This is a genomic window from Geobacter sp., from assembly GCF_027327745.1.
Lineage (GTDB): Bacteria > Desulfobacterota > Desulfuromonadia > Geobacterales > Geobacteraceae > Geobacter.
The window spans coordinates 1-113679 of record NZ_DAHVYG010000006.1; the positions used below are offsets into that span (position 1 = coordinate 1).

Genomic DNA, 113679 nt, shown 5'->3' on the forward strand with positions numbered 1-113679 from the left:
CATTCATGATAACCGGAGTCACCACTGATACCGCAGCAGCGACAGCGGCCATGAAGCAGTCCACCGGGCTGAGCAAGGATGACTTTCTTCAGCTGTTCATAACCCAGCTGCAGAATCAGGATCCGCTGAACCCCCAGGACAGTTCGGAGTTCATCGGCCAGATGGCGCAACTGACCCAGGTGGAGCAGGCCTACAACACCAACAGCAACCTGCAGAGCATCCTCACCGCCATGAACGGTGCCTCTAATCTCACGGCGGTTTCGTTCATCGGGAAGGATATCAAGGCCGACGGCGACCAGGTGAATCTCACCGAGGGGACCCCGTCGACCCTGGGCTACCGGCTCTCGGCCAATGCCAGCCAGGTCCTGGTCGGTATTGCCGATGCCACCGGCAAGACGGTCCGGACCATCACCCTCGGCGCCACGGCGGCGGGCGACGGCACCGTCTCCTGGGATGGAAAGGACGGTGCGGGGAATGCGCTTCCCTCCGGCAGCTACACCTTCACCGTCACCGGCGTCAACGGTGACGGCACGCAGTTCTCGGGGAGCCCGCTGCTTCTCGGGAAGGTGGACGGGGTGACCCTGGAAGGGTCGGAACCCTCGGTGATGGTAAGCGGCATCTCGGTGCCGATCTCGAAGATACTCTCGGTGAAGGGGGTGACGTAAGGGATGATCGACAAGATCTATTTTCCCGAACCAATTCCCATCAACCCGGGACAGAAACCGGCGCAGCCCCGGACCCCGAAGCCGGGCGAGAAGAAGGGCGACTTTGCCCGGATCCTCGACGGGAAGCTCCCGACGCAGGGGGTCAAATTTTCCAGCCACGCCCAGGAACGGCTCAGGGCACGGGGAATCAGCCTCAGCGAGAATGATCTCAGGAAGCTGGAAGGGGCGGTCGACAGCGTGGCCCAGAAGGGTGGGCGGGAATCGCTCATCATGATGGGGGACGCCGCGCTGGTGGTGAGCGTCACGAACCGGACAGTCATCACCGCCATGGACCGGGCGAGCATGCAAGGGAATGTGTTCACGAACATCGATTCAGCAGTGGTTTTTTAGAGGCAGGGACTGGGGGCTAGGGACTGGTAATAGTCCTTATACGAGCCCCGAATCACAAAATTAAAACGGGCCGGACCTTCCGAGGGGGCCCGGGGACGCCGACCGATTGACGCGTCCCGCACAACCCCGGCGGCAGTCGCGCGACTGCCGCCCTCAAGGAGGCATATCAATGAGCGTTACGTCCGCAATGTATACGGGCATCAGCGGCCTTGCGGCCAACGGCGAGGCGATGTCCGTCATCGGCAACAACATCTCCAACGTCAACACCACCGGTTTCAAGTCGGGGAGGATGCTCTTCTCCGACGTCCTCTCCAGCACCATCAGCGGGGGCTCCCAGATCGGGCGCGGCGTCCAGATCCAGGGGGTGCAGAACGATTTCAGCCAGGGCTCCTTCGAGAGCACCCAGAGTTCCACCGACCTCGCCATCCAGGGGGACTCCTTCTTCGTGGTGCAAAACGACAGCGGCCGCTACTACACCCGGGCCGGCACCTTCAACTTCGACAAGGACAAGATTCTCGTGAACCCCGACGGCTACCAGGTGCAGGGGTACGGGATCATCCCGGCCTCCGGCCTTGCCGACGGCGTCCTGAAGCCGATTGACCTGACCGCCTTCGCCGCCACCCCCCCGAAGCAGACCGCCAACGTGAAGATGGTGGTGAACCTCGACTCCACCCAGGCGACGCCGGCCCTTCCCTGGGACCCGACCAACCCGGTGGCGACCTCCAACTTCTCCACCAGCCTGTCGCTCTACGACTCCCAGGGGAACGCCCACACGGCCACGGTCTTCTTCCGCAAGACCGCCGCCAACAGCTGGGACTGGCACGCCATCATCCCCGACGCCACCGCCGGCAGCCCGGTGGACGGCACCCTCACCTTCGATGCCACCGGTGCCCTCACCGCCCAGACCCCGGCGGCCGGCGCGGGCCAGAACATCACCTTTGCCGGCGGCGTCACCGCCCCCCAGCCGATCATGTTCGACCTCGGCGTCGGCGCCACTACCCAGTACGCCAGCTCCTCCATCGTCTCCTCCCAGACCCAGGACGGCTACTACCAGGGGACCCTCACCAAGGTGACCATCGACGACAAGGGGTACGTGAACGGCGTCTACTCCAACGGCCAGCTCCAGAAGCTCTACCAGGTGGCCCTCGCCAAGTTCTCCTCCAACAACGGCCTCTCCAAGGCGGGGGGGAGCCTCTTCGAAGAGACCCTCGCCTCGGGGCAGCCGATGTTCTCCAACGCCAGCACCCCCGGAGTCGGCAAGGTCCTCTCCAACTCCCTGGAGCAGTCCAACGTCGACATGGCATCGCAGTTCGTCAAGATGATCACCACCCAGCGGGGCTACTCCGCCAACTCCAAGACGATCACCACCGCCGACTAGATGCTGCAGGAAGTTCTCAACCTCAAGCGTTAGCCGATGTGACGGGGGGGCCGGCAACGGCCCCCCCGTTCCACTCTTTTGGGACGAGGGAGGTGACGGATAGTTGACAAGAGCCTTTACCGGCCAGGTTCCCTTAGCCCGCAGTTCGACCGAGCCGGCCCGGTTTCCTGGTTTTGTGCGGGGCGCCGGGAGGAGATCCTTGCGTCAATTATTTGATCCGCACCCTCCATTCATCCCTCCCGCTGCCGGGGTGCCGACACCGCCGTCGATGCCCTCTTTCCGCACAACCTCTCCCAGCTCCCCGTCATTACTCCGTTTTTTGAGTTGCCGTCATCGGCAGGCCCTGTCTCCCCATTCTGGCACTTCGGTTGCAAGAATGGCTTCGGTGCACGAAACCGCAAACTTCCATACTCACCATGAATAGAAGGAGGAGCTGATGGCTTCCGACGAGAAGGCGCCGGCAGAAGGCGCGCCCAAGGACAAAAAGAAACTCTTCATCATCATCGGGGCCGCGGCCGTGGTGGTGATCGCCCTGGCCGTGGTCTTCATGGGTGGGGGCAAAAAGGATAAGGGGAAGGAAGGGGAGGCCGAGGCCAAGGTCGAGCAGAAGGCCGAGGCGGGCAAGGAAGGCGGCAAGGAAGGCGAAAAGGGTGGTGCGGCCTCCAATGTCTTCGCCATGGAGCCGTTCATCGTTAACATCTATGACGGCCAGGAGATCCGCTACCTTCGGACGAAGATCGAGTTCGAGACCGCCGGCCCCGCCGCCAAGGCCGACATCGAGGCCCGCCAGGCGCCGCTGCGCGACGCGATCCTGGTCCTCCTCACCACCAAGACCCTCCAGGACGTGCAGGACCTCCAGGGGAAAAACCAGTTGCGCGACGAGATCATGACGGCGGTCAACAAGATCCTCCCGCCCGGCAAGGTAACCAAGGTATATTTCACCGATTTCGTGGTGCAGTAGGGGCGGCGCTTGCTGCGCCCTTCCTGACACGTGGACCGTACGCTGAACCGTTATCCGCTGTAACACCCAAGGACCGTCCATGGAGAAGATCCTCACCAAACAGGAGATCGAGGCGCTGCTCGCAGCCGTCTTCGAGGGACAGATCGAGCCCGAGAAGGAGCTGGCGAAGACGGAGGGGACCGTCCACGCCTACGATCTCTTCAACAGTGAGGCCAAGGGGAACATCCCCAACCTCGACATCATCTACGACGGCTTCATCCGCTACCAGCGGGGGACCCTGTCGAACCGCCTGGGGCGCATCGTCGAGATCAAGAAGATGGGGGCCGGCTCCTACAAGTTCGACGACTTCATCCAGACCCTCCCGTCGCCGGTCTGCATGGCGATCTACAAGGCCGACCCCCTGAAGGGGGCGGCGCTCATCGCCTTCGACAGCACCCTGGTCTTCACCATCGTCGACTGCATCCTCGGCGGCACCGGCACCTCGGCGGTGCCGAGCATGAACCGGATGTTCACCTCCATCGAGCTGAAGCTCGTTTCGAAAATCGTGAAGGACGCCCTCGTCGACCTGGAAAAGGCGTGGGCTCCCCTCTACGCGACGAAGATGAGCCTGCTGCGGATGGAGATGAACCCGCGGCTGGTCAACATCGTTCCCCCCGAGTACCAGGTGGTGACGATGGAGATGCAGATCCAGATCGACGAGATCGTGGGGAAGATGGTCTTCGCCGTCCCCTACATGACCATCGAGCCGATCCGGGAGAAGCTCAAGTCCGGCACCCAGTTCGACATGATGGCCATCGACCCCCAGTGGTCGTACCGGCTGTCAAAGGAGCTCCTGGAGGCCCCCCTTGATGTCTCGGTGGAGGTGGGAGGGGCGGTCATCAGCCTCAACGACCTCCTCAACCTGGCCCCCGGCGACACCATCATGCTCGACACCCCCTGCACCAGTGACCTTCGGGTGAAGGTGGGGGGGGTCGACAAATTCTCCGGCACGCCGGGCCTGCGGCACGGCAACAAGGCGATCCGGATCGCCACTATCATCGGTAAAGGGAGAGAGCAGTGAGCGACCTCGAAAAGGAAGAAGTGAAGGACGGGGCGAGCGCCGGCGACCTCGACCGGAAGAGCCTGGAATTCATTCTCGACATCCCGCTGCAGCTCACCGTCGAGCTCGGCCGGACCAAGATGCTCGTGAAGGACGTCCTGCAGCTCAACCAGGGGGCGGTGGTGGAGCTGACCAAGCTGGCCGGGGAACCCCTCGACGTCTTCGTCAACTCCAAGCTCGTGGCCCGCGGCGAGGCGGTGGTGGTGAACGAGAAGTTCGGCGTCCGTCTCGTCGACATCGTGAGCCCCAACGAACGGGTGGAGAAGGTGCTGTGAGACCCCTGACGGCCCTTGTCGCCACGGCGTTCTTCCCCGCTGCTTCGACCCTGGCGGCGGAGCAGCCACTGGCGGGAGGGGGATTCAGCATGGCCGGGGCCTTCCTCCAGATGCTTGCCTCCCTGGCGCTGGTCCTCGGCATCATCTACCTCTTCTACTACCTCTCCAGCCGCTTCTTCCGGACCGGCGGGGGGCAGCGCGCCGCCGAGCGGCACATCCGCGTCGTGGAGACCCGCTACCTGGCGCCGAAGAAGTCCCTGGTCCTGGTGGAGGTGGGGGGGGAGTTTCTCCTCCTCGGCTCCAGCGGCGACCGGCTCAATTTCATCAAGCAGATCGATATCCTGGAAGAGATCGAGGTGGTGAGCGAGGAGCCGGCGCGCTTGCCGCTCGCCACGGTCTTCCAGGGGAAGCTCGACGCCGTGGCCGCCCGGCTTGCGGCGCTGAAGCAGGGGAGGGCCGATGCGCCCGGCACCCCCTTGCGGCAATCCTAACACCACGGACGGTGTCCCGATGTCGAAACGCGTGTTCCTCTTCTCCGCACTCCTGATTCTCGTCTGCGCCCCCCTGGCCCTGGCGGTGGAACCCGCCGGCATCCCCACCCTCAGCATCGGCGTGGGAAAGGCCTCCAAGCCGGGGGATGTCTCCACCGTCCTCCAGATCTTCTTCCTCATGACGGTGCTCTCCCTGGCGCCGGGGCTCATCATGATGACCACCTCCTTCACCCGGATCGTGGTGGTCCTCTCGTTCCTGCGCCAGGCCATCGGCACCCAGCAGGCCCCCCCAAACCAGATCATCATCGCCCTGTCGCTCTTTCTCACCTTCTTCGTCATGAGCCCGGTCTGGCAGCAGGTGAACACCCAGGCGATCCAGCCGTACCGGGCCGCCCGAATCAGCCAGGACGAGGCGATGAAGCGGGCCGTGGCGCCGATGCGCAAGTTCATGCTCTCCCAGACCAGGGAGAAGGACCTGGCGCTTTTCCTCAACCTCTCCAAGATGCCCCGGCCTCGCAACGCCGACGACATCCCGACCCTCACCCTCATCCCGGCCTTCATGATCTCGGAGCTGCGGACCGCCTTCCAGATCGGCTTCCTGGTCTTCATCCCGTTCCTCGTTATCGACATGGTGGTGGCCTCGGTCCTCATGTCCATGGGGATGATGATGCTCCCGCCGGTCATGATCGCGCTGCCGTTCAAGATCCTGCTCTTCGTCCTCGTGGACGGCTGGGGGCTGGTGATCGGCTCCCTCGTAAAGAGTTTCGGGTAAAAGTCGGGACTGGGGGCTCGGGGCTGGCAAAAGCCTTTACGAGCCCCGAGTCCCGAGTCCCGAGCCCCGGAGGTTAACCAATGACTCCCGACCTTGTCGTCCAGCTCACCCGCCGCAGCTTCGAGGTGACCCTCATGCTCTCGGCGCCGCTTCTCATCGCCGGCCTGGTGGTGGGGCTCCTCATAAGCATCTTCCAGGCGGTCACCTCCATCCAGGAGGCGACCCTCGCCTTCGCCCCGAAGATCCTCGCCGTCATGGTGACGCTGGTCATCTTCTTCCCCTGGATGATGAGCTACATGACCGATTTCACGAGGGAGGTATACGCCCTCATCGCCACCATGAGACAGTGAGAATCGGGGGCAGGGGACTCGGGGCTGACAAGCCTCTGACCAATCACGAGCCCCCAGCCCCGAGCCCCGAGCCCCTTATCAATGTTCCCCCTGACCACGCCATTTCCGACGCCGAACGACGTCGCCTTCTTCGCCCTCGTCATGGGGCGGATGGCGGGAATCTTCTCGTCGATCCCCCTCTTCGGGGGGCGCCGGGTGCCGATGAACATCCGGGCACTGGTCATCGTCGCCATGACCTTCGTCTGCTACCCTATCGTCCGGATGAAGGCCCCGGAGCTGCCGGGGGACATGCTAGGCCTCGGCATCCTCGTCGTCCGGGAGACCCTGGTGGGGATCTGCCTCGGGCTCCTCTCCCTCATCATCTTCGCAGCGGTGGAGTTCTGCGGCCAGATCGTGGGGGTCCAGATCGGCCTCTCCATGGTGACGGAGTTCGATCCGAGCCAGGGGGGGCAGCAGTCGATCATCTCCATCTTCCAGGAGATGATGGCGACGCTTCTCTTTATCACCCTCGGCGTGCACCACGTCTTCATCGCGGCCCTGATCGAAAGCTTCAGCGTCCTTCCCCTCGGCTCCTGGCACATGAGCGACGGGCTCATGAAATTTCTTGTCGTCACCCTGGGGCAGGTCTTCATTCTGGCGGTGAAGCTGGCGGCGCCGGTGATGGTGGCCCTCCTTGCCACGAGCGTCGTCCTCGGCATCATGGCCCGCTCCTTCCCCCAGATGAACGTCTTCTTCGTCAGCATGCCGCTCAACATCGGGATCGGCTTCATCATCCTGGGGCTCTCCCTCTACTTCTTCCTCCATACCGTCCAGGGTGCCTTCGACGGCCTCGGCGTCCAGCTCAAGACCATCATGAAACTGATGGGAGGGGGGTAGATGTCCGACGAAGACAAGCATTCAAAGACAGAACAGCCGACAGCGAAGAAGCTGGACGAGGCGAAGAAGAAGGGGGTCCCCCACAGCCGGGATCTCACCTCCACCGTCACCCTCATCGCCGCCATGGTCGCCCTCTACTCCACCGGCGGCTTCATGGTCTCCACCCTCAAGCAGACCAGCGTCGACCTCCTCGGCTCCATGGGGACCTACCAGCTCACCGAGGCGAGCACCCAGCACCTTCTCATCAGGCTCTTCCTCGTCATCCTGAGGGTCCTCGCCCCGTTCATGCTGGTCGTCATCGTCGCCGGCATCTGCACCACCCTGGTCCAGGTCGGCTTTTCCATGAACTCCGAGCGGCTGGAGTTCAAGTTCGACAAGCTGAACCCCGTGGAGAACTTCGGCAAGCTCTTCAACAAGGATTCCCTCGTGGAGATGCTCAAGGCGGTGCTGAAGATCATCATCGTCGGCTACATGGCCTACCGGATCCTGCGGGACGAAATGGACGGGATCATCTACCTGACCGAGAGCGACATCGCCGGCACCCTGGAGCTCGTGAAGCACCTCGCCTTCAAGATCGTGCTCCACACCTGCGGCGTGCTCCTGGTCCTCGGGGCCCTGGACCTGGCCTTCATCAAGTGGCGCTTCGTCCAGAACCTCAAGATGACCAAGCAGGAGGTGAAAGACGAGCACAAGGAGTCGGAAGGGGATCCCCAGGTCAAGGGAAAGATCCGGCAGATGCAGGTGGAAACCGCCCGCCGCCGGCTGCGGCAGGTGATCCCCACCGCCGATGTCGTCGTTACCAACCCGACCCACTTCGCCGTCGCCCTCAAGTACGACCGCGAGACCATGGCGGCGCCGGTGGTCCTCGCCAAGGGGGTCGATCACATGGCCCAGACCATCAAGGCCATGGCCCGGGAACACAGCGTGATGCTCGTGGAGAACCGCTTCCTCGCCCGGGAGCTCTACGCCCAGGTCAAGGAGGGGGAGCCGATCCCCGAGAGCCTCTATGCGGCGGTGGCGGAGGTGTTGGCCTACGTCTACAGCCTCAAAGGCAAAATTTAGTGGCTCGCGTCCGTCTGCACGCCATCTTCGGCTGCTCCTCAGTCGCGCAATCCTCGACGTAGCTTGGGCTACGCCTGCGGTTGCGCTCGGTCGTCGCCGCCAAATCTGACGCACATACGAACGCGATGACGCTTCGATGTTTTCCTTCTCCTGGGGGAGAAGGTGGCCGAAGGCCGGATGAGGGGGACGGAAGCATCAAAGATCAGTCGAGTGGTATGGAAAAAGCCGGAGCAAACATGCTCCGGCTTTTTGTCGTTAGGTCGGAGCACAGACACCGGCCTTACCCCTGGTTGATTTTTCGGGAAAAAGATGTGTACTTAACTGCATCGGCCACCTATCCGGGATGGGGCACATCCGGGCAGCAAGGCACATTTTTTCCGGAGGCACTCTTGGCGATCATTCTCGGCGGGTATCGAAGGTGTCTGCAAGCGTCAGTGAACGGGGCTATCTGACCAACGCCGACAAGGGGAGAGATGGAGCAAGGGAGATGAGACTGTTCGCGGGCTGCGTATCGATCTTTTGCATTTCCATCGCGATACTCATCAGTCGGCCGGAGGCCATCCATGCCGGCACGGGAGGATCACCGGGCGGCCCGCCGCCGTATGCCCTGAACCGCGCCGACGAGGATTACCGCTACCTGCACGACCCGTCCCGACGCGCCGACTTCTGGGATCCCATCAAGTACCTGCCGATCAACGAGACCGGAAGCTGGTTCTTCTCCCTCGGCGGGGAGGCACGGGAACGATACGAGTATTTCAACCACCCCAACTGGGGAAAGGACCCGCAGGACCACGGCTATTTCCTGCAGCGCTACTTCCTCCACGGCGACCTGCAGATGGGGGGTCACGTCCGTCTCTTCAGCCAGCTCCAGAGCAGCATGGAAGACGGCCGCAGAGGCGGGCCGCGGCCGACCGACCTGGATGAGCTGGACGTTCACCAACTGTTCCTCGATCTGAGGTTCGGTCTTCGTGGCGAGGATTCGCTAACCTTCCGCTCGGGACGCCAGGAACTGGCCTACGGCTCCCAGCGGATCATTTCGGTGCGGGAAGGGCCGAACGTGCGCCAGAGTTTCGACGGCTTCCGGGTCATCTATCAAAGAGGGAACGTTCGGATAGACGGCTTTGCCACCAAGCCGGCCCAGACCAACCGCCATGTCTTCGACGACGGGCCGGACAACACCAGGGCGCTCTGGGGGACATACGCCGTGCTCCCATTTCCGCTCCTCCCCAAGGGAAACATCGACCTCTACTACATCGGGCTGTATCGCCGCACGGCGAGTTTCGACCAGGGAGCTGCCCGTGAGACGCGGCATTCGGTGGGGGGAAGGCTTTGGCGCACTGCAGTCCCCCTCGACTACAACTTCGAGTTCCTCTACCAGTGGGGGAGCTTCGGCAACGGCGACATCCGGGCCTGGACGGTTGCTTCCGACACCGGCTACACGTTCACATCGCTGCCGCTTCGCCCGCGCGCAGGCCTCAGGGCGGACATCGCCAGCGGCGACGAGGACCCGGCCAACCCGGACCTGGAGACCTTCAACCCCCTCTTCCCGAAGGCGGCCTATTTCAGCGAGGCGGGCCTGATCGGTCCGGTCAACTTCATCGACCTGCACCCCTGTCTCGACCTCCACCTCGCTGACCACGCCACCCTCATCTTCGACTGGGATTTTTTCTGGCGGGAGAGCACCCGGGACGGGCTGTACAACAACGCCGTCGCCCTGGTCCGTTCCGGCAAGACGAGCGATGCCCGGTATATCGGCAGCATGCCCCAGGTACAACTTCTTTGGGATATCGACCGGCATCTGACATTCGTCGCGATTTACGGTCATTTCTTCGCAGGACGGTTTCTAAAAGAATCGGGGCCGGGAAAGGATGTAGATTACGTGACCAGCTGGTTGACTTACAAATTTTGAGTATCGTGCCGATGCCCCACCTGATGAGCACTCCCGTTTTCCCGAAAGCTTCATACACATTTTTCCAACTGAAAATCAATTTATATATCGCCATGTTACGCAACAGGATTGAGCATGGACGCCGCTCTTCCCCTTGGTTGATTTTTCGGAAAAGCGATGTGTACTTAACTGTATTGCGTTTCCTCTAAACTTACGAAAAACAGGTCAGTCCCTGGCAAAGGAGGAGCACTTTATGGCTACCCAGACGATTCACGGCATGTTGGCCCCAATGGACTGCGCAGTAGCGTTGATCGACTTCCAGCCGGCGATGTTCGCCGGGGTTCATTCCCACGACCGGACGACCATTGTCCAGAACGTCCAGGTCCTGGCCAAGGCCGCCAGACTTTTCAGGATCCCGACGATTCTGTCGACGGTGGCGGCCCAGAGTTTCAGCGGCGCCATGATCCCCGAAGTCACCGGCATCTTTCCCGATCAGAAGCCGATCGACCGGACCTCCATCAACTCCTGGCTCGACCGGAACTTCAAGGCCGCCATCGAGCGGACCGGCCGGCGAAAGATCGTGGTTGCCGGGCTCTGGACGGAGGCGTGCGTGATGTTTCCGGCGCTCGACATGCTCCGGGCCGGTTACGAGGTCTATGTGCCCACCGATGCCTGCGGGGACATCACCGCAGAGGCCCACGAGCGGGCGGTGCAGCGGCTGGTCCAAGCCGGCGCGGTCCCCATGAACTCCCTGCAGTTTCTCTTCGAGCTCCAGCAGGACTGGGCCCGCTCCGAGACCTACGAAGGGTGCATGGAGATCATGAAGGCCCATACGCCGTACGGCATCGAAATCCGCTTCGTGAAGGAGTTTCTCGGCGGGCACGGCGGCTAAAGGTATCGGGCAGGTCAGGGCCGAAGGGGGAACTATGAAGAGTCCGCAGATAAAATCAGAGATTAACGGGCGCGCCGAACCGAATGTGCCAGCCGGCGGACGCATGAGCCATATGGAGTAAACTATTGGCTAAGGAGGAATAGTGTTGCAAAAGATCACCCCACATTTATGGTTTGACAAAGAAGCACGCCGGGGACCTACCAGCCGCCGCAGCAGCGGTGATGGACCGCAACGGTACTCCCGCCGCAACGACATACGAACAGCAGGCCTCGCTCGAAAAGCGATGTCCTCACCGGAGATCGACCATGAAAGCGCAACTAATTGATGGTGGCATGATCGACCTGAAGCAGGAGACGATCGATGCATTGCGGAAGCGCCTGACGGGGCCGCTGCTCTTGCCCGGTGATATCGGCTACGACGAGGCACGCCGGATCTGGAACGCCATGATCGACCGCAGGCCGGCGCTGATCTCCCGCTGCGAGTCGGCTGACGATGTCGTCCAGGCCATCGCGTTCGCGCGCGAGCACAGCCTTCTCGTCTCGGTCCGCGGAGGGGGACACAACATCGCGGGCAATGCGGTCTGCGATGACGGCCTCATGATCGACCTCTCGCCGATGAGGGGCGTCCAGGTGGACCCGACCGCCCGCCGGGCAACCGTCGGACCCGGCTGCACCCTTGCCGGCTTCGACGCGGTCGCGCAGGCCCACGGTTTAGCCACGCCGCTCGGGATCAACTCGACCACGGGGGTGGCAGGCCTGACGCTCGGCGGGGGCTTCGGCTGGCTAAGTCGGAAGTACGGCATGACCATCGACAACCTTCTTGCCGTGGATGTCGTCCTGGCGGACGGGAGGCGGGTGCGGGCGAGCGAGACGGAAAACCCGGACCTCTTCTGGGGGGTGCGTGGTGGTGGCGGGAATTTCGGCATCGTCACGAGCTTCGAGTTCCTGCTCCATCCGGTCGGGCCGGAGGTGCTCTGCGGTCTCATCGTCTTCCCGTTCGACCAGGCGAAGGCCGTGCTCACCCGGTTTGCCCGGTTCACCGAGACCATGCCCGACGAGCTCGCCGTCTGGATGATCACCCGGAAGGCGCCGCCGCTCCCCTTCCTCCCCGCGGAGGTGCACGGCACAGAGATCGTCGCCCTCGCCCTGTTCTACACGGGGGACCCTGCCGAGGGAGAGAAGCTGATCGAGCCGCTGCGCGGTTTCGGCACGGCGCTCGGCGAGCACGTTGGCGTGCAGCCGTACACAGCCTGGCAGCAGGCCTTCGATCCGCTTCTGGCGCCCGGGGCGCGCAACTACTGGAAGTCGCACAACCTCACCCGGCTCAGCGACGGCCTGATCGACGCCATCATCGAATACACCGGCACGCTTCCGTCGCCGCAGACCGAAATCTTCGTAGGCACGATCGGAGGCCAGACGGCCCGCGTGACGCCCGAAGCGATGGCCTATTCGAGCCGGGACGCCCGGTACGTGATGAATGTGCACTGCCGGTGGGAATTGGCAGGAGATGATGAGCGCTGCATCGCCTGGGCGCGCGCGTTCTTCGCCAAGTCAAAGCCGTTTGCCAGCAGCGGCGCGTACGTCAACTTCCTCACCAGGGACGAGACCGACCGCGTCGCGTTCGCTTACGGCGCGACGTACGACCGGCTGGTGGAGCTCAAGAGTAAGTACGACCCGTCGAACCTTTTCCGGATGAACCAGAACATCAAACCGGCACCTGATCAACGCTAATGGCCAGAACGAAACGCACCGCTGCCAAGGGAACCCGGTATTACCGGCACACACTCCCCGTGCGTCTCATGCACTGGATCAACGTCATCGTGCTCGTTATCCTCCTGATGAGCGGCCTCAACATCTTCAATGCGCACTCGGCGCTGTACTGGGGCGAGCAGTCGTACCGCGGCGTCCCCCCCTTTCTGGTGCTGGGGAGCAAGGTAGACGAAGAGGGCGAGGTCTCCGGCATCACCCGGATTTTCGGGCACGATTTCGATACCACCGGATTCCTCGGGGTCTCCCGCGACGCCGAGGGTGACATGGGCGAACGGGGGTTCCCCTCCTGGCTCACGATACCCGCCACCCGATGGCTCGCGATGGCGCGCCGCTGGCACTTCTTTTTCGCCTGGCTCCTTGTGCTCAATGGGGTCTGTTTCGTGGGCTACTCCCTGGCAAGCCGGCATCTGCACCGGGATATCCTCCCCACGAGAAAGGATCTGCATTCCATCGGCGCGTCGGTCGTCGATCACCTCCGCTTCCGGCGACCGAAAGGCGAGGCGGCGAGGCACTACAACGTCCTTCAGAAACTGGCCTACCTGTCGGTGGTCTTTCTGCTCCTCCCCCTGGTCATCCTGATGGGGTTCGGCATGTCCCCAGCGCTGGACGCGCTCGTCCCCGGATGGGTCGGCATCTTCGGCGGAAGGCAATCGGTGCGGACGATCCATTTCATCGTCGCATGGGCGCTGGTGCTCTTCACGATCATCCATGTCTTCCAGGTCATCGTGAACGGCTTCTGGAACAATCTTCGCTCCATGATTACCGGTTACTTCAGGGTCGAACCGGAGGTGGATGATGAGTGAGAAAAGCAGGCTCACCCGGCGGAATTTCCTGACGCGCCTGTTCGTGGCGGCAAGCGCAACGGCTCTCGGCGGCTGCCAAAAGCTTTCGGAATCCCCGTGGTTCGTGAAGATCCTGGGTTTCGGCGAAAAGGCGACGCGGCGGGTCCAGAGGCTGGTTCTCCCCCGCAAGGCGGTGGCCCAGGAGTTCACCGAGGCCGAGCTGTCACCGCAGTTCAGGAGCAACGGGACGTTCATGCCGCGCAATCCGGCATATCTGGCCATGGCGGAGGGGGGCTTTGCGGGCTATCGCCTCGAAGTCGGGGGCCTGGTCGAACATCCCGGAACGTTTTCCCTCGCCGACATCCGCGCCCTCCCGAGTCGCGAGCAGATAACCCGCCACGACTGCGTGGAGGGGTGGAGCGCCATTGGGAAGTGGAAAGGGGCACGCCTGAGCGCGCTCCTCGAAGCCGTGCAGCTCAAACCGACTGCCCGGTACGTCGTCTTCCACTGCGCGGACCCCATGGGAGAGGATGGAAGCTCCCCCTACTATGAGAGCATCGACCTTGAAGACGCCTTCCACCCCCAGACGATCCTTGCCTATGAGCTCAACGGCGAGACCCTGCCGGTCAAGAACGGAGCACCGCTCAGGCTGCGACTGGAGCGGCAGCTCGGCTATAAGATGGCGAAGTATGTCATGCGCCTCGAAGTCGTCGAAGATTTTTCCCACATAGCCGGCGGTAAAGGAGGGTACTGGGAAGACCGGGGGTATGAGTGGTATGCGGGGATCTAATGTCTGTTCGCTTCGTGAAAGACGTTGGAGGAGGAAAGGATATGAACGCACCCGAACTCATCGTGCATAACGGCAAGATTACCACCCTCGATGCTGCCCGGCCGGAGGTTTCGGCCCTTGCCATGGCCGGGGGCCGCATCACTGCCACCGGCGGCGAGGAACTCCTCGCCTCCGCCGACGGTAAAACCAAGCGGATCGACCTGAAGGGCCGCCGGACCATCCCCGGCCTCAACGACTCCCACATCCACGTGATCCGGGGTGGCCTCAACTTCAATATGGAGCTTCGCTGGGACGGCGTCCCGTCCCTGGCGGACGCCCTGGCGATGCTAAGGGCACAGGCCCGGCGCACCCCGCCCCCCCAGTGGGTGCGGGTGATCGGCGGCTGGACCGAGTTCCAGTTCCAGGAGCGGCGGATGCCGACCCTGGCGGAGGTGAATGCGGTTTCCCCCGAGACCCCGGTCTTCATCCTCCATCTCTACGACCGCGCCATCGTCAACGGCGCGGCCCTGCGGGCGCTGGGTTACACCCGCGACACCCCCGATCCGCCGGGAGGGGAGATCCAGCGCGACAGGCCCGGCAATCCGACCGGGCTCCTCATTGCCAAACCGAACGCCATGCTCCTCTACGCAAGTCTCGCCAAGGGGCCGCGGCTCTCCTACGCGGACCAGGTGAACTCGACCCGTCACTTCATGCGCGAGCTGAACCGGCTGGGGCTCACCAGCGCCATCGACGCCGGCGGTGGCTTCCAGAACTACCCCGACGATTACCGGGTGATCGAGGAACTGGCGGGGAAGGGGGAGCTCACCCTGCGGATCGCCTACAACCTCTTCACCCAGCACCCGAAGGGGGAGCTGGCGGATTTTTCGAAGTGGGTGACGCAGACCTCACCGGGAAAGGGGGACGACTTCTACCGGATGAACGGCGCCGGCGAGATGCTCGTCTTCTCCGCCGCCGACTTCGAGGACTTCCTGGAGCCGCGTCCCGACCTGCCGCCGGTCATGGCGGAGGAACTTGCCCAGGTGGTACGGCTCCTGGCGGAGAACCGCTGGCCGTTCCGTCTCCACGCCACCTACGACGAGTCGATCTCCCGCTTCCTCGACGTCTTCGAGCGGGTCGACCGCGACGTGCCTTTCAATGGCCTGCGCTGGTTCTTCGATCACGCCGAGACCATCACCCCGAAAAACCTGGAGCGGGTCAGGGCGCTGGGGGGCGGGATCGCCATCCAGGACCGGATGGCCTTCCAGGGGGAATACTTCCGGGAGCGCTACGGGCAAGCTGCGACCGCGCATACTCCGCCGGTGAGAAGGATGCTGGAGATGGGGATCCCGGTCGGCGCCGGCACCGATGCGACCCGGGTGGCGAGCTACAACCCGTGGATCTCCCTCTACTGGCTCGTGAGCGGCTGGACCGTCGGCGGGATGCAGCTCTACCCCGAGGGAAACCGGCTTTCGCGCGAGGAGGCGCTTCGCCTCTACACTGCCGGGAGCAGCTGGTTCTCGGGGGAGGAGGGGAAGAAGGGGACCCTCGTTCCGGGAGAGCTCGCCGACCTGGCGGTCCTCTCGGCCGACTACTTCACCGTGCCGGAGGAGGAGATCAGGGGGATCGAAGCGCTCCTCACCATCGTCGGCGGCAAGATCGTCTACGGTGCCGGGGAGTTCGGCCCTCTCGCGCCACCGCCACTGCCGGTCAGCCCCGACTGGTCGCCGGTGGGTGTCTACGGTGGCTACCACCGCGCCACGGTGGGTGCGACGGCAATCCACAGGGGGTGCGCCTGTCACGGCCATCGGCAGGTGCGGCGGCCTGATCCTGCGCGTCTCTGGGGGCCAGGCTGCGACTGCTTTGCCTTCTGATGCCGTTCAATGGAGGTAAAAATGGAATCCGTACGCAAGATCGCCAAGGTGCCGGCCGGAGCGTGGTTGCTTCGGCCTTTGATCGTCTCAGAAACGGCATGTCACCGGCACAGCAGCTCGTAGGTCGCCTTGTTCAGGGAATTGTGCCGGAGGGGGTATTCCCTGGGGGTGTCGGGGTGTTCGTTGTCCGCGAGGTAGTTCCCGTCGGTATCGTAAGGGAGGGTTGCGATCTCGTACAGCCGGTGCTTCGAGCAGTTCGCCGTGAAGTGGATCTTGATGCCGGCCACTCCTTTCCGGGGAGTCACATAGTGCCAGCGGACCCAGACGGAGGGCTGGTGGCGGAAAGAGGCGAAGGAGAGGATGTCGAAGGAGGCGACGACGGCTTTGTCCTTGCGGTATAGCTGCCAGTCGGCGAAGGCGGTGCCGGTTGCCGCCGCCAAGAGGAAAACTGATAATCCCAGGCGTTTCATGTCGGCCTCGCGGGGGCGGTTCGGTCGTGCCGATGCCGCCCCTTCGTTCCCGTCATCTCAGTTCGTCACCGGCCGCGGCGTGGCGTCCGAGTTGGGGGGGAGGATCGGGTAGACGACCTTCGGCTGCCTGCCGGTGAGGGTGCCGAGGAAGGCGGTGATCGTGTCGGCCTCGTCGTCGGTCAGCCTTATGCCGAGCTGGGCGCTCCCCATGATCTTCACGGCGTCGTTCAGTTTCCAGACCTTCCCCGAGTGGAAGTACGGCATGGTGATCGCCGCGTTGCGCAGGCTCGGGGAGCGGAAGACGTACCGGTCGGCGGCGGTGTTGGTCACCTTGAAGCGGCCGGTGTCCGCGGGGGGGCGGACCTCGGCCCCCGGCTCCTCCCGGACGCCGAAGGGGAAGTAGCCGGTGCCGCCGACGTTGACCCCGCCGTGGCAGGCGGCGCACCCCTTGTCGATGAAGAGGCGAAGTCCCTCTTCCTGTCGGGCGGAGAGGGCCTTGCGGTTACCCTTCAGGTACCGGTCGAAGGGGGCGTCGGGGGTGAGCAGCGTCGCCTCGTACACCTCGATCGCCCTGGCCACGTTGTCGAAGGTGACCGGGTCCTGCTGGCCGGCGAACGCCTTCCGGAAGAGCGGCTGATACCCCGGGATGCTCTTCAGGGTCGCCACCAGCCGCTCCGGCTTGTTGTTCATCTCCACCGACGCCTGCACCGGCCCCTTGGCCTGGGCCTCCAGGTCTTCGGCCCGGCCGTCCCAGAACTGGGCGATGTTGAAGACCGCGTTCAGCACCGTGGGCGAGTTGCGGGGCCCCTTCTGCCAACCGTGGCCGATGGCGGTCTCCTGCAGGTCGGCGCCGCCGAGCCCGACGTTGTGGCAGGTGTTGCAGCTTATGAGCTGGGAGGCCGAGAGCCGCGGGTCGAAGAAGAGCATCTTCCCCAGCTCCACCTTTGCCGGGTTCGCCGGGTTCCCCTTCATGACGGGGGCCGTTGCGGGGACCGGCTTGAAAAGACCCCGGGCGCGCTTCATGAGGTCTTCCTTCCCCGAAGCCGCACCGGCTGACATGACCATGGCCAGGGCCAACGAGATCGTCCGTGCGTTCATTCCTCTCCTCCTGAGCTGGGATGATGGTCCTCCTCCAGTGTAATCGACAAATTCCGCTGCACAAGATGCTGAAGGTATCATTGCCTCCCGTCACCCCCCCTGTTCCGTCTCGCCGGGGAGGAGCCAGCTCCTGAAGTAGCGGTAGGGGCGGATCCGCAGGTCCTGGCCGAAATTGAAGCGGGGCGAGAGGTTGATCTGCGAATCGGTGATGTAGAGGTAGCCGTCGGGGGAGATGGCAAGGCTGTCGGGCCAGTGGATCAGGCTGTTCTGCACCACGGTGGTGAAAGCGCCGCCGGGACGATATCGCTTGATGGCGTGGTCCTCCAGGCTGGTGACGAAGAGGTTGCCGCTGCCGTCCACCAGCATCCCGTCCGCCGCGCCGGTCTCCACCAGCCGCTCGACCTGTTTTCCCACTTCCGCCGCGCCGAGGTTCGGGTCCCGGAGGGGGGCGGTCCTGATCCGGTAGAGGGTCCGGGCCGTGAGGGCGTGGTAGTAAAGATACTCCCCGGCGGGGTCGAGGGCGATGCCGTCGGCATGGATTTGGGGGACGTTGCCGGCGCTGTCCCGCAGCTCCCGGCCGTCGATCTTCGGCACGTACCCCGGCTCCGCCTTGGTCGAAGGGTGGTCGGCCAAAAGGCGCCGGCCTGCGCCGGTCGCCAGATCGACGACGACCAGGGCGCCGGTGCCCGAATCGGTCAGGTAGGCCACATTGCGGCCGGTATCGACCCGGACGTCGTTCAGATAGCTGTGGGGAAGGGCGACGGCCGGTCCGAAGGGGATGACCTGCTCCACCTTGTCGGTGCCGAGATTGACCCTGACCAGCTTGGGGCCCCCGGGAACGACCCCCCGGAAGGCGGGCGAGGCGGCATCCAGGATCCAGAGCCGGTCGCCGCTGTCCACAAAGACGCTCTGGACGCAGACGAAGTGGGCCTCCGGATGCGCCGCCTCGTCGCTTCCCCAGCGGTTCCACCCTTCGTCGGGATAGGGGCGGGTCGTGCCGTCCGGCAGAACCTCGGCCACCGAATAGAGCGGATCCCTGTCCCAGCGGGGGAAGTTGACGAAGAGCCGTCCCCTGGCGGAGATGGCGATGCCGGTTACCTGGTCGTTGAAAACCGGGTATTCGTCGAGCGCCTCGCCCGGCACCGGCGGGGCGGTGACGCGGCTTTGGGGATTGAGGACGCACCCCCCGCAGCAGAAAATGGCGATGATGGCGCCGCAGACGACGGTCCGGACGGAATGCTGTTTCATGGTTCACTCCTGGCGGTTCATCTGTTATGGATCGGGGGGCGCTACGGCGGGCAACTGGGCTGAGGGCGTCCCGTTTCGAGGATAGCGCCCTTTCCCCGTTTTGCAACCCGGGCGCCGGCACGCCCCCAAAGGGGCATGCGGCGGGAGGGCTCCTTTTTCGCCTTTTCTCCGGGGAAACGGTACGGTACTATCCGTTTCGTACAACCGCGAGGAGGTGGCGATGCAGAAGGGAAAGCCGGCGAAGAAATACTCCCAGGCGGGGCGGGTCCACGACCTGATCCGCCTCATCGAGGCGCGGCACGGGATCACCATCGAGGAGATGGCCGAGGAGACCGGGGTCGACCGGCGCACCGTCCACCGTGACCTGAACGCCATCCACGAGGCGGGATACCCCCTGGTCTCCGAGTGGCTCAACGGCCGCAAGGCCTACCGCTTCCTCACCCGCTTCAAGGACGTCCCCCCCGTCACCTTCACCCTCCAGGAGCTGGTGGCCCTCTCGTTCTTCCGCTCCCAACTCCATTTCCTGGACGGTACCCCCTTCCGGGACGATCTCGACGCCGTGTTCCGCAAGATCTCGTCGGTTCTCCCGCCGCGCTACGCGGCCCACATGGAGCGGATCGCCGAGGTGTCGCTGCCGCTGTTGCAGGGACGCCGCGACTACACCCGGGTCGCCGGAGCCCTCAGGACGATCCGCGACGCCCTCATCTACCAGTACCGGCTCCGTCTCGCGTACCGGGCGCCGGGGAAGGGGCGCGCCACCGCCTACGAGGTGGACCCCTACACCCTCATCTTCTACAAGGGGGGGCTCTATCTCCTGGGCTACGCCCACAATCGCAAGGCGCTCCGGACCTTCGCCGCCGAGCGGATCGGCGGGGCGGAGCTGCTGAAGGAGCGGTTCGAGATCCCCGACGAGTACCGCCCCGGCGACCGCCTGAAGGGGGCCTTCGGCATCGTCGACGAGGAGCCGTTGGCCGTCACGCTCCGCTTCTCGCCGGAAGTGGCCCACGCAGTCCGCGACCGGCTCTGGCACCCGAGCCAGAGCCTGCGCGAGGAGCCCGACGGGAGCGTCCTCCTCTCTTTCACCGCGGGGGGAAGGATGGAGATCGTTTCCTGGCTCCTCTCCTACGGCGCCCATGCCGAGGTGCTGGAGCCCGCAGCCCTGCGGGAGGAGGTGGGGGAGATCGCCGCGGCCATGGCCGGGCGGTACCGCGGTGTCCCCACTTTGTAATCATTCCGGGACCGGGAGCTAAAGTTTCCGTCCCCTTCGCCGATACGGGAAGAAAGAGCTTTACCCATTCCGTATCGCGCGTCGCAAAAGGGGGGTGCCGTCTCACCGGCCCCGCCGGCGCGCTGGAGCATGGCACATGTCACTGGCGCAGGCGCCCCGAAAGATTCGCCACTACCTCCCTTCCGCCCTGAAGCAGTTCTTCGTTCTGCTCCTGATCCTCTTCACCATCGAAACCCTCGTGATGATCCTTCTCCCGCTGGTGGCGGCGGGGCACGACCACATGCTGGTCACCATTCTGGACAGCTCCGCTCTCATCCTCTTCGGCGGCCCCTTCATCTGGCGTTACATCGTCAGCCCGCTGCGCGGCGTTGCCTTCACGGCGGCCTCCCATGCGGAGACCCTGCTGGAGAACCTGGCCGACGGGGTGGTGAGCTTCGGCCGGGACGGCCGGATTGTCTCGTGCAATCCGGCGGCCGAGCAGATGTTCGGCTACCGGGCCGAGGAGCTGGTCGGGATGGGAATCGACCAGCTCCTGGCCGGCCACGAGGAGAAAGGGGGGTACTTTCCGTTCACCACCCTGACGCAGTGCGAGAGAGCGTCCTGCCGGATCTCCTATGGTGTGGCGGGACTTCGCCGGGACGGCAGCCGTTTCCCGGTCGATCTCTCCGTGAGCCGGGTGCTGCTGGAGGGGAGCTGGACCTTCATCGGCATCATCCGTGACGTCACCGAGCGGGTCGAGAGCGAGGAGCGACTCCACGAGACCAACGAAAAGCTCCATGCCCTGATCCATGCGTCGCCCCACGCCATCATCGCCATGGACTGCGAAGGAAACATCTCCCTCTGGAACCGGGCGGCGGAGCGGATCTTCGGCTGGCGGGCCGAGGAGGTGCTCGGCCGCCCCTATCCCGCCATTCCCGAAGGGCGCCTCGAAGAGTACGCCGCCCTGAGGCGAAAGATCCTGGCGGGAGAGACCTCCACCGACCTGGAGGTCCAGCGGCAGTGCAAGGACGGCTCGCTCATCACGACGAGCGTCTCGGCCGCCCCCACCTTCAATGCCGCCGGCGCCGTCACCGGGATCATGACCCTCATCTCCGACATCACCGCCCGCAAGCAGGATGAGCAGAGTCTGGTCCTCCTCAAGCGGGCCATCGAGTCGACCCTGAACGGCGTCGTCATCACCGACGTGACCAGGCCCGACAACCCGATCATCTACGTCAACCCGGCGTTCGAGCGGATGAGCGGCTTCGGCGTCCACGAGGTGCTCGGGAAAAATCCCCGGTTCCTCCGGGGGGACGACCGGGACCAGGTGGAGCTCAAGAAGCTCGCCCTGGCGTTCCAGGAACAGCGCGACGGCTATTTCGTCCTCCGCAACTACCGCAAGGACGGCACCCTCTTCTGGAACGAGCTCTTCATCGCTCCGGTGCGCGACCGCGACGGCACGGTGACCAATTACATCGGGGTCATGAACGACATCACCGAGCACCGCCGCTACGAGGAGCAACTCGTCTACCAGGCGACCCACGATCCCCTCACCGGGCTCCCCAACCGCACCCTCCTCCAGGACCGGCTCGGCCAGGCCCTGGCCCTGGAGGCGTTCCGCCGCCGGACCCCGCTCTGCGTCATGTTCCTCGATCTCGACAACTTCAAGAAGGTCAACGACACCCTGGGGCATACGGTGGGGGACATGCTTCTCAAGGCGGTGGCGAACCGGCTCAGGAACTGCGTGCGGGGTGGGGACACGGTGGCGCGGCTGGGGGGCGACGAGTTCATCATCGTGCTCCCCAACGTCCGGGAGGTGCAGGACGTCGTCATCGTCGCCAGGAAGATCCTCGATGTCTTCGCCACGCCGTTTCTCCTGATGGGGAACGAGATCTACATCACCGCCAGCATCGGCATCGCCATCTTCCCCAATGACGGCGAGACGGTGGACGCCCTCCTCAAGAATGCCGACGCGGCCATGTACCACGCCAAGGAGCAGGGGAAGAACAACTACCAGTTCTACTCCGAGGATATGAACACCCGGGTCTTCGAGCGGCTCGCCCTGGAGACGAGCCTCCACCGGGCGGTGAAGCAGCGGGAGTTTCTCATCCACTACCAGCCCCGGGTCGATCTGCGGACCGGGAGGATTTCGGGGGTGGAGGCGCTGGTGCGGTGGAACCACCCCGAGATGGGGTTGGTATCGCCGGCCCGCTTCATCCCCCTGGCCGAGGAGACGGGGCTCATCGTGCCGCTCGGGGAGTGGGTGCTCAGGACCGCCTGCGCCCAGAACCGTCTCTGGCAGGAGGCGGGGCTCCCCCCCCTTCGGGTGGCGGTGAACCTCTCGGCCCGGCAGTTCCGGCAGGAGAACCTGATCGAGATGGTCGGGGCGGTGCTGAAGGAGACCGGCCTCGACCCCCGGTGGCTGGAGCTGGAACTGACCGAGAGCCTCGTCATGCAGCAGGCGGAGAAGTCCGCCGACGTCCTGCGCCAGCTGGCGGCGATGGGGATCGAGGTCGCCATCGACGACTTCGGTACCGGCTACTCTTCACTCAGTTACCTGAAGCGCTTCCCCATCGGCAACCTGAAGATCGACCAGTCGTTTGTCCGCGACCTTTGCCGCGACGCCGACGACGCGACCCTGGTGCGGACCATCATCACCATGGCCCACGGCCTCGGCATGAAGACCATCGCCGAGGGGGTGGAGACGCTGGAGCAGCTGGATTTCCTCTGCCGCCACGGCTGCGAGGAGATGCAGGGGTACTACTTCAGCCGGCCGGTCTCCGCCGAAGAGTTTGCGCTCCTCCTGCGGGAGGGGAAGGAACTCGACCTGGGCCGCTTCGGCGGTGGTGCCCTGCAGGCGACCGCTCCCTGTCTCATGGGGAAAGCGGGGCGGTGCTGCGTGGCGTCGGAAGCGAGCGCGTAACAGGCCATCGTCGTCATCTCTGCCGTTCACGGATTTCCCGGGGCGCCCTTCGCCATCGGTTTCGAATCCGCCTGCCGCTCCGCCTCCTTTCGCTCCCGCGCCGCGTTGACAAACGACCGTCCATGCACTATAAGTGAAATTTTTTCGGGAGGTTTTCGTGGAACAGGTGGACGACGCGGCGCTGCGCAACATCATCCTCGGCCGGATCCGGGAACGGGGGCCGATTCCTTTTGTCGACTTCATGGCCTCCTGCCTCTACGAGCCGGGGCTCGGCTACTACACCTCCCCCGGCCGCAAGGTGGGGGCCGAGGGGGATTTCTACACGAGCATCAACGTCCACCGGGTCTTCGGGCGGCTCGTCGCCCGGGAGATCTGCCGGATGTGGGAGGTGATGGGATGCCCCGCCCCCTTCGAGGTGGTGGAGGTGGGGGCGGGCCACGGCCAGCTGGCGAAGGACGTGCTCGACACGATCCGCGAGTTGAACGGCGAGCTTTACGACATCCTCTCCTTCCGCCTGGTGGAGGCGGAGCCCTCCCTGGCGGAGGTCCAGCGGCAGCTCCTGGGCGCCCATCTCCCCAAGCTCTTCTGGAGCACCCCCGCCGACCTGGCGGAGGGGCGCCTCCGCTTCACCGGCTGCCTCTATTCCAACGAGCTCATCGACTCCTTCCCGGTCCACCTGGTGGAGATGACGCCGGAGGGGCTGCGGGAGGTTTTTGTCGCCGCTGCCGGCGACCGCTTCGCCGAGACCCTGGATCTTCCCTCCACCCCCGAACTGGAGGCGTATCTCGCCCGCCTCGGCGTCACCCTCGACCCCGGGCAGCGGGGGGAGATCAACCTGAACGCGGTCCGCTGGCTCGCCTCGGTGGCGACGGCCCTCCAGCGGGGCTTCGTCCTCACCATCGACTACGGCTATCTCGCCCCCGAGCTCTACGGCCCCATGCGCCGCAACGGAACGCTTCTCTGCTACTGGCGCCACACCGTCGAGGAAGACCCCTATGTCCGGGTCGGGAAGCAGGACATGACGACCCATGTCGACTTCACCACGCTGATGGCACAGGGGGAATCCCTCGGCCTGAAGAAGGCGTGGTACGGCGAGCAGTACCGCTTCCTCGTGGCGGCGGGGATGCTGGAGGAGATGATGGCGCTGGAGGCGGCCGCGGCCACCGAGGAGGAGCGCCTCAAGATCCGCCTCACCCTCAAGAAGCTCGTCCTCCCCGAGGGGGGGATGGGGGACACCTTCAAGGTGCTCGTGCAGGCGAAGGGGGTCGAAAACCCGCGTCTGCTCTGTATGCGCGACTGGGGTAAGCTCTTTTGACAGGTGATGCGCGGATGATAGACTTAAGCCATGGCCGCGAGAGGAGTACGATGGGCGCCATCAAGGCCATCGTCTTCGATCTGGACGGCACCCTCTACGTCAGCAGGGAGCTGGGGGAGGGGATCGCCGCCGCTGCGGCCCGGTACGTGGCCGGGCTGCGCGGCATCACCCCGGAGGAGGCGGACCGGCTCATCCGGGAGACGAAGGACGAGCTTACCGCCCGCACCGGCTTCCGCTCGACCCTGAGCCACGCCGTCGCCGAGCTGAGGGGGGACCTGCGGGAGCTGCACCGCCGCTTCGCCGCCGAGATCGATCCCGCGCCGTTTCTGGAGCGCGACGAGCGGGTGATCCGGCTCCTCCGGGAGCTGGCGGGGCGGGCCGAGCTCATCCTCTACACGAACAACAACCGCTCCCTTGCGGGGCGGATCCTCGAAGGGCTGGGCCTCACGGAGGCGTTCCGGCGCGTGGTCACCATCGAGGAGAGCTGGCGCCCCAAGCCGGACCGGGAGGTCCTCGAAGGGATCATCCGTGAAACCGGCGTGCGCCCCGCGGAGTGCCTCTTCGTCGGGGACCGCTACGACATCGACCTGCGGCTCCCGGCGGAGCTCGGCTGCCGGGTCTATCTTTCACGCAGCGTCGACGAGCTGCTTGCATTGCATTCCATCATGAGTGAGGACCCCCGATGAACGAAAACAGGAAAGAGATTCTCGACGCCATCATGCGCGCCATGGAGATCGAGAAGGAGACCTTCGACTTCTACACCAGGGCCGAGCACAAGACCTTCAATCCCGAAGGGAAGCGGATCTTTCGCTGGCTCGCCAAGACCGAGGAGCAGCACTACCTGAAACTCACCGAACTCTACGAGTCGCTCCACGAGGGGGGGCGCTGGGTCTTCTACGGCGGCTCCACCATCGTCCTCGACCCTGCGGCGCCGGGGGAGAAGCAGGTCGGTTTCGATACCGACGATCTCCAGGCCCTGGAGATCGCCATGGAGATCGAAAAGAAGGGGATCGCCTACTTCGAGACCCTTATGGAAAAGACCGGTGATCAGGACGGCAGGAGCATGCTCAAGGCCCTGCGGGACGAGGAGGAGGAGCACCTGCGGGTGGTCACCGGGAAATACCGGGCGCTCAAGGGGGAGTAGCATCTCCTCGGCCCGGCGACGTATGGCAGGATAACCCACAAGGAGGAGACAACGATGGTTGAAGAGGTCAAGAAGGTTCTCGACATGGTGCGCCCCGCGCTCCAGGCGGACGGCGGCGATGTGGAGCTCGTGGAGGTTACCGACGACGGGGTGGTGAAGGTGAAGCTCGTGGGGGCCTGCGGTCACTGCCCCATGTCGACCATGACCCTCAAGATGGGGATCGAGCGGACCCTCAAGGAGAAGGTGCCGGGGGTCAGGGAAGTGGTGGCGGTGTAGAGTCTCTCCCGGCCGACGTGCCGGCTCGGGGAAACAGGAGGTGACCCGTGGCGTACAAGGTCAAGACGTTTGGTATGGAGATCCGGCCCATGAAGACCATGCACGAGCTCGCGGAGCTCGATGCCCAGGTCAACAGGTTCGTGGCCGAAAACGGGGTGAAACGGCTCATTTCCGTTTCCGACACCCCCACAACCGATGACACGGGCGAGACCATCGGGCTCGTCAGGGTCATCTCCTACGAGGATTGAGCTTCAGGCGAAGGCGCGGGTTACCCCCCGCGCCTTCGTCGTTTGTGGAGGACGCACAGAGCGCTTTTCCTCCACCTCTTTTCCTCCTTGCCGCCATGCCTTCGCTTGCGCTACCCTGAAACGAGAGCGTAATTCCCATGTCAGTCATTCGCCGCAAGAATATCCGTGCAGCCGGCCGCCCTCCGCGGTTCCTCCGGTTTTTCCGCAGAAGCGGCGAGGCGTCCCACTCCCGCGGCAACCGGGTGGAACTCTACCGCAGCGGCGGGGAGTTCTTTCCGGCCCTGCTGGCGGCGTGCGCCGAGGCGCGACACCATATCCACGCCGAGTTCTACATCGTGCGCGACGACGCCACCGGCGGCGCCTTCGCCGATGCGCTCCTCGACGCCGCCGACCGGGGTGTGGATGTTTCCCTGATCTACGACTACATCGGCTCCTTCGAGACCCCCGCCGCCTACTTCCGGCGCCTTGAGCGGGGGGGGGTGCGCTGCCTCGCCTTCAATCCGCCGCCGTTTCGCCGCGGCCTCGCCTGGTTCGACAAACGCGACCACCGCAAGATGGCGCTGGTGGACGGGGAGACCGCGTTTGTCTGCGGCGCCAACATCGGCGACGAGTACTCGGGATTCGGTCGTGCCGCCGAGCGGTGGCGTGACGTGGGGGTGCGGATCGACGGCCCGGCGGTGGCGGCGCTCGTGCATCTGTTCCGGGAGTTCTGGCAGGAGGAGGGGGGGCGGGTCCCTTCCTGCTGGCTCGCCGAGGAGGTTCCCGTGGCCGGGATGGGGGACGCCGAAGTGATGGTCGTGGCGGGCGGTCCCCACCGCAGCCGCTCGTTCATCCGCAACGCCTTCCTGGCCGCCATGGCCGGGGCCACCGAGTCGATCCGGATCATGAACCCGTACTTCGTGCCCGGTCCGCGGGTGGTCCGCTCGCTCCTGCGGGCGGTCCGGCGTGGGGTCAGGGTCCAGCTCGTCCTCCCCGCCAAGAACGACGTCCCCCTCGTGGGGCTCGTGAGCCGGAGCTACTACGCCCCCCTTCTGCGGGGGGGGATCGAGATCCATGAGCGGCAGGGGCCGGTTCTCCACGCCAAGGTGATGCTGATCGACGACTGGTGGGGGGTGGTCGGCTCCGCCAACCTCGACAACCGGAGCTTCCATCGCAACTTCGAGGTGAACGCCATCGTCGTGAGCCGCGACTTCGGCTGCCAGGTGGCCGACATGTTCGCCGCCGACCTGGCCGGTTCCCGCGCCGTGGTGCTCGAAGAGCACGAGCGCCGCGGCTGGCGTGTCCGTCTCCTGGAACGGCTCTGCGGCTCGGTGAGCTGGTTTCTGTAGTTGTCTCCCCTTTTCCCATGAGGTAGGATGGAGTCCGAACGAACACAAAGGGCGCGAAAAGTGCGCGCCGGGGGGATCCATGTCGAAAAAAGCCGTCGTCCTCTACAGCGGGGGACTCGATTCCACCACCTGTCTCGCCATGGCCCGGGCCGAAGGGTTTGAACCCTACGCCATGAGCTTCTCCTACGGCCAGCGGCACCGGCACGAGCTGGAGGTGGCGAAGGCCAACGCCCGGCATTTCGGGGCGGTGGACCACATGGTGGTGGAGTTCGACCTCCGCAAGGTGGGGGGGAGCGCCCTGACCGCCGACATCGCCGTGCCGAAGGAGGGGGTGGGGGCGGACATCCCGGTCACCTATGTCCCGGCCCGCAACACCATCTTCCTCTCCTTCGCCCTCGGCTGGGCCGAGGTCCTGGGGGCCTTCGACATCTTCATCGGGGTGAACGCCCTCGACTACTCGGGGTATCCCGACTGCCGCCCCGAGTACATCGCCGCCTACGAGACGATGGCGAACCTGGCCACCAGGGCCGGTGTCGAGGGGACGGGGCGGTTCCGCATCCACACCCCCCTCATCCACCTCACCAAGGCGGAGATCATCCGCAAAGGGCTTGAGCTCGGCGTCGATTACGGCCGCACCCACTCCTGCTACGACCCGACCCCCGAGGGACTCGCCTGCGGCCTCTGCGACTCCTGCCGCCTGCGGCTGAAAGGGTTTGCCGAGGCGGGGGTGGCGGACCCGGTGAAATACGTCAAACGGTGAACGGTGATATGGATAACCCGAAACTCAAAACTCAAAACTCAAAACTCCTGCGCGACGTCCAGAAGACCCCCGACACCCGCAAGATCCCCATCAGCAAGGTGGGGGTGAAGGATATCTCCTACCCGATCGTGGTGATGGACAAGAACCGGAAGTTCCAGCAGACCGTGGCTCGGGTGAACATGTACGTGGATCTCCCCCACCACTTCAAGGGGACCCACATGAGCCGCTTCATCGAGATCCTCAACGCCTACCGGGAGGAGATCGCCCTCGACAAGATGGAGTCGATCCTCCAGAGGATGAAGGAGAAGCTCGGCGCCTCCTCGGCCCACCTGGAGATCGAGTTTCCCTACTTCATCGAGAAGCGCGCCCCGGTCTCCGGCGCCCGCAGCCTCATGGAGTATACCTGTTCCTTCGTCGGCACCCTGGGGGAGGAGTTCGACTTCGTTCTCGGGGTGACGGTGCCGGTCACCTCCCTCTGTCCCTGCAGTAAGGAGCTTTCGCGCTACGGTGCCCATAACCAGCGCAGCGCCATCACGGTGCGGGTCCGGTACAGCGATTTCATCTGGATCGAGGATCTGGTGGCGATGATCGAGGAGTGCGGTTCGAGCCCGGTCTGGTCGCTCCTGAAGCGGGAGGACGAGAAGTTCGTCACCGAGCGGGCCTACGAGAATCCGAAGTTCGTCGAGGATATCGTCCGGGAGGCAACCCAGCGGCTCCTGTCGCTGGAGGCCATCACCTGGTTCTCGGTGGAGGCGGAGAATTACGAGTCGATCCACAAGCATTCGGCCTACGCGGCCATCGAGCGGGACCGGCGAAAAAAATGATGATCATTTTTTCATTTGCGCACGTTGTTTGCTTTGCCGCAACCTTCGCTCTGTTGACAACGGTTGTGGATAACTGTGTGGAAAAGGTCCAAAGTTGTGGATAAGGCTAGCTGTTATCCCCGCCGCAACTCCCCCCGGACCCCTCTTTTGCCATGTCAAAAACACTGTTGATCTTCGCCAAAAAACCGACTCCGGGGCGTGTAAAGACCAGGCTCGTGCCGCCGCTTTCGGCGGATGACGCCGCAGAGCTCTACCGTTGCATGCTGTTTGACGTTCTCAGGAAGGTTGGCCAAATGACGGGTGTCGATCGCCAGCTCTGCTACGAGGAGGGGGAGGGGGCATATTTCAGGGATGCCCTTCCGGAGTGGGAGCTCTTCCCCCAGGAGGGGAATGATCTGGGGGAGCGGATGGGGGGGGCGTTTCGCCGGGCGTTCGACCGGGGGTACGGCCGGGTAGCCATTATCGGCACCGATTCCCCCGACCTGCCGGTTGCCTTCATCGGGCGGGCCTACGAGCTGCTGGCGGATCCGGCCGTCGATGCGGTGTTCGGACCGAGCGAGGACGGGGGATATTACCTCCTCGCCCTGAAGCGCTTTCATCCGGCGCTCTTTGCCGCCATTCCCTGGTCGACGGGGGAGGTGCTGGAGCGCTCCCTCGCCCGGGCGGCGGAGGCGGGACTGGCGACGACGCTTCTTCCCCCCTGGTACGACGTGGATACGGCCGACGACCTGCGGCGGCCGGCTCTGGTGGCGCCGGAGAGCACCGCTCCCCTGACCCGGGAATTCCTCCTGGGGCTTGCGCGCCTCACTTCACCACATCCACCTCGTACCCCCGCCGCAGGTGGTCGATGACCTCCTCTATGTGCTCGTAGCCCCGGGTCTCCAGCTCCAGCAGGACTTCGGTCTTGCCGAGGGGGAGATCCTTGGAGCGGCGCTCGTGGGTGATGAGTGAGATGTTGGCGCGGGTGGCGGCGATGTCGGTGGCAAGCCCCGCCAGGGAGCCGGGGATGTCGTCGAGGATCACCTTGAGCTTCAGATAGCGTCCCGCGGCGAGGAGCCCCCGTTCGACCACCGTGGCGATGGTCTTCACGTCGATGTTTCCCCCCGACAAGACGCAGACGGTCTTACCGGCCGGCTTCCCCGCCTTGCCGTTCAGAAGGGCCGCCAGGGTTACCGCCCCGGCCCCCTCCACGAGAAGCTTGGTCCGCTCCAGCAACGCCACGATGGCGAGGGCGATCTCCTCCTCGTCCACCAGCACCACCTCGTCCACCAGCTCCCGCACGATGGGGAAGGTGTTCTTCCCCACCTTCTTCACGGCGATGCCGTCGGCCAGCGTCACCGTGAGGGGGGCCTCCAGGATCTTTCCCCTTTTTACCGAATAGTGCATGGAGGGGGCGGCCTTCGACTCCACGCCGACGATCCGGACGCGGGGGTGGGTCTCCTTCACCGCCGTGGCGATCCCCGCGATGAGACCGCCCCCACCGATGGGGACGAGGATCGTCCCGACGTCGGGGAGCTCTTCGAGGATCTCCAGCCCGATGGTCCCCTGGCCCGCCATGACGAGGTGGTCGTCGAAGGGGTGAACGAAGAGCGCCCCGCTCTCCTTCTGGGTCTGGATGGCGGCGGCATAGGCCTCGTCAAAGTTCTTTCCCGCCAGCACCACGTCGGCCCCGTACTCCCTGGTCGCCTGCACCTTCTGGGGAGGGGTGCTCTCCGGCATGAAGACCGTGGCCCTTACCCCCAGGAGGTCGGCGGAGAAGGCGACCCCCTGGGCGTGGTTTCCCGCCGAGGCGGTGATGACCCCGCGGGTCAGCTTCTCCCGGGGCTGGGCGAGCATGAAGTTGAGGGCGCCGCGGATCTTGAAGGAGCCGGTCCGCTGCAGGTTCTCGCACTTGAAGTGGACCGGAATCCCGAGCCGTTCGCTGAAGTGGTGGGAGTGGATCAACTCGGTGCGCCGCACCCGCTTCTTGAGGCGATCGGCGGCTTCGTGGATCAGGGAGTAGGGGAGCATGGCGTCGGGGTACTCCTGGACGGTCAGTGGGTGTGGCCGTGATCGTGGGGGTGGTCGTGGCCGCAGGCGTGGCCGTGGGTATGGTGATGGTCGTGGCCGTGATGGTCATGGGTCTGGCCGTGGCGGGGACGGTGGCGCAGCTCCTTGATGACCGGAGCCTCGACGCACATGGTGCACTCGGCCTGGAGGGTAGTGTGGGAGATGTGGTAGCGCTCGAAGAGAAACTCCTCGATCCGCCGCAGCACCTCCGCCTGCTGCGCCTTGTACTCCGGCCTGACGTCCACGTGGGCTGAGAGCGCCAGGATGTGGGAGCAGATGGTCCAGATGTTCAGGTGGTGGACGGTGTTCACCCCTTCCAGGTCTACGATGGCGTCGGCGACCCCCTGGGTGGTCATCCCCCGGGGGACCCCTTCGAGGAGGATGTGGGTCGACTCCCGGATCACGCGCCACGACCCGGCGAAGATGACGCAGCCGATGGCGATGGAGATGATGGCGTCCAGAAGGTACCAGTTGGTGTAGTAGATGATGGCGCCGCCGATGATGACCCCCAGCGATGCGGCGGCGTCGCCGATCACGTGGAGAAAGGCGCTGCGGACGTTGAGGTCGTCGTGGGAGTGGCCGTGAAGGGCCGAGGCGGCCACGAGGTTCATCGCCAGGCCGATGGCGGCGATGACGAGCATCGGGACGCTCTTCACCTCCTGGGGGCTGAAGAGGCGTCCCCACGCCTCGTAGAAGATGCCGAGCGCCATGAGGAAGACCGTGGCGCCGTTGATGAAGGAGGCAAAGACCTCGGTCCGGTGCCAGCCGAAAGTGCGGGTGTCGGAGGCGGGAAACGACGAGAGTTTGATGGCCGCCAGGGAGAGGATGAGGGCGAAGAGGTCGAGGAAGACGTGGGCCGCGTCGGAAAGGAGCGCCAGGGAGTTGGTCCAGATGCCGCCGGCGATCTCGGCCAGCAGCGTCAGGGTCGTCAGGGCTATGGCGTACTTGAACCTTCCGGTGATACTCTGGTCAAGGTGTGTCTCGGCGTGCATCGGATACCTCGCAAAGCGGCCGGGACCGGGGCCCCGGTGATCCCTTCATGAGAAAAAGTGTAGCAGAGCACTCCCCACCGGTCAATCGGAATGAACCGCTCCCCCTTGCAATTTCGCGCCGTAGCTGGTATTGTAGCGCCACCGTTTTTTGGAGGTTTTTAATATGGATGTCGTCCACCACCGGCTTCTGATCCTCGGTTCCGGTCCCGCCGGCTACACTGCCGCCGTCTACGCGGCCCGGGCCAACCTGAGCCCCGCACTCATCACCGGCCTCCAGCAAGGGGGGCAGCTCATGACCACCACCGACGTGGACAACTGGCCCGGCGACGCCGATGGCGTCCTCGGCCCCGACCTGATGGAGCGGATGCGTCTGCACGCCGAGCGGTTCAACACCACCTTCATTCATGACCATATCAACAAGGCGAATCTCCTGGAGCGCCCCTTCCGCCTGGAGGGAGACAACGGAGTCTATACCTGCGACGCCCTCATCATCGCCACCGGGGCGTCGGCCCGCTATCTCGGGCTGCCGTCGGAGGAGAGGTTCAAGGGGAAGGGAGTTTCCGCCTGCGCCACCTGCGACGGTTTCTTCTACCGCGGCAAGGAAGTGGCGGTCATCGGTGGCGGCAACACCGCCGTGGAAGAGGCCCTCTACCTCTCCCACATCGCGAGCCACGTCACCGTCATCCACCGCCGCGACCGGCTCCGCGCCGAGAAGATTCTCGCCGACAAGCTGATCGAGAAGACCAAGGGGGGGAACGTCACCATCGAGTGGAACCACGTCCTCGACGAGGTCCTGGGGGACGAGTCGGGGGTGACCGGCATCAGGGTCTGCCACCGCAGCGGCTCCACCAAGGAAATTCCGGTGCACGGCGTCTTCATCGCCATCGGGCACACCCCCAATACCGAGCTCTTTACCGACCAACTCGACATGGAGAACGGCTACATCCGGACCCTCTGCGGCAACGAGGGGAACGTGACCGCCACGAGCATCCCCGGGGTCTTCGCCGCCGGCGACGTCCAGGACACGATCTACCGCCAGGCGATCACCTCCGCCGGCACCGGCTGCATGGCCGCGCTTGATGCCGAGCGCTACCTGGATATGCAAAAATCGTGAGACGTAAGACGTGAATAGCCTATTCAGTCTTTAGTCTCTTGCTTCCTGCGTCTCACTTCTCACATCTCACGGGGTTCATATGTTAGCCAAGGCCCTTTCCAGCGCCCTGCTCGGGATCGACGCCGTGATCGTCGACGTGGAAGTCGATATCGCCCAGGGGCTGCCCCAGTTCGCCACCGTAGGGCTCCCCGACGGCGCCGTGAAGGAGAGTAAGGACCGGGTCAAGTCGGCCCTGAAGAACAGCGGCTACGAGTTCCCTCCCCGCAGGATCACCGTCAACCTGGCCCCCGCCGACCTGAAGAAGGAAGGGGCCGCCTTCGATCTCCCCATCTCCGTCGGCATCCTTGCCGCCACCGGCGTGGTGAAGGGGGAGCGACTCAGGGAGTATCTCCTCCTCGGCGAACTCTCCCTCGACGGGGGGGTCAAGCCGGTGCGGGGATGCCTCCCGGTGGCGGTCGCCGCCCGCGACGCGGGGATTCGCGGCATCATCGTCCCGCAGGAAAACGCCCCCGAGGGGGCCGTTGTCGAGGGGATCGACGTGGTCGGCGTCTCGGAGCTCGCCGAGGTGGTGGAGGTTCTGAACGGCAGCCGGGAAATCGCCCCCCACCGGGTCGATGTGGCGGCCCTCTTCGAGCAGGGGACCGATGCGGGCGACGACTTCTCCGAGGTGAAGGGGCAGGAACACGCCAAGCGGGCACTGGAGGTGGCGGCGGCCGGCTCTCACAACATCATCATGATCGGGCCCCCGGGCTCGGGGAAGACCATGCTGTCGCGCCGCATCCCGACCATCCTCCCCCGCATGTCGTTCGAGGAGGCGATCGAGACCACCAAGGTCTATAGCGTCATGGGCCTTCTGGACCGGGAAAACGCCCTGGTCGCCCAGAGGCCCTTCAGAAGCCCTCATCATACAATTTCGGATATTGGACTTATTGGCGGCGGCAACACCCCCCGCCCCGGCGAGGTGAGTCTCTCGCACCACGGCGTCCTCTTCCTCGACGAGCTCCCGGAGTTCAAGAAGCACGTCCTCGAAGTCCTCCGCCAGCCGCTGGAGGACGGTCGGGTCTCCATCTCCCGGGCCCTCATGTCACTTACCTATCCCTCCCGCTTCATGCTCGTTGCGGCTATGAACCCCTGCCCCTGCGGCTACCTCGGCGACCCCCTCCACCCCTGCTCCTGCACCCCGCTCATGGTCCAGCGCTATCGCTCCCGCATCTCGGGGCCGCTGCTCGACCGGATCGACATCCACATCGAAGTGCCGGCCGTCAAGTACCGCGAGCTGGCCGACGGCCGCGAAGGAGAGAGTTCCGGCGCCATCGGCAGCCGCGTGGAGCAGGCCCGCGAAGTCCAGCGGGAACGCTTCCGGGGCTCCCGTGTCCACAGCAACGCCCAGATGACCCCCCGCTTCATCAAGAAGTACTGCGAGCCCGAGGCCGCCGGCAGCCGGCTGCTGGAACTCGTCACCGACCGCCTGGGGCTCTCGGCCCGCTCCTACAGCCGCATCCTCAAGGTGGCCCGCACCATCGCCGACCTGGAGGGGAGCGAGGGAATCAGGGAGAACCACATCTCCGAGGCGATCCAGTACCGCAGTCTGGACCGCAAGACTTCCTGAAAGGACCGGCTTGTGCGGGGGAGCTTCTCTTGTGTCAACCGTATCTGAGTTTCGATGCATGAAAGCGATGATTTTGAGGGGCTTTTCGGTATAATTTTTTTGCCGGCAGACGCAGTCTGATGGAGGAGAGTCTTTCAATGACCCGCAACGAAATAATGGCACGGATCCGCCAGCATGACGATTTCCTCATCGCGCACGGGGTGAGACGGATTGGCCTCTTTGGTTCGTACGCGCGAGGGGAGGAGCGCGAGGAAAGCGACATCGACCTGATCGTAGAGTTCGACGTCGGGAAGAAAAACTACGACAACTTCATCGAGCTCTGCTTCTTTCTCGAAGACCTGCTCGGCCACAAGGTTGACCTCCTTACCCCTGAATCCCTCAGCCCATTTATCCGCCCCTACATCGAAAAAGATGTCCACTATGAAACCATCCATTAGCTACTGTGAGCATATCCTGGCAGAAGCGGAGTATCTCACGAAGGCTTCCGCGGGAACTTCGCGCGCGGCCTTCCTTGCTGATGAGACGCTGAAAAGGGCGTTTGTCAGGAGTCTGGAGATCATCGGCGAGGCGGTGAAGCAGATCCCCGATGACTTCCGCGCCGTGTATCCGCAGGTCGAGTGGCGGAAGATGGCCGGGACGCGGGATAAGCTCATCCACGACTATCTGGGAGTCGACTACGAGCTTGTCTGGGATATCGTCCAGAGCAAGATACCGGACCTCAGGAGAGCGATGGAGGGGATAATTGCAGAAGAAAAGCGGCAGGAAGGTTGAGAGGGTGGAGAGTTCGGGGCCAGCGCTCCATCTCCCGGGCGCTCATGTCCCTTACCTATCCCTCCCGCTTCATGCTCGTTGCGGCTATGAACCCCTGCAAGTGCGGCCAAAGTGGCGAAAATTCAGCTAGTTGTACCTGCACGCCGCGTGAGATCCACCAGTACCGTTCGAGAATTTCCGGGCCGCTTCTCGACCGGATCGACATCCACATCGAGGTGCCGGCGGTGAAGTACCGTGACCTGGCGGACCGGGCCGAGGGGGAGAGCTCGGCTGAGATCGTCAAGAGGGTGGAACGGGCGCGGGAGATCCAGCTGGAGCGCTTCAGGGGGACCAAGGTCCACTGCAACGCCCACATGGGGTCACGGCAGATTCGGAAGTTCTGCGAACCGGATGCCGGCGGACATCGGCTGCTGGAGGTTGTGACTGAAAAGCTCGGTTTCTTGGCCCGGGCCTACACACGGATTCTCAAGGTGGCAAGAACGATTGCAGACCTTGAAGGGACTGAGTCGATTCGTGAGCAGCATATCGCCGAGGCGATTCAGTACCGGAGTCTGGACAGGAAAAATCTGTAAAGCTCATTCGCAACGTAATCATACATCCTTCAAAAATAGGAATCCTATCCCTGTTTTCTAACGCGTATTCTCTCTGCGTAGTTCGTCTCACCTGCTATACCTATTTTTTGATTACATGATTGACAGGGTGGAGGATTTCAGAGCGATATGCATGAGTTTGAACTGATCCTGACAATAACGGGCAGCCTTGCTGCCGCGCTGCTCCTTGGCTACGTGACACAACGTCTGGGTCTGTCACCGATTGTCGGCTATCTTTTGGCTGGAATCGCCGTTGGACCATTTACACCCGGTTTCATTGCCAACCAAGAGATGGCGCAGCAGTTCGCCGAAATCGGCGTCATACTCCTGATGTTCGGCATCGGGTTGCAGTTTCATTTCAAGGAACTTCTGGATGTTCGACGCGTAGCCATTCCCGGAGCCATATGTCAAAGTGCCGTAGCGACCGTTCTCGGATACCTGGTTGCCCGAGGACTCGGTTGGAGTTGGTCGGCTGGGCTTGTTTTCGGCCTCGCAATTTCTGTAGCGAGCACGGTCGTTCTACTCCGCGTACTGGTGGACAATAACGACCTGCACACCCCGACCGGTCACATCGCAGTCGGCTGGCTCGTGGTCGAGGACATATTCACCGTCTTCCTGCTGGTCCTGCTCCCCATGTTCTTCGGGGCCGGAAAGTCTGACACGGGAAGCGTTCCCATCGTCCTCGGACTCTCCCTGCTAAAGATCGCCCTTCTTGCCACTCTCACCTTCTTCGTTGGCGGACGACTCATTCCTTGGCTCCTTGGTCACGTGGCTGCCACGCGTTCGCGGGAGCTCTTCACCCTGACAGTCCTGGTTCTTGCCTTGGGGATCGCTGTCGGGTCCGCCAAGCTGTTCGGCGTCTCGATGGCCTTGGGGGCATTCCTCGCGGGGATGGTGGTTAGACAGTCGGAATTCAGCCTTCGAGCCGCCTCAGAGGCGCTGCCGATGCGGGACGCATTTGCCGTCCTCTTTTTTGTCTCGGTGGGGATGCTCTTCAACCCTGCCCACCTGGTGGAGGCGCCGGGGCTCGTGGCTGCCACCCTCGCCATTATTCTGCTGGGAAAGCCGCTGGCGGCATTGGGGATTGTGCTGGCCCTGGGCTACGCCCCACATGTCGCCCTGTCCGTTGCCGTAGCCCTTGCGCAGATCGGGGAATTCTCGTTCATCCTGGCTACAGTCGGTCGAGGTCTGGGTATTCTGGAGGAGAGCGCCTCCAATACGCTTGTTGCCGCGTCGATCGTCTCTATCAGCCTGAATCCTCTCCTTTACCGGCTCATCCACCCCATGGAGAAATGGGCAAGAGGTAGCGGCCTGTGGCGCATGCTCGAAGCAAGGGCAAGACATGTAATCCATAAAGTAGCCGAAGGAATGATCGGTCATGTGCCGCTTTCACAGGACCGGGCTGTCGTGGTGGGCCATGGACCGACGGGGAGGACGGTTGCCCGCCTGCTCAAGGAAAACGGAATCGCCCCGATAATTATCGAGTTGAACCTGGACACCGTGCGTGAGCTCCGCGCCGCGGGTTTGCCATCCATCTACGGCGACGCTTCGCACCGGGAAACATTACAGGAGGCGGGGGTGGAATATGCGGTAGCCCTCATCCTCACCTCCGCCGGAATGCACGGCAGTGAAGAGGTGATCAGTCTGGCGCGCGAACTCAATCCCCGTCTCCGCGTAATCGCCCGGGCGAATTACCTCCGGGACATTCCCGCCTTGCGCCGGGCCGGCGCCGACGCCGTCTTCTCGGGCGAAGGAGAAGTGGCGCTCAACATGACCGAGCTTATCCTCCGCCAGCTCGGCGCCACCTCCGAGCAGATCGACCGTGAGCGGGAACGGATGAGGTCCGAGCTGTTCGGCGGCCCTGTGGCCATGGGACCACTTGTATCGATACCGGATGGACCCGGTGCTGATGAGCTTGATCGGACGCACGGTGATAGCAAGCCTGGGCAAAACTCGTCAGATGATGATGCCAAGCTTGACAGATGACACGGCTGTCGACAATGTGCAGCCTATGATACTGCTCGTTTGATTCAATAAGATGGCTGAAGGGAGATCGTTATGCGGGATAGTGGCGTTTTCCGGTTATCCGTACTCGTTGCGTTGTTCTGTCTTACTTTTGGGGCGGTCCCAACGCCCGGTTGGCCGGCATCATCCGAAGTCAGGCTGTCTAAGGGGCAGACCGTCTATGTGCCGGTCTACTCCAACGTCTTCAGCGGGCCGAGGAGCCGCCCCTTCCATCTGGCGACGACGCTGAGCATCAGAAGCACCGACCTCTCGGCCTCTTTCCGGGTTACCTCAATTGACTACTACGACACGAACGGTAAACTGGTCCGCCGCTATCTCGAAAAGCCCATTGTCCTGGGGCCTCTGGCATCCTCCTACATCCACATCGAGGAAAAAGACGTGAGCGGAGGGTTCGGCGCCAACTTCATCGTCAAATGGGAAGCCGACAGGGTTATCAACGCCCCGATAATTGAGTGCGTCATGATCGGAGCCACTGGGGGGCAAGGGATATCGTTCGTGAGCCCCGGTCAAGAGATCAAGGAATGAGTACCGTCCCTTTTGTCCAGTAACCGGACTCGATTCCGAGCAATGATGGCAAGCTGCTGAATTTTATTTCTTGCAACCTGTAACAGATTGATATATGTATGGTTTTATGAAATTGTTCGGGACCTGTCTCATACACAGGAAATATCTGCTGCCGTTGCTCCTGACGGTATCAGTATTTTTCATTTCCCAAGGGATATGCGTCCCCAACTTTTCCAGTCTTCAGGAAGCAAGACTTTCCAAACTGCAGGAGGCCAAACCGCGGTCCCTGGTCGTTGTCAAAGACCAGATAAAATCTCCTCAATCAAGAGTCTTAAAAACTGCCCCGTTTCTTGATCTATGCAACAAAGTTGACGTAATCGATCGACCAAGCTTTCGTTTCTCTGCCTTCAACCATGAGTCCCATGCCGCTGTCTCTGTTTTAGATTCGACTGTTCCCGCCAGAGCACCTCCCGCTTAACTCTACAAATCCATAGCTCCACCTGAAACTCGATATTTTTGCCATCGCTATTCTGAGCGGTGCAAAGATGTCCGATCGTCCCGTCATTCGCTTGTCAGTTGACGAAATGATGACAAGAGTCCGCGTCAGCGTGCAGATTCTTTATCCTCATTCCGCAATATGGTGATGTCAGTCTGTGCCGTAATCCGAGCCTGCTGATTTGCCCGAGGGAATCCCTTGCCGTCTTGTTGACGGCGCAGGGAGAGGTTTCCCTGGACGCGCTATTTCTGGCCCATCATCTAATTGTCTGACATGAGTTGGCCATCCTGTCACAGAGGGCCGACATAAAATAAGGAGCATAACCATGACCAAGAGTCTTACATGGCGCGTGAGCCTGATTGCGGTATTCATGCTGCTATCTTTTCTTTATCTTACGCCGACGTTGATCACCAAACTTCCTTCATGGTGGACCGGAATCCTCCCCAAGGACAAAATCCATCTTGGTCTTGATCTTCAGGGTGGCACCCATCTCGTTATGGAGGTCGAAACGCAAAAGGCGGTAGAAGGCACCCTCGACCTGATCGCTTCAGACCTTGAAGATACGCTGAATGCCCGGAACATCAGGTACAAGCGGGTTGCCAGGGTTGGCGCAGACCTCCTCCAGGTGACGCTCTACGACAAGGCGACCGCCGAAGATGTGCAGCAGCAGATAAAGAAAAAATATCCCGAGTTGGAACAGCTTCCTCCGTTCGATGAGGGGGGATTTGTGAGTCTCCAGCTCCGCATGGACAAGAATGCGGTGCAGGACAGAAAGGATAAGGCGGTTGCGCAGGCTCTTGAAACCATCCGCAACAGGATCGACCAGTTTGGGGTAACTGAGCCGGTTATCCAGCGGGAAGGGATCAACCATATCGTCGTCCAGCTTCCCGGCATCAAAGACCCGAAACGGGCCATCGAGCTGATCGGCAAGACTGCCCGCCTCGAATTCAAACTGGTTGACGAGAACATCAGCGCGGCTACCGCCACTCCCGGAACCATACCCGAGGACGATGAAGTCCTCCTGGAGAAGAGGCCTGACCCGTCTACCGGTGCAGTTTCGGACACGCCGCTGGTCGTGAAGAAAAAGGCGATGATCACCGGGGATCTCCTGACCGATGCCCAGGTGCGGATCGATTCGCAGTTCAACCAGCCCTATGTGGCAATCGAATTCAACTCGACCGGCGCCAGGCTGTTCGATCAGGTGACCGCCGCCAACGTCGGAAAGCGGTTTGCCATCGTGCTCGACAACAATATTTATTCGGCACCGGTAATTCGAGAGCGGATTTCCGGCGGCAGCGCCCAGATATCCGGTTCCTTCAGCGAGAAAGAAGCTGCCGATCTGGCCATCGTGCTGCGTGCCGGCTCGCTTCCCGCCCCGGTCAAGATCGTTCAGAATGTCACGGTAGGACCTTCTATAGGCCAGGATTCGATCAACAAGGGCCTGCTTGCCGGACTGGTCGGGGTGGCACTTGTCGTCGTTTTCATGGCGGTTTACTACCGGATGGCGGGAATGGTGGCGAATCTCGGCATGGTGCTGAACGTCCTCTATCTGATGGGGGCGCTGGCGGCCCTCGGCGCAACCCTGACCTTGCCCGGCATCGCCGCCATCGTCCTGTTGGTCGGGATGTCGGTTGATTCGAACGTCCTCATTTTTGAGCGGATCAAGGAGGAAATCAGGCTGGGCAGGACACCCAGGATGAGTCTCGATGCGGGTTATGACAAGGCGTTCCTGACCATCATGGACTCTCACGTCACGACACTGATCACAGCTGCGGTACTCTTCCAGTTCGGCACCGGACCGGTCAAAGGCTTTGCGGTCTCGTTAAGCCTTGGCATTATCATAAACCTCTTCACATCGCTGGTGGCAACAAGGGTGACCTTTGACGCCGTCCTTCGCCGTTTCGATGTGAAAAAGCTCAGCATTTAGGAGGCAATAATGCAGCTAATAAAAAAAACCAATATAGACTTTATCGGTAAAAGAAAGATTTCCTTCGTTATTTCAGCGATATTGGCAATCGTGGGCATCGTCGGCATCGTCCAGATTGCCAGAAATGCCGCCAACATGGGCATTGACTTTTCGGGTGGGACTTCCGTTCAGTTCAGCTTCAGTCAGCCGGTCTCCATCGAAAAAGCAAGGAATGTCCTGGCCCAAAACAATCTAAAGGAAGCCAACCTGCAGGAGGTCAAGGAGGGAAACAAGTTGCTGATCAAGGTCGGCAAGACCACTCTGGCCACGGGAAAAGTTGCGGAAACAATCACGGAGGTTTTCAAGAAAGAGTTTCCGGAGAATGCCTTCGTTGTGGAAAGCTCCTCCGAAATTGGACCGTCAATTGGCGACAAGTTGAAGAAGGACACCCTCGTCGCTGTGGGACTCTCGCTGCTTGGCATCATCATCTATATCGCCTGGCGCTTCGATCTCAAGTTCGGCATCGGCGCCACAATCGCCACGCTTCATGACGTGCTGGCGATGTTTGCCGTGTTCTACGTGATGAACAAGGAGATCAACCTCCTCTTCATTACCGCGGTTCTGACGATTGCCGGATATTCTCTGACCGACACGGTGGTAGTTTTCGACCGGATCAGGGAAAACCTGCATAAGAGCTTGAGCGAACCGATGGCGGATGTGTTCAACAGAAGTATTAACGAGGTACTGTCACGGACGGTAATCACCTCTCTGACCACATTTCTGGCCGCCGTCTCCCTGTTCCTGTTCGGCGGCGAGGTGATTCACGATTTCGCCTTTGCGCTGGTCGTCGGTGTGGTTGTGGCCACGTATTCATCTATTTTCATTGCCAGTCCAATCGTTGCGGGATTGGAAAGCAGGCCCGGCAAGATCAAGGTTCAAGAAGAGAAATAGAGTGATAAAGCCACTGTCCAATAGAATTGTCTCTATCTTAAATTCCCTGATACGAAGGCATTTGGAGTGGATCTGGTAGGGCTCGGAGTTATCTTTTCCCTGTACGCGACGTACTTTTTCCTGCCGCCGCTGCTGGCCTGAAGTATGGGCTTCTATCCCCGGAGGCCTACCAGATGTTTCTTGCTGCCTCTATTGCGACAATGGGATTACCCGACGTCACGGTCTTACAGCAATGTCACAGAGGGCAAGCGCGGAACCGGAGCAACGCTGCCGACGTGTGCGCATGAACTAAGTACAGGACGTACCGATATTTGAGTAATGTCGTCCGAACCTTTGCAGGGCGAACCCGGAACTTTGTCGGAGAAAGCTTTTGGGCACGCGGCTATTATGTATCGACAGTAGGCCGAGACGAGCAGGTGATTCGGGAGTATCGGAGTCTGGATAGGAAGTCGTTTTGACTCCTGAAATTTCTGCGTTAACCAAATAAGGCTTGCTTCCCCTAGATGAGCACAATACGCAAAAATCTTCTTGACTTTCTCACCCAAGATGTCTTAATTTAACGTAACTTTAAAGGGGAGTAGTTATCGGCCACCGACAAGGCCGACCCGGATTCCGTCAAGACGGTCGCAAGACCCGGGACCGGGGCAGATACCTGCCAACAAGACCTTTATCCAGGCTCACGTGCCGGGGGTAAAGGTCTTTTTTATTACCCCCGGCGATAACCCACATCGTCGGAGGTAACAGCGATGAACAGACTCAAGACAACCCTTCTCCTCTCCCTCCTCACCGTGCTGATGGTCCTGATGGGCAGCGCCATCGGCGGCAAGACCGGTATGGTCTTCGCCTTCCTTATGGCAGCAGCCATGAACTTCTTCTCCTATTGGTTTTCTGACAAGATCGTCCTCAAGATGTACGGCGCCCAGGAGATCGGCGAGCAAGACCACCCCAGCTTCTACGGCATGGTCCGGCAGCTGGCGCTCCAGGCGGGCCTCCCCATTCCTTGTCCTGCACTTTCACCTGCTGCCCGCGGTGTTCGCCGGACTTGCCGTCTACGTACTGACGTTGAAGCTCGCCCGCCACCTGCCCAAGAACATGAACCGCTTTGCGCACAAGGCGGCCCTGGGAGTCGTTGCGGTGTGCGTCATGGCCTTCCTGACAAGCGCCGGTGCCGCCATCTGGTCGTTCGTCGGCAGCAGCCATGGCATCGCTGCCCTGTTGACCACGGTGGTTGATACGCTCGGGAGCCTGCGGCGGACGCTCCCCGCCTCGGTTGCCGATCTGCTGCCAACGACGATTGAGGGGCTCCGCCAGCAGCTTGTGGAAATGCTGGGTGACCATGTCCAGAAATTATCAGTGGTCGGAATGGAAGGGGTCAAGGTGTTTGCCCACGTCCTGCTGGGGATGGTAGTCGGCGGCATGGCCGCCGTCCATCATTTCAGGGAACACGACCAAGCGCCGCCACTTGTCGGCGCGTTGCGCTCCAGGCTTCGAGCCCTTGCCACGGCCTTCGACAAGGTGGTTTTTGCCCAGGTCAAAATATCCGGCCTCAATGCCGCCTTTACCGCCGTCTACCTGCTGGTTGCGCTGCCGCTCTTCGGTGTTCATCTTCCGATGGCAACGCTTTTGGTTCTTCTCACATTTGCCGTCGGTATGCTTCCGATGGTGGGAAACCTTGTCTCGAACACGGTGATTTTCCTGATAAGCCTCGGCGTGTCCCTGGGCGTCGGTATTGCTTCTCTGTTGTTTCTGGTGCTGATCCATAAGGCTGAATATTTCATGAACGCAAGGATCGTCGGGCATGAAGTTCAGGCAACCGCATGGGAGTTGTTGAGCGCCATGCTCCTCCTGGAGGCCACCTTCGGCATTGCCGGACTGGTGGCGGCGCCCGTGGTGTACGCCTGGCTCAAGGCAGAGGTCAAGGAACAGGGGATGATCTGAACCATTGCTACCGTTCACAAATTTGGATGGAACCATCACAGGCCGCCTCATCGGCGGACAAGAAATAGAAGGAGGGCAGAAATATGCCTATCAACTACTGCAAAATATTGCCTTGCGTTGCCTTTGCCGGCGTCATGTCGCTGGCTGTTTCGTGGAGCAGCGCCCTGGCGGCTGGCGCTCAGCCGGCCTCAACCCTGTACAGCCAACTGGAGACTTTCCATGGCCATGTCTGTGCAGGGTCGATCTTTGGCGCCCGGCTCGGCCTGGCAGCAAAGGAGGCACTCAAAGAGGCAGGTGGCACAGGCAAGTTCACCGCCCGTTACTATGATCTCTCCTGTCCGGTGGACGGCATCCAGGTAGGAGCCGGCACGACCTATGGCAATGCCGCGCTCGTGGTCGAAGACCGGGATGAGCACCGCCTGATTCTGACCGCCGACGGCAACAAGCGCCAGGTGGAGGCCCGCCTCACCAAGAAGGCGGAGGAACTGGGGCTCCGTTCCCGCGACCTGGGGAAGAAGGCCCGCGCTCTTCCGGAAGGCTCTCCGGAACGGAGGCGCCTGGAGCAGGAGATCGAGGAGATATACGGCTGGCTCCGCACGGCTCCCACAGCCGAGGTCGTCACCGTCGTGCACGTCTCAAGGCGGTGAGAGCTGCGCTTCGGCAAAACCGGCGCGAACAGGCGCTTGAAAGTATTTGATCACCAGGAAAGGAGCATCAAAGATGCAGCACCGTCAGAAACAGAGTTGTGTAGTGCCAAAGAAGAAACAGAGAAGAAGAGACGAAACCGCCCTTACAAATGTGGTTTCATTGCGCGTCAGCGACCAAGAGAAGCGAGCGCTCGAAAGGATCACCAAATCCAGCTCCAGGTCTGTTTCGGAAGTTGTCAGGGAGGCCATTGAATTCTGGCTTACGAAGCGAAAGGGTTTTGTCTTGAGTCTCGAAAAGGATTTACAGGGAAAGCCAACGGATTGTCAGTGCAAACCAAATAGGATAATCAACCAAGGAGCCCCAATATGAAAAAACATCTCGTCAAGGTATTTGCGGTAGTAGCGGCTGTCATGATGCTGTCAGTCACGGCGCTGGAGCTGAATGCCGAAGCTCGGGCCGGCGGGGGCCGCACATCCGGCAGCCGCGGGTCGCGCAGCTATTCCAGGCCAGTCTCTCCCTATTCCCAGCCGAGCCCCTCACGACAGCAGGTTGCGCCTGCTCCCACACCCTACCAGCAGCAGGCCGGCGGCGGGTTCATGAGAAGCCTGGCCGGCGGGCTGATGGGAGGACTGCTTGGGGGGATTCTGTTCAGGAGCCTCGGCTTTGCCGGCCCCGGCGGCATGGGAGGCGGCATCGGCCTCTTTGAAATCCTCCTGCTGGCCGGAATCGGCTACCTCATCTACCGATTCGTCAGAAAACAGAGGGCCTCCAGCCCGGCCACCCCCTATGGGCAGGGAGGGCATCAGGGAGATACCGTGACCCCGGTCTCCTATGGATACCAAGCCAATGAACCGGCATCGGACGGCGTGGATGTGGGCCTGGCCCATGTCCGCCAAATGGATGCGTCCTTCGACGAAAACCGCTTCACCGACACGGCGATGGATATCTTCTTCAATATCCAAGGGGGGTGGATGAACCGGAACCTGTCGCCGGTATCCGGGCTTCTGACCGATGAGATGAAGCGGATATTGCAGGAAGATGTGGACCGGCTGCTGCGGGACCGGCAGGTCAACAGACTGGAGAACATTGCCGTCAGGAAGGTGGAGGTGGCGGAGGTGTGGCAGGAGTCGGGCCAGGATTACGTCACCGCCCTGATCTATGCGAACCTGCTCGATTATACTACCGACGACGCAACCGGGGCTGTGGTGTCCGGCAGCAAGACGGAACCGGTGAAATTCGAGGAGTACTGGACCTTTACCAGGCCGGTGGGCAACAACCCTTGGCGGCTGTCGGCGATTCACCAGAAATAGCCGGCTCACAGGACAAGGACAATAAGGCAGGACGGGGCGCCCTGAAAGGCGCCTCGTTTATTTTCGGCAGGATCGCTTGCGGAAGCTGACCGCCGCTGCGCAGGGGAAGCCCTTGTATGTTTATATAATGGACGTACAATAAATATATTATCCGCCTTCAATAAAGATGGACTTGCAGATGGCCGTGACAATTTTCTCATGCCGATACAGCCAATTGTGCGACATGGTTTGAGAAACGTTGTGCTCCTTTTAATCATAATAGCGCCAATACTACAGTTGGATGCCGTCTTATCCTTTGGGTGAAGAAAATAAAACCATGCTTGGGAGGTCACGGATGTTCAAGAGAATCGCTCTTTTCATCATCACCAACCTGGCGATCGTCCTGGTTCTCGGCATAGTGCTCAACCTGCTGGGGGTCGGCCATATTCTGGACGAAAAAGGTGTCGGCCTCGACCTCGCAAATTTGCTTGTCTTCGCCGCAGTCTTCGGCTTCGGCGGGTCGCTGATATCGCTGGCCATATCCAAGTGGACTGCAAAGCGGCTCACCGGCGCCCAGGTCATCACGCACCCTTTCAACGAAATGGAGGACTGGCTTCTGCAGACCGTGGGGAGACTGGCGAAAGCGCCGGCATCGGCAGGCCCGAGGTAGCGATTTATGAGGCTCCGGATGCCAATGCCTTCGCCACCGGCATGCGCCGCGACAACGCCCTGGTGGCGGTGAGCACCGGCCTTCTGCGCGCAATGAACCGGGACGAGGCCGAAGCGGTCCTGGGGCACGAGATAAGCCATGTCGCCAACGGCGACATGGTCACCCTGGCGCTGATCCAGGGAGTGGTCAACACCTTCGTCATCGTCGCCTCCCGGGTGGTAGGGCACCTGGTGGACCGGGTGGTGTTCAGGACCGAACGGGGCCACGGCCCGGCTTTCTTTATCACCTCAATCGCGGCCCAGATGGTGTTCGGCATTCTTGCCAGCATCATCGTTTTCTGGTTCAGCCGGCGGCGCGAATTCCGCGCCGATGCCGGCGGGAGTTCCCTGGCCGGACGCGAGAAGATGGTGGCGGCCCTGGAGAGACTGCAAAAAAGTACGACTTTACCCCATCTCCCCGACCAAATGGCCGCCTTCGGTATCTCCGGCAACGCCGGTCAGGGTCTCAGACGCCTGTTCATGACCCACCCTCCGCTGGAAGAGCGGATCGAGGCTCTCAGGCGCGGCAGGTGATCGACCCGGGCGGTTGCCCTCTCCCACGCAGCGGACGGGACGACCTGGCAGTATTTGTATCTGGGCAGAGTGAAACCGGAGTTGTTTATTTCGTGCAAGGAGGACTTGCCATGACGCACCCGTTCCCATGGTCCTGGCTCTGGCGGCTCCTGGGCACGGTTGCGGGGCTCTGGGTCCTGATCTACACTTGGCAACTCTGGCTCCTGGTGCTCAGCGCTCTCATCCTTACGGCCTCCCTTCTCCCCGCGGCCCAGTGGGGTGAGCGGTGGCGAATCCCGCCATTACTCACAGTAATCGCCATCTATCTCGCCGCAGCACTGATCATCTCGGTATTGGGCCGGTTTCTGGTGCCGGTGCTGGTGAAGGAGGGTGGCGAGTTGGCCCGTCAACTCCCCGCCTTGGTGGCCAACCTCAGGGACTGGCTCGGCGATCAGACCGCCATTGGCGTCCCGCAGTTTGATGTCGAGAGTCTGGCGCAGATCGGCCCGGCCTTGATAGAGCAAACCTTTCGGGCCGCTGGCGGCGTTTTGGGTGGAGTGCTCGGTCTCCTGCTAATCCTCTTCCTGACCGCCTACATGGTGGCTGACGCAGAACGGATCGGCCATGGGCTCTTGGCCTTGGTTCCAACCGATACTCGTCCGAAGGTAAAAGCGATCGCGGGGCTCACACTCCAACGGATGGGAGGCTACGTGCGCGGCCAGATATTGGCGAGTTGCTGTGTCGGACTCATCCTGGCACTGGGGCTCTGGTTTCTCGGAGTCCCCTACGCCCTCCTCATCGGCGGTCTGGGCGCAGCGCTCAACGTGATTCCGTTCCTCGGCTCGACGCTTGCTTCCGTCATTGGCATTCTGGTTGCCCTGAACATCTCCTTTTTGCTGGCAATCTGGACCAGCCTGCTCTTCTGTGGAACCTACTTTGTCGAAGGGAAGCTACTGGTCCCCCAACTGGTCGGTCGGGCCACAGGGCTTCACCCACTGGCCGTCATGCTCGTGATCCTGGCCGGGGCCAAACTGGGTGGGCTTCTGGGCGCCCTGGTAGCGGTCCCGCTATTGGCCGGCGCATGGGAGATTATCAAGGCGCTTTGGGTGGTTCCGATGAACACCACGGTGTCTGAGTAAGGCTTCTACCCTCGGGGCAATTATCGGTGAAGCGATAGAGGGGGTACGGAACAAAGGATGAATTCCCATGCCTGTTGAAGATATGGCCCTCTGGGCTGGCTTTACCCTGTTTGTCGTCGCCATGCTCGCAATCGACCTGGGCTTTTTCCAGCGCCGTCCGCATGTAATTGGCATGAGGGAAGCGCTCGTATGGTTCGGCGTCTGGGTCGGCTTGGCCCTCTTGTTCAACGTCGGCGTGGTTCTTTTCCATGAACGCGGCCTTGAGGCGGGGCTGGAATTCTTCACCGGGTTCCTGGTCGAGAAGTCCCTGAGCATCGACAACATCTTCGTTTTCATCCTGCTCTTCAACTACTTCCGGGTCCCGCCGGCATACCAGCACAAGGTGCTCTTTTGGGGGATCGTGGGGGCCATCATCCTGCGCGTTGCCTTCATCATCGGCGGCGTTGCGCTGATGGCGCGCTTTCACTGGACGATCTACGTGTTCGGCGCGTTCCTGGTCGCAACCGGCATCGGCATGATGCGGAAGAAGGAAACCCAGTATGACCCGCAGATGAACTGGGTGATCCGCACTTTCCGGCGGTTCTTCCCGGTGACCGACCGCTACGAGGGAAGCCGCTTCTTCGCTCGGATAAACGGCGGACTCATGGCCACGCCGCTCTTCATCGTCCTCTTGGCCATCGAGTCCTCGGACATCATCTTCGCCGTCGATTCGATTCCCGCCATCCTGGCGATCACCCCCGATCCCTTCATCGTGTACACTTCCAACATCTTCGCCATGCTGGGCCTGCGGGCGCTCTACTTCGCGGTCGCGGGGTTCATGCAGATGTTCCACTTCCTGCACTACGGGTTCGCCTCGATCATCCTGATCCTGGGCGTGAAAATGCTGTTGAGCGACGTCTACGACCTGCCGGTCGGCGTGTCGCTGGCGCTCATCGTCAACATCCTCCTGGTTTGCGTGATCGTCTCACTGCTCCGTCCGAGAAGCGCGGACCTGAAAATGATGCTCGGGCGGACCGAGCGGCTAGGTCTCATCCCGTTCAGGCGGTTGCTGCTCATCGAGAACATCATCGACCTGGGGGACCTGAAGGTGCGCGACGCCATGTGTCGCGAGTGCGTTCTCCAGGTGCTCCGGCTCGATCTCCCCTGGGAGGAGAACCTGCAAAGGATCCACACGACGCGCTTTTCCCGTTATCCACTCGTCGAACGCCAAGGTGTCAAGCCGGTCGGAATTGTTCACGTTAAGGATCTCTTCGTCGAGTGCCGGGCCCCGAAGTTCGGCTCCGACGATCTCAGGAGGCTTGCCCGGCCGTTCCCTGAATTGCGCGAGGATCTCCCCTTGGAGGAGGCCCTGGCCCGGTTCCAGGGCCTCTGTCGGCATATGGCGATCGTAACCGACGCCAGGGGGCAATGGACCGGCATCCTCACCATCGAAGACGTGCTTGAAGAGCTGGTCGGCCGGATCGGCGACGAATTCGACCTGGAGCGCGCCGGGCGGGAGGTCTCGTTGGCCGACGCCCTTACCCCCACCCGGGTCTTCTTCGAATTGCGTGCGGATTCGATGCCCGACGCTGTCCGGCAAATCATCGCCCGTATTCCGCCTGGGGAACTTCTGGTTGACCGGCGCACCGTCACGCGCTTCTTACTCGACAGGGCCCGGGCCGGAACCTCCTATCTGGGCCGGGGTCTGGTCGTCCTGTACGCACGTCTGGAAGGGATTGCCGAACCTGTGCTCGCATTCGCGCGTTCCGACGAAGGTGTGCCGCTTGAAACCACCAACGAACGCGCCGAGCTGATCTTCCTGCTGCTGACCCCGGCCGGAATGGCCCGCATCCATCCCCGGGTGCTCACCGAGGTTGCCGACCTCATGGAAAGCGATTACGTGACCGAGCGCCTGCGTAAAGCCCGGACTCCGGAGGAAGTCATCGGGGCCATTCGCGCGGGCCAGCAGGTTGCGGTCGACTGACGGATTTCAGGGCAGGACGGGGCGCCCCTGAAGGGCGCCCCGCTTTTTTTCGTTAAGCCCCCTTGCGGAGGCTGAACAGGTCAGTCATGGGGAAGACTTTCCTCGGGGGCTCCAGTTGATTCGACGATCCTCACCTTGACAATCGAAGTCGGCGAAACCTCTTCGCAAACCAGAGAGTAGTTTCTCCATCTGATGCTCTCTCCCACCTCCGGAAACCTTCCCAGTTTCGCCAGGATCAAGCCGGCCAGCGTATCGTAGGGCAGTCCCTCTTCGAACTTCACGTCGAGCAGTTCTTCCAGGTCGTTGAGCGATATGAGGCCATCGACCAGAAGACTCCCGTCCGGGAGCCGTTCAGCCCGGCGCATTTCTCCTACGTCGTGCTCATCCTCGATCTCTCCAACCAGCTCCTCCAGCAGATCTTCAGTGGTCACCAGGCCGTTGATCCCGCCGTACTCGTCAACGACGAACGCCATGTGGATTCTCTTGCGCTGCATCTCCCGAAGCAGCTCACTGGCCCGTTTGCTTTCCGGCACGTACAGAGGCGGTCTCACGATCTTTCCAAGGTCGAATTCCGGCGAATCGATAAGAGGATGCAGAAACAGATCCTTGCTGTGGATGAATCCGACGATGTTTTCCCGGTCTTTCCGGTACACGGGGTAGCGGGTGTACATGTTTTCCCTGACCACCTGCAAAAGCGAATCTTTTGGTGACTCTATGTCAAGGGCGACCATCCTCGTTCGCGGCACCATCACTTCACCGACCAGCGTATGGCTGAAGTCCAGCATGTTCTCGATCACTTTGTGCTCGAGCTCGGTCAAGGCGCCTGCTTCGCCTCCTTCGGCGACGGTATGAAGCACTTCTTCCCTAGTGATGAACTCCTGGCCGACCGAATGCTTGACACCGAACAAGGCGAGGACCGCCCTGTTCGATAGGGTGAGGAATTTCACCGCCACTCCGCCAATTGTTGCCAGGACGTTGATCGGTTTTGCGACCAGAAGCGACATCCGGTCTGCATGCTGCAGCCCGATGGTCTTGGGTGCGAGCTCACCGAGGATCAGGGCAGCGCCATCACTGCAGGCATGTTCAATTTTTCTGTATGTTCAAAAATTTTGAACATACAATTCTTTTGAACATAGGCGGCTTGTGCCTGACTTATCTATGACCGCTGGAAAGTCCATGAATAGCCAGTGAAAGAAACTGCTCAATCCTCTCCAGGCTTTTGTTAAACGGTTTCCTCTCCCCACTCAGCCAATCCTGCAGCTGATCGGGATGCCGGCCCATCTGCTTGCCCAGCTCGATCAGGGTAAGGCCACTCACCTTCTTGTACCAAGCAAGCCAACCGATGGTATCGTCCGGGCAATCAAAAGGAATATATCCTAGAAAATTAATGATTTTCGGGTTATATTGCAGTACCGGTTCGACGCCATGCTCCCAGTTCCAGATTGAGGACTCGGTGACCCCGATGATCTCGGCGACCTCACGCTGGAGCAGGCCGAGATCCATCCTTTTCTTGCGGATGTGCTCGCCAAGGGTGAGGGGATATTCGGGATACCCGATAAGTGGCTGTTTTTGCAGGGGGATGGCGATTGAAAACGTATGCCGGCGGGAGAGCGAAAAGTAGGAAAAGGTGCACACACCCCTGCAAGTGCGGCAAGGCGGGGGATGCGGAGAGCTGCACCTGCACGCCGCGTGAGATCCAACAGTACCGCTCCCGCATCTCCGGCCCGCTGCTGGACCGGATCGACATCCACATCGAGGTGCCGGCGGTCAAATACCGGGACTTGGCGGACCGGGCGGAAAGCTCGGCGGAGATCACGCGGCGCGTGGAAAGGGCGCGCGGCATCCAGCTGGAGCGCTTCAAGGGGGCACCGGCTACTGGAGGTGGTGACGGAGAAGCTCGGCTTCTCGGCTCGGGCCTATACCCGCATCCTCAAGGTGGCCAGGACCATTGCAGACCTTGAGGGGGCGGAGAACATCCGCGAGCAACATATCGCCGAGGCGATCCAGTATCGCAGTTTGGACAGGAAAAGCTCCTAAAAGCGATGACTGCTGACGCTTCTCGAATGCCAGCACTATCTGGCCCCAACATAAGCGGAGAGAAGCAAAACCACTAGCCCCGATCCAAAATTCAGCCAGACCAGATTGAGAGACAGTTTCTGAAGTCTCGCCTTCTCGCCATCCGATTGGGTCTTGGCAATCCGGGGCGCCAGTACCCTGCCTCGGAAGAAATGCACCCCCGCCATGAGCAGGAACAAAAGGAACTTGAGCAGCATCCCCGTTCCACGACCCCCTTGAAAAACCTCACCGGATATATTGCCGTCAATCGCCATAAGGAATATGCCGGTGAGGAGCAAGAACATTATCGAAAGATTCGCCATGGGAGTAAACTTTTTGGTAACTTCTCCCATCAGTTTACCGGCTTCTCCACCAAGTACCTTCCTCGCGGATGGTATGGCAACCAGCAGGATGAAGGCGATTCCCCCCAGCCAAATGATGGTCGCCGTCAGATGAACCCACATGACCGCAGCCGTCAGCAGTTCTCTCATTTGCTACCTCCGTAAAGACTCGATAGAGGGGAGGCGGAAAAATCCGCCTCCCGAGCTGTCCTGCCTACTTCTTGACCGGCGGCGTGCAGCCGCAGCCGCACTTGCCTTCTTGCTTCTTCACTTCCTGCTTCTCGTTCATCTCTTTCTTGTTTTCGGCCATCGTTTATCACCTCCTTTCTATATAAGTTAGTGCAAATATACTTAAATATAAGGCAAAGAAAAAAGGCCATGATTCATTGGCACTTTTTCTCTCCGCCGCCGCAGCCGCAGGTACAGACCCGGTTCAGGCGCTGCCTGCATCTTTCCAGGGCCTCGCGATTCAGGGAATAGTATATCCAGTACCCCTGCCGCTCGTCCCTTACCAGCCCTGCCGATTTCAGCACCCGCAGGTGCTGGGAGACCGCCGACTGCGTCACGCCGAGAGCTTCGGCAATGGCGTTGACGCTCATCGGCTCCTTCTTGAGCAACTCGATGATCTCGATCCGTTTGTCCACGGAAAGGATCTTGAACAGTTCCGCTGCTTCCTTCATCCTTAAAACACCTTTTAAGTAATTGCTTATAAGCTTATTTACTTCAGTTCGAGTCATCTGTCAAGGGGTAATTCCAGAAACAAGTCCCTTTGCTTTTTTGAACGGAAGCCGCCACGCATTTACTGGATTTGAAGTGAGCAAAAAGGATTGCATTACATTCCAAGAAACTTTAGAATGTGCGAATATGAAAACACGAAAATCAAATGACCTCTTATTCGAACAGGTGGCGAGGGTTGGGAAGGCGGTTGCGAGCCCGAAGCGCCTGGAGTTGCTCGATCTCCTGTCTCAAGGCGAGAAGACGGTGGAAACGCTGGCGAGTGACTCAGCCATCGATGTCAAGCTGGCCAGTGCGCATCTGAAGGTGCTCAAAGAGGCGCGGCTCGTCGAGGCGCGGCGAGAGGGGCGTTTTATCATCTACCGTCTGAGCGGCAGTGACATTGTCAGCCTCTGGCTCAACCTCCGGTCCGTGGCGGAGAAACACCTCGCGGAACTCCGGGTAGCCCTGGACCTGATGTCATCGGCCCCGGAACGGCTGACTGCTGAATCCAGGGCGAGCCTGCTGGAGAAGGCTCGGCAGGGTGAGGTCATCGTCATTGACGTGCGCCCCGAGGTGGAATACCTCGCAGGCCACCTCCCTTACGCCCGCTCCATGCCGCTTTCCGAGATCGAGCGGCGGCTGGCCGAACTCCCGGCCGACAAGGAAATCGTCGCTTACTGCCGGGGCCCCTTCTGTCTCATGTCGGAGGAGGCGGTTGGGCTGTTGCGCGAGAAGGGATTCCGGGCGCGGAAGATTACGGACGGCGTCCCCGAATGGGCGGCTGAGGGGTTACCCATCGAGGCATAGACGGATTACGCATTCCGAGCATAATGTTCCGCGAGTCCTTGTCCACCCCTGAAGGAGGTACTGACATGAAACTGCCTGTTTATCTCGACTTCAACGCCACCACACCGGTTGCGCCGGAGGTGGCGGATGCCATGATCCCGTATCTGCGGGAGCACTTTGGCAACCCATCGTCGTCCCACGTCTTCGGCCAGCGGGCCAAGATTGCCGTGGCGCAGGCCCGCGCCCATGTGGCCGCCCTGATCAATGCAAAGGCGGAAAACATCGTCTTCACCGGCAGCGCCACCGAGGCCAACAACCTGGCGCTCCTCGGCGTGGCCCACGCCTTGGGACGGCCGGGCCATCTGATCGTGAGCGCGGTGGAGCACCCGGCGGTCGCGGAACCTGCCAGGCGGCTGGAGGAGGCCGGCTGGTCGGTCACCGTAGCGCCGGTCAACGAATACGGCCGGCTAGCGCCTGAGGCCGTACGGGAGGCACTGCGCCCCGACACCCTCCTGGTGTCGGTCATGCACGCCAACAACGAAATAGGAACCCTCCAGCCGGTGGCCGAGATCGCCGCCATCGTCAAGGCCCACGGGGCGCTGATGCACACCGACGCCGCCCAGTCCGCCGGCAAGGTCCCCCTCGACGTCGAGGCACTCGGCGTTGACCTCCTGACCCTGGCGGGCCACAAGTTTTACTCCACCAAGGGGGTCGGCGCGCTCTATGTGCGGGAGGGAACGCCGATTGCCTCGGTTCTGGCGGGAGCAGAACAGGAACGCGGTCTGCGGCCGGGCACCGAGAACGTGCCGGCCGTCGTCGGGCTGGGGGAGGCGGCGCGGCTGGCGCGGGAGCGACTCCCCGCGGCTGAGCTGCGCCTTAAGACCCTGCGCGACCTCCTGCACGACAAGCTCTGCAAGGCCGTTCCGGGACTTCAACTCAACGGCCATCCGGAGTATCGCCTGCCAAATACCCTGAACGTGTCGTTCCCAGGCGTTCCGGGGCGGCGGCTCCTCGACCGCGCCGCAGAAGATGTCGCCGCCTCTCTCGGCTCTGCCTGCCATGACTACGGCGACGCGGTGAGCGGCGTGCTGGCGGCCATGGGGTTCGACGCGGACCGCGCCATGGGCGCGGTCCGGCTCTCGGTGGGATGGATGAACACCAAGGAGGAGATCGACCGGGCGGCGGCCGCGCTGGCGGCGGCCTTCGCGGGCGCCCGCGGGTGATAAAAGGAGTCTTGTGAAGGAAGGGAAAATACCGGAGGAGGAGAAGTGACCATGAAGTTTACGCCGTTGAAGTTCCAGATACCCCTGGCAGCGGGGGGAGTCGCCCTGATGGCCTTCAATTATCTCCAGTTCGCAGTGCCACACGGGAAGGGGTTGATAAAGCTGTCGGACATCCCTTGGGCCGGATTGACGACCGGCCAAGCTGGCCCGTATCTCCTTCTGATCTCGATAATGCTGGCATTCAGCGTGATAAACCTGGGTTCCACGGCTGTTTACCTGAAACAGCTCTTCCAATGGCTTGCCGACAAGGCCGAATACCGGGAATTCATCAATAGTCCGCCGACAAAGAGCATCGCCATATTTGTGCCGGTCGCTTCCCTCTCCATGTCCGCGAATGTTGTTCTCGCTCCCCTGGCCTTTTTCGTCCCCCAGTTGTCGTCCAACCTGCAGTCGCTGATGCTGCCCGGCCTGATCTTTTTCGGGGTCCTCTGGCTGATAATTTTCCGGCTCGAATTCAGGGTCCTAAAAACCTGGTTGAGCCATCCCCTGGACGTAACCCAATTGAACTTCATCTGGCTCCTCGACGTTTTTGCCTTCGGCCTGGTGAGCCTGACCGGGACCGGCATAGCCGCCCTCGCCGGCAGCGAGGAGATCGCATCTACAGCCGCCTTCGCCTCGCTCTTCACCCTGAGTCTCGGCTCCTTTCTGCTGGTCACCAAGCTCGCCTGGCTGATCTACCTCCAGATAAAGGCCCACGAGCTGCCGGGAAAAGCGATACTCCCCGCGTTTTTTCTGGTGATCCCCATCACCTGTCTGTATGGGTACAGTTTCTACCGGATCACCCTCTATGCACAAAAGTATTTTTCCTATGACATAAGGATCCTGTCGTTCCTCTTCATCAACTTCTCGTATGTCATCACGATCGGCTGGGGTATCTTCTGCCTGTATCTGCTCAACAATTACTTCAGAAGGGAATTCCTGAAGAGCGACTTTTATCCGACTCAGTGGGGAGTAGTTTGAGCGCTGGTCGGCTCCCAAGTTTTGGGAGCGAATGTTTACGGGAACTACTACCCCAGCCCGGTACTATCGGTTGTGAACTATGCGAGTACGGTGCTCGCAGCGGTCATCTATCTCATTGTCTCCTCCAAATACTATCAGGCGGCAAGGAAAGACAGATTGCCCAAACAAGTGACGCCGGTTGTCGAGACAGGCATGTAAGCAATGAACCGTCCATGGGAAGAAGGAGTGGAGGGAGAAACCGGGCTAGGGGATTTCGCCGGATGAGGACGGAGACGGGAGGAAGGTGGCGATGCGGGAAACGCTGGTTGTCGGAGCGGTCATCGGAGGGCTTGCCTCGCTCCTTTTCCTGGTGGAGCGGTTCATCCCCCTGAGGCGGGCCAGGCACCCCCTGGCCGGGAGGCTTATCGTCAATCTCGCCTTCGCCCTCATCGCCTTCGCCACGGTCACTCTCGCCGTGCGTCCCGCCGCCGTGGCGACGCTCGCCTGGACCGGCCGGGCCTCCTTCGGCCTGCTCCATCTCCTGGCGCTCCCTGAGGCGGCACGGCCGCTCCTTGCCTTCCTGCTGATGGACCTCACCTTCTACTGGTGGCACCGGGCAAACCATCGGATTCGCCTACTCTGGCGCTTCCACAACGTCCACCACATCGACCCTGACCTGGACGTCACTACCGCCTTCCGCTTCCACTTCGGCGAGCTCGTCTTCTCCTCCGCCTTCCGGGTGGTGCAGATCGGCCTGATCGGCCCCTCCCTCTGGGCCTACGCGGCCTATGAACTCGTCTTCCAGGCGGGCACTCTTTTCCACCACAGCAACGTGCGGCTCCCGATCCGCTTAGAGCGCCTCCTCAACCGCGTCCTCGTCACCCCCCGCATGCACGGCATCCATCATTCCCAGGTGATGACCGAAACCAACTCGAACTACTCCACGGTTTTACCTTGGTGGGACCGGCTACACAGCACCCTGGGGCTCAATGTCCCCCAAGCCGGGATCGAGATCGGCATCCCGGCCTACGCCCGGGTGGAGGACAACCGCCTCTGGAACGCCATTGCCATCCCTTTTCGCAGACAGCGCTCCTACTGGCGTCGGGAGGACGGAGCAACAGATAAAAGGGAAAAGGGCGGAACGGAGGGGGATACCACCTTTCTGGCGGAATGAATGGTTGCTCTTTTCGCCTTTTCAGGCAGGATGATACTTGCAGGCCTTACCGTTGCAAAGCTTGTTTTTGCGCGTGAACGGACAGCGGATACTTTCCTGCGGTGCTTCCAGGGAAGATCCCAGCACCCGGTTGAAGTAGTTGGTCGCCAGCTCCAGCACGCCGTAGACGCTCCTCTTGCAGCAGCGGTTGCCGGAGTTGTTGGCAATGTTCAGCATCGCCTCGCCGGTGAGGGCGTGGGCCTGGGCGCGTCCCGTGGCGTGTTCGGCATTGATGGTGTTGCCGTTGATGAGGCTCACCGCGATGCCGCAGGCGATGGCGGCGGCGTCGGCCCCGAACCCGGCGCAGAAGCCGCCGGGGATGCTGTTTCCCCGCTTGATCGCCTCGTCCAGTTTTTCGGGAGAAACTTCCCCGCCGGCGTTGCGGTAGGCGGCAACAAGGACGGCGGCCACCAGGGCGTGGTGGAGATGGCCGGCCACCGGGAACCCGGGATGATTCATGATTGCCTGCGACATTTGCAAGGGGTTCTTCGAGGCGGAGTTGAGGCAGTAGGTCCTGATGGCCTCCTGAGGCTCAAGCCCTGCGCAGTTTTGACAAATTGCGCTTTCAGCAGAGTTTCCACAGATAATGCAGTTCATTTTACCTCCAACCTGTATTAATGAGGGGCTTTCCGCCCCCTGACGACTACGAATGAGCCTTCCCCGTACCCCTCTCTGACCGGTTCTTCCGAGTTTATTTCCTCCAACGGACGAAAGAGTGTCTGGCGGAAGGCAAGGTCGGCAAAACCCGCCGCTCGAAACCAGGAAATTGTCTCGGCGGATGTGTGAAAGTGCGCTTCCCGGTAAAAGGGGCTCGCCCCCTTTTTCTCCTGATACTCTCTACCCAACGGGCTGTCCGCGTCGATAAAGCCCACGACGAGCGAACCTCCATCCCTGAGAACCCGCCAAGCCTCACGGAATGCGGCGATTGGGTCGTCAAGAAAGCAGACCACGTTCACCATCAGGAGAAAATCGAAACTTTGGTCAGGAAAAGGGAGCCTTTCCGCGACCCCCTCCACGACCTGGATCCCTCTTTCCGCAGCCACCTTCCCCATGGAAGGGGATGGCTCCACCCCGATACCGATGCCGAGGGGGGAGGCGAAGCGCCCTGTCCCAACCCCTATTTCGACACCGTTCCCCTTCTCAGGCAAAAGTTCCCGTACAGCAGCCAGTTCCGCCCTGTAGGCATGGGAATGGCGCTCGTACCATGCCTCATGACGCTCAATGCACTTTTCGAAGGGGAGAACCTGCGGCATCTTTGGCTCCTGAGCCTATTCGGTGAACTTCCTTCTCACCGCCTCCTCGCGGGAGATTCGCTCGAAGAGGATCTCGCGAAGGATGTCGAACGCCTCCAAATATGGTGTTTGAGTCAAGGCTTTGCTTCCGTTCTCAAAAGATATACTAATCGCGCTGCCCCATGCAGCAGTTGGGGCAAGAAGGGCGTGGGCGAAAATATGGACGTGTTAATGCCTGTGCCGGTGATGGATGTCTGGCCAGTGGACGTGTGAATGCGTCATTGGTTCGTGCACGTGAAGATGCTCATGCGACCCTTCGCACTCGCCCTCTTCGTGCAGGTGCTGGTGATGTTCGTCATGGACGTGCGGATGAGCGTGGACGAATCGTTCGTGCTGGTGGAGGTGCCGGTGTCTTTCCCCATAGAGAAAGAACATTCCCGAAAGCATGACCAGCGCCGCCACCCAGTACTCACCGGGAGGGCGCTCTCCGAGCACGATTACTGAAAGGAGGGTGCCGATGAACGGCCCTGAAGCGAACCAGGTGCTGGTTCTAGCCGACCCTATATCCCGCAGGGCATGGATGAAGAGGACGAGACTTGCGCCATAACTGAGGGCGCCGATGACCAGCGTTCCCGTGACCTGAAGCCCCGTGACCGGGTTCCTGAACAGGAACAGGGAAAGGAGGACGTTGAATAACCCGGCGCTCAGACCCTTCATGCACGCCAGAAGTGAGGCAGGAAGCGACTCCAGCTCACGGGTCAGGTTGTTGTCGATCCCCCAGAGGAGGCAGGCGGCGAGGACAGCAAGCCCGGGAACCGACAGTTGCACCCCGTCAGTACCGGTGAGAACGATGCCGATTGAAGCCCCGATGATAAGAACCTTGCCGATCCAGACCCGGTACCCGATGTGCTCGTGAAAAATCAACCAGGCCAGGACGGTCGTTGCCACCGTCTCGAAATTAAGTAAAAGAGACACTTCGGTAGCAGTTCCGTACCGGATGCCGAACGCAAGGAAAAGAGGGGCAGCCACCCCGCCCGCCGCAATCGCAACTGCAAGATATACCCATTGCCGTCGTGAAAGTGAACTCACGATGTCGAAAATTGGGAGCTTATGATGCAGGACGGCCCCGGTGAGGCCCAGTCCCGACCCGAGGTAGAGAAGTCCTGCGAGGAGGGATGCCGGCATCTGTCCCACAATAGCCTTGCAGGCGACCGGTGACATGCCGAACAGGATTGCGGATAGAAGTGCCGCATGTAGACCTTTTATTGCCATTCTCCAAAAGTAGCACTTTTTATGAGGTAATTCAGGACTTTTTTGAATGTAGTGTCACGTATTCATATTATTCGTCTTCTCCCGGCCAGCGATGCATGCAGTAGATGCATTCTTCAACATCGTGTGGAATAGTGTCCCGTAGCGGCTCATTCTCAGGGAGCACCCCACAGCGCTTTGATGCGGGAAAACGGTGCAGTCTGTTGTCTTTCACGAAATAGAGCATGGTTCGTTCTCCTTTCATGGTTATCCGGAAGCGACTTCCTTGCGCCTGCCCGCCAGTACCCGTAACAAGCATACCCAATTCCGGAGATGGACCAAAGGGGAACAAACATGGGAGAATCGGAAGCCGAGGGGAGCCAGAGTGTATGCAGTATCCTTGGTAAGACCAGTATTTATCGTGGGTTAGGCATGTATTTTTAAGCTTGACTAAATATTCCCGCTTCAGTAGAATCCGGTTCTAATTTCCCCTTTCGCCGATTTGCTTTGGCCGCGCCGAGCGGCCCTAAATGTTTCAGTTTACGGCACGAGAAGGGCTTTTTTTACAGCTCGATCTGTAAACATCAAAAACAAACGGAGGTAAGAGATGTCTGAGTACGGCACCCTGCAAGACCGCGTACGCTGCAAGTCGCTCCTGGGCAAGGTCATGTCGGCCGAGGAGACGATCCAGTTCTTCAAGCCCGGCATGAATCTCGGCTGGTCCGGTTTTACCCCGGCCGGCTACCCCAAGGCAGTGCCCATCGCCCTGGCCGATCACGTTGAGAAGAACAACCTGCAGGGGAAGATGAAGTTCAACCTCTTCATCGGCGCCTCCGTCGGGGCCGAGACCGAAGACCGCTGGGCCACCCTTGACATGATCGACCGCCGCTGGCCGTACCAGACCGGCAAGAACATCGCCGCCGGGATCAACGAAGGGCGCATCCGGATGGGCGACAAGCACCTCTCCCTCTTTGCCCAGGACCTTGGCTACGGCTTCTATACCAAGGACAGCGAGAGCGGCAAGCTCGACCTCGCCATCATCGAAGTCTCCGCCATCACCGAGGACGGCGGCCTGGTCCCCACCACCTCCTGCGGCGTCATCCCCGAGATCCTCATGATCTGCGACCGGATCATCGTCGAGGTGAACACCGGCGAGCCCTCCTTCGAAGGGATGCATGACATCGTCGTCTGCAACCATCCCCCCAAGCGCCAGATTCTCGGCATCACCCATGCCGGCGAGCGGATCGGCACCCCCTACGTGCCGTGCGACCCGAGCAAGATCATTGCCGTGGTCGAGTCCAAGTACCGCGACAAGGGGCGGGCGTTCTCCGAGCAGGACGACACCTCCGAGGCCATTGCCAACAACATCATCGACTTCTTCAGCCATGAAGTGAAGATGGGCCGCCTGCCGAAGAACCTCCTGCCGCTCCAGTCGGGGGTCGGCTCCATCGCCAACGCCGTCATCGGCGGCCTCGCCAAGGGCCCGTTCACCAACCTGACCGTCTATACCGAGGTGCTTCAGGACACCATGCTGGACCTCTTCGACTCGGGCAAGCTGGACGCTGCCTCCTCTTGCTCCCTCTCCCTCTCCGAGACCCCGGGCTTCCCCCGCTTCTTCGAGAACTGGGGTAAGTACTTCGACAAGATCACCCTGCGGCCGCTCTCCATCTCCAACGCCCCGGAGCCGATCCGCCGCTTGGGGTGCATCGCCATGAACACCCCGGTCGAGATCGACATTTACGCCCACGCCAACTCCACGCTGGTCGGCGGGACCCGGATGATCAACGGCCTCGGCGGTTCCGGCGACTTCCTCCGCAACGGCTTCCTGAAGATCATGCACACCCCGTCGAGCCGCCCCTCCAAGACCGATCCGACCGGTATCTCCTGCGTGGTGCCGCACTGCTCCCACATCGACCACACCGAGCACGATCTGGACTGCGTCGTCACCGAGCAGGGGCTTGCGGACCTCCGTGGCATGGCGCCGAAGGATCGCGCCAAGCGGATCATCGAGAAGTGCGCCCACCCGGACTACAAGCCGATCCTCAGCGAGTACCTGGAGATCGCCACCAAGGACTGCCTCGCCAAGAAGGTTGGTCACGAGCCGCAGATGTGGGACCGCGCCTTCAAGATGCACCTCAACCTGGCTCAGAACGGCACCATGAAGATCAAGAACTGGGATGTGAAGATCGACCTCTGCGAGTAAGATCGGCAGTCAGTTCGAAGAACGAAAAAGCCCCGTCGGGAAACCGGCGGGGCTTTTTTCATGGTGAACCGTTACCGGTCGAACTGGGACTTCCGGGGGGGCTTGCCGGCACCCGATCCGGCAGGTTTCGAACCTTGCCACGGGGCACGGGAAGAGGAAGAGGATTTCCCCCGGGTGGCGTGTGCGTTTTCACGCCGGGGACCGCGGGGCGGAAAACCCTTGCCCCCGCGCTTCTGCCCAGGCGCCCCCGACCTCCCTTTGCCGAGGCGCACGAGGGGCCGGGCCGGCTCCAGCCCCGGAATCGCGTGCTCGGGGAGCTGCTGGCCGATGTAGCGTTCGATCCGGTCGAGGTAGCTCAGTTCGTTGAGGGAGGCGAAGGAGATGGCTATCCCCGACGCCCCGGCACGGCCGGTGCGGCCGATGCGGTGGACGTAATCCTCGGCGAATCTCGGCAGGTCGAAGTTGATGACGTGGCTGATGCCGGAGACGTCGAGCCCCCGGGCCGCCACGTCGGTCGCCACCAGAAGCCGGATCCGTCCCTGTTTCATGGCGGTGATGGTGCGGTTGCGGGCTCCCTGCGGCATGTCGCCGTGAAGGGCGGCGGCGGCATGGCCCTGGGCCTTGAGCTCCACGGCGAGATTCTCGGCGTCGCGCTTCGTGGCGGAGAAGATGATCGCCCGGCGCAGTTCGCCGTCCGCAATCAGGTGGTGGAGCAGGCGGTTCTTGTGTCTGAGGTCGTCGGCCACATGGAGGCGTTGCTCGATATGGTCGTGGGTGGTCCTGGGGCCGACGATCTCGATCCGCTCGGGGGCGTTCAGGAGCTCTTCGGCCAGCCGGACCGTTGCCTTGTCGAGGGTGGCCGTGAAGAGGAGGGTCTGGCGGCCGGCGGGGGTGGCGCCGGCGATCCGGTTCACGTCTTCGCTGAACCCCATGTCGAGCATCCGGTCGGCCTCGTCGAGAACGAGGATTTCAAGGCGCGAGAGGTCGAGCTTCCCCCGCTCCAGGAGGTCGACGAGGCGCCCGGGGGTCGCCACGAGGAGGTCCACCGGGCCGGAGAGGAGGCGAAGCTGGTCGCGGTACGGCATCCCGCCGAGGATGGAGCCGCTCCGCACGCGCATGAACCTGCCGTAGGTGCGGACCGCGTCGGTGACCTGGGTCGCCAGTTCGCGGGTCGGGGTCAGCACCAGCACCCGGGGGCCGCGGCCCGGCTTCGGCGAGGGAGAGCCGAGACGCTGGAGGGCGGGGAGGACGAAGGCCGCGGTTTTGCCGGTGCCGGTCTTGGCGGTGGCCATGAGGTCGACGCCGGAGAGCGCCTTCGGGATCGCCTCGGCCTGAATCGGGGTCGGTTCGGTGTAGCCGCAGGCGGCAATGGCTTTGAGGATGGGGGGGGCGAGTTGCAGTTCGGTAAACGTCATGCGATGGTTCCTTGTCGATTTCCGCACGAAAACTCCACACCCGGGGGCTGCGGGCGTGCAACGCACCGCGCCGTGCCGCGCGCACCTGATCAGGGGCGTCGGAGAGCTGTCGCCGAAACGATGGTTAGAAGTGGACGTGCGTGCCGCAGGGCATCCACATGCCCTGGAAAGGGACGGCAACGGCACAATACTGACTGGCGTGAGACATCGTCGCCAACCGGTTGTGCTGCTGCGCTGTCGAGCGTGTCGAAAGCGGGGGGGGTTAGTGAGCGATGAAGGGCTGAGGGCGGGTGACTACGGAAGAAGGGCTGTGATGCGGTTTCCGCCTGAGCGTTGATCAGTCAAGAAATAAGTGTAAGGGATAAGCGATGAAATGACAAGGATTTATTTGCGGGCCTTGGGATGTGCCCTGTCGTAGACCTCCATGAGCCGGTCGATGCCGACATGGGTGTACTTCTGGGTGGTGGAGAGGGAGGCATGGCCGAGGAGCTCCTGGATGGCCCGCAGGTCCGCTCCCCCTTCCAGCATGTGGGTGGCGAAGGTGTGGCGCAGGGTGTGGGGGGAGATCCGGCGCATGGTGGCGAGCCGGAGGATATGGTTGTCCACCACCCGCCGGACGCTCCGGGAGGTGAGGCGCCCTCCCCGGGCGTTCAGGAAGAGGGGGGCATCCACGGGGGGGTGGCTGCGGGCGGCGAGGTAGGCGCCAAGTGCCGTGCGGGCGTGGCTTCCCACCGGCACGACCCGCTCCTTCCCCCCTTTGCCGAGGACCCGCACGGTGGCGTCGGCGAGGTCGAGGCCGCCGACGTCGAGGCCGGTCAGCTCCGAGACCCGCAGGCCGCAGGAATAGAGGGTCTCCAGGATCGCCCGGTCGCGCAGGCTCAGAAGGCCAGGGGCCCGGGGGGCCTCCACGAGGGTGGTCGCCTCGTCGATGTTGAGGTGGTAGGGGACCTTCTTCTCCCTCTTCGGGGTGCTGACCAGTTCCGCCGGGTTCCTGGCGAGGCTCCCGGTGCGGACGAGGTACTTGAAGAGGGCGCGGACCGCGGCCAGTTTCCGGCCGATGGAGCTCTTCTGGTGGCTGCGGTGGAGCCGGGCGAGCCAGCGGCGGATGAGGAGGTGGGTGACCGCGCCGGGCGCGGCAGCCGGGCCGAGTTCTTCGCCGACGAACTGCCGGAACTGTTCGAGGTCCGAGCGGTAGGCCTCCCGCGTATGGTGCGAGGCGTTGCGCTCGGTTTCGAGATGGCGGAGAAACGAGGCGATGGCGGTTTCCATGGCGGCATCCTTTCGTGAGGGCCATCATAGCAGATAATTCATGTAAACCGAACAGCCGGTTGTGCCGAGGGGCAATTCGGGATATCCTTCCACCATCGCCGCCGCTCTTGACCCAGGTCAAGGCGTGGGTGGACGCCGGGGCTAAGCTGGAGAAAGAAACCGGAGAGGAGATGTTATCGTGAAGCGGGTTGTCATCATCGGCATGGGGTTCGGCGGGATCAGGGCGACGCGGGAGCTGGCCGGGAAGGGGCTCGACGTCACCCTGGTGGACCGGAACAACTACCACCTCTTCCAGCCGCTCCTCTATCAGGTGGCGACGGCCGGGCTCGAACAGGAGTCCATCGCCTATCCGGTGCGCGCCATGGCCCGGGGGTGGGCCGGGACCCGTTTCCATCTGGCCGAGGTGACAGGGATCGATTTCGGGGCGCGGGAGGTCCGGACCGACAACGGTGACATCCCCTACGACTACCTCGTGGTGGGGGCCGGAAGCGTCACCAACTACTTCGGCCTGGAATCGGTGGAGCGGCACGCCTTCGACCTGAAGGAGCTGGTCGACGGCGAACGGCTCCGCAACCATATCCTCACCGCCTTCGAGCGGGCGGTGGTCGAGCCCGATCCGGCCAGGCGCCGGGCGCTCATGACCTTCGTCATCGTCGGGGGCGGCCCCACCGGCGTCGAGTTCGCCGGTGCCCTCATCGAGCTGGTCCGCTTCGTCCTCGCCAAGGATTACCCGGAGCTGAGCGTCCAGGCGGCGCGGGTTGTCCTGGTGGAGGCGTTCGACCGGCTCCTGGCGGCCATGGAACCCCCTCTGCAGCTCTATACCCTGGAGAAACTCCGGCGCATGGGGGTGGAGGTCCTCTTCAACGCCCGGGTGGTGGATGCCGGCCCGGAGCGGGTGGTCCTCCACGACGGCGCCGTCATCCCGGCCCACACCCTCTTCTGGTCGGCGGGGGTGAAGGCCGCTCCCCTCGCCGCCGCGCTTGGCGCCGCAGCGGGGCCGGGGGGGAGGATCCGGGTGGAGCCCGACCTGACGCTCCCGGGACAGCCCGAGGTCTATGTCATCGGCGACATGGCGTATCTCGAACAGGATGGCGCTCCCCTCCCGATGGTGGCCCCGGTGGCGATGCAGATGGGGATCTGCGCGGGGCGGTCGATCCTGGCCCGGGAGCGGGGGGAAAGCGCGCCGCCGTTTCGCTACCGCGACAAGGGGAGCATGGCGACCATCGGCCGAAGCGCCGCGGTGGCAAGCGCATTCGGGATGAAGTTCCGGGGGTATCTGGCCTGGCTGGTCTGGCTTCTGCTCCACCTCTATTACCTGATCGGCTTCCGCAACCGGATCGTTGTGATGCTGAACTGGATCTGGTACTACTGGTTCCATGAGCGGCAGGTGCGTCTCATCACCGAGCGCGAACGGGCGGGGGCGCAATGAACGTCGTTGTCGTCGAGGGGTCCGAAAGCTATCGCCCCGAGGTGCTCGGGCCGGCCATCCGGCGCCTGCTGGACCCCTTCGGGGGGATGGGGGCCTTCGTCCGCCCCGGGGAGCGGGTCCTGCTCAAACCGAACATGCTCGCCGCCAGGGAGCCGGAGCGGGCGGTGACCACCCATCCGGCGGTGCTCCGGGAGGTAATCGGACAGGTCAAGGAGGCGGGGGGGATCCCGCTCGTGGGGGATTCCCCCGGCGTCGGCGGCATCCGGCGGGTGGCGGAGAAGAGCGGCCTGCTGGCGGTCATCGAGGAGACCGGCGCCGAGCTCGTCCCCTTCGACGAAACCGTAACGGTGCGCGGCGGGGGGATGTTCCGGGAGTTCGCCGTCGCCCGCCCCTACCTGGAGGCGGACCGGCTCGTCAACCTCCCCAAGCTCAAGACCCACGAGATGATGACCATGACCTGCGCCGTGAAGAACCTCTTCGGCGCGGTGGTCGGGGCCGCCAAGGCGGGGTGGCACTTGAAGGCGGGGGCCGACCGGGAGCTTTTCGCCCGGATGCTCCTGGAGATCTATCTCCTGCGCCGCCCCGATCTCACCATCGTCGATGCGGTCCTCGCCATGGAGGGAAATGGTCCGGGGAGCGGCGACCCGCGCCACGCGGGGCTCCTTCTGGCCGGGACCAACCCGGTGGCGGTGGATGTCATTGCCGCCGAGCTGGCCGGCATCCCGAAGAAGCTCCTCTGGGTGGAGCGGGCCGCGGAGCGCCTCGGCCTCGACGGCTGGGACCGGGCCGCCATCGAGACCCGGGGAAAGGGGGTCGAAGAGGCGAAGCTTCCTCCCTTCCGGCTGCCGCACCTCTCCGATGTCCAGTTCGGCCTCCCGCCCTTCCTCAAGAACCGGCTCCGCCACTACCTCACTTCCCGCCCCTGCGAGATCCCCGGCGCCTGCAGGCTCTGCGGCATCTGCCGCGACGCCTGCCCCCCGGGAGCCATCGCGATCCGGGACGGCCGGCTCCACTTCGACTACCATGCCTGCATCCGCTGCTTCTGCTGCCGCGAGCTCTGCCCCGAAGGGGCGCTCGGCGTGCGGGACGGGGCGCTGCTGGGGATTATCAAGAAATTTGCATAAGATTATTTAATCTTTTCCTAAGGTTGACTTTCCCGGGGGCGACCATTACCATATGACTATCCGGACCCGAATCGGGCGGGAAAGAACGCTTGCGAAAGGAGACCCAGGCCATGTGGACCACCATTTATATGCTTCGCCCGGTGACCCGTTGCAAGGAGGGTTGCCGACGCAAGCCCGCCGCCTGACGGTGGCGGGCTGAAAACCACGGGCCCCCTGGTTATTACGACCAGGGGGCTTTTTCATGTCAACGCGGTTGTGTCCTGCTGCGTTTTTGAATCACAGCAGAGCCTCAGTAAAAACGCCATTTCCCTCGTCGAGGTCCCCCGCATGAAGAAATTCCTCATCCCTGCCGCCGCCATTTTCGTGGTGGCGGGCGTCGCCGCGTACTTCACCCTGAACAGGAAGCCGGAAACGGTGTACAGGACCGCCAGGGTCGAGCGTGGCGACATCGTCTCTTCCGTCTCCGCCACCGGCAACCTTGCCGCCGTGGTGACGGTGCAGGTCGGCACCCAGGTCTCGGGCACCATCCAGAAGCTCTTCGTCGACTACAACTCGCCGGTCAGGAAGGGGCAGGTCATCGCCCAGATCGACCCCTCCCTCTTCTCGGCCCAGGTGGAGCAGACCGGGGGGAACTACCTGAACGCCCAGGCCACCCTCCTGAAGGCGAAGGCCGATCTCACCGATGCCCGGCGCAACCTGGAGCGCAACCGCCAGCTCCTCAAGGACGGCGTCGTCTCCCAGAGCGATTTCGACACCGCCGACAACCGGTACCAGCAGGCGCTGGCCACCGTGAAGGCGGCCGAAGGGACCGTGGCCCAGACCCGCGGCTCCTTCAGCCAGGCCGGGACCAACCTCCGCTACGCCACCATCCGCTCGCCGGTGGACGGCATCGTCGTCTCCCGCAACGTGGACGTGGGACAGACCGTGGCCGCCTCGTTCCAGACCCCGACCCTCTTCACCATCGCCCAGGACCTGACCCGGATGGAGATCGACACCAGCGTGGATGAGGCCGACATCAGCCGGGTGCAGGTGGGCCAGCCGGTCAGCTTCACCGTAGACGCTTACCCCGAGAACCGCTTCACCGGCACCGTCCGCCAGGTCCGCAACGCCCCGGTCGTCACCCAGAACGTCGTGACCTACGTGGTGGTGATCGACGTCGACAACAAGGACCTGAAGCTCAAGCCGGGGATGACCGCCAACGTCAGCATCGAGACTGCCCGCAGAGAGAACGTCCTGAAGCTCCCCGCCGCCGACCTCCGCTTCCGGCCGAAGAAGGAAGGGAAGGAGGCGAAGGCGGAGCAGACCGGCCCGGAGCAGCGCCGCAGGAAGAAGGAAGGGGGGCAGCAGGTCTACATCCCCGGCCCCGGGAACAGGCCGCTGTCGGTGCCGGTCAAGACCGGCATCAGCAACGACGGGCAGGTGGAGCTTATCTCGGGGAATCTCAAGGAAAACGATGAGGTGATCGTGGGGCAGGCGACTTCCCAGGAGAAAAAGTCGGGTGGCATGGGCCCGATGGGGCCGAGGTTCTAGATGGGCGAGGTGGTAAGACTTACGGACGTCACCAAGGTCTACACCATGGGGGATCAGCGAGTGGAGGCCCTGAAGGGGGTCTCCTTCACGGTGCGGCAGGGGGAGTTCGTCGCCATCATGGGGGCGTCGGGGAGCGGCAAGTCCACCTGCATGAACATGCTCGGCTGTCTCGACGTATCTACCGCCGGCGAGTATCTCCTGGAGGAGGTGAACGTCGGGAAGCTCTCCCGCAACGAGCTGGCCGAGATCCGCAACCGCAAGATCGGCTTCGTCTTCCAGGGGTTCAATCTCCTGGCCCGGACCACGGCCCGGGAGAACGTGGAGCTGCCGCTGGTCTATGCCCGGGTGCCGGCGGCCCTTCGGCGGGAGCGGGCCTTGGCGGCCCTGGAGCGGGTGGGGCTAGCCGGCCGGGCCGACCACTACTCGAACCAGCTCTCCGGCGGCCAGCAACAGCGGGTCGCCATCGCCCGGGCGCTGGTGAACGAGCCGGCCATCATCATGGCCGACGAGCCGACCGGCAACCTCGATTCCCGGACCACCGTGGAGATCATGGCGATCTTCCAGGGGCTGAACCGCCAGGGGATCACGATCATCATGGTAACCCACGAGCCGGACGTGGCGGCCTTCACCGGCCGGCACCTCATCTTCCGCGACGGCACCATCATCGCCGATACGCCGAACGCCTCCCCCGCCGTGGCGGTGCTGGTCTCCGGGGAGGCCCCATGACGACCCTCTGGCAGAGCCTCCTGATCGCCCTCCGGGCGCTGCGGGTGAACAAGATGCGGGCGCTTCTGACCATGCTCGGCATCATCATCGGCATCGCCGCCGTCATTGCCATGGTCGCCATCGGCGCGGGGGCCAGCAAGATGATCTCCGACCAGATCTCCAGCATCGGGAGCAACCTCCTCCTGGTCCTCCCCGGCTCCACCACCAGCGGGGGGCTTCGCACCGGCGCCGGCGGCACGCCGACCCTCACCTACGACGACGCCCGGGCCATCAAGGCGGAGTGCCCCTCGGTGGGGGAGGTGGCCCCCACGGTCCGGGGGTCGGCCCAGGTCGTCTACGGGAACCAGAACTGGTCCACCATCGTCATGGGGTGCACGCCGGAGATGCTCACCGTCCGGGACTGGCCCCTTGCCGCCGGCAGAGACATCTCCCAGTCCGACGTGGACGGCGCCACCAAGGTCTGTCTCATCGGCCAGACCGTGGCCGACAACCTCTTCGGGGATGCCGACCCCATCGGCAAGATCATCCGGATCAAGAAGATCCCCTTCACCGTCGTCGGGCTCCTCGGGAAGAAGGGACAGTCCCCCCAGGGGACCGACCAGGATGACGTGATCTTCGTGCCGCTGCGCACCGCCCAGCGCAAGCTCTTCGGGAGCCAGTTCCCCAACTCCATCGGCGCCATGATGGTCCAGGCCCGGAGCGCCGACGTCCTGAATAAGGCCGAGGAGGAGGTGATCGCGCTCCTCGACCAGCGCCACCGGATAGGCCCGAGCCGCGAGCGGGACTTCACGGTGCGCAACCTGTCGGAGATCCTCGCCGTCGCGCAGCAGTCGTCCCAGGTCATGTCGATCCTTCTGGGGGCGGTCGCCTCCATCTCCCTCATCGTGGGGGGAATCGGGATCATGAACATCATGTTGGTTTCGGTGACGGAGCGGACCCGGGAGATCGGGATCCGGATGGCCATCGGCGCCAAGCAGCGGGACATCCTGCTGCAGTTTCTGACCGAGGCGGTGCTCCTCACCACAGTGGGGGGGATCATCGGCATGGGGATGGGGGTGCTGGGGGCCATGGTGGTCTCGAAAATCATGCAGTGGCCGACCCTGGTCTCGATCCAGTCGATCGTCATCGCCTTCGTCTTTTCCGCCGGGGTCGGCGTCTTCTTCGGCTTTTACCCGGCCCGCAAGGCGGCGAACCTGAACCCCATCGACGCGCTACGCTACGAGTGAGCCGACAGGATAAACAGAGTCAACGAGGATATTCAGGATAATCAGGAGATGCTCATGCAATAGTCCCCAATAGTTCCCTCCCTCCTGGCGGGGGAGGCTTTTGCTTAGGATAATAAACAATAACAAAATCTGTTTTTTCGGATGGTTACAACAATGAAAAAGGGGAAAGCAACCGATGCTTTCCCCTTTTGCCATTATTCCTTGTTTGATTACTCGCCTTTTTCCCCCGCCGGCTTCTTCTTCCGGGGGCGGCGCCGGCGTTTCTTCGCTTCTCCTTCGGCGGCCCCTTCCTTCTTTTCCCCTTCCGGGTGTTTCCTGCCGTGGTGGACCGGTCCCTTGGCCCGCGTTTCGTGGTGCTTGGCCTTCGGCTTCACCCGCTTGAAGTCGTGGACGAAGAGGTCGTCATCGGCCCACTCCACCGGGATCTTGTCCTTGATGTACTCGTGGATCGCCTCCAGGTGGAAGGCGCCGTCCTCGTCGGCCAGGGAGATCGCCTTCCCCTCGGCCCCGGCCCGGGCGGTGCGGCCGATGCGGTGGACGTAGTCCTCGGCGTCCTGGGGGAGGTCGTAGTTGATGACGTGGGAGACCCCGTCGATGTGGAGACCCCGGGAGGCGACGTCGGTGGCGATCATGATCGGGAGCTTGCCGCTCTTGAAATCTTCCAGGATCCTGAGCCGCTTGCGTTGTTCCACGTCGCCGGAGATGACCCGACAGGGGAAGTCGTTGGCGTTGAGCCGCTCATCCAGGAACTCCGCCTCCCGCTTGGTGTTGACGAAGATCATGGTCCGCTCCATCCCCTCCCTGCGCAGAAGGCCCAGAAGGAGCGGAAACTTCTCCTTCCGCCCTACGTGGTAGAGGACCTGCTCCACCCGCTCGGCGGTCATCTGCTCGGGGGTGACCGCCACCTTCTCGGGGACGTTCATGAACTCGTAGGCCAGCTCCATCACCCGCTGGTTGAGGGTGGCGGAGAACATGAGGTTCTGGCGCGCATCAAAGGGGGGGAGCCGCCGGAGGATGAAGCGGAGGTCGGCGATGAACCCCATGTCGAACATCCGGTCTGCCTCGTCGATGACGAGGACCTCGATCTCCTTCAGGGAGTAGACCTTCTGCTTGAGATAGTCGATGAGCCTCCCCGGGGTGCCGACCACCACGTCGGCCCCTTCCTTCAGGGCGTTGCGCTGCTTCATGTAGTCGACGCCGCCGTAGATCGCCTGGATGGAGAGGCCGCAGTGGGCGCCGAGCACCTGGGCGTCCTTCTCGATCTGGACCACCAGCTCGCGGGTGGGTGCCAGGATCAGCGCCCGGGGATGGCGGCTCACCCCCTGTTTTTCACTCGTGAGCAGTCTGGTGAAGAGGGAGATGAGGAAGGCGGCGGTCTTGCCGGTGCCGGTCTGGGCCTGGCCGGCCACGTCGCGGCCCGCGAGGGAGAGGGGGAGGGTCTTTTCCTGGATCGGGGTGCAGTCGGCAAACCCCGCATCGGCGACCCCCCGCAAGACCGGCTCGGGGAGGTTCAAGTCACTGAATTTCATCTGGTGTTCCTTTTTTACGTTATTTCAATCGGATAGCTATAGCACAGAGGCGGCGAAATGGCAAGAAAAGCGCTTCCGCGTTTCCGCCGTTTTGTGCTATGGTACGCGCACTTTCACGCAATCGGGAACCATCCATGCAGCGAATGATCGAGATCCAATCCCCCTTTTTCCTCAACCCCGACGAACTGGCCACGCCGGTGGAGTGGGCCGCCCTCTTCGGCAACGCCAACCCCCTGGCCCTGGAGATCGGCTGCGGCATCGGCGACTTCATCGCCAAGACCGCCGCCGACAATCCCGGCACCAACTATATCGCCATCGACTTCTACAACAAGGGGTGCTACAAGACCTGCCACCGGATCGAGAAGCACGGTCTCGCCAATGTCCGGGTCGTCCGCGACGAGGCGCGCAAATTCATCGCCGAGCGGATCCCGAAGGGGTCGCTGGCGGCGGTCCACATCAACTGTCCCGACCCGTGGCCCAAGAAGCGCCACCGCAAGCGCCGCCTCGTGAACCGGGAGTTTGCAGCGTTCATCCGCGATTACCTAGCGCCGGGGGGAGATTTCTACTTCGCCACCGACTTCGACGACTACGGGCTCGATGTGGCGGAAATGATGGCCGGCGTGCCGGGGTTCGAGAACCGCCTCGCCCCCGACCGCTACCGCCACGAGCTGGAGGGGTACCATCTCTCCAAGTACATGCAGAAGTTCATGGCCGAGGGGAAGCGGATCTACTTTGTCCACTACCGCAGGGCGAGCGAGGGGTGAGGCGTGAGGGGTGAGGAGCCGATACATAGTTACCTGACCGCCGGCCTTCCCGGCACCGGCGGAACCATCAAGGAAAGCCCCGAGGATTTTCTGGTGGAGGAGCTTCCACTCTATCCGCCGTGCGGCGAGGGGGAGCACACCTACGCCCTCATCGAGAAGCGCGGCATCACGACCCTGGAGGCGATCCGGCGGCTGGCACGGGCTTTGAAAGTGCCGGAACGGGAGGTCGGGTACGCCGGAATGAAGGACAGCCGGGGGGTGACCCGCCAGACCGTGTCGCTTCCCCGGGTGGCGCCAGAAGAGCTCCGCGCCCTGGAGCTTTCCGGCGTCGTAGTCCTCTCGGCCGTGCGCCACCGCAACAAATTGCGGCTCGGGCACCTGGCGGGAAACCGCTTCCGGATCCGGATCCGCGGCGTAGTGCCGGAGGCCCTGCCCCGGGCCGAGGCGGTCCTGGCCGTGCTCGCGCGGCGCGGGGTGCCGAACCGCTTCGGGGAGCAGCGCTACGGCGTCCAGGGGAACAGTCATCTCATCGGCCGGGCCATGCTCGCCGGCGACTGGCGCACCGCGGTGGATCTCCTGATCGGCGATCCGGCGCGGGTCGAGGGGGAGGGGTGGCGGGGCGCCATCGAGGCGTACCGGCGGGGGGCGATCGAGGAGAGCCTCCACCTCTTTCCGGGGCACTGCCGGACCGAGCGGGAGGTGCTCCAGCGCCTCGTGAAGCGTCCCGGCGATTTCGAGCGGGCCTTCCAGGCCGTCCATCCCCGGCTCAGGAAGCTCTACCTCTCGGCCTGCCAGTCCCACCTCTTCGACCGGGTAGTGACGGAGCGGCTCGATTCCCTCGATACGGTCATGGCGGGGGATCTCGCCTGTAAGCACGAAAACGGCGCCTGCTTCCTGGTGGAGGATGCCGCCGTCGAGGCCCCCCGGGCCGCCCGGTTCGAGATTTCCCCCACCGGCCCGCTTTTCGGCTGCCGCATGACCCAGGCCGGCGGGGAGGAGGGGGAGCGGGAACGGGCGCTTCTCGCCGCCGCGGGGCTCACCCCGGCGAGCTTCGATCTTCCCGGAGGCCTCAGGATGGAGGGGGAGCGCCGTCCCCTGCGGGTGCCGATCGGGGGGGCGCGGGCGGAAGTCGACGCCGGGGGGCTTCTCCTGGAATTTTCGCTCCCGAAGGGGAGCTACGCCACGGCGGTGCTCAGGGAGATCATGAAGTCGGAGTGAGGCGTGGGCGCATGTCGCCATTTTACGGTACAATACTCGACGTGGAGGGGTGTTCATGCAGGAGCGCGAGCGGTACGACGTCAATCTCTTTCGCCCCCGCCAGGGATACATGACCGGCGAGGTGGCGATCATCCTCGCCGTTCTTCTCGGCTGGGGGGTGGTGAACTTCGGCTTTCAGGCCGTGCTGCGGCTTCTGGCCGAGACTCCCGACGGCGAGGGGATCTTCACCCGCCTGACGTTTCTCTCCTTCCCCTGGCACTTCTGGTTCACCGCCCAGTTCCTCCCCCTCTGGTTCATCATCCTCTGCATCCTCTTCAACGTCTACATCGACCGTCACACCGAGCGCCACAGCCGCAGAAGGGACCGCAGTCATGACTGACGCCGGCTTCAACCTGATTCCGCTCCTCATCGTGGCCGCGACCCTCGGTTCCTTCATCCTGACGGGGCTGCGGGCCAGGAGCCGCGAGATGAGCGACTACGGCCTGGGGGGCCGCTACATCGGCCGGATCGGGGGAGGGGCGGCCATCGCCAGCAACTGGATGAGCGCGGCGAGTTTCCTCGGCATGGGGGGGCTCCTCTACCTCCAGGGGTACTACGCCCTCGCCTACGTCATCGGCTGGACCGGCGGCTACGTCCTGCTCCTCGTCCTCATGGCGGGGCAGATCCGGCGCTTCGGCAAGTACACCGCCCCCGACTTCGTGGGGGCCCGCTACGACTCGCCCGCGGCGCGGCTCATCTCGGCCGGCATCTCCATCACCATCTCGGTCATCTACTGCACCGCCCAGTTCAAGGGGATCGGGATGCTCTTCGCCTGGCTCTTCGGCACCGACTACCGCAGCGGCCTCCTCCTCGGCGGCACCGTGGCGGTGGGCTACGTGATCCTCTCCGGGGTGCTCGGGGTCGCCCGCAACCAGCAGCTCCAGTACACGGTACTGATCGTCTCCTTCATCCTCCCCCTCATGGCCCTGGCGTACAAGCTCGGCTACTTCTGGGTGCTCCCTCAGTTCGGCTACGGGGTTGCGATCCAGGATCTCAAACGGGAGTTCGGGGTGAATTTCGCCGCTCCCTTCGCCGCGGGGAGCCTCTTCCAGTGGGTTGCCCTCTGCTTTACCCTCATGGTGGGGACTGCCGGGCTCCCCCACGTCCTGTCGCGCTTCTACGTGGTTCCCAATATCCGCGACGCCCGCTGGAGCCTGGTCTGGGGGCTCTTCTTCATCGCCCTCATCTACTGGTCGGCCCCGGCCTACGCGGTCTTCGCCCGGCTCCTGGAGGCCCGGGCGGGGATGGTTCCACCCCCCGTGGCGGCGGAAAAGATGGCCGACATCGTGGTGCTCAAGACGGCGGTTCTCGGGGGGCTTCCCGAGTGGATGATCGGGATTCTCGCGGCGGGGGGAACGAGCGCCGCCTTCTTCACCGTGGCGGGGCTCCTCATCACCGGCGCCGCCTCCTTCTCCCACGACATCTACTACCGCCTCATCAACCCCCGGGCATCGGAGGCGACCAAGATGGCGCTCGCCAAGGGGACGGTCGTCGCCCTTTCCGCCCTGGTGCTTCTCATCGCCCTCCATCCGCCGGGGCTCATCGCCGAGATTACCGCCGTGGCCTTCGCCCTGGCCGGCAACACCATCTTCCCTGCCTTTCTCCTCGGCATCTGGTGGGGGCGGGCGAACCGCCACGGCGTCATCGCCGGGATGCTGACCGGTGTCGTCGTCACCTTCGCCACCCCCCTCTTCGGCCGGTTCGTCCCGGCGGTGGCCGACATCTTCCCCCTCACCTCGTCCGCCCTTTTCGGAGCCCCCCTCGTGGTGGCGGTGATGATCGCGGTCTCGCTCCTCACGCCACCCCCCTCCGACGAGATGCGCCGCTTCCTGGCCGACCAGGTCCACGGCCACATGGAGTGATCAGGAGAAACCATGCCGATCTTCATGGGAGCGAAAGGCGAGGATGTCCTCTCCCGGCGGGGGACGGCCGATTTTCTGGCCCGTCTCCGCCAGGAGCTCTACGGCCGGCTGGCGCACCTCCCGCCGGGGGAGGACCTGGCGCTCCTGGCTGGGCTGGAGGAGAAGCTTCGCGAGGAGATCGCCTCCGAGGAGCGGTTCTCGGGCGAGTTTTCGCGCGAACTGGCGGAGCTCGACGAGGCGGGCGACTCCGCAAGCCTGACAACGCTCCTCCAGCGGCTGCGCGCCATGGCCGCCGAACATTTCCGCCGGCACGGGTCGGTGCCGGCGTTCCATCTCCTCTGTACGGCGGCCGTCGACCGGGCCGTGGCGGCGGCGGTCCGTCTTACCCTGCGCTGGATGGAGGAGATCGGTCCCGGCGCTCCGTCGTCGCCCTGGTGCCTGATGGCCATCGGAGAGGTGGGGCGGGGTGAGGCGTCCCTCTTCTCTTTGTGCGATCTCCTGCAGATCCATGGTTCGGATGGGGCTGAGGAGGCCCCCATCTTTGCCGGCTTTGCCGGAAGGATCTCGGCTCTTTGCGAGGAGATCGGCCTCGCGAGCCGCACGGGTATCGGTCCCTCTCTTCCCGCCTGGCGCGGGAGCATGGCGGATTGGCGGAGCCGGATCACGGCGCGCTGCACCGAAGGGGGCGAAGATATGGAAGGTGTCGTCCGGATGGCGGACCTGCGCCTGGTGGCGGGTAACCCTTCGCTTGCCGCCGCGGCGGTCAATCTTGTCCGGGCGATGCTCGACTACCACCGGGAGCCGTTGCGGGAGGCGGCCCGGAGAACGGCGATGATGCCATCGGGGTTCGACTTTTTTGGTCGCCTCCGGGTGGAGCGGGGCGGGGCTCACCGGGGGGAGTTCAACCTGGGGCTCTACGGCATCGAACCGCTGGTGGCTCTGGTGCGGGTGCTGACGGTGCGGTTCGACGTTTCGGAAACCGGGACCGTGGAGCGGATCAGGGGGCTGCTGCAGGGGGGACGGATCGACGTGGAACTGGCCGAGCGGCTCCTGTTCGCCTGGCATGCCCTGGGGGGGCTTGCCGTGGCCGAAGAGATCGGACGGGGGGAGCGCGCCGGCGGGCTTTTCGTCTCCCCCGGGACCCTGTCGGAGCATGCGCTGGAAGAGTTGAAGAGGAGTCTGGAGGCGGTGGGGACCCTCCAGAAGATGGTTTACAGCAGCGTCTCCGGGCAGTGGTGAGCGGGATGCGGATCTCACTCTCCCACGGCACCATCTTCACCTTCCCCCTTGGCAGGGTGATGGGGATGGCGCGCAAGGCAGGCTTTGACGGGGTCGAGCTGGTAATCAATCACGACTTCCAGAAGGTTAACTGCAAAAAGCTCATCCGGGAGCTGGCCGAGATCCTGCCGATCAATTCCCTCCATGCCCCCTTCATGCTGCTCGACGACTGGGGAAACCCGGTCGACTCTCTCAAGCGGAGCGTGGAGCTTGCCGCCGAATGCGGCGTACCCCTCGTCAACTTCCATCCCCCCTCGTGGGTGGGGGTCGAGTTCGGATTCTGGCGCTGGATGTACCGCATCACGGACTTTCAGAAGGAGGTAGGGCAGGGGGGGGTGATCGTGACCCTGGAAAACATGCCGTGGGTGGGGCGCTTCAAGATAAATCCCCACATCCTCTCCCAGACCGGCAAGCTGATCGACTTCATCCAGGAGCGGAACCTCTTCATGACCTTCGACTGCACCCACATGGGGTCGGGGAAGGCCAACTTCATCAACGACTTCTACCTCTGCTACAACACCGGGCGCATCAGGAACATCCACTTCTCCGACTATGGCCACGGCCGGGAGCACCTCCTCCCCGGCCGCGGCATCCTTCCGCTCACCCGTTTTTTGAACCACCTGCGCAATACCGGCTACAACGACACCCTCACCCTTGAGCTCTCCCCCGCGGAGTTCCCCCGGGACGAGCGGATCATCGTGGAGAGCCTCAAGGAGATCCTCATCTATCTCCGGAAAGAGACCGAGCATCCTTCTTCTTGAATAAAATTAATCAGAAGGAGATGTAGTCGAGCAGGTAGTAGTCGCGGAATATCCACAGGAAAGTGCTGACCCCATTGAGGGCTTGCCGGAATTGCTCCCGCTCTCTGGCGGACAGGGCCAGCGGGTCGACGTAATTGGTGGGGGTGTTTCCTGCGGCCAGCGACTGAAGCTGCAACTGCAGCCGAAGCTGAACAAGGAAGGTGTATGCTTCTTCGATGGTTGCAAGGTCGCCGCCGGCGAGAACTCTCCGCTTCCCGAGGAGTTCGAGCTTTTCCCAGGTATTGCCGCCGATGATGCCGGCTTCGAGGGCCAACAGGCTTGCGCCTGCGGTAATGGCGAAGATGCCGGCCTTCTTGAGGTCGACCTTGCCCTTGTGTTCTCCGCTCTGCTCGACCCGGATGCGTCCGAGCATGGTGAACGGCGACGGGAAGCGCACAACATGGCCCGCCATGTTGGGGAGGAAGAAGGGGGAGAGCCGGACGGCGGCGCGGATATGGTCGCGCAATTGCGTGCCCAGGGCCATGTCGCCATGGAGGGGCCGAAGGTCCTGAAACATGCCGAAGTTGAGCATGTGCTCCGGGGTGGGAACGGTTATCCACTGTTCGAGAAGCTGCTTCCACTCGGTGAGGCTGTGGCGCCACTGGGGGTTACTGGCCATCATGTTGCCGGGACAGCGGGGGACGCCGATTTCTTCGAGGGCATCGACGAGCCGGGCGGCGAAGCGTTCGACGTCGCGAAGTTTCTCGGGCGGGAGGTCGTCGACGTAGACGATGGCGCTGTCCTGGTCGGTGCGCAGGGTCTGTTCGCCCCGTCCTTCGCTGCCAAGGACGAGGTAGGCGGCCCCTTCGGGGAGGTGGATACCTTCGGTGCTTTCCAGCAGGGCAATGAGGCGCAGGTTGATGGCATCGTTGAATCGGGAGATGAGTTGCACAATGCTTTTTATGTCGGCGTGCTCGTGGGTGGCGAACCTCACGATGCCGAGCATCTTCACGCCGAGTTCCCGCAGTTCGTCGATGGACCGGGCTGCCTCGATCTCCTGGTGGAGGTAGAAATTCTCTTCACTGATTACCCTGTTCGGCATGACACCCTCGTGGATTCGCCATTCAAAAAAGCATTTGAAACACGGAGCAACTGAGCAACTGAGGTAAATCTGAGAAGAATCGTTTTATCGGGTGCCGGGATTATTATTGGCTGACCTGGAATTTCCCGGCGAGGGGAACGGTGAAGGAGAACACCGCGCCGGCTCCCAGCTCGCTTTCGACCCAGATCTTTCCTCCCATCCTCTCCACGATCTCCCGGGAGATCGTCAGCCCCAGCCCGGTGCCGAGGGCGTGGGATTTCTGGGGGTCCCGCACCTGCTGAAAGCGCTCGAAAACCTGCTCCAGGCGGTCGGGGGGAATACCGGGGCCTTCGTCCGCCACGCTGATCATGGCAAAACCGTCTTTCTCCCGCCCGCTGAGCCGGATCGTCCCTCCCTCCGGGGAGAACTTCGCGGAGTTGCCGAGGAGGTTCGTCAGCACCTGGTGGAGCCGATCCGCGTCGGCATAGACCGGCGGGAGGCCGGCTTCGACAAGGCTTTCCACCTTGATCCCCTTTTCGGCGAAGAGCGGGTGTGTGGTGCCGAGGGCCATGGAAAAGACCGGCTCCAGTTCCAGCGGTTCGGGCTGTAGCTCCAGGCGGCCCGCCTCGATCCTTGAGAGATCGAGCAGGTCGTTTATCATGCGGGTGAGCCGCTCCGCCTCGTTATGGATGATACCCACGAACTTCCTGCGCTTTTCCTCGTCGTCCACGCCGTAGCGCAGCAGAATCTCGGAGAAGGAGCGGATCGAAGTAAGGGGGGTCCGCAACTCGTGGCTCGCCGTGGAGAGGAAATCGCTCTTGAGGCGGTCCAGCTCCCGCAGCCGGGCGTTGGCCTGCTCGAGCTCGGCCGTGCGCCGGGCCACTTTCTCCTCCATGGCATGGCTGTATGCCTGAACCTCGGAATAGAGGCGGGCATTGACCGCAGCCATGGCGAGCTGGTTGGCAAGGGCTGCGAAGAGCTCGACGAACTCATCGGTGAAGTGCATGGGGCCGCGGGTTGCATAGGCGGTGAGTACTCCGATCACCCGCCCCTCGTAGGTCATCGGCGCGTGGATGAAGGCGCTCACCGGTATTTCCTTGGCCAGCTTGGAGATGAGCAGGGGCTTGTCGATCTCCCGGGTGTCTCCCACCACGGCCGGCCGGGCGTCCAGGAACGAGGTGCCGAAATAGGTCTCCCGCGTGGGGGCCATGGCGGCCGCCACCACGTAAGCTTCGCTGAGACCCACGTGGCTGCGGATCCTCAATATGCCGTCCTCCTCCAGGAGTCGGACCGCCATGTGCTCGAAGCCGAACTCCCGCTTGATCAGGAGGAGCACCTCCTGCAGAAGCGTGTCGATGTCCAGGCTCCTTGAGAGGGCGCGGGAGGCCTCGTGGAGGACCATCAGCTCCCGGAGCCGCCGTTCCAGGGCATCCTTGCTCTCTGCCAGAGTCTTGGAGACGCCGCCGAAGACGTCCAGTATCTCCACGGCCCGCTCCCGGGGCCACGCAAGGGTGCTGCTGATAATCATGCGGGCCGACTGGGTTCCGAGGGCACTGGCCAGGCAGCGCTCGGTAGCTTCCAGGAGCACCTGCGGGGAGGAGCGCTCGGGTAGGACCCCCAGCACATCCTGGGCCGTCCGGAAACCCACAAAGCGCGTCAGAAGCATTTCCAGGTCGGCCCTCGTGGCCCATGCGGCCGGCAGCCTCGAACGCTGGGCCTCCTCCTCGGGCTGGGGGGTGAGGAAACTGAAGATGAAATAGGTCCCCAGGTTGAACACCAGGCTCCAGATCAGGGCGTGGGTCCAGGTGTCGAATCCCTGCAGCCCGAACAGGGCCCGGGGCCGCAGCAGTTCGATCCCCCAGGGGCCTTGCGTCAGGATGGACGGGCTCACCCACCCGGAGTCAGCGAAGCTGGGGAGAAGCAGTGTGTAGATCCATATCCCGAACCCGGCGGCAAGCCCGGCGAGGGCCCCGGTTCGGGTTCCCCCTTTCCAGTACAGGCCGAGCAGGACCGCGGGCGCAAACTGGAGCACGGCGGAGAAGGACAAAAGCCCCGTGGCAACGAGGGTATGGGACTCGCCGATCCACCGTTTGAAGGCGTACCCAAGGAGCACTATGCCGAATATGACGGCCCGCTTGGTGTACAGGAGGGGACGGGAAAGGTCCACTCCGCCCAGTCCGCGAAATGTCGGGGAAATGCGCCCCAGGAGCGCGACCCCGGGATGGTGGAGGATCATCGTTGACAAAGCGACCGAGGCGACGATGACCATGCTGGTCGCGGCGGAGAATCCTCCCAGGTAGGCAAGAAACGCCAGCCCCGTATGACCGCGGGAGAGCGGCAGGGAAATCATGAAGAAATCCTGGTTCAGATTTCCTCCATACAGGCGCCCGACCAGGGCCACGGGGAGCACGAGCAGATTGATGAGAAACAGGTAGGCGGGAAATGCCCAGGACGCCGTCCGCAGGTGCTCCTCCCGCACGTTCTCCACGATCAGCATGTGAAACTGGCGGGGCAATAGGATCACGGCCGACGCGGAGAGCACGCTCAGGGTGACCCAGGTGGGTAGCGATGTCCCCGACCCCTCCCCGAGCAGAAACAGGCGCGAGAGGTTCGGGTCCGCGGCGGCTTTCTCGAAAACCTGCGTCAGCCCGCCGCCGATGCCGAAGGTGATGTAGGACCCGATCGCCAGAAAGGCCCCGAGCTTCACCGCGCTCTCGAAGGCCACCGCAGCGACCATCCCCTCGTGCCGCTCGGTGGCGACCAGGCTCCTCGCCCCGAAGAGCCCGGCGAAGATCGACAGGCCGAGGGCAGCCCAGAAGGAAGCGTCGTAGAATATTCCCGAGGTCTCGGCGCGCCCCGTGAGGAGGTCGAAGGTGTACCCCACCGCCTTGAGCTGGAGCCCGATATACGGGGTGATCCCGATCACCATTATGGCGGTGGCAAGGGCGCCCAGGGTCCACCCCTTCCCGTACAGGACCTCCAGCAGGTCCGGCAGGTTCGTGACCCCTTCCGCCCGGCAGAAGGAAACGAGCCGCTTGAGCAGGGACGGCCCCAGGAGAAAGATCAGGGTGGGACCCAGGTAAACCGGCAGGAATCCCAGGCCGGTGGACGCGGCCTGCCCCACACTGCCGTAGTACGTCCAGGAGGTACAGTAGACCGCCAGGGAGAAGCTGTAGACCCAGGGGTTGTCGACCAGACTGCGCCCCCTCTCCCGGGCCTTGTCCGTGGCGTAGGCGATGGCAAACAGGCCGAGGACATATCCAATGCCGAGGAAGGCAATCCAGAAGGTCTGGTTCACGGTTCATCTCCCCGGGTCAGCACCCAGCCCGCCAGCACCAACGCGCCCCAGGCCGTGAACAGGTACAGGGGCAGAATCGGGATCCCCAGGAATGTGCCCGGCCGGTTGAACATCCCCAGCAGTGGGGGGAACAGGGCAACGAGCCCCACGGCAAACAGGGCGGCGAGTCGGCGCGAGGTCACATTCATTTTGACTACCTCCAAAATCGAAGTTCAACGTTCAATGTTAAAAAAGAACTTTGAACTTCGAACCTTGAACTTTGAACTTGAACCTTGAACGCCTAGAACCTCGACGACTGCCAGCGCAGCAGCAAGTGCCGGTCGCAGAAGGCCTTGGCGTCCGCAAGGGTTCTTACTCCGCGCGCCGGCAAAAGCGAAAGGAGTCCGAGGAACACGTGGGCGGTGGCACGGGCGTCCCCCAGGGAGGAGTGCCGCCCCTCGACCGTGATCCCCATCCGTTCAGCCATGGCGTCGAGGCTGTGTCCTTCGGTCCCCTCGTGAATGCCGTAGGAGAGGAAAAGGGTGTCGAGGATCGGGTTGTCGATCTGGGGGAGCCCCGCTTCGGCCGCGGCCATGTCGAGGCACTTCTTGTCGAATGCCGCGTTGTGGGCCACCAGGACCGAGTCCCCCACGTACTCGACGAATTTCGGGTAGACTTCGTTCATGGAGGGAGCGCCTGCCACCATGTGGTCCTCGATATGGTGAATTTTCACCGATTCGGGAGGGATCGGCCGACCAGGGTTGACCAGGGTGTTAAAGATGTCGGCGCCCTGGACCTTCCCCCGGCGAATGCGCACCCCGCTGATGCTGATGATCTTGTCCCCCTGGGAAAGGTTCAGCCCCGTGGTCTCGGTGTCGACCACCACGTAGTCGAGATCCGCCAGATCTGCCAGGAGCAGATCTTCCCGCTCGAAAACCGGCCGCGGCAGGAATAGGTCGAAATTGTAAAACTCCGGCTCCCCCTCGATCAGCCCGTCTGCACTCCGTACTTTGGAAACGGCGGTTGCCTGCAGCAGGGCCAGCCGCACCTCGAAGGATTCACCGGCGGAGCGGGTCCACAACTCGCCGCGATTTCTTCGCACCGCCTCTCCCAAGGGGAGGGGATCCTCGCCGGCAGGGCTCACCTGGAGGACTTCCAGCTCGGCCGGGTCCCCCTTGAAGGGGCCCTCGACCCGAAAGGTCGTAACCACGGTCCCGTCTTCCACCCGGAGGTTCGCGCCGACCCGCGGCTCTCCGGAACTCCTCTGTCCGATCCACCGGAGGACGCACCGCAAGGAGGCCACCCAGGAGAACGGCTCCACCATCACAGGGGGAATTGAGGAGTCGCCGGCCTCGATCTCAACGGAGAGCCCGGGGACCGAAGCCGGTGATTCCTCCACGAGCTCCCGGGGATCCGAAGGGATGGCCGGCCAGCGCGACGTCCGGGAAGCGCCGGCGGCCTCCTCCATGGCCGTCACCCGTTCGCTCAAACGATCCATCTCCTCCGCCAACGCCGCGAGAAACGCCTGTTGTTTCTCCGCGGGCATCTCCCGGTGTCGCTGGAGCGTCTCGACCAGGGAACGGGAAGTGGCCACCGGACCCTTGAGGAGCCGGGGCATTTCCCGCAGGGTCTCCTCGAACTGCTTCCCCTCCTCGGTGGGAGCGCTCAGGTCTCGAAACACCAGGAGGAACCCAGCCCGTTCCCCTCCGGGACCGGGGACGACCGACAGGGAACCTTTGAGAAGCTTCCCGTCCCTGAGTGGAAAGACCACCTCTTCCACGGTCTCCCTGCCCGGGCTCCACCCCTGGCGAAGTCGTTTCAAGTGAAAGCTGAGCCGGTCGCTGGGGAAGATCCGTGACAGAGGAGCTCCAATGCCCGAGCTGAACCCCCGCTCCAGGATGATCCGGGCCCGGGGGTTCATCAGGATGGTCTCTGCGGCCTCGTTGGCCACTACCACACCGTCGACCATGGTGCGAAGCACGGTCGCCAGACGATTCCGCTCCTCCTGCACCGTCCGGGTCGCCTCCCGCACGCGCCCTTCGAGTTCGTCGTAGGCCTTGGCCAGGTTCTCGGCCATGAGGTTGAACTCGTGGGCCAGATCCGCGATCTCGTCCCCTCCTTCGATCTTGATCCGGTGGCTCAGGTTGATGCGGGAAACGATCTCGGCGCCGCGCCGAATCTCCAGGATGGGGCGCATGTACTGGTCGGCCATCCACCACGCCAGGGTGGCGACGAGAATGATGTACAGAGCCAGGAATAACGCTATCTGGCGGCTCACCGAATGTAGATTGCCGAACACCTGGGACGCCGGCTGGACCACGCCGAGGAACCAGTCGCGGGGGAGGGTGCCCGCGGGTATCTGCACTGCCGCCACGCCGGCGAAATAGCCCTCGCCGCCGGCATCAAAGGTCACCCAACCGGTTCCCCCTTCTTCGACGGGGGGGAGGGGGATCGTGTGGCTTCCCGCCAGGCGCTGCCCTCCGCCGGAGAACAGCACCGCCCCCCCTGTTCCCCCCTTTTGGTGCAGATCGAGGGACTGTTGCACCCCTTCCAGAGCGAAGGAGACCTCAAGCACGCCGAGGGGGTTCCCTGCCGTGTCCGTTACCGCAACCCGGTAGTCCAGGGTTTTCCCGGAGACCGAGGCGAGGGATTGTCCCTGGCCCGGTTCCGGCAGGCGACCCCCTGGCACCGGATTGATCCGCCGGATCCATGGCTGGGATTTTCGGGCCGACGACAAGATCTTTTCCGGCAGGGGGGCCGCGCCCGCAAGGGAGGCTCTGACCTCAGGCAAAGCCGCCAGGGCAGCCGCGGTCTGCTGGTAACCGTGCAGCTCACCCCGCAGATGCTCTGCCAACTGTCCCGCCTCCTGGGCGAGCTGGCGCCCCTGGATCTTTCCCACTTCGTCGCGAGCCGCGAAGAACAGGGCTGCCATGGCTACTATCAGAGGGAGCACCGCCAGGCCCGTGAGGGACACGATCAAACGGTAGCGCAGGCTTTTTTTCCAGTGGTGGGGCCGGGTCTCCTGATCAGTCGTCATGGCTCTATCATCGCACGGATCTTCTCGAGCAGATCCTCGGTACTGAACGGCTTTGTCACGTACTCGTCCGCCCCCACCTCGAGCCCCTTCTTCTTTTCAAGGGTCTGCCCCTTGGCCGTGAGCATGATCACTCTTGTCCCGGCCATATCCTCCCGCTCCCGAAGGATCCGGCATACCTCGTAGCCATCTTTCCGGGGCATGTTGACGTCCAGGAGGATCAAATCCGGCCGCACGCGCCCGGCCACTTCTAGGGCCTCCTCCCCATCCCGCGCCGTGTGGACCTCATACCCCTCCATCTCTAGGATGAATTCAATGGACATGAGGATGTTGGGCTCGTCATCCACAGCAAGAATCTTTTTCTTTCCCATTTTTCGTTTCCTTGAGCCTCTCTCGATCTGTCCTTTACTGAGTTTCAATTCATATGTTTGAAGGCACTCTTCCCTCAGATTTTACTCCGTTGCTCCGTTGCTCTGTGTTTCAAATGCTTTTTTCAAGATTAATTGTAACAGAAATTACCTCCGTAGAAGACCGGAGGAACAGGGGGCCGGGGCGCCCCAGGGAATAATTGAACGGATAGAAGGAAGAAGGAGGTCCACGAGTGAGGAATTATCTCAAGAGTCCGCCGGATTTCCTACCCCCTGACAATGTAGATCGAGCACGGGGCGTTTTTCGCCACCTTGTGGGAGACGCTGCCGAGGAGTTTTCGCTTGATGAACCTCTTGCCGGAACTCCCGATGACGATGACGTCGATCTGTTCCTGCTCGGCAAAGGCGATCAGCTGGTCGGCGGGGTCGCCGTACACGGCCTTGATCTCCAGGGGGATTCCCGCCTCCCGGGCGTCTTTCTCGATTACGTAGAAGACCCGTTCGCGCAGCTCGTCCCACTCCTTCGTCTCCGTAATGGGCGGGGGGGGGACGAAGTCGGTGAAGGTGCTCCGCGGCGCGTTGGGAAGGACCAGCATGGCGTAGATTTTGCTTTTGAACTGGCTCGGGTTCCCCGCCGCCATCCGGACCGCCTCTTCGGCTGCCTTGTCGGAGAGGGGGGAGCCATCGATGGCCACCAGGATTTTTTTTGGCAGGTTCAGCATGTGCTCCTCCGGGAATAAAACAGGCGAGATGATAGTCGGCGTTACGTGCCGCGCTGGAGGGAGAATTCGCAACATTACGGCCGGGCTGCATTTTTGTCGTGCGGCGGTCGAAGGCGCCGATTTTGCCGTTTCGGTGCCGACTGTAAAGCAAATATTCACCCTTGACAATTATAAAACGATATTCTATCGTTTTTTGAATCACCTGCCGCAGCGTGGGAGGGAGCTGTGGCCGGGGATGGTGCAGCCATCCAGGCTGGAGGGAGAATTTGAGGGGTCTTTCCGCGGTTTCGCGTCCCCGATGTTTAACTTGACTTATTTTCCCTGAAGAAGTATCAAACCAAATTCATCTTTTTCCTGAGAAAAAGGGGCACCAATGGCCAAAAAGGACAAATCGGAATATATCATCCAGGCGGTCGATCACGCCCTTGACCTTCTGGAGCAGTTCCACGACGACGTGGACGAGCTCGGGGTGACCGAGCTCTCCAAGCGGCTCAAGCTGCACAAGAACAACGTTTTTCGCCTCCTCGCCACCCTCGAGTCCCGGGGGTACATCGAGCAGAACCGGGTGACCGAGAACTACCGGCTTGGCCTGAAGACCCTGGAGCTGGGTCAGACCTTCATCCGCCAGATGGGGATCCTGCGCCAGTCGCGGCCGGTTCTCGAAGCGCTCGTCGCCGAATGCAACGAGACCGCATATGTGGCGATCCTCAAGGAGCAGAGCATCGTGTATCTGGACGTCGTGGAGACCGACATGACGGTGCGGGTCGTTCCGCGCGTCGGCTCGCGTCTTCCCGCCTACGCCACGGCGGCCGGCAAGGTGCAGATTGCATCGCTGACCGACGAGGAGCTCGACAGTTTCTTCCCCCACAAGGAGCTGAAGGGGTTCACGCCCAATACCATCACCGACAAGGATACGCTGAAGAAAGAGCTGAAGCGGGTGGTGGAGATGGGGTATGCCATCGACAACGAAGAGCTCGATATCGGGGTCCGCTGCGTCGCGGCACCGATTCGCGACTATACCCGCCGGATCATCGGTGCCGTCAGCCTCTCGGGCCCCTCCATGCGGTTTACCGACGAGCGGATGGAGAAGGAACTCATTCCCCTGGTCCGGAAGGCGGCCGACGAGATATCGATGAAGCTCGGCTACCACAAGTGACAGAGCGCCCCCGACGATTCACCGGGGGCGTTTTAGCGCGGTGACCTGCAACGGGTAACCATCCGGCGTGATGGTTACCCGTTTTTTGCATGCCCGGATCCACAGTGTCGCTCCCAGAGCGTTACGACCTGCCGTTCCAGGTTCCCCGGTTCCCCCCGGTTGTCGATGACCACCGTCCCCCGGGCCGCCTTCTCCTCCATCGGCATCTGCGCCGCAAGTCGCTGTTCGGCCTCTTCCCGGGTGATTCCGTCGCGGGCGATGAGGCGCGCCAGTTGCGTCTCCCGGTCGACGTAGACCACCCAGATTTCATCAACCCGCCCCGAGACTCCCGCTTCGATGAGAAGCGGCGCCACGTAGAACACTACCCCCTCGCCGCGTTCCCGGAGCGCCGCCAGTCTCTGCTCCGCGAGGGACGCGATGGCCGGATGGGTTATCGCCTCCAGCTTCCTGCGGGCGGCGGGGTCGGCAAAGATGAGCCGGCCCAGCGCCTTGCGGTCGATGGCGCCGTCGGGAAGGAGGATTCCCGCACCGAATGTCCCGACGATGGCGCGATGGCAGGCAGTGCCGGGCATGACCGCCTCCCGCGCAAGCTGGTCCGCGTCGACGACCGCCGCGCCGAGCCGTGTCAGTATCCGTGTCACGGTTGTTTTTCCCGACGCAATGCCGCCGGTCAGTCCGATAATGCGCATGGGGCCTCCGTTTGCTCGGTATACGTTCCCATACTCGGCGGACCGTGTCAACCGCGGGGATGAATGGTGAGAGGGTTTGGGGAAGGCGACGGGAGCGGGTCAGGACGAGGCGACAAGCTCGCCTTCTTCGAGCCTGAAGGTGGTGGGGCCGAGGTCTTCGTCGATCTGGAGCGCCTTGGTTCCGATGGAGACGATGACGCCGCCAAGCACCGCCCGTTCCGCGTGGATCCGGGCGTTGGCGACGCGTTCAAGACGTTTCTGGAGGCGTTTCTTCTCGCCGGCAAGTTCCGCCACGTCGGTGGCGAGCCGGTCCCGGCTTTGCCAGGCCTTCCCGAGCTGTTCGGGAGTTGCTTTCGAGGGGGCGTCGGCAAAGTATGAGAGCCTCTTCGTCACTTCGTCGAGTTCCCGTTCTTTTTCCTGGAGCTTCAGCTTTACGGTGGAGAGTTTCTCCCGCACGGAGGGGTCCACCCCGACGCTGACCAGGGTATGGACCCCCGCGTGGGAGCCGAGGGTGACCGCCTGGATCTCGTTCACCGCCTGGCAGCTGCCGCCGATGATATGACCCTTCTGGCTCCCTTCCTGGCCGACGGCAATCCGGTTGCCCGCCGAAAGCTCGCTCTGCATGGCAAATCCCTGGATGGTGATGTCGGCGCCGGCCGCAACCACGGCGTTTTCCACGAATAGGGCGGTCACCGAACCCTTGGCGCTGACATGGGCTGTCTCCTCACCCAGTTCTCCCCGGGCGCTGCGCACCTCCCCCTGGCCGATGATGCCGCCGCTCACGCCGATGTTTCCCCCTGCCTCCACCTTTGCCGCCTCTATCACCCCGCCGACGGAGATGTCGCCCGAGGCCTGCACCGTCATCCCCGCCGTGATGTCACCGGTGACGGCGATGGAGCCGATGAAAGAGAGGTTGCCGCTGGAGAGATCGACGTTCTTCACCTTGATGATCGGTTCGACGGTCACGCAATCTTTTGCAAGGATCGGCTGCCCCGCAACGGCGGCCACGAGGAGATTGGGGTCGTCGGGGGAAACCTCGGCGCCGCTCGGATTCTGGGCGAACTGCACGTCGGCAACCGGCGGCGGGGGGATTTCCTTCCCGAAAACACTCTCACCAGCCGTTCCCGGGACGGGGGGGATGCGGCGCATGAGGGGGGTCCCGACGGCGACGCTGACAATCTCTCCACGGTTTCGGTAGTCAATGATGCTGTCGTCATCATCGCCGCCGGGCTTCCGTTCCTTTACCGCCGGGAGGAGGCTGACGAGCTCCCCGTCGGTGCCCGCTTCAGGTGCCAGTCCGCAGGCGGCGAGGATTTCCCGGGGCCGTCCCGAGGCAACCGTCGCCTCGATCTCGGCGTAACGGATGCCGGTGACGATATTTTTTGCCTTGAGCCCCTGAAGCACCTGCTGGAGGGTGACCGGTGCACCCCCAAAAGGAGGGGTGATGGCGAGATAGGCCTCGACCCCGTCGTGGGAGCATTGGATGGTGAACGTGCCGTCACGACGTTCGCCAACGGCGACGGTAAAGGGTTGCGTGTCCGTGTTGCAGCGCGAGAGAAGCTCTTCGAGGGCGTTGTCGTAAACGAAGTGATTGGCGTAGCCGCTCGCCAGGAGTGCCTGATTGATCGCACCGCGGGTGAGCGGCGTCTTCTCGCCGTCCGCGGGAGGGGTAAAGCACGCCTGGAGCTTTTGCCCTTCCCTGGTGAGCGTGAAGGTGAGATCTGCCCGGTTCTGCTGCCCGACGTCAGCCATGTCCCGATCCCTGGTGAATGTGATGGGTGTCTCCGTCCGGCTTCCGGGGACACCGGAAGAAGAGAGCTGCATACTAGGTCTTCTTCTTTCGGTTATACGTATCGGTAGAGATGGGGGGAGACTTTATCGGATTTTTCCTGATCAGCCGGGGAGAAGAAGTTTGCCGTCCCGCAGAAGCACCGTGGCTGTCCCCTCGGCGGTCCGGGCGGTGAGGGTGGGGCGGTAGAAGACGTAATCCTCGTGGAACGGGGTTTGGACCGTGCCGCCAAAACCGGAATTATCGCCGAGGGCGATATGGATCGTGCCGAGGATCTTCTCCGCTTCCAGGATGTTGTCGGGACGGCTTGCCCGGTCGTTGGTGCCGATGCCAAGCTCGGCAATGTTGCGGTTCAGCTCGCTCTCGGCGAATTTCTGCTCCAGGGTTCCCCGGTGGGGTTCGTCGCCCCGGATTTCCACTACCCTTCCCTCCCGCACGACCAGCTCAAGGGGGGCAGCCAGTTTGTGGGTCGGACCGTATTCCAGGACCATGACCCCCTCGCTGGTCCCTTCCACGGGGGCAAGGTACACCTCCCCGGCAGGAAGGTTCCCGAAGCTTCCCGGTTCGGTGAGAAGACCGTCGTCTCCCTCGGCTGCCCGACCCCCCTTGCCGAACACCATCCGGGTTCCGTTCGGGGTTTCGACGGCGATTTCCACGGCGGAGTTGATGGCCTCCGCGAGCTTCGCCGTTCTCGCGGCAAGGCGGTGCCAGTCGACTCGCATGGAGGTGAAAAACATATCGGGGTCAAAATGGGGAAGGCTTGCAAATCGGCTCCCCGCGGCGTTTGCCAGGGCACGGAACCGGGTGTGGCTCGTGGAGTTGTTGGAGAGGGCGATGATCACCTCCGCGACCTCCTCCCGGCGGGCGACGACGATCTCCCGCGCCCGCTCCACATTCGCCGCCGTTGCCTGCTTGGTCAGAAGCCGCGCCAGCAGTCCCTCCCGGGCCAGCATTGCGACTATTTCAGCGCCGAAGACCGCCCGCCAGAGAGTTTCCGGCGGCTCCGCACCCGATGCCGCAGTGGCGGGGAAGGAGATGAACGTGGTGGCGCCGTAGACCTTTTCGGCGAAACGCGCCGCCTCCCCGGCAACCTGCAGGAGCCGGAGCCGGCGCTCCCGGTCTGCCGCGGAGGGGGTCTCGTCGGGGCGGACCGTATCGCCGAAGACGATGATCCGCTCCCCCTGCCGTACCCCCATGTTGACTTCGAAGAGCGATTTGAACGGTTCCCGGAACATGGTCATCTCCTCCGTTGATTATGAATGGGTTGCGGAAACGGGCAGGCGGCATCCGTCTGCCGCGCGGGATGATTCCCCGCCGACTATAGCAGAGGTCGTGGCGGGCTTCAATCCTGAGAAGAACCAATGCCCCGATTGATTTTTCCCTTGATTTGTGAGGGGGGATTGTGGTAGATACTGCATACTGTATACACTTTGTCGATGCAGTTTTTGATAATAAATGCAAATAGTTAAGAGTTTCTGACCAGCTCTGTGAAGGTCTGAACGGAGGCGTGCGTGGCACAGGTGGTTTTTTCCAGTTGGGGGAGAACGATCGTCGATAACCGCAAGGGAGGCGCTGCCCAGGAGGCGAGCTTCAGGCTCCCGACCACCTTTGACAGTGAGCGGTCGCTGTCCGCTTTCATGGGGTGGGACGGAATAATCCTTTTCGACGGCAGCGTCGACGTGCCGGCCATGGCCGCCGAGTACATGAAACGGGTCCAGACCCAGTACTGCTGCGGTAAGTGCACACCTGGCAAGAAGGGGACGCGGGTCCTCATGGACGTGCTCACCGCCATCGTCGAGGGACGGGCCAGCGAAGGGGACCTGGATACCATCGAGGACCTGGCGGATCTGCTCACAAACTGCAAGTGCACCCTCTGTCAGAGCTCCACCGTGCCGGTCCTCGATGCGGTGAAGCACTTCCGCGAGGATTTTCTCGCCTACATAATGGGGATTCGCAAGCCGGCAGCCGCCCACCGTTTCATCGACAAGTACACCGCCCCCTGCATGGACCGCTGTCCTGCCCATATCGACATCCCCGCCTACATCGAGGCGATCAAGGAGTACCGGTTCGACGAGTCGCTTTCGGTTGTCCGCGACAACATGCCGCTTCCCTCGGTCTGCGGCCGCGTCTGTCCGCACCCCTGCGAGACCCACTGCCGCCGCAAGAATGTGGATGAGGCCATCAGCATCATGGTCCTCAAGCGCTCCGCTTCCGACTACGAGTGGATGCACGGCATGCGGCCCCCCATGCAGCCCAAGGCCCGCAAGAGCAAGACCATTGCCGTGGTGGGGGCCGGGCCCGCCGGTCTTGCCTGCGCTTACTACCTGGCGCTGGAGGGGTATCCGGTCACTATCTACGAGGCGCTCCCCGAAGGGTTCGGCGGCGGGATGATCGCCGTCGGCATCCCCCCCTACCGCCAGCCGCGGCACCTGCTGCAGCGGGACATCGACATCATCGCCAGCATGGGGGTCGAGATCGTCTACGATACCCGGATCGGCAAGGATATCTCCCTCGAAGAGCTGAAGCAGAAGTTCGACGCGATCTTCCTGGCTCCCGGCGCCCACCGCTCGAAGCCGATGGGGGTCGAGGGGGAGGACAAGGGGTACAAGGGGTTCCTCAAAGGGGGGATCGATTTTCTCCGGGAGGCCTACATGGGGCGTCCTACCGGCATGGGAAAGAAGGTGGTCGTCGTCGGCGGCGGGAACACAGCCATCGACTGCGTCCGCGTCGCCCTGCGGGAGGGGGCCGAGGAGTCGACGCTCCTCTACCGCCGCTCCCGCAAGGAGATGCCTGCCGACGTCTGGGAAGTCGACGGTGCCGATGAGGAAGGGGTCCGATTCGAATTCCAGGTCCTTCCGACCAGGACCATCGTTGACGACAAAGAGCAGGTGACCGGCGTCGAGTGCGTCCGGATGGCCCTTGGGGAGCCCGATGCCTCCGGCCGCCGTCGTCCGGAGCCGGTACCCGGCAGTGAGTTCGTGGTCGAGTGCGACACGGTCATCCCGGCCATCGGCCAGGACCCGGACCTGTCGTTCATCCCGGAGAATCTGGGGATCGACATCACCAAGTGGAACACCGTCGTCACCAAGTACCTGCCGCTCAAGGACGCTGCCGGGAAGGATCTCAAGGACGGCATGGGGAACCCCCTCTCCCGGACGCTCATCACCGATCTGGACGGGGTCTTCGCCGGCGGCGACGCCGAGATCGGCCCCCTCACCGTCGTTGCCTGCATCGGTAGCGGTCACCGGGCGGCGAAGGTGATCCAGCGCTGGCTGGAAGAGGGGAAGGCCTCCCTCACCGAAGACGAGCTCTTCGAGGACATCCTGACCAATCTCCCCGTTTACGACAAGGGAGAGAAAGTCCCCTGGCTCGACTCGGTGGAGCGCGCGCACCAGGCCGAGGTCCACGGGCGGGAGCGGGCCAGCTACAAGAACTACCAGGAAGTCGAACTCGGCTTTACGGACAGCCAGGCGGTGCGTGAAGCCGAGCGGTGCCTGCGCTGCTACCGCGTTGCCATGGCGGCGGTCTAGCCCGCGCACCACCAGCTTCACGAAAGCAACAAGACCAGCACAAGGCTTAAGACCAGGGCCGGAACGGGGCGAACCCTTCGGGCTTTCGGGTCTAGGCCTTTTGCCTTACTATCCGAGGTGATTACGATATGGTCAGTCTCACGATCGACGGGAAGGATATTACGGTAGCGAAGGGGGCAACGATCCTCGAGGCGGCGGAGCTCCTCGGTATCACGATCCCGACTCTCTGCTGGCTGAAGAAGGTCTCCCCCACCGGAGCCTGCCGCGTCTGTGCGGTGGAGGTTGAAGGGGTCGACCGTCCCATGACCGCATGCAATACGCCGGTGAAGGACGGCATCGCGGTTACGACCCAATCGGAGAAGCTTTCGCGGATCCGCCAGAAGATCGTGGAGCTTCTTCTCGTCAATCACCCCCTCGACTGCCCGGTCTGCGATGCTGGTGGCGAGTGCGACCTTCAGAATTCCTGCTATGGCCTCGGAGCCTCCCGGCAAGAGTACGGGGCTGTCCTTGAGCGGCGCCAGATTCGTTACGACTGGCCCCTTATCGAGAGCGATCCCAACCGCTGCATCCTCTGCGAGAAATGCGTCAAGGTGGACCACGAGGTGGTCGGCTGCGACGCCATTGCCGTCGTTAACCGCGGGGAGGCGACGGTCATCGATACCGTGGACGGCAAGCCGCTCAACTGTGAGTTCTGCGGCAACTGCGTCGGCGTCTGCCCCACCGGCACCCTCATCAGCAAGCCGTTCAAGTTCCGGGGACGCCCCTGGGCCTTCGCGGTAACCAAGAGCGTCTGCGCCTTCTGCGCGGCCGGGTGCCAGGTCGAGTACCACACCCGCAACGGCCGGGTGGAGCGGGTAACGAGCGACGACGGGAACTACAACAGCGGCAACCTCTGCATCAACGGCCGCTTTGGCTACAGTTACGTGAATTCGGCCGACCGGCTCACCGAACCGATGGTCCGGGGGGCGAAGTCCGACTGGAATGCCGCCATGGGCGCCGCCGTGTCCGGCCTGAAGGAGATCGTCGAGAAGCACGGGGCCGGTGCCGTGGCGGGGATCGGCTCTCCGCGGGTGACAAACGAGGAGAACTACCTCTTCCAGAAGCTTTTCCGGGCCGGCATCGGGAGCGCCAACATCGATTCCGAGGCGCGGCTCGGCTTCGCCCAGGCCCAGGACGCGTTGCGCGGAATGCTTGGCCTGAACGGGGCCAGTGCCACCATCGATGCCATCGACCGGGCCGCTGCAGTGCTTGTCTTCGGTTGCGATCTGAATGCCGAGGCGACCGGGATGGAGTACCGGGTCATCAAGGCGGTCACCAAGAACAACGCCAAGCTGGTACTGGCGAACATGCGCGGCGTGAAACTCAGGAAGTTTGCCAACAGCCATCTGGCGTACCGGCCGGGAAGCGAGCTGGCGGTCATCGCCGCCCTCACCAAGCTTGTGCTTGAGGAAGGTCTGGAGGATGCGGATTTCATCGCCAAGAGGGTGACCAACATCGCCGAGCTGAAGGCGTCGCTGGCGGGGGTCTCCCTTGCCGAGGCCGTCGCCGCATCCGGCGTCTCCGAAACCGACCTCCGGGGAGCGGCGAAGCTGCTGGGCGGGAAGAAGAGTGTTGCCGTCATCTTCGGCGCCGACCTCATACGGAGCGGCGCCACCGACGAGAAGGTGAAGGCCCTCGCCAACCTCTCCCTCGTGCTCGGTGCCCTTGGCAAGGATGCGGGCGGACTGTTCCCCGTTTATGAAAAGACTAACATCCGGGGTCTCCTCGACATGGGTGTTGCCCCCAGCCATCTCCCGGGCTACAGGGGAGGAGCCGCTGCCGCCGCCTTCGAGAAGGCGTGGGGACGACCGGTAGCGGCCGAACAGGGCAAAGATCTCTGGCAGATCGTCGAGGGGATCGAGCAGGGAAGCATCAAGGCGCTCTATCTCCTGGGGTGCGACCCGATCGTGTCCTTCCCCGAGGGGGGGAGAATCCGGGCGGCGCTGGAAAAGCTCGACCTTCTCATCGTCCAGGATCCGTTCCCCGGCGAGGCGGCGAAGCTTGCCCATGTGCTCTTCCCTTCCTCCGTGGCGGCCGAGAAGAGCGGCACCTTCACCACCATCGACGGCCGTGTCCAGTCCCTGGCAAAGGCGGCCAACCCTCCGGGCGACGCCCGGGAGGACTGGGATATCCTGATGGAGCTTTACAACCGGCTGACCGGGGCGGGACGCCCCGCCACTCCCGCCGCCATCATGGCCGAGATTGCCTCCCTCGTCCCCGGCTACGGGGCAGGGGTCACCCTCCCGGCCGGGCTGCCGGCGGGGCCCGTCACCTTTGCCGCCATCGGCAGCACCGCTGCCGGGCCGCAGCCGCCGTACACGCTCCTGACCGGTGCCATCCTCTACCATAGCGGCAGCACCACCACTTGGTCGGCGAACAACCTGGAGGTGGCTCCCGAGGGGTATGTGGAGATCCACCCGGGCGACGCAGCAAAGCTCGGGATCGGCGACGGCGCTCCGCTGAAACTCGGTACCGCCGGGGGGAGCGTCACCGGAAAGGCGCGGCTCTCCGCACGGGTACAGCCGGGGCTTCTCTTTGCACCGTATCATTTCCGCAGCATGAATGTGACTGCGCTCCTCTCGCGAGGGGCGAACTGGACGGGAGTCTCGGTGGAAAAGGGATAGCCGCTCAAGCAAAAATGGAGTCAAACGAAAAGCCCCGCCGTGCTGGCGGGGCTTTTCGTTTTCTATGGGTCTGTTCAGCGGCTGCCGGTGATCGAAGGGTGCTCGGTGCGCAGTTCCGCACCCCCTCTGAGGTAGGTGCGGACGGCGGCGTTATGCTCGTCGAGGGTGGTGGAAAAGAGGTGGGTTCCATCCCCCTTTGCGACGAAGTAGAGGTAGGGGGTCTGCGCGGGATGGAGGGCCGCCTCCATCGCCCCTTCGCTCGGGTTGCCGATGGGACCGGGGGGAAGGCCGGAGATGATATAGGTGTTGTACGGCGTCGCCCGCTCGATGTCCCGTTTGGTCACGTTCCCGCCGAAGGCGCGGATGCCGTAGAGGGCGGTGGGGTCGCTTTGGAGGCGCATTCCCTTCCGCAGGCGGTTATGAAAGACCGAGGAAATGAGGGGACGCTCGGCCGGGGAGACGGCCTCCTTTTCGATCAGGGAAGCGAGAATGGTGATCTCCCGGCGAGAGACGCCGAGACGCCGGGCCTCGGCGGCGAACCGCTCCGCATAGACCTTGTCGCCATGGGCCACCATGGTCCGGATGAGGGCCGCCTCGTCCATCTTCTTCGTGACGTTGTAGGTGCTCGGGAAAAGGTACCCCTCCACGCTTTTTCCGTCGATGCCGAGCTCTGCCAGAAGTTTCGGGTCGCCGGCGGCCCTGAGAAAGGCATCCCTGCGAAAGATCCGGCGCTCTTCGAGGAGCTCCGCCACCTGATAGATGGAGTACCCCTCGGGAACCGCAAAACGCTCGGCATAGACCTCGCCGTTCACCATCTTGCGCAGGATCTCGGAGGGGCGCATGGCATCGCTGAGCTGATACTCTCCCGCCTTGAGCCGTCCGGCATCCCCGGAGAGCCGGGTAAAGATGACGAAGAGCCGGGCGCTGGAAATGATGCCGGCCCGCTCCAGTTCGTCGGCGATGCGACGGGGGGTATATCCTTTCTCGAAATCGAGGACCCGGACGTTTTTCCCGGTGCCGGCCGGCAGGGAGAGGAACAGGGCGAAGCGGAGAAGCGGCGCCAGAAGCAGGACGAGGAGGAGCGCGACGGCCGTCAGGGTGCGGCGATCCCTCGGGTCGAAACGCCGAGGACGCGGTTTCGCCCCATCTGCCGGCGGTACCGTTGCGGTTTCGGTTGGAGAAGAGACTGCCTCAGCGGGGGTATCGGCTGGTTCGGGGGTGGTCATGCCTTGAACTTGTTTTCGGTCCCTTCCCGGAGCCGCCGGATGTTCTCCCGGTGCTTCCAGATGACGAGAACGGAGACGGCGAGGGTGAGGGCGACGACAAGGGGTTTGCCTTCGACGACTGCCACGGCGACGGGCATCACGGCGGCGGCCGTGATGGAGCCGAGGGAAATGTAGCGCCATTTGGCGACCACCCCGAAGAAGACCCCGAGGGCGGCCAGCACGGCGAGGGGAGAGATGCCGAGGAAGACCCCGAGGGCGGTGGCAACCCCCTTACCCCCCTTGAACCGGAGAAACACAGTATAGACGTGGCCGAGAAACGCCGCCAGTCCGGCGGCTGCCACCCATGCCTCATCGAAGCCGAGGCGCCGTGCGACGAGAACCGGAACCAGTCCCTTCAGACAGTCTCCCACGAGGGTCATGATCCCGACCGTGCGGCCGAGGGTCCGGTAGACGTTGGTGGCGCCGATGTTGCCGCTGCCGGTGGCCCTGATGTCGACGCCTAGGGCACGGGCGAGGAGAAGCCCCGTGGGGATCGATCCGAGGAGATACGCTCCGGCGACGAGAAAGATCTGCTTCAAATCAGCTGCTCCGATACTTAATGAAAACGACCGGCATACTACACCATTTCGGCCGGGGGGGCAAGGGAGCCGTCGCGGTCAGCGCTTCCCCTGCCGGTAAACGAAACCAGCCGCCGCGACCATCATGAAATCACGAAAGATTGCGGTCCCGGCGGAGGTCTTATCCCCCTGTCCGAAACAGCCGCAGTCGATGTCGAGCCCCCTCGCCACGGTGGAGACGAGGAGGGCGATGAAGACGAGGTTCAGCACCACCGCCAGCGCGGCGGCGGTGCGGGTTCGCCACCCGGTCACGAGAAGTGCCCCGCAGATCACCTCCACCCACGGAAGGATGGCCGCCACGAGATAGGTGCCGAAGTAGCCGACGATCCGGTAGTTGGCGACGCTTCCGGCGAAGGCGGCGGGATTGGCGATCTTGAGCACCCCCGCGTAGAGAAAGAGGGCGCCAAGCGCCACCCGAAGGACGGCGGTGAGATGTCTGGCGACCGGATGCATCACGATCCTCCCTGGGCGACGGGGTAGCCGGCATCGCGCCATTCTGGGAACCCACCCTCGAAGACGAAGACCTGGGTGAAGCCGGCGGCCAGGAGACGCCGGCCCAGGGTCTTGCTGTCGTGGCAGTCGTAGCCGTTGCAATAGACGATCAGAAGCTTATCCTTCGGGGTCTTCGCCGCGAATCCGGGGAGCAGTCGGTCGGCCTCGCCAAGGGGGAGGGAAACCGCCCCGCTGATGTGCCCCTTGCGGAAGGCGTCCCGGTCCCGGGCATCGATGACGAGGGCCTCCTTCGTGGCGGAGAGTTCCTTGACCTGCATGAGGCCGAGGGGGAGGGGCTCCTGTGGTGCCCCGGTCCCCTGCCTCGGCGCCGGGGGGGGGGCGGTGGGGTTCCCGTGCCAGACGTCGCGAAGAAGGCGGAAGTTCCAGACGACGCCGATGGCCGCCGCCACGAGCACAATGACGGCTATCTCCGTCACGAGACGTCGGAGATCGGCCTTCACGGCGTGTCCGCTCCTTTGGTTTTCGCCTCGTAGCGGATGACGGTCGCCTTCTCCAGGGTGATCATACCGCCGTTCATCATGGCGTCGATCCGCGGCATCAGCGCGTCGATCCGCTCCTGCTCCTCCACCACCTCCACCACGATGGGGAGATCGGTGGAGAGTTCCAGGAGCTTGTCGGTGTGGTAGACGCTGGAGGCGCCGAACCCGGCCACGGCACGGAGCACCGTGGCCCCGGCGAATCCCTCCTGGCGAAAGAGTTCCACCAGGGCCTCGTAGAGGGGTTTGTGGCCGTGCCGGTCGCCTTCGCCGATGAAGATCCGCATCAGAACCTTTTCGCCGCTGAATCTGGTCATGGAGCGCTCCTTACAGGTGGCGGGCCGCCATGATGCCGGCCCAGGTGCAGGCAAGGCAGACCAGCACGCTCGCCAGGATGTTCACCGAGGCGGTGAGGAACTCGCCGTCCTCGAGAAGCTTGAAGGTCTCGAAACTGAAGGTGGAGAAGGTGGTGAGCCCGCCGAGGAAGCCGATGGTGAGGGCGCTGCGGAGCTCGCTCGGAAGGAGGGTGCTGCGGACCCCGAATTCCATGATCAGCCCGATCAGAAACGCCCCGATGATGTTCACCGCAAAGGTCCCGTAGGGGAGTCCCCGCCCCAGGATACCGTAGACCCACCCAGAGAGGAGATAGCGGCTTACGCAGCCGAGGGCGCCGAAAAGGGCTATGAGGAGGATGGTCTGCATCTCGCGTTTCCTGTCTCAGAGGCCGCCGACGATCTTCCAGCCGCCCGCCTCGCGGCGGAGCCGGAGGGTCTCCTCTCCTGCCAGCTCCAGGGGACGTCCCCGGAAGGTCACCTTCATGGCGTAGCGGCCGGTGACGATGGCGTCGGCCCCCTTCACCTCGACGGTGCGGCCGAGGGAGCGGTAGGAGACCGGGCCGAACCCCCTGATCATCCGTTCCAGCTCGCCCCGCTCGGCAGCGAAGTCCTTCCCCCTGTCGCGGTAGGCGGGGGAGAGGAGCGACGCGTAGAGGGGGGCGTCCGCCGTGGCGAGGGCCTTTTCCCGCAGCCTCATCACCTCCTCCACGGCACGCTGCTGCGGACTACAGGCGGTGAGGTAGATAAGCGCGATGAGCGGCAGGGGGAGTTTCATCAGTAGTTCTTGTCGAGGAACTCCCGCGCCTCGTCCACGTACTTGCTGGTGCGGTACTCGTTGAAGAGCCGCTGGAACGCCTCGCGCCCCTTGGCCCGGTCGCCGGCGAGAACGTAGGATTTTCCCAGGAAGTAGAGGGTCTCGTCGTGGAGCGGGGAGCGGGGGTATTTCGTGAGGGCCTCTTCGAGGCGCTTGATGGCGGAGGCGTATTTTTCGGTCCGGTAATAGAACCGGCCGACGTAGATCTCGTATTCCACCTGCTTCATCCGGCAGACTTCGAGCTTGTTGCGGACCTCCTGGGCGTACTCGGAGGTCGGATAGAGCTTCAGGAACGACTCGAAGAAGGCGACGGCGTTGGTGACCGGGGTCTGGTCCGTATCGATGCCGGTGATCTGGTTGTAGTAGCTCAGGGCCTGGCGGTAGAGGGCGTAGGCCGACTTCTCGTTGTTGGGGTGGAGCTTGCGGAACTCCTCGTAGGAGGCGGCCGCTTCGATGAAGTTGCCGTTGTCGAACTGGGCGTCGGCGATCTTGATCTCGGCCAGGGCGGTCATCTCGGGCGAGGCGTAGCTATCCTTCACCTTCTTCCACTGGGCGATGGCGTCCTCGTAACGTCGGGAGCTCTGGAACGCCTCGGCCTCCTTGGCCATCATCTCGGGGTTGCGGCTCACAGGCTCCGAGGTGGTGGCGCAACCGGCGGCGCCAAGCAGGGAGAGGGCGCACAGGGAATAATACAATGTCCAGCGTATGGAGAGCTTCATATCGCCTCACCTTACAGGGGGATTCAGGAAAAGGTAGAGAAAATGCCCGGCAAAGTCAATGCAAACGTGTCACTGTCGGGGATCCGCGTTCGTGCCGCCGGCAGGTCGATGACGAACCTGCCGGCGGCACTTGGGAGAGGGTGCCGTTACCCCTTGCGTTTGCGCCGGTTCGGATCGAGCTCCTTCTTGCGGAGCCGGATCGACTGGGGGGTCACCTCCACCAGCTCGTCGTCGTCGATGAACTCCAGGGCCTGCTCCAGGGTGAGGATGCGGGGCGGGGTGAGCTTGATGGCGTCGTCGGAGCCGGAGGCCCGGACGTTGGTGAGCTTCTTCCCCTTGCAGGGGTTCACGTCGAGATCGTTGTCCTTGGCGTGCTGGCCGATGATCATCCCGCCGTAAACCTCGACCCCCGGCCCGAGGAAGAGGATCCCCCGGGGCTGGAGGGCGTCCAGGGAGTAGGCGGTGGTCTCGCCGTTCTCCATGGCGATCAGGACCCCGTTCTTGCGCCCCGGGATGTCACCCTTGTAGGGGGCGTAGTCGTGGAAGGTGTGGGTCATGACTGCGGTGCCGCGGGTCTCGGTGAGGAGTTCGCCCCGCAGCCCGATGAGCCCCCGGGCCGGCACGATGAACTCCAGCCGCACCGTCTCCCCCATGGGCTGCATGGAGGTCATCTCCCCCTTGCGGGGCCCCATCTTCTCGATGATCGACCCCTGGAATTCGGCGGGGACGTCCACCACCAGGTACTCCATCGGCTCCATCTTCTTGCCGTCGATCTCCCGCATGATGACCTCGGGCTTGGAGACCGCCATCTCGAACCCCTCCCGGCGCATGTTCTCGATGAGGATGGAGAGGTGGAGCTCGCCGCGCCCCGAGACCTTGAAGGTGTCGGCGTTGCCGGTCTCCTCCACCCGCAGCGACACGTTGGTCCGCAGCTCCCGGTCGAGGCGGTCGCGGATGTTGCGGGAGGTGACGAACTTCCCTTCCTTGCCGGCGAAGGGGGAGGAGTTGACGATGAAGTTCATGGCGATGGTCGGCTCGTCGATGGAGACGTAGGGGAGTGCCACCGGGTTGTCGGCGGCGGCCAGGGTCTCGCCGATCCCCACCTCGTCGAAGCCGGCCACGGTGACGATGTCGCCGGTGCACGCCTCGGGGACCTCCACCTGCTTGAGCCCCTCGTAGCCGAGGAGCTTGGTGATGCGCCCCTTCACGATGCTGCCGTCGCGGCGCACCAGCGCCACGGTCTCGCCGCTTCTGACGCTGCCGTTGAAGACCTTGCCGGTGGCGATGCGGCCGATATAGTCGTTGTAGTCGATGTTGGTGACCAGGAGCTGGAACGGCGCCCTGGCGTCGCCGACCGGCGGGTGGACGTTACTTTCGATCACTGCGAAGAGCGGCTCCATGCTGTTGGACTCGGTGTCGAGGTCCAGCTTGGCGAACCCCAGCTTGGCGCTGGTGTAGACGATGGGGAAATCGAGCTGCTCGTCGTTGGCGTTCAGCTCGCAGAAGAGGTCGAAGACCATGTCCACCACCTCGTCGGCCCGGGAGCCGGGGCGGTCGATCTTGTTGATGACAACGATCGGCTTCAGCCCCAGGTCCAGGGACTTCTTGAGCACGAAGCGGGTCTGGGGCATGGGGCCGTCCAGGGCGTCCACCAGCAGCAGCACCGAGTCCACCATCTTCAGGACCCGCTCCACCTCGCCGCCGAAGTCGGCGTGGCCCGGGGTGTCGACGATGTTGATCTTGTAGCGGCCGTGGTGGACCGAGAGGTTCTTGGCCAGGATGGTGATGCCGCGCTCCTTCTCCAGGTCGTTGGAATCCATGACCCGCTCGGTGATGGCCTCGTTTTCCCGGAAGACCCCGGCGTGCTTCAGCATGGCGTCCACGAGGGTGGTCTTCCCGTGGTCGACGTGGGCGATGATGGCGATGTTTCTGATTCTCTCCTGCATGAAACGATACTCCTCGCGGTGAAATTGATGATGACGGAAAAAAGAAAAGACGAGCGGCCGCCCGTCTTCGGAAACAACTTACTATGGCAATTTTTTTGAGAAATGACAAGCATTTTTCGGCTGGCTTGGGGTTGCGTTATTCTGTCGAAACGTGGCATATAGATTGCTGAGACAATCGCGGCCCGAAAAGCTCACAGGGAGGTTTCGATGACAACCATCCGCGATTTTTTCCATATTCTCAAGAAAGGCGCCCTTCAGGACGACAGGCCGCTTTTTTCATTCATCCTCGGCCTCATCGTCCTGGCGTTCACCCTGATCGTTTACGGTGTGGCGAAGTAGCGGGAGATCCCGGTCATGAAACGTCTCATTGCCCTTTCGACGGCTCTGCTGTTGGCCATGCCGGCCGCGGCGGCGGCGCGCCGCCTTCCGGTGGACGGGGGAACAGTCACCTCCGGCATCGGCTGGCGTCCCGATCCCTTCGGCAGCGGCCGGAAGGTATATCACCACGGCGTCGACATCGCGGTCCCCGAGGGGACCCCCGTCTACCCCACCCAGGTCGGCAGGATCATTTATGCCGGGATCTACAAGGGTTACGGGAACCTGGTGGCCATCGACCACGGCAACGGCTACATCACCCTCTACGGCCACAATGCGTCCCTCCTCGTGAAGCCGGGGGACCTCGTCGACGACAGGACCGTCATCGCCCTCTCGGGGAACACCGGCCGCTCCACCGGCCCCCACGTCCATTACGAGGTGAGGCAGATCCCGGTCTCCGACCGGCAGCGCCGTGAGGTCCGGGCACGGCTCGAAGAGCGGCTGAAGGAGGTCGTTACGCAGAATGTCGAATCGTGGGTGACTGGCTACGAGCAGGGAAAGGGGGGAGAGCCGGCGCCGATCGAGCTGGCGCTCCCGGCGGGGGATGAGCCGTGAGGTGACGTCCGGCAGCGGCGGCGGACATGAAAAAGGCGGGGCACCATGCCCCGCCTTTTTGCGATCTTCCGCCATGACGTTTACTGGAGAGTGCCGGCGATGACCGCCGGGGCGCCGGTGATCTGTGGCTCGGTCCCGAGGGCCGGGTCGGTCCACCCCTCGATGGTACCGTCCTGGCCGATGACCGGCAGGGTGTAGGCGGTGAAGGGAAGCCCCGCGCAGAAGGCGTTGTCGAGCTTCACCATCCGCTGCTCCATCTGGAGCGGCTTTACGAAATACGTGATCGCGCCGTTCACCGGATCGTTTTCGGTGACGGCTCTGCCGGCCGGAATGGTGAACTCCGGCACCCAGCGGACGTTCTGACCGCTGCAGTCGAGGACGGTGAGCCCGCTGTTCATGTCGACGCACTTGCCGGGGATGCCGTTGAGCTGGCCGAAGCCGTTGTAGTCGAGGGAGAAGGTGACCCCGTCGTATTTGGCGTCGGGCTTGGTGGCATCGGTCTGGCTGTGAACGTAGGCGACCCGCTTGGGCTGCTCGAACTTGAGGGCGCCATTAGCATCGGTCAGGACCGCCAGTTGGTTCCAGTTGTTCGGGCCGGTTTCCCAGGTATAGAATTCGTTGAGGGCGCTCCAGGCCTTCCAGCCGCAGGTCTGGTTCGGATCCCAGTCGCAGGCGAGCCGCGTCATGTTGGCCGAGGTCGGATCGAAGAGGGGGCCGCTGTTGAAGCCCCACTGCTGGTTCTGGGGGGCGGAGGTAAGGATTGCCGGGTTGCTCAGATCACCCTGGAGACCTTTGTCCTTCAGGGTCATGTCGGCGCCGAAGGCGTAGTCGTGGCGGTTGTTTCCGTTCGGATCGGTGCTCATGAGGTAGGTGAGGCTTCCCATGGGGTCCATACCGCTGGAGCCGGCCTGGGGACAGTTGTCGTAGCAGGCGAGGGTTGCCGGCACCGGATCGCCGGGGAGGATGGTGCTCTCCACGTAGTAGGCAACCGGCGTGGCGCCGGTCGGCGCGTCGCAGCTGGTGACACCGGGACCCGTCTGCCCCATTGGCGGCGGCGTGAACAGGCAGTTGGCGAGCGGGATCCGGACCTGTCCGCCGAGGGCCTGGGACCAGAAGTTGAGCTCACCCCACTGGAGGTTGGTGAAATTGATATCCACCGGCGGGTTGAGCTCGGTCCAGACAGGCGCCCCCATGGTGTTCTGCGGCGCCGAGGCGACCTTCTGGAGCTTCGTGCCGTTCCAGACTACCCGGTAGTTAAGGGTCTGCATCGTGTTTGGATTGGTCTCCCAGTACCCTTCGAGGGGGAGGTTCTTGATGGCGTCAAGGGTGGTGTCGTTCCTGACGTGCTTCTTCAGTTTCCCCTGGACCTTCATGACGGTGTAGGGGGTTTCGGTGGCGTTGGGACCGAAGGCCTGCTTGTAGACGGTGGCGCCGCTGGGGATGTCGACGTTGTTCGGAAGCCAGAGCCCCCAGTAGCCGATCCAGCCGAAGGAGGTGGTGCCGTTGGCGGTGTACTTGATCGGGAAGCCCGAGTCGACGTTGATCCGGTTCCCGGTGGTGGAGTCATAGAGGCCGTAGCTCCACGCCGAGGTCTCGAACGTGTTCCGGTCGAGACAGGCCTCGCTGCCGACTACCCCCTGGTCCTGGCGGTGGAAGAGGGTGGACGCGTAGGAGAAGTCGATGGTCCCCTCCTTCGTCTGCTGGTCGAAACTCTCGTACTGGTAGGCCGTTCCGCCGCCGGTACCGTCGAGGTTCTTCTCCAGGGTCACCGCCTCCTTGTGCGATTGGTTTATGTCGGCGTCGGCGAACTTGAGGAGCACCTTGCCGGTTGTCGGGTCCTTTTCGGCATTCAGGATCCCCTTGAAGACCGGCGTTGATGCCGGCTGACCGTTGATGACCGGATAGGCGATGAAGTCCATGCTGAAGATGCCGTAGGGGTTCGTGTCGGAGCTTGATTCGGTAATGGTGATTTTGGCCTGGATCACCTTCTCCGGCTCGGTGAACCCGCCGCCATCGGTTCTGGCCGGTTCGTGCACCCATGCCGTGACGATCTGCGGCGCCGTATTGGAGTCGCGGACCGCCTTGACGGTCCAGTTCTGGTAATCGGGGGCATTGGTGGCGGAGGTCCCCGCCTGCTGGCTCTGTCCCGCGTTTGCCGCGCTGTCGTTGCCGCTGCAGAGGTTCGAGTCGATGAGAACCTTGTACGGCCCCTTGTTGAGCATGGCGTCGTAGCGGGTCTGGGAGGTCATGCAGAGGATCTCGTTGACGGTCTTGAAGGCGTCGGTGGAGCGGTCCTCGACGTAGGAGAAGGTCGGATCGAGCTTGTAATCGGAGCCGGCGGGAAGCTGGTCGGCGGTGCCGACCGCCATGGGGGCGACCTTCAACGCCAGCTGCTGGACGCCGGTATTCTTCGCATCGACGACGCTCACCTTGCTTGCCACCTTGAGCGCCTGGTCACCGATCGGCCAGTCCAGGATGCCGACCGCCTTCTTGAGGATGACGATGACGTCCTCGAGCTTGATCTGGTTGTCCGGGTTGGGGTAGCCCATGTTGAGGGGGGCCACGTCGCCGTGGGCCAGGATGTCCGCCGTGGAAGTGTCGAGGCCGATGGCGACCCGCAGGGCCTTGATGACGTCGAGGATGCCGACCGTGCCCCCCCCGGTCGTCAGTTTGCCGTCCGGCACCGCCAGCGATTGCATCGGCAGAGCCAGGAGCGCCCCGGCGGCAACCGCCGCGGCCAGCCGCTTCGCTGAGATTCGCTTTTTCTTTTTCATTGGTTCCTCCTGTATCGTATGGCTACCCTGGTCAGTGGGGGTATCAGCAGAACCGTCGTTCGACGGAAGGGGAGGCGGGAGGTTCTGGCAGTGGGGAGATGGGTATCTAATCGGAACTGCGCAACAAAACTTTAGGAGAAAATGTAGACGACCGTCGAAATCTGACGGTCGGAGGGGGGGCGGGATGGAAGAGGGAGAAGGGTTTTCAGGGGGACGTGGTCTTGAAGAGGGCCGAGAAGTCCTCGTCGCCGAGACCGGCGGCCCTGGCCCGTATGAAGAGTTCGTTCGTCGTGGCCGCGGCGAAGAGGGGCTGGCCGATCCGGTCGCCGAGGGCAACGGCCAGGCGCAGGTCCTTCTGCATGTGCTTCAGCGGGAAGGCCGGCGCGAAGTTCCCTTCCCCCATGAGCTTCCCCTTGAGGGCGAACATCGGGTTGGCCATGGCGCCGGCGGCGACGACGTCGAGGATGTCGTCATGGGCCAGTCCCGCTTTCTCCCCCAGGGCCAGCCCCTCGCAGAAGATCGCCATCATCCCCCCCATCATCATGTTCACCACGAGCTTCATCTCGGCCCCTTTCCCCACGTCGCCGAGGTGGAGAACCTTCTTCCCCATCCGCTCGAAGCCGGACATCGCCTCGGCGTAGAGGGTCCGGTCGCCGGCGGCAAGGATGATGAGGGTGCCGTCCTCCGCCGGCTTTTTGCTCCCCGAGACCGGCGCCTCCAGGAAGCGTCCCCCCCTGGCCACGACGGCCACGCCGATCCGCTGGGAGGTGGCCGGGTCCACCGTCGACATGTCGACGTACCCCCGCCCGTCGCCGATCCCCTCCAGGACCCCGTTCTTGCCGAAGCAGACCTCCTCGGCGGCCGCCGGGTCGGCGAGCATGGCGAAGGTGAGGGGACACGCCTCCGCCACCTCCCGCGGCGTCGCCGCCCGCTGCGCCCCCAGCGCCACCAGTTCGTCGCATTTGCGGGGCGAGCGGTTCCAGACCGTCACTTCGGATCCCGCCCTGACGAGATTCTTCGCCATGGCGCTTCCCATGATCCCGAGACCGATGAAGCCGAATTTCTGCATGGTTTCTCTCCTTGAACGTCTGAATAGGATCAGAGCAGCCGCGCCCAGCGCCACTGCCTGACCGAGTTGACGAGAAAGATCTCCTCCGCCCCCTCCAGCTCCCCCCGGGTGATGACCCGCTCCCGCACCTGCCCCAGGGCGAGGATCTCCTCGCGGAAGGTGCCGGGAAGAAGCCCGCATTCGAGGGGAGGAGTCAGAAGTTCTCCCCCGATCCGGGCCACCACGTTGGCGTTGGCCGCCTCGGTCACCTCCCCCGCGCCGTTGGTGAAGATGACGTCGGCGCACTCCGGGCGGGCCGCCAGCTCCCGGCGGTAGAGGGGGCGGTGGGTCGTCTTGTGGTAGAGGAACGGGTCGGCGGGGTCGATGGTGGCGGCGGCGAGGCAGACCGGCACCGGTTCCCGGTCCGGTGCGGCGGGAAGGGGCTCGGTCTCGATGCTGAACCCCCCACGGCGGTTCAGGAGGAGCCGCACCTTGTGCCGGCCGGAGAGGGGGCCGGTGCGCTGTTCGAGCACCGTGGCGATGGTCCCCAGCCGGATCGGGAAACCGAAGTAGGCGGCCGAGCGGTAAAGCCGCGCCAGGTGCCGCTCCAGCAGGAAACACCCCTTATCCTCGTCGTAGAGCATCGTCTCCACGAGCTGGAAGTCGGGAAGGCGTTCCCGGGCGAAGCGGGACTTGGCGAGGCATTCCGCGTACTCGGCCTTAGCGCCGGAACCGATGGTGACGCCGCTGCCGACCCCGAGCTCTCCCGCGCCCGTCTCCACGTCGATGACCGCCGTCCGGATGGCGACGCTGAAGACCGCCTCCCTTCCCGGCGAGACGTAGCCGATGCACCCCGTGTAGACCCCGCGGGGGGAATCCTCCAGCTCCCGGATGATCTCCATGCTCCGCTTCTTCGGCGCCCCGGTCACCGAGCCGCAGGGGAAGAGGGCCTGGAAGAGCTCCGGAAGGCCCACCTCCTCCCGGAGCCGGGCAGTGATGGTGGAGGTCATCTGGTGGACCGTCTCCAGCGTCTCCACGCGGAAGAGCTCCTCCACGCTCACCGACCCCGTCTCGGCCACCATCCCCATGTCGTTGCGCAAGAGATCCACGATCATCAGGTTCTCGGCCCTCTCCTTCTCGCTCGCCGCCAATTGCTGCCGGAACAGCTTATCCTCGGCGTGCCAGCGTCCCCGCCGGGCGGTCCCCTTCATGGGGCGGCAGGTGAGGGCGCCGTGGCGCAGGGCGAAAAAGAGCTCGGGGGAGGCCGACAGCAGCCGGAAGCGGCCGGTGTCGATGAAGGCGCAGAAGGGGGCCCGCTGGGCGCGGCAAAGGTCGTGGAAGTACGCCTCCGGGTCGCCGGCCAGGCGAAACCGCTGCAGAAAGGTGAAGTTCACCTGGTAGGAGTCGCCGGCGGCGATGTACTCCCGGATCCGCCCGACGGCCTCGCCGTAGGCGGCGGGCAAGAGGCCGGCGCTCCAGCCGGAGGTCTCGTAGGCCGGGGCACCCTCCTCTTCGCCGGGAAGGCGGGGGGCGAAGGCGATGCGTTTCGCGAAGATGGCGAACCAGACAAGGGGCAGGGGACCGGGAGGGTGGGTTGCGAGCCCCGTGCCGAGTCCCGGCGCCGCCTCGAAGGAAACGAACCCCGCCGCGTGGAGTCCCCGGGCGGCCGCCTCCTCCACCCGGCGCAGGGCCGGGAGGACCTCCTGCACCGTACGGGCCTCCACCACCTCCACGCACCCCTCGAAGCGGTACGATGCGGGATGGCGCTCCGGATCGAAGGAGGCGAGAACGACCTTCGGCGCGCCGTTCATGGCTGCTTTGCCCCGCAGAGTTCCGCCACGGGGCACTCCCGGCAGAGGGGCTTCACCGTCCCGTCGCACCCCTCCGAGATCCCCAGGTGACAGAGGGCGAAGTCGTACTTCACCGGGTCCGCCGGGTCGAGGCGCCGCAGCGCCGCCGTGATCTCCCGGGCCGTGCGCCAGTCGGCCTGGCGGCGCGCCGTGAGCCCCAGGTTTCGGCAGATGCGGTGGATGTGGGTATCCACCGGGATCACGAGCTTGGCCGGCGACACCTCCTTCCAGAGCCCGAGATCGATCCCGTCCTCCGGGCGCACCAGCCAGCGCAGGAACATGCAGAGCCGCTTGCAGGCGCTCCCGGCGGCGGGGGAGGGGAAGAAGAAGGGAAAGTACGAATCGTCCGGAATGGCCGGGGTGCCGAACACCGGAGAGTAGTCGAAGGCGAGGACGCTGGCGCTGAATTCGATGAGGGATGGGGTGATGTCGTCGGCCTGGGGATCGTAACAGCCGAGGAAAAAGTCGCCGATGGTATCGGCCTCCTCGATCATCGTCCGGGCCGCCAGCAGGAGGGCGCAGAGGTCGCGGCCGTCGTTGAAGCGGTGCCGGAAGCCCGCGAAGAGGCGAAGCCCTTCCGCCGGCTCGAAGCTCTCCACGAACCGCCGGGGAGAGTCCCCCATGAGGTCGAAGACCATCGCCAGGTTTCGCAGGATGATCTTCACGTTGCCGTAGGCCAGGGACGAGGCGATCAGCGCCGCAATCTCCCGGTCCTCGGCCGTGCGGAAGCGGTGGCAGAAGGAGAGGGGGTCGTTGGCCAGGTGGCGGGGCGACCGGGATGCGTACAGGTTGTCGAGGACGGCTTTCAGGTCCAACCGAGAGCTCCGGATCATGAAGGTAGGGATGCGGAATCGCTCAGGTATACCACAGGGGGCGGAACGGGGGGAAGGGGATTGTTACGGACTCTCCAGGATGAACGTCACCGGCCCGTCGTTCACCAGATGGACCTTCATGTCGGCCTGGAAGATGCCGGTTGCCACCGGCAGCCCGGTTTCCCGCATCAGCGCCGTGAACCGCTCGTAGAGCCGCTTTCCCTCGTCCGGCGGCGCGGCCGTGTCGAAGGAGGGGCGGCGCCCCTTGGCGCAGTTCCCCGCCAGGGTGAACTGGGAGACCACGAGGATCGCCCCCTCCACCTCCCGCACCGAGAGGTTCATCTTCCCACTCGCGTCCTCGAAGATCCGAAGCCCCGCGATCTTCTCCGCCAACCACGCCGCATCGCGCTCCGTGTCCCCCTTCTCCACCCCGAGGAGCACCAGGATTCCCTTCCCGATGGCCCCCACGGTCTCCCCGTCCACCACCACCCGGGCCTCGCTCACCCGCTGGATCACCGCCTTCATTGGCCGAACACCCTCCCGAGCGCCTCCCGGTAGGCCGCTTCCGCCGCCGCCCCGAAGGGGGTGAAGACCACCCGCTCCAGCTCCGGGTAACGCTCCAGGGCCCCCTTCGTCTCCTCCAGGGCGATCTCGCACGCCTCATCGAGGGGATAGCCGTAGACCCCGCAGCTGATGGCCGGGAAGGCGATGGAGCGGACGCCGTTTTCGTGGGCCACCTCGAACGAGCGCCGGTAGCAGCTCCGGAGCTTCTCCGGCTCCCCCCGCGTCCCCCCGTGCCAGACCGGCCCCACCGTGTGGATCACGTGCTTGGCCGGAAGTTTGTGCCCCTTCGTGATCTTCGCATCCCCCGTGGCGCAGCCGTTTAGTCCCCGGCACTCCGCCAGAAGCTCCGGCCCCGCCGCCCGGTGGATGGCGCCGTCCACCCCGCCCCCCCCGAGGAGCGACTCGTTCGCCGCGTTCACGATGGCATCCACTGCCAGCTTCGTGATATCCCCGGGTATGATTTCGATCTTTTCCCTCATGGCGTTACCTCCGTGACGATGTACGTTGCCGGATAATTCTACAGCCGATCGAGGGGACTTTCCACCCCCTTGCCACCCCTGTTCAGCACATGGGTGTAGATCATCGTCGTCTGCACATCCTTGTGCCCCAGAAGCTCCTGCACCGTGCGGATATCGTAGCCCGACTGGAGAAGATGGGTCGCGAAGGAGTGGCGCAGGGTGTGGGGAGTGGCCGGCTTGGCCAGTCCCGCGTCCCTCACCGCCTGACGGATGGCCCGCTGGATTCCCTTCTCGTCCGCATGGTGCCGCCGTGTCACGCCGGTTCGCGGGGCCGGCGACAGCTGCTTTGCAGGGAACACATACTGCCAGCCCCACTCCCTGCCGGCGTTCGGGTACTTTTTCCCGAGGGCGTGGGGGAGGTGGACCTCGCCGAAGCCGGCCCGCAGGTCTTCATCGTGGAGACGCTTGATCCCCTCCAAGTGTTCCCGCAGCGGAGCTGCAATCGTCTGGGGGAGCATGGTTATCCGGTCCTTCGCCCCTTTTCCTTCCCGGACGATTATCTCGCGCCGGTCGAAATCCACATCCTTCACCCTCAGGCGCACCGTCTCCATCAGCCGCATACCGGTCCCGTAAATGAGCCGCCCCATCAGCGCGTGGGTTCCCATCAGGCGGGAAAGGAGCGCCTGCACCTCGCCCACCGTCAGCACCACCGGCAGGCGCTGGGGACGCTTCGCCTCCTCCACGTCATCCAGCCAGGGAAGCTCGTTCCCGAGCACTTCGCGGTACAGGAAGAGGATCGCGGCCTTTGCCTGATTCTGCGTCGAAGCAGACACATTGTGCTTCACCGCCAGGTGGGACAGAAACGCCTCCACCTCCTCCTTCCCCATCTCGGTGGGGTGGCGTTTGCCGTGGAAGAGGATGTAGCGCTTCGCCCATTCGGTGTAAGTATTTTCGGTGCGGATACTGTAGTTGCTTCAGGCGGATTCTGTTGCGGAGTGTGTCGAGAAGGCGGGGTTTTTCCGGTTCGGCAGTGGAGGTGTTTTTTCGGTTCCTTAGCAGAATTTGTGGTTACATAGCGGTTCAGGCAAATCGCCAAGTGTGTGATACAAGGCAATTTTCAGGCATTCGAGAGATTTGAAGCCATACGCTTTTCTGATAGTCAGTTTTGCCTTGAGGTTTAGCCCCTCGACTGCTCCGCTGGAAAGCCGTCCTTTTGCCTTGAACCAGTTCATGATCAGCGGTTTGTGGTCACGAAGCATGCGGGCGACTTTCTTCATCGGCTCCAAGTCGGTCTGCAGGGTCCGGGTCACCCAGTTGTCGAGGAACTTTTCCGCCGCGGCGGGTATTTTGTAGTCCCAGAACCGCTGAAAGTCTTCTCTCATCAGGTACGCCTTGATCGATGAGAGGTTAAGCTTCAGTAGTTCTCCGAGCCGAGCCGTCTGCTTCTCGCTGAGATTCTCCGGTCGTTTCAGCAGCAGCCAGCGCCCCTTCTCAAGGACGTTTTCCTGCTTCTGGGCCTTGAACAGCTTGGCTTCGCCACGGCGGACCTCGTCGATCGCTTCGTTGAACTTGCGCATGATATGGAAGCGATCCAGGATGTTGAGGGCGTTAGGCGCCTTTTTTCTGATCACCTTGAGGTATGAAGAGCTAAGGGGACGTTGTTTATTTGTTGATTAACTCAGCAGTTAGTTGACTAATAAACAACGTCCCCTACCAGATTCTTAAACAACGTCCCCTACCAGATTCTACGAAGCGCCGGGGAGACAGCCTCACCGGGTCCAGGCTC

General features: G+C 63.1%; 105 protein-coding genes and 6 pseudogenes. 69 read left to right on the top strand and 42 right to left on the bottom strand.

What is annotated here, in order from left to right:
- From M6689_RS01030 to M6689_RS01110, 17 genes are all read left to right on the top strand, one after another.
- The coding region (locus tag M6689_RS01030) for a FlgD immunoglobulin-like domain containing protein (RefSeq protein WP_366949710.1) at positions 1–665 on the top strand (665 nt) is incomplete at its 5' end.
- Between the two features lie 3 nt (positions 666–668).
- A complete protein-coding gene (locus M6689_RS01035; RefSeq protein ID WP_298266779.1) occupies positions 669–1055 on the top strand; it encodes a TIGR02530 family flagellar biosynthesis protein in 387 nt (128 codons plus the stop codon).
- 169 nt (positions 1056–1224) lie between these two features.
- On the top strand, positions 1225–2433 hold the full coding sequence (gene flgF, locus M6689_RS01040; protein WP_298266780.1) for a flagellar basal-body rod protein FlgF: 1209 nt from the start codon (positions 1225–1227) through the stop codon (positions 2431–2433).
- Between the two features lie 436 nt (positions 2434–2869).
- Positions 2870–3394: a flagellar basal body-associated protein FliL gene (locus tag M6689_RS01045; protein WP_298266781.1), complete on the top strand. Its 525-nt coding sequence runs from the start codon at positions 2870–2872 to the stop codon at positions 3392–3394.
- A 79-nt stretch (positions 3395–3473) separates the two neighbouring features.
- Positions 3474–4454, top strand: coding sequence for a flagellar motor switch protein FliM (fliM, locus tag M6689_RS01050; RefSeq protein ID WP_298266782.1), 981 nt, complete (start codon positions 3474–3476; stop codon positions 4452–4454).
- Positions 4451–4768, top strand: a complete 318-nt coding sequence (fliN, locus tag M6689_RS01055) for a flagellar motor switch protein FliN (protein WP_298266783.1) — start codon at positions 4451–4453, stop codon at positions 4766–4768. Before fliM ends, fliN begins: the two co-directional genes overlap by 4 nt.
- The gene (gene fliO, locus M6689_RS01060; RefSeq protein ID WP_298266784.1) at positions 4765–5259 is read left to right on the top strand and encodes a flagellar biosynthetic protein FliO; all 495 of its coding nucleotides are present in this window, start codon (positions 4765–4767) and stop codon (positions 5257–5259) included. The genes fliN and fliO overlap by 4 nt, the downstream gene beginning before the upstream one ends.
- A 19-nt stretch (positions 5260–5278) precedes the next feature.
- Complete coding sequence (gene fliP / locus M6689_RS01065) at positions 5279–6031, top strand: flagellar type III secretion system pore protein FliP (RefSeq protein WP_298266785.1); 753 nt, start codon at positions 5279–5281, stop codon at positions 6029–6031.
- A gap of 80 nt (positions 6032–6111) precedes the next feature.
- Positions 6112–6381, top strand: a complete 270-nt coding sequence (gene fliQ / locus M6689_RS01070; protein WP_298266786.1) for a flagellar biosynthesis protein FliQ — start codon at positions 6112–6114, stop codon at positions 6379–6381.
- Positions 6382–6462: 81 nt separating this feature from the next.
- A complete protein-coding gene (gene fliR / locus M6689_RS01075) occupies positions 6463–7257 on the top strand; it encodes a flagellar biosynthetic protein FliR (protein WP_298266787.1) in 795 nt (264 codons plus the stop codon).
- Positions 7258–8319, top strand: a complete 1062-nt coding sequence (flhB, locus tag M6689_RS01080) for a flagellar biosynthesis protein FlhB (protein WP_298266788.1) — start codon at positions 7258–7260, stop codon at positions 8317–8319.
- A gap of 487 nt (positions 8320–8806) precedes the next feature.
- The gene (locus tag M6689_RS01085; RefSeq protein ID WP_298266789.1) at positions 8807–10228 is read left to right on the top strand and encodes an alginate export family protein; all 1422 of its coding nucleotides are present in this window, start codon (positions 8807–8809) and stop codon (positions 10226–10228) included.
- 232 nt (positions 10229–10460) lie between these two features.
- Positions 10461–11099 (top strand): hydrolase, encoded by a 639-nt coding sequence (locus M6689_RS01090; protein WP_298266790.1) that lies wholly within the window; start codon positions 10461–10463, stop codon positions 11097–11099.
- 332 nt (positions 11100–11431) lie between these two features.
- Positions 11432–12829: an FAD-binding oxidoreductase gene (locus M6689_RS01095; RefSeq protein ID WP_366949712.1), complete on the top strand. Its 1398-nt coding sequence runs from the start codon at positions 11432–11434 to the stop codon at positions 12827–12829.
- A complete protein-coding gene (locus M6689_RS01100; protein WP_298266792.1) occupies positions 12829–13671 on the top strand; it encodes a cytochrome b/b6 domain-containing protein in 843 nt (280 codons plus the stop codon). The genes M6689_RS01095 and M6689_RS01100 overlap by 1 nt, the downstream gene beginning before the upstream one ends.
- The gene (locus tag M6689_RS01105) at positions 13664–14440 is read left to right on the top strand and encodes a molybdopterin-binding protein (RefSeq protein WP_298266793.1); all 777 of its coding nucleotides are present in this window, start codon (positions 13664–13666) and stop codon (positions 14438–14440) included. Before M6689_RS01100 ends, M6689_RS01105 begins: the two co-directional genes overlap by 8 nt.
- Before the next feature lie 41 nt (positions 14441–14481).
- Positions 14482–16290: an amidohydrolase gene (locus M6689_RS01110; RefSeq protein ID WP_298266794.1), complete on the top strand. Its 1809-nt coding sequence runs from the start codon at positions 14482–14484 to the stop codon at positions 16288–16290.
- A 101-nt stretch (positions 16291–16391) separates the two neighbouring features.
- On the opposite strand, the gene M6689_RS01115 is transcribed toward M6689_RS01110, so the two are convergent.
- The 3 genes from M6689_RS01115 to M6689_RS01125 all read right to left on the bottom strand — a co-directional run bounded on the left by M6689_RS01115 (position 16392) and on the right by M6689_RS01125 (position 19106).
- Positions 16392–16760: a hypothetical protein gene (locus M6689_RS01115; protein WP_298266795.1), complete on the bottom strand. Its 369-nt coding sequence runs from the start codon at positions 16758–16760 to the stop codon at positions 16392–16394.
- 57 nt (positions 16761–16817) lie between these two features.
- On the bottom strand, positions 16818–17858 hold the full coding sequence (locus tag M6689_RS01120; protein WP_298266796.1) for a cytochrome-c peroxidase: 1041 nt from the start codon (positions 17856–17858) through the stop codon (positions 16818–16820).
- Between the two features lie 90 nt (positions 17859–17948).
- Complete coding sequence (locus tag M6689_RS01125) at positions 17949–19106, bottom strand: L-dopachrome tautomerase-related protein (protein ID WP_298266797.1); 1158 nt, start codon at positions 19104–19106, stop codon at positions 17949–17951.
- Positions 19107–19326: 220 nt separating this feature from the next.
- On the opposite strand from M6689_RS01125, the gene M6689_RS01130 reads away from it, so the two are divergent.
- The 11 genes from M6689_RS01130 (at position 19327) to M6689_RS01180 (ending at position 29982) form a co-directional block, all read left to right on the top strand.
- Complete coding sequence (locus M6689_RS01130) at positions 19327–20334, top strand: YafY family protein (protein WP_298266798.1); 1008 nt, start codon at positions 19327–19329, stop codon at positions 20332–20334.
- Positions 20335–20470: 136 nt separating this feature from the next.
- The gene (locus M6689_RS01135; protein WP_298266799.1) at positions 20471–23236 is read left to right on the top strand and encodes an EAL domain-containing protein; all 2766 of its coding nucleotides are present in this window, start codon (positions 20471–20473) and stop codon (positions 23234–23236) included.
- A 157-nt stretch (positions 23237–23393) separates the two neighbouring features.
- Positions 23394–24551: an SAM-dependent methyltransferase gene (locus M6689_RS01140; RefSeq protein ID WP_298266802.1), complete on the top strand. Its 1158-nt coding sequence runs from the start codon at positions 23394–23396 to the stop codon at positions 24549–24551.
- 50 nt (positions 24552–24601) lie between these two features.
- On the top strand, positions 24602–25237 hold the full coding sequence (locus M6689_RS01145) for an HAD family hydrolase (protein ID WP_298266804.1): 636 nt from the start codon (positions 24602–24604) through the stop codon (positions 25235–25237).
- The gene (locus M6689_RS01150) at positions 25234–25695 is read left to right on the top strand and encodes a ferritin family protein (RefSeq protein ID WP_298266806.1); all 462 of its coding nucleotides are present in this window, start codon (positions 25234–25236) and stop codon (positions 25693–25695) included. Before M6689_RS01145 ends, M6689_RS01150 begins: the two co-directional genes overlap by 4 nt.
- A 54-nt stretch (positions 25696–25749) precedes the next feature.
- Positions 25750–25971, top strand: coding sequence for a NifU family protein (locus tag M6689_RS01155; protein WP_298266809.1), 222 nt, complete (start codon positions 25750–25752; stop codon positions 25969–25971).
- Positions 25972–26018: 47 nt separating this feature from the next.
- Positions 26019–26219 (top strand): hypothetical protein, encoded by a 201-nt coding sequence (locus M6689_RS01160; protein ID WP_298266811.1) that lies wholly within the window; start codon positions 26019–26021, stop codon positions 26217–26219.
- Positions 26220–26356: 137 nt separating this feature from the next.
- On the top strand, positions 26357–27547 hold the full coding sequence (locus M6689_RS01165) for a phosphatidylserine/phosphatidylglycerophosphate/cardiolipin synthase family protein (RefSeq protein WP_298266813.1): 1191 nt from the start codon (positions 26357–26359) through the stop codon (positions 27545–27547).
- Positions 27548–27626: 79 nt separating this feature from the next.
- Positions 27627–28307 carry a 7-cyano-7-deazaguanine synthase QueC gene (gene queC / locus M6689_RS01170; RefSeq protein ID WP_298266815.1) on the top strand — a complete coding sequence of 227 codons (681 nt, stop codon included), beginning with the start codon at positions 27627–27629 and terminating at the stop codon, positions 28305–28307.
- Positions 28308–28315: 8 nt separating this feature from the next.
- The gene (folE2, locus tag M6689_RS01175; RefSeq protein ID WP_298266817.1) at positions 28316–29131 is read left to right on the top strand and encodes a GTP cyclohydrolase FolE2; all 816 of its coding nucleotides are present in this window, start codon (positions 28316–28318) and stop codon (positions 29129–29131) included.
- 152 nt (positions 29132–29283) lie between these two features.
- Positions 29284–29982 carry a TIGR04282 family arsenosugar biosynthesis glycosyltransferase gene (locus tag M6689_RS01180; RefSeq protein ID WP_298266820.1) on the top strand — a complete coding sequence of 233 codons (699 nt, stop codon included), beginning with the start codon at positions 29284–29286 and terminating at the stop codon, positions 29980–29982.
- Here the strand turns inward: M6689_RS01180 and ilvA are convergent.
- Together ilvA and M6689_RS01190 are read right to left on the bottom strand one after the other, a co-directional pair.
- The gene (gene ilvA, locus M6689_RS01185) at positions 29936–31141 is read right to left on the bottom strand and encodes a threonine ammonia-lyase (protein ID WP_298266822.1); all 1206 of its coding nucleotides are present in this window, start codon (positions 31139–31141) and stop codon (positions 29936–29938) included. The two genes, M6689_RS01180 and ilvA, sit on opposite strands and share 47 nt — an antisense overlap.
- A 23-nt stretch (positions 31142–31164) precedes the next feature.
- Positions 31165–32172, bottom strand: coding sequence for a cation diffusion facilitator family transporter (locus M6689_RS01190; protein ID WP_298266824.1), 1008 nt, complete (start codon positions 32170–32172; stop codon positions 31165–31167).
- Between the two features lie 163 nt (positions 32173–32335).
- On the opposite strand from M6689_RS01190, the gene trxB reads away from it, so the two are divergent.
- From trxB to M6689_RS16210, 10 genes and pseudogenes are all read left to right on the top strand, one after another.
- Entirely contained in the window at positions 32336–33286 is a 951-nt protein-coding gene (gene trxB, locus M6689_RS01195; RefSeq protein ID WP_298266826.1) for a thioredoxin-disulfide reductase, read from the top strand.
- 79 nt (positions 33287–33365) lie between these two features.
- Entirely contained in the window at positions 33366–34895 is a 1530-nt protein-coding gene (locus M6689_RS01200; protein WP_298266828.1) for a YifB family Mg chelatase-like AAA ATPase, read from the top strand.
- Positions 34896–35032: 137 nt separating this feature from the next.
- Positions 35033–35332 carry a nucleotidyltransferase family protein gene (locus M6689_RS01205; protein WP_298266832.1) on the top strand — a complete coding sequence of 100 codons (300 nt, stop codon included), beginning with the start codon at positions 35033–35035 and terminating at the stop codon, positions 35330–35332.
- Positions 35316–35666 (top strand): DUF86 domain-containing protein, encoded by a 351-nt coding sequence (locus M6689_RS01210; RefSeq protein WP_298266835.1) that lies wholly within the window; start codon positions 35316–35318, stop codon positions 35664–35666. Before M6689_RS01205 ends, M6689_RS01210 begins: the two co-directional genes overlap by 17 nt.
- Positions 35663–36238, top strand: coding sequence for an ATP-binding protein (locus M6689_RS01215; protein ID WP_298266838.1), 576 nt, complete (start codon positions 35663–35665; stop codon positions 36236–36238). The genes M6689_RS01210 and M6689_RS01215 overlap by 4 nt, the downstream gene beginning before the upstream one ends.
- Before the next feature lie 147 nt (positions 36239–36385).
- Positions 36386–38242, top strand: coding sequence for a cation:proton antiporter (locus tag M6689_RS01220; RefSeq protein ID WP_298266841.1), 1857 nt, complete (start codon positions 36386–36388; stop codon positions 38240–38242).
- Positions 38243–38314: 72 nt separating this feature from the next.
- Positions 38315–38806 (top strand): DUF3124 domain-containing protein, encoded by a 492-nt coding sequence (locus M6689_RS01225; protein ID WP_298266843.1) that lies wholly within the window; start codon positions 38315–38317, stop codon positions 38804–38806.
- Positions 38807–39606: 800 nt separating this feature from the next.
- Complete coding sequence (gene secD / locus M6689_RS01230) at positions 39607–41208, top strand: protein translocase subunit SecD (RefSeq protein WP_298266845.1); 1602 nt, start codon at positions 39607–39609, stop codon at positions 41206–41208.
- Positions 41209–41217: 9 nt separating this feature from the next.
- Positions 41218–42138 (top strand): protein translocase subunit SecF, encoded by a 921-nt coding sequence (gene secF / locus M6689_RS01235; RefSeq protein ID WP_298266847.1) that lies wholly within the window; start codon positions 41218–41220, stop codon positions 42136–42138.
- Positions 42139–42458: 320 nt separating this feature from the next.
- Positions 42459–42596: pseudogene (locus M6689_RS16210) on the top strand (transposase); the annotation flags it as partial.
- A gap of 248 nt (positions 42597–42844) precedes the next feature.
- On the opposite strand, the gene M6689_RS01240 reads toward M6689_RS16210, so the two are convergent.
- Positions 42845–43003 (bottom strand): hypothetical protein, encoded by a 159-nt coding sequence (locus tag M6689_RS01240; protein WP_298267087.1) that lies wholly within the window; start codon positions 43001–43003, stop codon positions 42845–42847.
- Here M6689_RS01240 and M6689_RS01245 point away from each other — a divergent pair.
- The 8 genes and pseudogenes from M6689_RS01245 to M6689_RS16220 all read left to right on the top strand — a co-directional run.
- Positions 42933–43139, top strand: a pseudogene (locus M6689_RS01245) (protease HtpX); the annotation flags it as partial. The gene M6689_RS01240 and the pseudogene M6689_RS01245 overlap by 71 nt on opposite strands.
- 61 nt (positions 43140–43200) lie before the next feature.
- Complete coding sequence (locus M6689_RS01250) at positions 43201–44076, top strand: hypothetical protein (RefSeq protein WP_298266850.1); 876 nt, start codon at positions 43201–43203, stop codon at positions 44074–44076.
- An 83-nt stretch (positions 44077–44159) separates the two neighbouring features.
- Entirely contained in the window at positions 44160–44723 is a 564-nt protein-coding gene (locus M6689_RS01255; RefSeq protein WP_298266853.1) for an FmdE family protein, read from the top strand.
- A 73-nt stretch (positions 44724–44796) separates the two neighbouring features.
- Positions 44797–45093 carry a ribbon-helix-helix protein, CopG family gene (locus M6689_RS01260; RefSeq protein WP_298266856.1) on the top strand — a complete coding sequence of 99 codons (297 nt, stop codon included), beginning with the start codon at positions 44797–44799 and terminating at the stop codon, positions 45091–45093.
- Positions 45090–46034 carry a Tim44 domain-containing protein gene (locus M6689_RS01265; protein WP_298266858.1) on the top strand — a complete coding sequence of 315 codons (945 nt, stop codon included), beginning with the start codon at positions 45090–45092 and terminating at the stop codon, positions 46032–46034. The genes M6689_RS01260 and M6689_RS01265 overlap by 4 nt, the downstream gene beginning before the upstream one ends.
- A 334-nt stretch (positions 46035–46368) precedes the next feature.
- Positions 46369–47255, top strand: a pseudogene (gene htpX, locus M6689_RS16215) (protease HtpX).
- A gap of 110 nt (positions 47256–47365) precedes the next feature.
- Positions 47366–48373 carry an AI-2E family transporter gene (locus M6689_RS01280; RefSeq protein ID WP_298266862.1) on the top strand — a complete coding sequence of 336 codons (1008 nt, stop codon included), beginning with the start codon at positions 47366–47368 and terminating at the stop codon, positions 48371–48373.
- A 67-nt stretch (positions 48374–48440) separates the two neighbouring features.
- A complete protein-coding gene (locus M6689_RS16220; protein WP_366919063.1) occupies positions 48441–50336 on the top strand; it encodes a TerC/Alx family metal homeostasis membrane protein in 1896 nt (631 codons plus the stop codon).
- Between the two features lie 80 nt (positions 50337–50416).
- Here M6689_RS16220 and M6689_RS01295 read toward each other — a convergent pair whose 3' ends face one another.
- Both M6689_RS01295 and M6689_RS01300 read right to left on the bottom strand, forming a co-directional pair.
- Positions 50417–51424, bottom strand: coding sequence for a hemolysin family protein (locus M6689_RS01295; RefSeq protein ID WP_366919064.1), 1008 nt, complete (start codon positions 51422–51424; stop codon positions 50417–50419).
- Between the two features lie 64 nt (positions 51425–51488).
- Positions 51489–51971: a helix-turn-helix transcriptional regulator gene (locus tag M6689_RS01300; protein ID WP_298266864.1), complete on the bottom strand. Its 483-nt coding sequence runs from the start codon at positions 51969–51971 to the stop codon at positions 51489–51491.
- On the opposite strand from M6689_RS01300, the pseudogene M6689_RS01305 reads away from it, so the two are divergent.
- Positions 51896–52057 (top strand): annotated as a pseudogene (locus M6689_RS01305) (ATP-binding protein); the annotation flags it as partial. The gene M6689_RS01300 and the pseudogene M6689_RS01305 overlap by 76 nt on opposite strands.
- A gap of 163 nt (positions 52058–52220) precedes the next feature.
- A complete protein-coding gene (locus M6689_RS01310; protein ID WP_298266867.1) occupies positions 52221–52373 on the top strand; it encodes a hypothetical protein in 153 nt (50 codons plus the stop codon).
- 35 nt (positions 52374–52408) lie between these two features.
- On the opposite strand, the gene M6689_RS01315 is transcribed toward M6689_RS01310, so the two are convergent.
- Positions 52409–52882, bottom strand: coding sequence for a DUF4149 domain-containing protein (locus M6689_RS01315; RefSeq protein WP_298266870.1), 474 nt, complete (start codon positions 52880–52882; stop codon positions 52409–52411).
- Between the two features lie 233 nt (positions 52883–53115).
- Positions 53116–53412 carry a metalloregulator ArsR/SmtB family transcription factor gene (locus tag M6689_RS01320; RefSeq protein ID WP_298266872.1) on the bottom strand — a complete coding sequence of 99 codons (297 nt, stop codon included), beginning with the start codon at positions 53410–53412 and terminating at the stop codon, positions 53116–53118.
- 184 nt (positions 53413–53596) lie between these two features.
- On the opposite strand from M6689_RS01320, the gene M6689_RS01325 reads away from it, so the two are divergent.
- From M6689_RS01325 to M6689_RS01340, 4 genes are all read left to right on the top strand, one after another.
- Positions 53597–54256 (top strand): metalloregulator ArsR/SmtB family transcription factor, encoded by a 660-nt coding sequence (locus M6689_RS01325; protein WP_298266874.1) that lies wholly within the window; start codon positions 53597–53599, stop codon positions 54254–54256.
- 65 nt (positions 54257–54321) lie between these two features.
- Positions 54322–55458 (top strand): cysteine desulfurase family protein, encoded by a 1137-nt coding sequence (locus M6689_RS01330; RefSeq protein ID WP_298266876.1) that lies wholly within the window; start codon positions 54322–54324, stop codon positions 55456–55458.
- Between the two features lie 51 nt (positions 55459–55509).
- Positions 55510–56478, top strand: a complete 969-nt coding sequence (locus M6689_RS01335; RefSeq protein WP_298266878.1) for a hypothetical protein — start codon at positions 55510–55512, stop codon at positions 56476–56478.
- Between the two features lie 289 nt (positions 56479–56767).
- Positions 56768–57631: a sterol desaturase family protein gene (locus tag M6689_RS01340; protein ID WP_298266880.1), complete on the top strand. Its 864-nt coding sequence runs from the start codon at positions 56768–56770 to the stop codon at positions 57629–57631.
- A gap of 21 nt (positions 57632–57652) precedes the next feature.
- Here M6689_RS01340 and M6689_RS01345 read toward each other — a convergent pair whose 3' ends face one another.
- The 3 genes from M6689_RS01345 to M6689_RS01355 all read right to left on the bottom strand — a co-directional run bounded on the left by M6689_RS01345 (position 57653) and on the right by M6689_RS01355 (position 60174).
- Positions 57653–58267 carry a DUF5714 domain-containing protein gene (locus M6689_RS01345; RefSeq protein ID WP_298266883.1) on the bottom strand — a complete coding sequence of 205 codons (615 nt, stop codon included), beginning with the start codon at positions 58265–58267 and terminating at the stop codon, positions 57653–57655.
- Between the two features lie 17 nt (positions 58268–58284).
- Positions 58285–58923 carry a class I SAM-dependent methyltransferase gene (locus M6689_RS01350; RefSeq protein ID WP_298266885.1) on the bottom strand — a complete coding sequence of 213 codons (639 nt, stop codon included), beginning with the start codon at positions 58921–58923 and terminating at the stop codon, positions 58285–58287.
- Between the two features lie 207 nt (positions 58924–59130).
- Positions 59131–60174 carry a DMT family transporter gene (locus M6689_RS01355; RefSeq protein WP_298266887.1) on the bottom strand — a complete coding sequence of 348 codons (1044 nt, stop codon included), beginning with the start codon at positions 60172–60174 and terminating at the stop codon, positions 59131–59133.
- Between the two features lie 583 nt (positions 60175–60757).
- On the opposite strand from M6689_RS01355, the gene M6689_RS01360 reads away from it, so the two are divergent.
- Positions 60758–62353, top strand: coding sequence for an acetyl-CoA hydrolase/transferase C-terminal domain-containing protein (locus M6689_RS01360; RefSeq protein ID WP_298266889.1), 1596 nt, complete (start codon positions 60758–60760; stop codon positions 62351–62353).
- Between the two features lie 71 nt (positions 62354–62424).
- Here the strand turns inward: M6689_RS01360 and M6689_RS01365 are convergent, their stop codons facing one another.
- Positions 62425–63768, bottom strand: coding sequence for a DEAD/DEAH box helicase (locus M6689_RS01365; protein ID WP_298266892.1), 1344 nt, complete (start codon positions 63766–63768; stop codon positions 62425–62427).
- Positions 63769–64152: 384 nt separating this feature from the next.
- Positions 64153–65037, bottom strand: coding sequence for a tyrosine recombinase XerC (gene xerC / locus M6689_RS01370; protein WP_298266894.1), 885 nt, complete (start codon positions 65035–65037; stop codon positions 64153–64155).
- Positions 65038–65215: 178 nt separating this feature from the next.
- Here xerC and M6689_RS01375 point away from each other — a divergent pair, with 178 nt between their 5' ends.
- From M6689_RS01375 to M6689_RS01395, 5 genes are all read left to right on the top strand, one after another.
- Positions 65216–66466, top strand: coding sequence for an NAD(P)/FAD-dependent oxidoreductase (locus M6689_RS01375; RefSeq protein WP_298266897.1), 1251 nt, complete (start codon positions 65216–65218; stop codon positions 66464–66466).
- On the top strand, positions 66463–67590 hold the full coding sequence (locus M6689_RS01380) for a DUF362 domain-containing protein (RefSeq protein ID WP_298266899.1): 1128 nt from the start codon (positions 66463–66465) through the stop codon (positions 67588–67590). Before M6689_RS01375 ends, M6689_RS01380 begins: the two co-directional genes overlap by 4 nt.
- 327 nt (positions 67591–67917) lie before the next feature.
- The gene (locus M6689_RS01385; protein WP_298266901.1) at positions 67918–69120 is read left to right on the top strand and encodes an efflux RND transporter periplasmic adaptor subunit; all 1203 of its coding nucleotides are present in this window, start codon (positions 67918–67920) and stop codon (positions 69118–69120) included.
- Positions 69121–69846, top strand: coding sequence for an ABC transporter ATP-binding protein (locus M6689_RS01390; protein WP_298266904.1), 726 nt, complete (start codon positions 69121–69123; stop codon positions 69844–69846).
- Positions 69843–71072: an ABC transporter permease gene (locus tag M6689_RS01395; RefSeq protein WP_298266906.1), complete on the top strand. Its 1230-nt coding sequence runs from the start codon at positions 69843–69845 to the stop codon at positions 71070–71072. Before M6689_RS01390 ends, M6689_RS01395 begins: the two co-directional genes overlap by 4 nt.
- Positions 71073–71281: 209 nt before the next feature.
- On the opposite strand, the gene M6689_RS01400 is transcribed toward M6689_RS01395, so the two are convergent.
- Entirely contained in the window at positions 71282–72601 is a 1320-nt protein-coding gene (locus M6689_RS01400; protein WP_298266909.1) for a DEAD/DEAH box helicase, read from the bottom strand.
- A 134-nt stretch (positions 72602–72735) separates the two neighbouring features.
- Between M6689_RS01400 and trmB the strand changes: the two genes are divergently transcribed.
- The 6 genes from trmB to M6689_RS01430 are packed head-to-tail and all read left to right on the top strand — an operon-like array spanning position 72736 to position 78523.
- Positions 72736–73365, top strand: coding sequence for a tRNA (guanosine(46)-N7)-methyltransferase TrmB (gene trmB, locus M6689_RS01405; protein WP_298266912.1), 630 nt, complete (start codon positions 72736–72738; stop codon positions 73363–73365).
- Between the two features lie 21 nt (positions 73366–73386).
- A complete protein-coding gene (gene truD, locus M6689_RS01410; protein ID WP_298267077.1) occupies positions 73387–74583 on the top strand; it encodes a tRNA pseudouridine(13) synthase TruD in 1197 nt (398 codons plus the stop codon).
- Positions 74584–74638: 55 nt separating this feature from the next.
- Positions 74639–74962 (top strand): DUF4212 domain-containing protein, encoded by a 324-nt coding sequence (locus M6689_RS01415; protein ID WP_298266914.1) that lies wholly within the window; start codon positions 74639–74641, stop codon positions 74960–74962.
- The gene (locus M6689_RS01420) at positions 74955–76484 is read left to right on the top strand and encodes a VC_2705 family sodium/solute symporter (RefSeq protein ID WP_298266916.1); all 1530 of its coding nucleotides are present in this window, start codon (positions 74955–74957) and stop codon (positions 76482–76484) included. Before M6689_RS01415 ends, M6689_RS01420 begins: the two co-directional genes overlap by 8 nt.
- Positions 76485–76496: 12 nt before the next feature.
- The gene (locus M6689_RS01425; RefSeq protein ID WP_298266918.1) at positions 76497–77723 is read left to right on the top strand and encodes a putative nucleotidyltransferase substrate binding domain-containing protein; all 1227 of its coding nucleotides are present in this window, start codon (positions 76497–76499) and stop codon (positions 77721–77723) included.
- 5 nt (positions 77724–77728) lie between these two features.
- Positions 77729–78523: a sugar phosphate isomerase/epimerase gene (locus M6689_RS01430; RefSeq protein ID WP_298266920.1), complete on the top strand. Its 795-nt coding sequence runs from the start codon at positions 77729–77731 to the stop codon at positions 78521–78523.
- Between the two features lie 10 nt (positions 78524–78533).
- Here M6689_RS01430 and M6689_RS01435 read toward each other — a convergent pair whose 3' ends face one another.
- The 6 genes from M6689_RS01435 to M6689_RS01460 all read right to left on the bottom strand — a co-directional run bounded on the left by M6689_RS01435 (position 78534) and on the right by M6689_RS01460 (position 86984).
- The gene (locus M6689_RS01435; protein WP_298266922.1) at positions 78534–79604 is read right to left on the bottom strand and encodes a DUF294 nucleotidyltransferase-like domain-containing protein; all 1071 of its coding nucleotides are present in this window, start codon (positions 79602–79604) and stop codon (positions 78534–78536) included.
- 103 nt (positions 79605–79707) lie between these two features.
- Complete coding sequence (locus M6689_RS01440) at positions 79708–82881, bottom strand: ATP-binding protein (RefSeq protein WP_298266924.1); 3174 nt, start codon at positions 82879–82881, stop codon at positions 79708–79710.
- Positions 82878–83069, bottom strand: coding sequence for a hypothetical protein (locus tag M6689_RS01445; RefSeq protein ID WP_298266926.1), 192 nt, complete (start codon positions 83067–83069; stop codon positions 82878–82880). The genes M6689_RS01440 and M6689_RS01445 overlap by 4 nt, the downstream gene beginning before the upstream one ends.
- A gap of 92 nt (positions 83070–83161) precedes the next feature.
- Entirely contained in the window at positions 83162–85897 is a 2736-nt protein-coding gene (locus M6689_RS01450) for an exonuclease domain-containing protein (protein ID WP_298266928.1), read from the bottom strand.
- Positions 85894–86265 (bottom strand): response regulator, encoded by a 372-nt coding sequence (locus M6689_RS01455; RefSeq protein ID WP_298266931.1) that lies wholly within the window; start codon positions 86263–86265, stop codon positions 85894–85896. Before M6689_RS01455 ends, M6689_RS01450 begins: the two co-directional genes overlap by 4 nt.
- Before the next feature lie 263 nt (positions 86266–86528).
- On the bottom strand, positions 86529–86984 hold the full coding sequence (locus M6689_RS01460) for a universal stress protein (RefSeq protein ID WP_298266934.1): 456 nt from the start codon (positions 86982–86984) through the stop codon (positions 86529–86531).
- Between the two features lie 373 nt (positions 86985–87357).
- On the opposite strand from M6689_RS01460, the gene M6689_RS01465 reads away from it, so the two are divergent.
- Positions 87358–88140 carry an IclR family transcriptional regulator gene (locus M6689_RS01465; RefSeq protein ID WP_298266938.1) on the top strand — a complete coding sequence of 261 codons (783 nt, stop codon included), beginning with the start codon at positions 87358–87360 and terminating at the stop codon, positions 88138–88140.
- Positions 88141–88214: 74 nt separating this feature from the next.
- Here the strand turns inward: M6689_RS01465 and coaE are convergent, their stop codons facing one another.
- The 3 genes from coaE to M6689_RS01480 all read right to left on the bottom strand — a co-directional run bounded on the left by coaE (position 88215) and on the right by M6689_RS01480 (position 91853).
- Complete coding sequence (coaE, locus tag M6689_RS01470) at positions 88215–88829, bottom strand: dephospho-CoA kinase (RefSeq protein WP_298266940.1); 615 nt, start codon at positions 88827–88829, stop codon at positions 88215–88217.
- Between the two features lie 99 nt (positions 88830–88928).
- Positions 88929–90581: a FapA family protein gene (locus M6689_RS01475; protein ID WP_298266943.1), complete on the bottom strand. Its 1653-nt coding sequence runs from the start codon at positions 90579–90581 to the stop codon at positions 88929–88931.
- Between the two features lie 141 nt (positions 90582–90722).
- On the bottom strand, positions 90723–91853 hold the full coding sequence (locus tag M6689_RS01480; RefSeq protein WP_298266946.1) for an aminopeptidase: 1131 nt from the start codon (positions 91851–91853) through the stop codon (positions 90723–90725).
- 276 nt (positions 91854–92129) lie between these two features.
- Between M6689_RS01480 and M6689_RS01485 the strand changes: the two genes are divergently transcribed.
- Together M6689_RS01485 and M6689_RS01490 are read left to right on the top strand one after the other, a co-directional pair.
- Complete coding sequence (locus tag M6689_RS01485) at positions 92130–94148, top strand: FAD-dependent oxidoreductase (protein ID WP_298266948.1); 2019 nt, start codon at positions 92130–92132, stop codon at positions 94146–94148.
- 128 nt (positions 94149–94276) lie between these two features.
- On the top strand, positions 94277–96811 hold the full coding sequence (locus M6689_RS01490) for a molybdopterin-dependent oxidoreductase (RefSeq protein ID WP_298266951.1): 2535 nt from the start codon (positions 94277–94279) through the stop codon (positions 96809–96811).
- Between the two features lie 74 nt (positions 96812–96885).
- Here M6689_RS01490 and mltG read toward each other — a convergent pair whose 3' ends face one another.
- The 9 genes from mltG to typA all read right to left on the bottom strand — a co-directional run bounded on the left by mltG (position 96886) and on the right by typA (position 103457).
- Positions 96886–98037 (bottom strand): endolytic transglycosylase MltG, encoded by a 1152-nt coding sequence (gene mltG, locus M6689_RS01495; RefSeq protein WP_298266953.1) that lies wholly within the window; start codon positions 98035–98037, stop codon positions 96886–96888.
- Complete coding sequence (gene plsY / locus M6689_RS01500) at positions 98034–98615, bottom strand: glycerol-3-phosphate 1-O-acyltransferase PlsY (protein ID WP_298266955.1); 582 nt, start codon at positions 98613–98615, stop codon at positions 98034–98036. The genes mltG and plsY overlap by 4 nt, the downstream gene beginning before the upstream one ends.
- 78 nt (positions 98616–98693) lie before the next feature.
- Positions 98694–99107, bottom strand: coding sequence for a MauE/DoxX family redox-associated membrane protein (locus M6689_RS01505; protein WP_298266957.1), 414 nt, complete (start codon positions 99105–99107; stop codon positions 98694–98696).
- Complete coding sequence (locus M6689_RS01510; RefSeq protein WP_298266960.1) at positions 99107–99607, bottom strand: rhodanese-like domain-containing protein; 501 nt, start codon at positions 99605–99607, stop codon at positions 99107–99109. The genes M6689_RS01505 and M6689_RS01510 overlap by 1 nt, the downstream gene beginning before the upstream one ends.
- Entirely contained in the window at positions 99604–99960 is a 357-nt protein-coding gene (locus M6689_RS01515; protein ID WP_298266962.1) for a DUF190 domain-containing protein, read from the bottom strand. The genes M6689_RS01510 and M6689_RS01515 overlap by 4 nt, the downstream gene beginning before the upstream one ends.
- A gap of 10 nt (positions 99961–99970) precedes the next feature.
- Positions 99971–100345: a fluoride efflux transporter CrcB gene (gene crcB, locus M6689_RS01520; RefSeq protein ID WP_298266964.1), complete on the bottom strand. Its 375-nt coding sequence runs from the start codon at positions 100343–100345 to the stop codon at positions 99971–99973.
- Positions 100346–100360: 15 nt separating this feature from the next.
- The gene (locus M6689_RS01525; RefSeq protein WP_298266966.1) at positions 100361–100753 is read right to left on the bottom strand and encodes a nuclear transport factor 2 family protein; all 393 of its coding nucleotides are present in this window, start codon (positions 100751–100753) and stop codon (positions 100361–100363) included.
- On the bottom strand, positions 100753–101511 hold the full coding sequence (locus M6689_RS01530; protein ID WP_298266968.1) for an outer membrane protein assembly factor BamD: 759 nt from the start codon (positions 101509–101511) through the stop codon (positions 100753–100755). The genes M6689_RS01525 and M6689_RS01530 overlap by 1 nt, the downstream gene beginning before the upstream one ends.
- 146 nt (positions 101512–101657) lie before the next feature.
- Positions 101658–103457 (bottom strand): translational GTPase TypA, encoded by a 1800-nt coding sequence (gene typA, locus M6689_RS01535; protein ID WP_298266970.1) that lies wholly within the window; start codon positions 103455–103457, stop codon positions 101658–101660.
- A 207-nt stretch (positions 103458–103664) separates the two neighbouring features.
- Here typA and M6689_RS01540 point away from each other — a divergent pair, with 207 nt between their 5' ends.
- Entirely contained in the window at positions 103665–103796 is a 132-nt protein-coding gene (locus tag M6689_RS01540) for a hypothetical protein (RefSeq protein ID WP_298266972.1), read from the top strand.
- A gap of 15 nt (positions 103797–103811) precedes the next feature.
- Positions 103812–104387, top strand: coding sequence for a M23 family metallopeptidase (locus M6689_RS01545; protein ID WP_298266975.1), 576 nt, complete (start codon positions 103812–103814; stop codon positions 104385–104387).
- 80 nt (positions 104388–104467) lie between these two features.
- Here the strand turns inward: M6689_RS01545 and M6689_RS01550 are convergent, their stop codons facing one another.
- The 8 genes and pseudogenes from M6689_RS01550 to M6689_RS01585 all read right to left on the bottom strand — a co-directional run.
- On the bottom strand, positions 104468–107161 hold the full coding sequence (locus M6689_RS01550) for a hypothetical protein (RefSeq protein WP_298266977.1): 2694 nt from the start codon (positions 107159–107161) through the stop codon (positions 104468–104470).
- A 205-nt stretch (positions 107162–107366) separates the two neighbouring features.
- Complete coding sequence (locus M6689_RS01555) at positions 107367–108230, bottom strand: NAD(P)-dependent oxidoreductase (protein WP_298266979.1); 864 nt, start codon at positions 108228–108230, stop codon at positions 107367–107369.
- 29 nt (positions 108231–108259) lie between these two features.
- On the bottom strand, positions 108260–110020 hold the full coding sequence (gene pabB, locus M6689_RS01560) for an aminodeoxychorismate synthase component I (RefSeq protein ID WP_298266982.1): 1761 nt from the start codon (positions 110018–110020) through the stop codon (positions 108260–108262).
- Positions 110017–110874: a TIGR02757 family protein gene (locus M6689_RS01565; RefSeq protein ID WP_298266985.1), complete on the bottom strand. Its 858-nt coding sequence runs from the start codon at positions 110872–110874 to the stop codon at positions 110017–110019. The genes pabB and M6689_RS01565 overlap by 4 nt, the downstream gene beginning before the upstream one ends.
- Positions 110875–110955: 81 nt before the next feature.
- A complete protein-coding gene (dtd, locus tag M6689_RS01570; protein WP_298266987.1) occupies positions 110956–111396 on the bottom strand; it encodes a D-aminoacyl-tRNA deacylase in 441 nt (146 codons plus the stop codon).
- The gene (locus M6689_RS01575; protein ID WP_298266990.1) at positions 111393–111914 is read right to left on the bottom strand and encodes an O-acetyl-ADP-ribose deacetylase; all 522 of its coding nucleotides are present in this window, start codon (positions 111912–111914) and stop codon (positions 111393–111395) included. Before M6689_RS01575 ends, dtd begins: the two co-directional genes overlap by 4 nt.
- A gap of 38 nt (positions 111915–111952) precedes the next feature.
- Positions 111953–112952 (bottom strand): annotated as a pseudogene (locus M6689_RS01580) (integron integrase).
- Positions 112946–113533 (bottom strand): annotated as a pseudogene (locus M6689_RS01585) (transposase); the annotation flags it as partial. The pseudogenes M6689_RS01580 and M6689_RS01585, both read right to left, overlap by 7 nt.
- Positions 113534–113679 lie beyond the last annotated feature (146 nt).

Coding starts and splice junctions, on each gene's coding strand:
- flhB (WP_298266788.1), top strand. CDS start 7,258: ATGTCCGACGAAGACAAGCATTCAAAGACAGAACAGCCGACAGCGAAG.
- M6689_RS01395 (WP_298266906.1), top strand. CDS start 69,843: ATGACGACCCTCTGGCAGAGCCTCCTGATCGCCCTCCGGGCGCTGCGG.
- M6689_RS01400 (WP_298266909.1), bottom strand. CDS start 72,601: ATGAAATTCAGTGACTTGAACCTCCCCGAGCCGGTCTTGCGGGGGGTC.
- secF (WP_298266847.1), top strand. CDS start 41,218: ATGCAGCTAATAAAAAAAACCAATATAGACTTTATCGGTAAAAGAAAG.
- M6689_RS01525 (WP_298266966.1), bottom strand. CDS start 100,753: ATGAAACTCCCCCTGCCGCTCATCGCGCTTATCTACCTCACCGCCTGT.
- M6689_RS01145 (WP_298266804.1), top strand. CDS start 24,602: ATGGGCGCCATCAAGGCCATCGTCTTCGATCTGGACGGCACCCTCTAC.
- M6689_RS01120 (WP_298266796.1), bottom strand. CDS start 17,858: ATGAACGCACGGACGATCTCGTTGGCCCTGGCCATGGTCATGTCAGCC.
- M6689_RS01320 (WP_298266872.1), bottom strand. CDS start 53,412: ATGAAGGAAGCAGCGGAACTGTTCAAGATCCTTTCCGTGGACAAACGG.
- M6689_RS01045 (WP_298266781.1), top strand. CDS start 2,870: ATGGCTTCCGACGAGAAGGCGCCGGCAGAAGGCGCGCCCAAGGACAAA.
- M6689_RS01480 (WP_298266946.1), bottom strand. CDS start 91,853: ATGTTCCGGGAACCGTTCAAATCGCTCTTCGAAGTCAACATGGGGGTA.
- M6689_RS01240 (WP_298267087.1), bottom strand. CDS start 43,003: ATGGCTGCTGCCATAAGGAAGGCGAAGACCATACCGGTCTTGCCGCCG.
- M6689_RS01115 (WP_298266795.1), bottom strand. CDS start 16,760: ATGAAACGCCTGGGATTATCAGTTTTCCTCTTGGCGGCGGCAACCGGC.
- M6689_RS01555 (WP_298266979.1), bottom strand. CDS start 108,230: ATGCAGAAATTCGGCTTCATCGGTCTCGGGATCATGGGAAGCGCCATG.
- fliP (WP_298266785.1), top strand. CDS start 5,279: ATGTCGAAACGCGTGTTCCTCTTCTCCGCACTCCTGATTCTCGTCTGC.
- M6689_RS01455 (WP_298266931.1), bottom strand. CDS start 86,265: ATGGGAAAGAAAAAGATTCTTGCTGTGGATGACGAGCCCAACATCCTC.
- M6689_RS01390 (WP_298266904.1), top strand. CDS start 69,121: ATGGGCGAGGTGGTAAGACTTACGGACGTCACCAAGGTCTACACCATG.
- M6689_RS01425 (WP_298266918.1), top strand. CDS start 76,497: ATGCCGATCTTCATGGGAGCGAAAGGCGAGGATGTCCTCTCCCGGCGG.
- M6689_RS01180 (WP_298266820.1), top strand. CDS start 29,284: ATGTCAAAAACACTGTTGATCTTCGCCAAAAAACCGACTCCGGGGCGT.
- M6689_RS01365 (WP_298266892.1), bottom strand. CDS start 63,768: ATGACGTTTACCGAACTGCAACTCGCCCCCCCCATCCTCAAAGCCATT.
- M6689_RS01430 (WP_298266920.1), top strand. CDS start 77,729: ATGCGGATCTCACTCTCCCACGGCACCATCTTCACCTTCCCCCTTGGC.
- crcB (WP_298266964.1), bottom strand. CDS start 100,345: ATGCAGACCATCCTCCTCATAGCCCTTTTCGGCGCCCTCGGCTGCGTA.
- M6689_RS01135 (WP_298266799.1), top strand. CDS start 20,471: ATGTCACTGGCGCAGGCGCCCCGAAAGATTCGCCACTACCTCCCTTCC.
- M6689_RS01475 (WP_298266943.1), bottom strand. CDS start 90,581: ATGGCTGACGTCGGGCAGCAGAACCGGGCAGATCTCACCTTCACGCTC.
- M6689_RS01345 (WP_298266883.1), bottom strand. CDS start 58,267: ATGAACTGCATTATCTGTGGAAACTCTGCTGAAAGCGCAATTTGTCAA.
- M6689_RS01460 (WP_298266934.1), bottom strand. CDS start 86,984: ATGCTGAACCTGCCAAAAAAAATCCTGGTGGCCATCGATGGCTCCCCC.
- M6689_RS01450 (WP_298266928.1), bottom strand. CDS start 85,897: ATGACGACTGATCAGGAGACCCGGCCCCACCACTGGAAAAAAAGCCTG.
- M6689_RS01110 (WP_298266794.1), top strand. CDS start 14,482: ATGAACGCACCCGAACTCATCGTGCATAACGGCAAGATTACCACCCTC.
- M6689_RS01035 (WP_298266779.1), top strand. CDS start 669: ATGATCGACAAGATCTATTTTCCCGAACCAATTCCCATCAACCCGGGA.
- M6689_RS01260 (WP_298266856.1), top strand. CDS start 44,797: ATGCAGCACCGTCAGAAACAGAGTTGTGTAGTGCCAAAGAAGAAACAG.
- M6689_RS16220 (WP_366919063.1), top strand. CDS start 48,441: ATGCCTGTTGAAGATATGGCCCTCTGGGCTGGCTTTACCCTGTTTGTC.
- M6689_RS01550 (WP_298266977.1), bottom strand. CDS start 107,161: ATGAAAAAGAAAAAGCGAATCTCAGCGAAGCGGCTGGCCGCGGCGGTT.
- flgF (WP_298266780.1), top strand. CDS start 1,225: ATGAGCGTTACGTCCGCAATGTATACGGGCATCAGCGGCCTTGCGGCC.
- M6689_RS01415 (WP_298266914.1), top strand. CDS start 74,639: ATGCAGGAGCGCGAGCGGTACGACGTCAATCTCTTTCGCCCCCGCCAG.
- secD (WP_298266845.1), top strand. CDS start 39,607: ATGACCAAGAGTCTTACATGGCGCGTGAGCCTGATTGCGGTATTCATG.
- M6689_RS01165 (WP_298266813.1), top strand. CDS start 26,357: ATGTCAGTCATTCGCCGCAAGAATATCCGTGCAGCCGGCCGCCCTCCG.
- M6689_RS01575 (WP_298266990.1), bottom strand. CDS start 111,914: ATGAGGGAAAAGATCGAAATCATACCCGGGGATATCACGAAGCTGGCA.
- M6689_RS01130 (WP_298266798.1), top strand. CDS start 19,327: ATGCAGAAGGGAAAGCCGGCGAAGAAATACTCCCAGGCGGGGCGGGTC.
- M6689_RS01225 (WP_298266843.1), top strand. CDS start 38,315: ATGCGGGATAGTGGCGTTTTCCGGTTATCCGTACTCGTTGCGTTGTTC.
- M6689_RS01330 (WP_298266876.1), top strand. CDS start 54,322: ATGAAACTGCCTGTTTATCTCGACTTCAACGCCACCACACCGGTTGCG.
- M6689_RS01540 (WP_298266972.1), top strand. CDS start 103,665: ATGACAACCATCCGCGATTTTTTCCATATTCTCAAGAAAGGCGCCCTT.
- M6689_RS01205 (WP_298266832.1), top strand. CDS start 35,033: ATGACCCGCAACGAAATAATGGCACGGATCCGCCAGCATGACGATTTC.
- fliQ (WP_298266786.1), top strand. CDS start 6,112: ATGACTCCCGACCTTGTCGTCCAGCTCACCCGCCGCAGCTTCGAGGTG.
- M6689_RS01355 (WP_298266887.1), bottom strand. CDS start 60,174: ATGGCAATAAAAGGTCTACATGCGGCACTTCTATCCGCAATCCTGTTC.
- M6689_RS01265 (WP_298266858.1), top strand. CDS start 45,090: ATGAAAAAACATCTCGTCAAGGTATTTGCGGTAGTAGCGGCTGTCATG.
- M6689_RS01325 (WP_298266874.1), top strand. CDS start 53,597: ATGAAAACACGAAAATCAAATGACCTCTTATTCGAACAGGTGGCGAGG.
- folE2 (WP_298266817.1), top strand. CDS start 28,316: ATGGATAACCCGAAACTCAAAACTCAAAACTCAAAACTCCTGCGCGAC.
- M6689_RS01210 (WP_298266835.1), top strand. CDS start 35,316: ATGAAACCATCCATTAGCTACTGTGAGCATATCCTGGCAGAAGCGGAG.
- fliR (WP_298266787.1), top strand. CDS start 6,463: ATGTTCCCCCTGACCACGCCATTTCCGACGCCGAACGACGTCGCCTTC.
- fliM (WP_298266782.1), top strand. CDS start 3,474: ATGGAGAAGATCCTCACCAAACAGGAGATCGAGGCGCTGCTCGCAGCC.
- M6689_RS01155 (WP_298266809.1), top strand. CDS start 25,750: ATGGTTGAAGAGGTCAAGAAGGTTCTCGACATGGTGCGCCCCGCGCTC.
- M6689_RS01335 (WP_298266878.1), top strand. CDS start 55,510: ATGAAGTTTACGCCGTTGAAGTTCCAGATACCCCTGGCAGCGGGGGGA.
- M6689_RS01090 (WP_298266790.1), top strand. CDS start 10,461: ATGGCTACCCAGACGATTCACGGCATGTTGGCCCCAATGGACTGCGCA.
- coaE (WP_298266940.1), bottom strand. CDS start 88,829: ATGCGCATTATCGGACTGACCGGCGGCATTGCGTCGGGAAAAACAACC.
- typA (WP_298266970.1), bottom strand. CDS start 103,457: ATGCAGGAGAGAATCAGAAACATCGCCATCATCGCCCACGTCGACCAC.
- M6689_RS01530 (WP_298266968.1), bottom strand. CDS start 101,511: ATGAAGCTCTCCATACGCTGGACATTGTATTATTCCCTGTGCGCCCTC.
- dtd (WP_298266987.1), bottom strand. CDS start 111,396: ATGAAGGCGGTGATCCAGCGGGTGAGCGAGGCCCGGGTGGTGGTGGAC.
- M6689_RS01095 (WP_366949712.1), top strand. CDS start 11,432: ATGATCGACCTGAAGCAGGAGACGATCGATGCATTGCGGAAGCGCCTG.
- M6689_RS01380 (WP_298266899.1), top strand. CDS start 66,463: ATGAACGTCGTTGTCGTCGAGGGGTCCGAAAGCTATCGCCCCGAGGTG.
- M6689_RS01420 (WP_298266916.1), top strand. CDS start 74,955: ATGACTGACGCCGGCTTCAACCTGATTCCGCTCCTCATCGTGGCCGCG.
- M6689_RS01220 (WP_298266841.1), top strand. CDS start 36,386: ATGCATGAGTTTGAACTGATCCTGACAATAACGGGCAGCCTTGCTGCC.
- M6689_RS01385 (WP_298266901.1), top strand. CDS start 67,918: ATGAAGAAATTCCTCATCCCTGCCGCCGCCATTTTCGTGGTGGCGGGC.
- M6689_RS01360 (WP_298266889.1), top strand. CDS start 60,758: ATGTCTGAGTACGGCACCCTGCAAGACCGCGTACGCTGCAAGTCGCTC.
- M6689_RS01125 (WP_298266797.1), bottom strand. CDS start 19,106: ATGAAACAGCATTCCGTCCGGACCGTCGTCTGCGGCGCCATCATCGCC.
- M6689_RS01505 (WP_298266957.1), bottom strand. CDS start 99,107: ATGCATCCGGTCGCCAGACATCTCACCGCCGTCCTTCGGGTGGCGCTT.
- queC (WP_298266815.1), top strand. CDS start 27,627: ATGTCGAAAAAAGCCGTCGTCCTCTACAGCGGGGGACTCGATTCCACC.
- M6689_RS01280 (WP_298266862.1), top strand. CDS start 47,366: ATGACGCACCCGTTCCCATGGTCCTGGCTCTGGCGGCTCCTGGGCACG.
- M6689_RS01255 (WP_298266853.1), top strand. CDS start 44,160: ATGCCTATCAACTACTGCAAAATATTGCCTTGCGTTGCCTTTGCCGGC.
- M6689_RS01150 (WP_298266806.1), top strand. CDS start 25,234: ATGAACGAAAACAGGAAAGAGATTCTCGACGCCATCATGCGCGCCATG.
- trmB (WP_298266912.1), top strand. CDS start 72,736: ATGCAGCGAATGATCGAGATCCAATCCCCCTTTTTCCTCAACCCCGAC.
- M6689_RS01105 (WP_298266793.1), top strand. CDS start 13,664: ATGAGTGAGAAAAGCAGGCTCACCCGGCGGAATTTCCTGACGCGCCTG.
- M6689_RS01545 (WP_298266975.1), top strand. CDS start 103,812: ATGAAACGTCTCATTGCCCTTTCGACGGCTCTGCTGTTGGCCATGCCG.
- M6689_RS01490 (WP_298266951.1), top strand. CDS start 94,277: ATGGTCAGTCTCACGATCGACGGGAAGGATATTACGGTAGCGAAGGGG.
- M6689_RS01465 (WP_298266938.1), top strand. CDS start 87,358: ATGGCCAAAAAGGACAAATCGGAATATATCATCCAGGCGGTCGATCAC.
- M6689_RS01085 (WP_298266789.1), top strand. CDS start 8,807: ATGAGACTGTTCGCGGGCTGCGTATCGATCTTTTGCATTTCCATCGCG.
- M6689_RS01190 (WP_298266824.1), bottom strand. CDS start 32,172: ATGCACGCCGAGACACACCTTGACCAGAGTATCACCGGAAGGTTCAAG.
- mltG (WP_298266953.1), bottom strand. CDS start 98,037: ATGACCACCCCCGAACCAGCCGATACCCCCGCTGAGGCAGTCTCTTCT.
- M6689_RS01515 (WP_298266962.1), bottom strand. CDS start 99,960: ATGACCAGATTCAGCGGCGAAAAGGTTCTGATGCGGATCTTCATCGGC.
- M6689_RS01435 (WP_298266922.1), bottom strand. CDS start 79,604: ATGCCGAACAGGGTAATCAGTGAAGAGAATTTCTACCTCCACCAGGAG.
- ilvA (WP_298266822.1), bottom strand. CDS start 31,141: ATGCTCCCCTACTCCCTGATCCACGAAGCCGCCGATCGCCTCAAGAAG.
- M6689_RS01200 (WP_298266828.1), top strand. CDS start 33,366: ATGTTAGCCAAGGCCCTTTCCAGCGCCCTGCTCGGGATCGACGCCGTG.
- M6689_RS01340 (WP_298266880.1), top strand. CDS start 56,768: ATGCGGGAAACGCTGGTTGTCGGAGCGGTCATCGGAGGGCTTGCCTCG.
- xerC (WP_298266894.1), bottom strand. CDS start 65,037: ATGGAAACCGCCATCGCCTCGTTTCTCCGCCATCTCGAAACCGAGCGC.
- M6689_RS01315 (WP_298266870.1), bottom strand. CDS start 52,882: ATGAGAGAACTGCTGACGGCTGCGGTCATGTGGGTTCATCTGACGGCG.
- M6689_RS01100 (WP_298266792.1), top strand. CDS start 12,829: ATGGCCAGAACGAAACGCACCGCTGCCAAGGGAACCCGGTATTACCGG.
- pabB (WP_298266982.1), bottom strand. CDS start 110,020: ATGAACGGCGCGCCGAAGGTCGTTCTCGCCTCCTTCGATCCGGAGCGC.
- trxB (WP_298266826.1), top strand. CDS start 32,336: ATGGATGTCGTCCACCACCGGCTTCTGATCCTCGGTTCCGGTCCCGCC.
- M6689_RS01350 (WP_298266885.1), bottom strand. CDS start 58,923: ATGCCGCAGGTTCTCCCCTTCGAAAAGTGCATTGAGCGTCATGAGGCA.
- M6689_RS01445 (WP_298266926.1), bottom strand. CDS start 83,069: ATGAATGTGACCTCGCGCCGACTCGCCGCCCTGTTTGCCGTGGGGCTC.